The 112,361-nt window shown below is 73.8% G+C and carries 100 protein-coding genes, 1 tRNA gene and 1 pseudogene (2 of these 102 cut by a window edge); 46 read left to right on the top strand and 56 right to left on the bottom strand.

Annotation, left to right across the window (positions count from 1 at the left end):
* Together ACIQGZ_RS11940 and ACIQGZ_RS11945 are read right to left on the bottom strand one after the other, a co-directional pair.
* Positions 1-623, bottom strand: the 5' portion of a protein-coding gene (locus ACIQGZ_RS11940) for a helix-turn-helix domain-containing protein (protein ID WP_402601136.1). 151 nt of this gene lie to the left of the window's left edge; only the first 623 of its 774 coding nucleotides appear in the window; the start codon lies at positions 621-623; its stop codon lies off the left edge, out of view.
* A 68-nt stretch (positions 624-691) separates the two neighbouring features.
* Positions 692-765 (bottom strand) — tRNA-Leu (locus tag ACIQGZ_RS11945).
* Between the two features lie 99 nt (positions 766-864).
* Here ACIQGZ_RS11945 and ACIQGZ_RS11950 point away from each other — a divergent pair.
* The gene (locus ACIQGZ_RS11950; RefSeq protein ID WP_402601138.1) at positions 865-1,518 is read left to right on the top strand and encodes an ANTAR domain-containing response regulator; all 654 of its coding nucleotides are present in this window, start codon (positions 865-867) and stop codon (positions 1,516-1,518) included.
* An 80-nt stretch (positions 1,519-1,598) separates the two neighbouring features.
* Here ACIQGZ_RS11950 and ACIQGZ_RS11955 read toward each other — a convergent pair whose 3' ends face one another.
* The 5 genes from ACIQGZ_RS11955 to ACIQGZ_RS11975 form a co-directional block, all read right to left on the bottom strand.
* Positions 1,599-2,315 carry an ABC transporter ATP-binding protein gene (locus ACIQGZ_RS11955; RefSeq protein ID WP_402601139.1) on the bottom strand — a complete coding sequence of 239 codons (717 nt, stop codon included), beginning with the start codon at positions 2,313-2,315 and terminating at the stop codon, positions 1,599-1,601.
* A complete protein-coding gene (locus ACIQGZ_RS11960) occupies positions 2,312-3,223 on the bottom strand; it encodes an ABC transporter ATP-binding protein (RefSeq protein ID WP_402601462.1) in 912 nt (303 codons plus the stop codon). The genes ACIQGZ_RS11955 and ACIQGZ_RS11960 overlap by 4 nt, the downstream gene beginning before the upstream one ends.
* Positions 3,224-3,231: 8 nt before the next feature.
* Complete coding sequence (locus ACIQGZ_RS11965) at positions 3,232-4,968, bottom strand: branched-chain amino acid ABC transporter permease (protein ID WP_402601140.1); 1,737 nt, start codon at positions 4,966-4,968, stop codon at positions 3,232-3,234.
* A 5-nt stretch (positions 4,969-4,973) separates the two neighbouring features.
* On the bottom strand, positions 4,974-5,903 hold the full coding sequence (locus ACIQGZ_RS11970; RefSeq protein WP_402601142.1) for a branched-chain amino acid ABC transporter permease: 930 nt from the start codon (positions 5,901-5,903) through the stop codon (positions 4,974-4,976).
* 91 nt (positions 5,904-5,994) lie between these two features.
* On the bottom strand, positions 5,995-7,227 hold the full coding sequence (locus tag ACIQGZ_RS11975; protein WP_402601143.1) for a branched-chain amino acid ABC transporter substrate-binding protein: 1,233 nt from the start codon (positions 7,225-7,227) through the stop codon (positions 5,995-5,997).
* Positions 7,228-8,030: 803 nt separating this feature from the next.
* Between ACIQGZ_RS11975 and ACIQGZ_RS11980 the strand changes: the two genes are divergently transcribed.
* A complete protein-coding gene (locus ACIQGZ_RS11980; protein ID WP_402601145.1) occupies positions 8,031-8,633 on the top strand; it encodes a GNAT family N-acetyltransferase in 603 nt (200 codons plus the stop codon).
* A gap of 29 nt (positions 8,634-8,662) precedes the next feature.
* Here ACIQGZ_RS11980 and ACIQGZ_RS11985 read toward each other — a convergent pair whose 3' ends face one another.
* Positions 8,663-9,169 carry a PaaI family thioesterase gene (locus ACIQGZ_RS11985; protein ID WP_402601146.1) on the bottom strand — a complete coding sequence of 169 codons (507 nt, stop codon included), beginning with the start codon at positions 9,167-9,169 and terminating at the stop codon, positions 8,663-8,665.
* A 225-nt stretch (positions 9,170-9,394) separates the two neighbouring features.
* Here ACIQGZ_RS11985 and polA point away from each other — a divergent pair, with 225 nt between their 5' ends.
* Complete coding sequence (gene polA, locus ACIQGZ_RS11990; protein WP_402601464.1) at positions 9,395-12,094, top strand: DNA polymerase I; 2,700 nt, start codon at positions 9,395-9,397, stop codon at positions 12,092-12,094.
* A gap of 146 nt (positions 12,095-12,240) precedes the next feature.
* Here the strand turns inward: polA and ACIQGZ_RS11995 are convergent, their stop codons facing one another.
* The 3 genes from ACIQGZ_RS11995 to ACIQGZ_RS12005 all read right to left on the bottom strand — a co-directional run bounded on the left by ACIQGZ_RS11995 (position 12,241) and on the right by ACIQGZ_RS12005 (position 16,911).
* Complete coding sequence (locus tag ACIQGZ_RS11995) at positions 12,241-12,618, bottom strand: hypothetical protein (RefSeq protein WP_402601147.1); 378 nt, start codon at positions 12,616-12,618, stop codon at positions 12,241-12,243.
* 560 nt (positions 12,619-13,178) lie between these two features.
* Positions 13,179-15,830, bottom strand: a complete 2,652-nt coding sequence (hrpB, locus tag ACIQGZ_RS12000; protein WP_402601149.1) for an ATP-dependent helicase HrpB — start codon at positions 15,828-15,830, stop codon at positions 13,179-13,181.
* Positions 15,831-16,035: 205 nt separating this feature from the next.
* Positions 16,036-16,911, bottom strand: a complete 876-nt coding sequence (locus tag ACIQGZ_RS12005; protein ID WP_402601150.1) for a class I SAM-dependent methyltransferase — start codon at positions 16,909-16,911, stop codon at positions 16,036-16,038.
* A gap of 441 nt (positions 16,912-17,352) precedes the next feature.
* On the opposite strand from ACIQGZ_RS12005, the gene rpsA reads away from it, so the two are divergent.
* Both rpsA and coaE read left to right on the top strand, forming a co-directional pair.
* Positions 17,353-18,840: a 30S ribosomal protein S1 gene (gene rpsA, locus ACIQGZ_RS12010; RefSeq protein ID WP_402601151.1), complete on the top strand. Its 1,488-nt coding sequence runs from the start codon at positions 17,353-17,355 to the stop codon at positions 18,838-18,840.
* A 164-nt stretch (positions 18,841-19,004) separates the two neighbouring features.
* Positions 19,005-19,616, top strand: coding sequence for a dephospho-CoA kinase (gene coaE / locus ACIQGZ_RS12015; protein ID WP_402601153.1), 612 nt, complete (start codon positions 19,005-19,007; stop codon positions 19,614-19,616).
* Between the two features lie 23 nt (positions 19,617-19,639).
* On the opposite strand, the gene ACIQGZ_RS12020 is transcribed toward coaE, so the two are convergent.
* The 4 genes from ACIQGZ_RS12020 to glgX form a co-directional block, all read right to left on the bottom strand.
* Complete coding sequence (locus ACIQGZ_RS12020) at positions 19,640-20,479, bottom strand: SAM-dependent methyltransferase (RefSeq protein WP_402601154.1); 840 nt, start codon at positions 20,477-20,479, stop codon at positions 19,640-19,642.
* 139 nt (positions 20,480-20,618) lie between these two features.
* Complete coding sequence (gene treZ / locus ACIQGZ_RS12025) at positions 20,619-22,445, bottom strand: malto-oligosyltrehalose trehalohydrolase (protein ID WP_402601155.1); 1,827 nt, start codon at positions 22,443-22,445, stop codon at positions 20,619-20,621.
* Positions 22,446-22,687: 242 nt separating this feature from the next.
* Positions 22,688-25,255 carry a malto-oligosyltrehalose synthase gene (treY, locus tag ACIQGZ_RS12030; RefSeq protein WP_402601156.1) on the bottom strand — a complete coding sequence of 856 codons (2,568 nt, stop codon included), beginning with the start codon at positions 25,253-25,255 and terminating at the stop codon, positions 22,688-22,690.
* 302 nt (positions 25,256-25,557) lie between these two features.
* Positions 25,558-27,723 carry a glycogen debranching protein GlgX gene (gene glgX / locus ACIQGZ_RS12035; RefSeq protein ID WP_402601158.1) on the bottom strand — a complete coding sequence of 722 codons (2,166 nt, stop codon included), beginning with the start codon at positions 27,721-27,723 and terminating at the stop codon, positions 25,558-25,560.
* Between the two features lie 440 nt (positions 27,724-28,163).
* On the opposite strand from glgX, the gene ACIQGZ_RS12040 reads away from it, so the two are divergent.
* From ACIQGZ_RS12040 to ACIQGZ_RS12050, 3 genes are all read left to right on the top strand, one after another.
* Positions 28,164-29,393: an SAV2148 family HEPN domain-containing protein gene (locus ACIQGZ_RS12040; RefSeq protein WP_402601466.1), complete on the top strand. Its 1,230-nt coding sequence runs from the start codon at positions 28,164-28,166 to the stop codon at positions 29,391-29,393.
* A 97-nt stretch (positions 29,394-29,490) separates the two neighbouring features.
* Positions 29,491-30,195 (top strand): 3'-5' exonuclease, encoded by a 705-nt coding sequence (locus ACIQGZ_RS12045; RefSeq protein WP_402601160.1) that lies wholly within the window; start codon positions 29,491-29,493, stop codon positions 30,193-30,195.
* A gap of 256 nt (positions 30,196-30,451) precedes the next feature.
* A complete protein-coding gene (locus ACIQGZ_RS12050; protein ID WP_402601162.1) occupies positions 30,452-33,715 on the top strand; it encodes a discoidin domain-containing protein in 3,264 nt (1,087 codons plus the stop codon).
* A gap of 51 nt (positions 33,716-33,766) precedes the next feature.
* On the opposite strand, the gene ACIQGZ_RS12055 is transcribed toward ACIQGZ_RS12050, so the two are convergent.
* Both ACIQGZ_RS12055 and ACIQGZ_RS12060 read right to left on the bottom strand, forming a co-directional pair.
* Positions 33,767-34,660 (bottom strand): phosphotransferase enzyme family protein, encoded by an 894-nt coding sequence (locus ACIQGZ_RS12055; protein ID WP_402601467.1) that lies wholly within the window; start codon positions 34,658-34,660, stop codon positions 33,767-33,769.
* A gap of 109 nt (positions 34,661-34,769) precedes the next feature.
* Positions 34,770-37,082 (bottom strand): MMPL family transporter, encoded by a 2,313-nt coding sequence (locus ACIQGZ_RS12060; RefSeq protein ID WP_402601468.1) that lies wholly within the window; start codon positions 37,080-37,082, stop codon positions 34,770-34,772.
* Between the two features lie 524 nt (positions 37,083-37,606).
* Here ACIQGZ_RS12060 and ACIQGZ_RS12065 point away from each other — a divergent pair.
* The 3 genes from ACIQGZ_RS12065 to ACIQGZ_RS12075 all read left to right on the top strand — a co-directional run bounded on the left by ACIQGZ_RS12065 (position 37,607) and on the right by ACIQGZ_RS12075 (position 42,133).
* Complete coding sequence (locus tag ACIQGZ_RS12065; protein WP_402601164.1) at positions 37,607-39,805, top strand: MMPL family transporter; 2,199 nt, start codon at positions 37,607-37,609, stop codon at positions 39,803-39,805.
* Between the two features lie 392 nt (positions 39,806-40,197).
* Positions 40,198-40,401: a cold-shock protein gene (locus ACIQGZ_RS12070; protein ID WP_402601165.1), complete on the top strand. Its 204-nt coding sequence runs from the start codon at positions 40,198-40,200 to the stop codon at positions 40,399-40,401.
* 187 nt (positions 40,402-40,588) lie between these two features.
* Positions 40,589-42,133 carry a DEAD/DEAH box helicase gene (locus tag ACIQGZ_RS12075; protein WP_402601166.1) on the top strand — a complete coding sequence of 515 codons (1,545 nt, stop codon included), beginning with the start codon at positions 40,589-40,591 and terminating at the stop codon, positions 42,131-42,133.
* A gap of 74 nt (positions 42,134-42,207) precedes the next feature.
* Here ACIQGZ_RS12075 and ACIQGZ_RS12080 read toward each other — a convergent pair whose 3' ends face one another.
* From ACIQGZ_RS12080 to ACIQGZ_RS12130, 11 genes are all read right to left on the bottom strand, one after another.
* Entirely contained in the window at positions 42,208-42,966 is a 759-nt protein-coding gene (locus ACIQGZ_RS12080) for a sirohydrochlorin chelatase (RefSeq protein ID WP_402601168.1), read from the bottom strand.
* Entirely contained in the window at positions 42,966-43,949 is a 984-nt protein-coding gene (locus tag ACIQGZ_RS12085) for an ABC transporter permease (RefSeq protein ID WP_402601169.1), read from the bottom strand. The genes ACIQGZ_RS12080 and ACIQGZ_RS12085 overlap by 1 nt, the downstream gene beginning before the upstream one ends.
* A complete protein-coding gene (locus ACIQGZ_RS12090; RefSeq protein ID WP_402601170.1) occupies positions 43,936-44,742 on the bottom strand; it encodes an ABC transporter ATP-binding protein in 807 nt (268 codons plus the stop codon). Before ACIQGZ_RS12090 ends, ACIQGZ_RS12085 begins: the two co-directional genes overlap by 14 nt.
* A gap of 131 nt (positions 44,743-44,873) precedes the next feature.
* A complete protein-coding gene (locus ACIQGZ_RS12095) occupies positions 44,874-46,058 on the bottom strand; it encodes an ABC transporter substrate-binding protein (protein WP_402601172.1) in 1,185 nt (394 codons plus the stop codon).
* A 225-nt stretch (positions 46,059-46,283) separates the two neighbouring features.
* The gene (locus ACIQGZ_RS12100) at positions 46,284-47,648 is read right to left on the bottom strand and encodes a sulfate adenylyltransferase subunit 1 (protein ID WP_402601173.1); all 1,365 of its coding nucleotides are present in this window, start codon (positions 47,646-47,648) and stop codon (positions 46,284-46,286) included.
* Between the two features lie 2 nt (positions 47,649-47,650).
* Positions 47,651-48,592 (bottom strand): sulfate adenylyltransferase subunit CysD, encoded by a 942-nt coding sequence (gene cysD / locus ACIQGZ_RS12105; protein WP_402601175.1) that lies wholly within the window; start codon positions 48,590-48,592, stop codon positions 47,651-47,653.
* Positions 48,589-49,179, bottom strand: a complete 591-nt coding sequence (gene cysC / locus ACIQGZ_RS12110; protein WP_402601177.1) for an adenylyl-sulfate kinase — start codon at positions 49,177-49,179, stop codon at positions 48,589-48,591. Before cysC ends, cysD begins: the two co-directional genes overlap by 4 nt.
* A 94-nt stretch (positions 49,180-49,273) precedes the next feature.
* The gene (locus tag ACIQGZ_RS12115; RefSeq protein WP_402601178.1) at positions 49,274-49,993 is read right to left on the bottom strand and encodes a phosphoadenylyl-sulfate reductase; all 720 of its coding nucleotides are present in this window, start codon (positions 49,991-49,993) and stop codon (positions 49,274-49,276) included.
* Entirely contained in the window at positions 49,974-50,219 is a 246-nt protein-coding gene (locus tag ACIQGZ_RS12120; protein WP_402601180.1) for a hypothetical protein, read from the bottom strand. The genes ACIQGZ_RS12115 and ACIQGZ_RS12120 overlap by 20 nt, the downstream gene beginning before the upstream one ends.
* Positions 50,216-51,943, bottom strand: a complete 1,728-nt coding sequence (locus ACIQGZ_RS12125; protein ID WP_402601181.1) for a nitrite/sulfite reductase — start codon at positions 51,941-51,943, stop codon at positions 50,216-50,218. The genes ACIQGZ_RS12120 and ACIQGZ_RS12125 overlap by 4 nt, the downstream gene beginning before the upstream one ends.
* Before the next feature lie 181 nt (positions 51,944-52,124).
* A complete protein-coding gene (locus ACIQGZ_RS12130; protein ID WP_402601470.1) occupies positions 52,125-52,208 on the bottom strand; it encodes a putative leader peptide in 84 nt (27 codons plus the stop codon).
* 153 nt (positions 52,209-52,361) lie between these two features.
* Here ACIQGZ_RS12130 and ACIQGZ_RS12135 point away from each other — a divergent pair, with 153 nt between their 5' ends.
* Together ACIQGZ_RS12135 and rsgA are read left to right on the top strand one after the other, a co-directional pair.
* Positions 52,362-53,606, top strand: coding sequence for a YihY/virulence factor BrkB family protein (locus ACIQGZ_RS12135; RefSeq protein WP_402601182.1), 1,245 nt, complete (start codon positions 52,362-52,364; stop codon positions 53,604-53,606).
* Between the two features lie 322 nt (positions 53,607-53,928).
* Positions 53,929-55,038: a ribosome small subunit-dependent GTPase A gene (gene rsgA / locus ACIQGZ_RS12140; protein WP_402601184.1), complete on the top strand. Its 1,110-nt coding sequence runs from the start codon at positions 53,929-53,931 to the stop codon at positions 55,036-55,038.
* A 79-nt stretch (positions 55,039-55,117) separates the two neighbouring features.
* Here rsgA and ACIQGZ_RS12145 read toward each other — a convergent pair whose 3' ends face one another.
* Both ACIQGZ_RS12145 and ACIQGZ_RS12150 read right to left on the bottom strand, forming a co-directional pair.
* A complete protein-coding gene (locus ACIQGZ_RS12145) occupies positions 55,118-55,246 on the bottom strand; it encodes a hypothetical protein (protein WP_402601186.1) in 129 nt (42 codons plus the stop codon).
* A 551-nt stretch (positions 55,247-55,797) separates the two neighbouring features.
* Positions 55,798-56,841, bottom strand: a complete 1,044-nt coding sequence (locus ACIQGZ_RS12150; protein ID WP_402601471.1) for a LacI family DNA-binding transcriptional regulator — start codon at positions 56,839-56,841, stop codon at positions 55,798-55,800.
* A gap of 233 nt (positions 56,842-57,074) precedes the next feature.
* On the opposite strand from ACIQGZ_RS12150, the gene ACIQGZ_RS12155 reads away from it, so the two are divergent.
* The 3 genes from ACIQGZ_RS12155 to ACIQGZ_RS12165 are packed head-to-tail and all read left to right on the top strand — an operon-like array spanning position 57,075 to position 60,019.
* Positions 57,075-57,890 (top strand): DUF4230 domain-containing protein, encoded by an 816-nt coding sequence (locus ACIQGZ_RS12155; RefSeq protein ID WP_402601187.1) that lies wholly within the window; start codon positions 57,075-57,077, stop codon positions 57,888-57,890.
* 47 nt (positions 57,891-57,937) lie between these two features.
* Positions 57,938-59,509: an AlkA N-terminal domain-containing protein gene (locus tag ACIQGZ_RS12160; protein ID WP_402601189.1), complete on the top strand. Its 1,572-nt coding sequence runs from the start codon at positions 57,938-57,940 to the stop codon at positions 59,507-59,509.
* A 6-nt stretch (positions 59,510-59,515) separates the two neighbouring features.
* A complete protein-coding gene (locus ACIQGZ_RS12165) occupies positions 59,516-60,019 on the top strand; it encodes a methylated-DNA--[protein]-cysteine S-methyltransferase (protein WP_402601190.1) in 504 nt (167 codons plus the stop codon).
* 42 nt (positions 60,020-60,061) lie between these two features.
* Here the strand turns inward: ACIQGZ_RS12165 and ACIQGZ_RS12170 are convergent, their stop codons facing one another.
* The 6 genes from ACIQGZ_RS12170 to ACIQGZ_RS12195 form a co-directional block, all read right to left on the bottom strand.
* Positions 60,062-60,229: a hypothetical protein gene (locus ACIQGZ_RS12170; RefSeq protein ID WP_402601191.1), complete on the bottom strand. Its 168-nt coding sequence runs from the start codon at positions 60,227-60,229 to the stop codon at positions 60,062-60,064.
* A gap of 4 nt (positions 60,230-60,233) precedes the next feature.
* Positions 60,234-60,740: a MarR family winged helix-turn-helix transcriptional regulator gene (locus tag ACIQGZ_RS12175; RefSeq protein ID WP_402601193.1), complete on the bottom strand. Its 507-nt coding sequence runs from the start codon at positions 60,738-60,740 to the stop codon at positions 60,234-60,236.
* A gap of 140 nt (positions 60,741-60,880) precedes the next feature.
* On the bottom strand, positions 60,881-61,519 hold the full coding sequence (locus ACIQGZ_RS12180) for a DUF305 domain-containing protein (protein ID WP_402601473.1): 639 nt from the start codon (positions 61,517-61,519) through the stop codon (positions 60,881-60,883).
* A 47-nt stretch (positions 61,520-61,566) separates the two neighbouring features.
* Entirely contained in the window at positions 61,567-62,256 is a 690-nt protein-coding gene (locus ACIQGZ_RS12185) for a DUF3105 domain-containing protein (protein ID WP_402601195.1), read from the bottom strand.
* 125 nt (positions 62,257-62,381) lie between these two features.
* Positions 62,382-62,906, bottom strand: a complete 525-nt coding sequence (locus tag ACIQGZ_RS12190) for a hypothetical protein (RefSeq protein ID WP_402601196.1) — start codon at positions 62,904-62,906, stop codon at positions 62,382-62,384.
* A 101-nt stretch (positions 62,907-63,007) separates the two neighbouring features.
* The gene (locus tag ACIQGZ_RS12195) at positions 63,008-63,991 is read right to left on the bottom strand and encodes a TrmB family transcriptional regulator (protein WP_402601198.1); all 984 of its coding nucleotides are present in this window, start codon (positions 63,989-63,991) and stop codon (positions 63,008-63,010) included.
* A gap of 291 nt (positions 63,992-64,282) precedes the next feature.
* Here ACIQGZ_RS12195 and ACIQGZ_RS12200 point away from each other — a divergent pair, with 291 nt between their 5' ends.
* Positions 64,283-66,733, top strand: a complete 2,451-nt coding sequence (locus ACIQGZ_RS12200; RefSeq protein WP_402601200.1) for a hypothetical protein — start codon at positions 64,283-64,285, stop codon at positions 66,731-66,733.
* A gap of 15 nt (positions 66,734-66,748) precedes the next feature.
* Here ACIQGZ_RS12200 and ACIQGZ_RS12205 read toward each other — a convergent pair whose 3' ends face one another.
* Entirely contained in the window at positions 66,749-67,306 is a 558-nt protein-coding gene (locus ACIQGZ_RS12205) for a TetR/AcrR family transcriptional regulator (RefSeq protein WP_402601475.1), read from the bottom strand.
* A 274-nt stretch (positions 67,307-67,580) separates the two neighbouring features.
* Here ACIQGZ_RS12205 and ACIQGZ_RS12210 point away from each other — a divergent pair, with 274 nt between their 5' ends.
* From ACIQGZ_RS12210 to ACIQGZ_RS12225, 4 genes are all read left to right on the top strand, one after another.
* Positions 67,581-68,081 carry a DUF3761 domain-containing protein gene (locus ACIQGZ_RS12210; RefSeq protein WP_402601201.1) on the top strand — a complete coding sequence of 167 codons (501 nt, stop codon included), beginning with the start codon at positions 67,581-67,583 and terminating at the stop codon, positions 68,079-68,081.
* A 496-nt stretch (positions 68,082-68,577) separates the two neighbouring features.
* A complete protein-coding gene (locus ACIQGZ_RS12215; RefSeq protein WP_402601203.1) occupies positions 68,578-68,853 on the top strand; it encodes a Tn3 family transposase in 276 nt (91 codons plus the stop codon).
* Positions 68,854-68,948: 95 nt separating this feature from the next.
* On the top strand, positions 68,949-69,266 hold the full coding sequence (locus tag ACIQGZ_RS12220) for a hypothetical protein (RefSeq protein ID WP_402601204.1): 318 nt from the start codon (positions 68,949-68,951) through the stop codon (positions 69,264-69,266).
* A gap of 39 nt (positions 69,267-69,305) precedes the next feature.
* Positions 69,306-70,727 carry a condensation domain-containing protein gene (locus ACIQGZ_RS12225; protein WP_402601205.1) on the top strand — a complete coding sequence of 474 codons (1,422 nt, stop codon included), beginning with the start codon at positions 69,306-69,308 and terminating at the stop codon, positions 70,725-70,727.
* Between the two features lie 46 nt (positions 70,728-70,773).
* On the opposite strand, the gene ACIQGZ_RS12230 is transcribed toward ACIQGZ_RS12225, so the two are convergent.
* Together ACIQGZ_RS12230 and ACIQGZ_RS12235 are read right to left on the bottom strand one after the other, a co-directional pair.
* The gene (locus tag ACIQGZ_RS12230; RefSeq protein WP_402601207.1) at positions 70,774-71,046 is read right to left on the bottom strand and encodes a hypothetical protein; all 273 of its coding nucleotides are present in this window, start codon (positions 71,044-71,046) and stop codon (positions 70,774-70,776) included.
* Between the two features lie 310 nt (positions 71,047-71,356).
* Positions 71,357-71,585 (bottom strand): annotated as a pseudogene (locus ACIQGZ_RS12235) (NUDIX hydrolase); the annotation flags it as partial.
* A 168-nt stretch (positions 71,586-71,753) separates the two neighbouring features.
* Here ACIQGZ_RS12235 and ACIQGZ_RS12240 point away from each other — a divergent pair.
* The 3 genes from ACIQGZ_RS12240 (at position 71,754) to ACIQGZ_RS12250 (ending at position 73,649) form a co-directional block, all read left to right on the top strand.
* On the top strand, positions 71,754-72,506 hold the full coding sequence (locus ACIQGZ_RS12240) for a DUF6879 family protein (RefSeq protein ID WP_402601209.1): 753 nt from the start codon (positions 71,754-71,756) through the stop codon (positions 72,504-72,506).
* Positions 72,503-73,348, top strand: coding sequence for a helix-turn-helix domain-containing protein (locus ACIQGZ_RS12245; RefSeq protein ID WP_402601211.1), 846 nt, complete (start codon positions 72,503-72,505; stop codon positions 73,346-73,348). Before ACIQGZ_RS12240 ends, ACIQGZ_RS12245 begins: the two co-directional genes overlap by 4 nt.
* A gap of 88 nt (positions 73,349-73,436) precedes the next feature.
* A complete protein-coding gene (locus ACIQGZ_RS12250) occupies positions 73,437-73,649 on the top strand; it encodes a hypothetical protein (protein ID WP_402601212.1) in 213 nt (70 codons plus the stop codon).
* A 610-nt stretch (positions 73,650-74,259) separates the two neighbouring features.
* On the opposite strand, the gene ACIQGZ_RS12255 is transcribed toward ACIQGZ_RS12250, so the two are convergent.
* The 3 genes from ACIQGZ_RS12255 to ureA are packed head-to-tail and all read right to left on the bottom strand — an operon-like array spanning position 74,260 to position 77,878.
* On the bottom strand, positions 74,260-75,318 hold the full coding sequence (locus ACIQGZ_RS12255) for an agmatine/peptidylarginine deiminase (RefSeq protein WP_402601214.1): 1,059 nt from the start codon (positions 75,316-75,318) through the stop codon (positions 74,260-74,262).
* Between the two features lie 26 nt (positions 75,319-75,344).
* Positions 75,345-77,102 (bottom strand): urease subunit alpha, encoded by a 1,758-nt coding sequence (locus ACIQGZ_RS12260; RefSeq protein ID WP_402601215.1) that lies wholly within the window; start codon positions 77,100-77,102, stop codon positions 75,345-75,347.
* The gene (ureA, locus tag ACIQGZ_RS12265) at positions 77,099-77,878 is read right to left on the bottom strand and encodes an urease subunit gamma (RefSeq protein WP_402601217.1); all 780 of its coding nucleotides are present in this window, start codon (positions 77,876-77,878) and stop codon (positions 77,099-77,101) included. Before ureA ends, ACIQGZ_RS12260 begins: the two co-directional genes overlap by 4 nt.
* Positions 77,879-78,316: 438 nt before the next feature.
* Here ureA and ACIQGZ_RS12270 point away from each other — a divergent pair, with 438 nt between their 5' ends.
* Both ACIQGZ_RS12270 and ACIQGZ_RS12275 read left to right on the top strand, forming a co-directional pair.
* The gene (locus tag ACIQGZ_RS12270; protein WP_402601219.1) at positions 78,317-80,062 is read left to right on the top strand and encodes a SpoIIE family protein phosphatase; all 1,746 of its coding nucleotides are present in this window, start codon (positions 78,317-78,319) and stop codon (positions 80,060-80,062) included.
* A 280-nt stretch (positions 80,063-80,342) separates the two neighbouring features.
* Positions 80,343-82,475, top strand: coding sequence for a SpoIIE family protein phosphatase (locus tag ACIQGZ_RS12275; protein WP_402601220.1), 2,133 nt, complete (start codon positions 80,343-80,345; stop codon positions 82,473-82,475).
* A gap of 53 nt (positions 82,476-82,528) precedes the next feature.
* Here ACIQGZ_RS12275 and ACIQGZ_RS12280 read toward each other — a convergent pair whose 3' ends face one another.
* From ACIQGZ_RS12280 to ACIQGZ_RS12300, 5 genes are all read right to left on the bottom strand, one after another.
* Positions 82,529-83,545: a DUF2637 domain-containing protein gene (locus ACIQGZ_RS12280; protein ID WP_402601221.1), complete on the bottom strand. Its 1,017-nt coding sequence runs from the start codon at positions 83,543-83,545 to the stop codon at positions 82,529-82,531.
* Between the two features lie 92 nt (positions 83,546-83,637).
* Positions 83,638-84,477, bottom strand: a complete 840-nt coding sequence (locus ACIQGZ_RS12285; RefSeq protein ID WP_402601222.1) for a (2Fe-2S)-binding protein — start codon at positions 84,475-84,477, stop codon at positions 83,638-83,640.
* Positions 84,478-84,530: 53 nt separating this feature from the next.
* Positions 84,531-85,367 carry a hypothetical protein gene (locus ACIQGZ_RS12290; protein WP_402601224.1) on the bottom strand — a complete coding sequence of 279 codons (837 nt, stop codon included), beginning with the start codon at positions 85,365-85,367 and terminating at the stop codon, positions 84,531-84,533.
* Between the two features lie 134 nt (positions 85,368-85,501).
* Positions 85,502-86,338, bottom strand: a complete 837-nt coding sequence (locus tag ACIQGZ_RS12295; protein WP_402601225.1) for a hypothetical protein — start codon at positions 86,336-86,338, stop codon at positions 85,502-85,504.
* 127 nt (positions 86,339-86,465) lie between these two features.
* On the bottom strand, positions 86,466-87,251 hold the full coding sequence (locus ACIQGZ_RS12300; RefSeq protein ID WP_402601226.1) for an HNH endonuclease family protein: 786 nt from the start codon (positions 87,249-87,251) through the stop codon (positions 86,466-86,468).
* A 191-nt stretch (positions 87,252-87,442) separates the two neighbouring features.
* Here ACIQGZ_RS12300 and ACIQGZ_RS12305 point away from each other — a divergent pair, with 191 nt between their 5' ends.
* On the top strand, positions 87,443-88,105 hold the full coding sequence (locus ACIQGZ_RS12305; protein ID WP_402601227.1) for an NTP transferase domain-containing protein: 663 nt from the start codon (positions 87,443-87,445) through the stop codon (positions 88,103-88,105).
* 3 nt (positions 88,106-88,108) lie between these two features.
* Here the strand turns inward: ACIQGZ_RS12305 and ACIQGZ_RS12310 are convergent, their stop codons facing one another.
* Entirely contained in the window at positions 88,109-88,630 is a 522-nt protein-coding gene (locus ACIQGZ_RS12310; RefSeq protein WP_402601228.1) for a MarR family winged helix-turn-helix transcriptional regulator, read from the bottom strand.
* Between the two features lie 70 nt (positions 88,631-88,700).
* Positions 88,701-89,483, bottom strand: a complete 783-nt coding sequence (locus ACIQGZ_RS12315) for a dioxygenase (RefSeq protein ID WP_402601230.1) — start codon at positions 89,481-89,483, stop codon at positions 88,701-88,703.
* Positions 89,484-89,578: 95 nt separating this feature from the next.
* Here ACIQGZ_RS12315 and ACIQGZ_RS12320 point away from each other — a divergent pair, with 95 nt between their 5' ends.
* A complete protein-coding gene (locus ACIQGZ_RS12320; RefSeq protein ID WP_402601232.1) occupies positions 89,579-90,046 on the top strand; it encodes a MarR family winged helix-turn-helix transcriptional regulator in 468 nt (155 codons plus the stop codon).
* A gap of 280 nt (positions 90,047-90,326) precedes the next feature.
* Positions 90,327-91,289 carry a hypothetical protein gene (locus ACIQGZ_RS12325; RefSeq protein WP_402601234.1) on the top strand — a complete coding sequence of 321 codons (963 nt, stop codon included), beginning with the start codon at positions 90,327-90,329 and terminating at the stop codon, positions 91,287-91,289.
* 25 nt (positions 91,290-91,314) lie between these two features.
* Here the strand turns inward: ACIQGZ_RS12325 and ACIQGZ_RS12330 are convergent, their stop codons facing one another.
* Positions 91,315-91,707, bottom strand: a complete 393-nt coding sequence (locus ACIQGZ_RS12330; protein ID WP_402601235.1) for a VOC family protein — start codon at positions 91,705-91,707, stop codon at positions 91,315-91,317.
* A 115-nt stretch (positions 91,708-91,822) separates the two neighbouring features.
* On the bottom strand, positions 91,823-92,656 hold the full coding sequence (locus ACIQGZ_RS12335) for a response regulator transcription factor (RefSeq protein ID WP_402601237.1): 834 nt from the start codon (positions 92,654-92,656) through the stop codon (positions 91,823-91,825).
* A 101-nt stretch (positions 92,657-92,757) separates the two neighbouring features.
* On the opposite strand from ACIQGZ_RS12335, the gene ACIQGZ_RS12340 reads away from it, so the two are divergent.
* From ACIQGZ_RS12340 to ACIQGZ_RS12370, 7 genes are all read left to right on the top strand, one after another.
* Complete coding sequence (locus ACIQGZ_RS12340; protein WP_402601239.1) at positions 92,758-94,488, top strand: AMP-binding protein; 1,731 nt, start codon at positions 92,758-92,760, stop codon at positions 94,486-94,488.
* A gap of 201 nt (positions 94,489-94,689) precedes the next feature.
* Positions 94,690-95,406, top strand: coding sequence for a helix-turn-helix domain-containing protein (locus tag ACIQGZ_RS12345; RefSeq protein ID WP_402601241.1), 717 nt, complete (start codon positions 94,690-94,692; stop codon positions 95,404-95,406).
* 32 nt (positions 95,407-95,438) lie between these two features.
* On the top strand, positions 95,439-95,678 hold the full coding sequence (locus ACIQGZ_RS12350) for a DUF6126 family protein (protein ID WP_402601243.1): 240 nt from the start codon (positions 95,439-95,441) through the stop codon (positions 95,676-95,678).
* A 66-nt stretch (positions 95,679-95,744) separates the two neighbouring features.
* A complete protein-coding gene (locus tag ACIQGZ_RS12355) occupies positions 95,745-96,830 on the top strand; it encodes an S-(hydroxymethyl)mycothiol dehydrogenase (protein ID WP_402601244.1) in 1,086 nt (361 codons plus the stop codon).
* The gene (locus ACIQGZ_RS12360) at positions 96,830-97,459 is read left to right on the top strand and encodes an MBL fold metallo-hydrolase (protein ID WP_402601245.1); all 630 of its coding nucleotides are present in this window, start codon (positions 96,830-96,832) and stop codon (positions 97,457-97,459) included. The genes ACIQGZ_RS12355 and ACIQGZ_RS12360 overlap by 1 nt, the downstream gene beginning before the upstream one ends.
* Positions 97,460-97,655: 196 nt before the next feature.
* The gene (locus ACIQGZ_RS12365) at positions 97,656-98,597 is read left to right on the top strand and encodes an SPFH domain-containing protein (protein WP_402601247.1); all 942 of its coding nucleotides are present in this window, start codon (positions 97,656-97,658) and stop codon (positions 98,595-98,597) included.
* An 86-nt stretch (positions 98,598-98,683) separates the two neighbouring features.
* Positions 98,684-98,929, top strand: a complete 246-nt coding sequence (locus ACIQGZ_RS12370; RefSeq protein ID WP_402601248.1) for a toxin-antitoxin system HicB family antitoxin — start codon at positions 98,684-98,686, stop codon at positions 98,927-98,929.
* A gap of 17 nt (positions 98,930-98,946) precedes the next feature.
* Here ACIQGZ_RS12370 and ACIQGZ_RS12375 read toward each other — a convergent pair whose 3' ends face one another.
* Positions 98,947-99,555, bottom strand: a complete 609-nt coding sequence (locus ACIQGZ_RS12375; RefSeq protein WP_402601249.1) for a PadR family transcriptional regulator — start codon at positions 99,553-99,555, stop codon at positions 98,947-98,949.
* A gap of 88 nt (positions 99,556-99,643) precedes the next feature.
* On the opposite strand from ACIQGZ_RS12375, the gene ACIQGZ_RS12380 reads away from it, so the two are divergent.
* The 5 genes from ACIQGZ_RS12380 to ACIQGZ_RS12400 all read left to right on the top strand — a co-directional run bounded on the left by ACIQGZ_RS12380 (position 99,644) and on the right by ACIQGZ_RS12400 (position 104,493).
* Positions 99,644-100,246: a hypothetical protein gene (locus ACIQGZ_RS12380; RefSeq protein ID WP_402601250.1), complete on the top strand. Its 603-nt coding sequence runs from the start codon at positions 99,644-99,646 to the stop codon at positions 100,244-100,246.
* A gap of 93 nt (positions 100,247-100,339) precedes the next feature.
* Positions 100,340-101,686, top strand: coding sequence for a carotenoid oxygenase family protein (locus tag ACIQGZ_RS12385; RefSeq protein WP_402601251.1), 1,347 nt, complete (start codon positions 100,340-100,342; stop codon positions 101,684-101,686).
* 147 nt (positions 101,687-101,833) lie between these two features.
* Positions 101,834-102,484, top strand: a complete 651-nt coding sequence (locus ACIQGZ_RS12390; RefSeq protein WP_402601253.1) for a GNAT family N-acetyltransferase — start codon at positions 101,834-101,836, stop codon at positions 102,482-102,484.
* Positions 102,485-102,721: 237 nt separating this feature from the next.
* Entirely contained in the window at positions 102,722-103,759 is a 1,038-nt protein-coding gene (locus tag ACIQGZ_RS12395) for an LLM class flavin-dependent oxidoreductase (RefSeq protein WP_402601255.1), read from the top strand.
* Positions 103,760-103,890: 131 nt separating this feature from the next.
* Positions 103,891-104,493 (top strand): YceI family protein, encoded by a 603-nt coding sequence (locus ACIQGZ_RS12400; RefSeq protein WP_402601477.1) that lies wholly within the window; start codon positions 103,891-103,893, stop codon positions 104,491-104,493.
* A gap of 90 nt (positions 104,494-104,583) precedes the next feature.
* Here the strand turns inward: ACIQGZ_RS12400 and mgrA are convergent, their stop codons facing one another.
* Complete coding sequence (gene mgrA, locus ACIQGZ_RS12405; RefSeq protein WP_402601257.1) at positions 104,584-105,609, bottom strand: L-glyceraldehyde 3-phosphate reductase; 1,026 nt, start codon at positions 105,607-105,609, stop codon at positions 104,584-104,586.
* A gap of 109 nt (positions 105,610-105,718) precedes the next feature.
* On the opposite strand from mgrA, the gene ACIQGZ_RS12410 reads away from it, so the two are divergent.
* On the top strand, positions 105,719-106,096 hold the full coding sequence (locus tag ACIQGZ_RS12410; protein ID WP_402601259.1) for a (2Fe-2S) ferredoxin domain-containing protein: 378 nt from the start codon (positions 105,719-105,721) through the stop codon (positions 106,094-106,096).
* A gap of 415 nt (positions 106,097-106,511) precedes the next feature.
* Here ACIQGZ_RS12410 and ACIQGZ_RS12415 read toward each other — a convergent pair whose 3' ends face one another.
* Complete coding sequence (locus tag ACIQGZ_RS12415; protein ID WP_402601260.1) at positions 106,512-107,069, bottom strand: DoxX family protein; 558 nt, start codon at positions 107,067-107,069, stop codon at positions 106,512-106,514.
* An 821-nt stretch (positions 107,070-107,890) separates the two neighbouring features.
* On the opposite strand from ACIQGZ_RS12415, the gene ACIQGZ_RS12420 reads away from it, so the two are divergent.
* Entirely contained in the window at positions 107,891-108,544 is a 654-nt protein-coding gene (locus tag ACIQGZ_RS12420) for a transglycosylase SLT domain-containing protein (RefSeq protein ID WP_402601262.1), read from the top strand.
* Between the two features lie 90 nt (positions 108,545-108,634).
* On the opposite strand, the gene ACIQGZ_RS12425 is transcribed toward ACIQGZ_RS12420, so the two are convergent.
* Entirely contained in the window at positions 108,635-108,970 is a 336-nt protein-coding gene (locus tag ACIQGZ_RS12425) for a MoaF-related domain-containing protein (protein WP_402601263.1), read from the bottom strand.
* 312 nt (positions 108,971-109,282) lie between these two features.
* Here ACIQGZ_RS12425 and ACIQGZ_RS12430 point away from each other — a divergent pair, with 312 nt between their 5' ends.
* The 3 genes from ACIQGZ_RS12430 to ACIQGZ_RS12440 all read left to right on the top strand — a co-directional run bounded on the left by ACIQGZ_RS12430 (position 109,283) and on the right by ACIQGZ_RS12440 (position 112,287).
* Positions 109,283-110,428 (top strand): alpha/beta hydrolase, encoded by a 1,146-nt coding sequence (locus tag ACIQGZ_RS12430; RefSeq protein ID WP_402601264.1) that lies wholly within the window; start codon positions 109,283-109,285, stop codon positions 110,426-110,428.
* A 116-nt stretch (positions 110,429-110,544) separates the two neighbouring features.
* Positions 110,545-111,351 carry a class I SAM-dependent methyltransferase gene (locus ACIQGZ_RS12435; protein ID WP_402601266.1) on the top strand — a complete coding sequence of 269 codons (807 nt, stop codon included), beginning with the start codon at positions 110,545-110,547 and terminating at the stop codon, positions 111,349-111,351.
* A gap of 192 nt (positions 111,352-111,543) precedes the next feature.
* On the top strand, positions 111,544-112,287 hold the full coding sequence (locus tag ACIQGZ_RS12440) for an IclR family transcriptional regulator (protein ID WP_402601268.1): 744 nt from the start codon (positions 111,544-111,546) through the stop codon (positions 112,285-112,287).
* A 40-nt stretch (positions 112,288-112,327) separates the two neighbouring features.
* Here the strand turns inward: ACIQGZ_RS12440 and ACIQGZ_RS12445 are convergent, their stop codons facing one another.
* Positions 112,328-112,361, bottom strand: the 3' portion of a protein-coding gene (locus ACIQGZ_RS12445) for a glycosyl hydrolase 115 family protein (RefSeq protein WP_402601270.1). 3,146 nt of this gene lie beyond the right edge of the window; only the last 34 of its 3,180 coding nucleotides appear in the window; the start codon falls outside the window, past its right edge; the stop codon is at positions 112,328-112,330.

Genomic DNA, 112,361 nt, shown 5'->3' on the forward strand with positions numbered 1-112,361 from the left:
GACGTGTTGGTGAAGAAGTAGCGGGGGTACTCATAGCGCCTGGGCACGCCCGCGACGGACCTGGTGGTCCAGTTGGTGATCCGGCAGCCGTCCGAGTGGACCAGCCCGCGGATGAACGGCCAGGGCTCCGCCCCGACGATGTCCTGCTGCCACTGCGTCAGGGCGATGCGGCGCTCATGCTTCTTCCCCGGGCCGTGCTGGGGGAAGAGGCACGGCCAGTGCTTGCTGAAGCTCACCACCTGGGTGCAGCCCGCCGCCCGTACCCGGGACACCGAGTTGCCGGGCAGCACCGCCCGGACCGTCCCGGCGCAGAGATCGATCAGCCCCGGCCAGCAGTTGCCGCAGGAGATCCGCAGCGCATGGACGCCCCGGGCGGCTGGGCTGATGCAGCCGTCGCCCAGGTAGAGCCCCAGCAGGTACGCGTAATCGCCGCGACCGATCGACCGGTCGAGAACCCCGGCATTCACCGGGCACTCGGCGCGCATTCCGGAAAGCGGCGATATGCGGACCGTCCACTGCCGGATCGCCGAGCGGGAGATCCCGGTACGGCGGCCGATCTCGCTGAGGGAGTGGCCGCGCCGGTAAAGCTCCACAGCTCGGCGCCGGGTCGCCATGTCGTACACGGAGGCGCACCCCCACCGGGCCGATGAATATCACAGAGCGGCTGGCGACCTTGGAAAACAAGGCGAAGTGCCCCGGGTGGGATTCGAACCCACACTGAATACCTTTTGAGGGTATCGTCTCTGCCGATTGGACTACCGGAGCGCAGCGGATTCAAAGGTGAGACCCGCCCCCACTGCCCACCAAACATACCGTGTCTGGGTACCCTCGTGCATGCAGCACCCAGCCTGAACGAGGAGCACCGTGAGCGCCGCCGAAGAGCCGCACGAGCCCGTGTCGCCCCAGATCACCCGGATCGTCATCGCCGAGGACGAGGCGTTGATCCGGCTGGACCTCAAGGAGATGCTGGAGGAGGAGGGCTACACCGTCGTCGGGGAGGCCGGGGACGGGGCGGAGGCCGTGCGGCTGGCCGAGGAGCTGCGGCCCGACCTGGTGATCCTGGATGTGAAGATGCCGGTGCTGGACGGTCTGTCCGCCGCCGAGCAGATCCACGAGGCCCACATCGCGCCGACGCTGATGCTGACCGCGTTCTCGCAGCGCGAGCTGGTGGACCGGGCGCGGGACGCCGGGGCCATGGCGTACGTGGTGAAGCCGTTCAGCAAGAGCGATCTGGTGCCCGCCATCGAGATGGCCGTCTCCCGGTACACCGAGATCCGGGCGCTGGAGGAGGAGATCGGTGACCTCACCCAGCGGCTGGAGACCCGCAAGCTGGTGGACCGGGCCAAGAGCGTGCTCCAGTCGAAGTTCGGGCTGACCGAGCCGGCCGCGTTCCGCTGGATCCAGAAGACCTCGATGGACCGCCGGATGACCATGCGGGCGGTGGCCGAGGCCGTGATCGAGGAGGGCGTGGCCCAGGACCGGCGGAAGGCCGAGGAGCAGTCGTCCGCCGAGGGCTGAGCGCGGCGAACCCGAGGGGCCCGGCCATCCCGTGAACGGGTGACCGGGCCCCTCGCCTCGGGTCGCTCCTCGCCCCCGGGTCAGTCCTCGCCCAGGTACGCCTTGCGGACCGACTCGTCGTGCAGCAGGTCCTCGCCGGTGCCGGAGAGCACGATCCGGCCGGTCTCCATGACATGGCCGTGGTCGGCCAGCGACAGGGCGGCCTGGGCGTTCTGCTCGACCAGCAGGATGGTGGTGCCGCCGGACCGCAGCTCGGTGATGGTCGCCATGATCTTCTGCATCATGATCGGGGACAGGCCCATCGAGGGCTCGTCCAGCATCAGCAGCTTGGGCCGCGACATCAGGGCCCTGCCCATGGCGAGCATCTGCTGCTCGCCGCCGGAGAGGGTGCCGGCTGCCTGCTTGCGGCGCTCGCCCAGGATGGGGAAGAGGGCGTAAGCGTGGTCCACGTCCCGCTGGACACCGGCGGCGTCGCGGCGCAGGAACGCGCCGAGCAGCAGGTTCTCCTCGATGGTCATCCGGGGGAAGATGTGGCGGCCCTCGGGGGAGTGCGCCAGCCCGAGTGACACGATCCGGTGCGCGGGCATGTCGTGCAGCGACCGCCCGTCGAACCGCACCCGGCCGCCGACCGGTCTGAGCAGCCCGGAGAGGGTGCGCAGGGTGGTGGTCTTGCCGGCGCCGTTGGTGCCGATCAGGGTGACCACCTCCCCGGCCTCGACGGTGAAGCTGATCCCCTTGACGGCCTCGATCTTGCCGTAGGCGACGCGGAGGTCCTCGACCTCGAGCAGGGCGGTCACTGGTCGTCCTCCCCAGGGGTCACGGTGGGCTCGGGGGTCACAGCAGCGGCTTCGGCTGCCGCCACCTGCCGGGCCTCCTCGTCGCCCGGTGCGCCCTCGAAGGGCGTACCGAGGTACGCGGCGATCACCCGTTCGTCGCCCTGCACGGTCGCGGAGTCGCCCTCGATCAGCTTGCGGCCCTGGACCAGGACGGCGGTGCGGTCGCAGAGGTTGAAGATGAACCGCATGTCGTGCTCGATCACCAGCACGGCGATGCCCTGGGCCCGGATGGCGAGGATCAGCTCCTCGGTGGCCCGGGTCTCCTGCGGGTTCATCCCGGCGGTGGGTTCGTCGAGCAGCAGCAGCCCGGGGTCGCTGGCCAGCGCGCGGGCGACCTCCAGCTTGCGCTGCTCGCCGTACGGGAGGTTGCGGGCGAGATGGTCGGCCTTGGCGTCCAGGCCGACGAAGGCGAGCAGCTCCATGGCGCGCTCGCGGCCGGCCGCTTCGGCGCGGTGGAAGCCGGGGCCGCGCAGCAGGGCGGAGAGCAGGCCCTCCTTGGTGCGGGTGTGCCGGCCGACGAGGACGTTCTCCAGCACGGTCATATTGGCGAAGAGCCGGATGTTCTGGAAGGTCCGCGCGACTCCGGCCCTGGTGACCAGGTGGGGTTTGGGCGGCAGGACCCGGCCCCGGTAGCCGACGGTGCCCTCGGTGGGGACGTACAGGCCGGTGAGGCAGTTGAAGAAGGTGGTCTTGCCGGCGCCGTTGGGGCCGATCAGGCCGATGATCTCACCGGCGTTGACGGTGAGGTCGACGTTGTCGACGGCGGTGAGGCCGCCGAACCGCATGGTGACGCCGGTGGCCCGCAGCAGCGGCTCGCCGGGGGCGGGTGCCGGGTCGGCGGCGGGGCCGGGGATGGTCTCGGTGGTCATCTGGTGGTTCACGCCCCTGCCTTGGTGAGGCCGACGGTGGACCCGCGCGGGTCGGGGTTCAGGGCGCCGGAGCCGGTGGCCGGGTCAGCGTCGTGGAATTCGAGCTGCTGGCGGCGGCCGGCGATCAGGCCCTCGGGGCGCAGCCGCATCAGCAGGATCAGGGCGAGGCCGAACAGCAGCAGCTGGTAGTCGGCCAGGAACGCCAGCTTCTTGGGGATCAGGTAGAGCAGCGAGGCGCCGACCAGCGGTCCGCTGATGGTGCCCATGCCGCCGAGGATGACGGCGGCGATCAGGAAGGCGGAGTTCGGCGGTACGGAGCCGGCGAACTGGTACTGCTCGGGGGTGACGGTGTACGTGACATGGGCCTGTACGGTGCCGGCCAGGCCGGCCAGCGAGGCGCCGAGGGCGAAGGCGAGCAGCTTGAGCCGGAAGGCGTTGATGCCCATGGCGCCGGCCGCCGTCTCGTCCTCGCGGATGGCGACCCAGGCGCGGCCGATCCGGGAGTTGCCGCTGCGGGCGAAGACGGTGACGACGATCCCGGTGAAGAGCAGCATCAGCAGGTAGTAGTTGGAGAACCGGCCGAGGGTGATGCCGCCGACGTCGTGGCTCTGGCCGAAGTCGAAGCCGAAGATGACCAGGTCGGGGATGTTGGGGATGCCGTTGGACCCGTTGGTGATGTGGGGGCCGTTGGTGCCGTCCAGGTTGTTCATGGTGATGCGGAAGATCTCGCCGAAGCCCAGGGTGACGATGGCGAGGTAGTCGCCGCGCAGCCGCAGGGTGGGGGCGCCGATCAGTACGCCGAAGATCATGGAGGCGGCGGCGCCGGTGAGGGCGGCGGCCCAGAACGGGAAGTGGACGCCCCAGGGGGAGGAGACGGACCCGGAGACCAGCGCGGCGGTGTAGGCGCCGACGCCGAGGAAGGCGACATAGCCCAGGTCGAGCAGTCCGGCGAGGCCGACCACGACGTTGAGGCCGAGCGCGACGGTGGCGAAGATCAGGATGTTGGCGGCGACGGAGGTGTACTCGTCGCTGGTCTGGGTGAACGGGAAGGCGGCCGCGGCGGCGAAGGCGGCGGCGGTGGCGACCGGCCGGTATCGGGCGGTGAGGTCGGAGACCCGGCGGATCAGCCCGGACCGGAGCAGCGCGGCGGCGGCGAAGCCGACGGTGATCAGGAAGCCGACGAACAGCTCGCCGTACGCGGTGTCGATGCCGTAGGTGAAGACCAGCAGGCCGATGCCGAAGGCGGCGATGATCAGCAGGATCTCGGCCCAGGAGGCCAGTGGCGCGGCCGGTGCGGCCCGCCGCCGGTCGTCCGGCAGCGCGAAGGCTCCGGCGAGGGGGAGCAGCACGGCGACGGCCGCGACCCAGGCGCCGGGGTCGAGGTTGGCCAGGCCGCCGAGTTCCCAGGCGATGGCGATGACGGTGTACCAGGTGGTGGCGGCGGCGCCGAGGGCGAGCAGCCGCAGGGCGGCGGTGGTGCCGGTGGGGGCGAGCCAGCGCAGGCCGCGCGGCTGGTAGGAGGCCGCCGCGTACAGCAGGGTGAGCAGCCCGACGGCCAGGGTGAGGACCTGGAGGCCGCCGGGGTAGCCGCTGACGGTGAGGTCGCCGGGGAAGTCGTCGGTCCACGTCCAGGACAGGAAGGTGGCGGCGGCGGTGGCCAGGCCGCCGGCGGCGGTGAGGGCGCGGGCCGCGCCGGGGGGCAGTGCGCCGCCGAGCGGGGCGCGCCGGGTGGTGTCGGTGCTCATCGGCCTCACGCCCTGTCCGCGACGCGCTCGCCCAGCAGGCCCTGTGGTCTGAGGAGCAGCACGACGATGAGGAGTACGAATGCCCAGACGTCCTTCCAGGCGCCGCTGCCGAGCTGGTGGAGCCCGGGGATGTCCTGGACGTAGGCGGTGGCGAGTGCTTCGGCGAGGCCGAGGACGATGCCGCCGAGCATGGCTCCGTAGATGTTGCCGATGCCGCCGAGGACGGCGGCGGTGAACGCCTTGAGGCCGGCGATGAAGCCCATCCGGAAGTCGACCTGCCCGGTGCGCAGCCCGTAGGAGACGGCGGCGATGGCGGCGAAGGCGGCGCCGATGGCGAAGGCCAGCACGATGATGCGGTCGGTGTTGACGCCCATCAGCTTGGCGGTGTCCGGGTCCTGGGCGGTGGCCTGCATGCCGCGTCCGGTGCGGGTCCGGCCGACGAAGAGGCCGAGGGCGACCATGCACAGCGGGGCGGCGACGAAGAGGAACACGTCGGCGCGCTGGATGGTCATGGAGCCGAGGTGGAAGGGGCCGCCGGGGATCTGCGGGAAGCTGATGGCCTTCTTGGCGTTGGGGTAGAACTTCCAGACGACCTGCTGGAGTGCGATGGAGAGCCCGATCGCGGTGATCAGCGGTGCCAGCCGGGGGGCGCCGCGCAGCGGCCGGTAGGCGAACCGCTCGGCGGCGGTGGCGACCAGCACGGAGACGATGATGCCGCCGATGATCATCAGCGGCAGGGCGAACCAGAGGCTGGTACTGCCGGGCAGTGCGAAGTGGACGGTGAGCGCGCCGAAGCCGCCGACCATGAATATCTCGCCGTGGGCGAAGTTGATGAGCTGGACGATGCCGTAGACCATCGTGTAGCCGACGGCGATCAGGCCGTACATGGCGCCGAGGGCCAGGCCGTTGGCCAGCTGTTGCGGCAGTTCGTGCACCGCAGGGCCTCCGTTGAAGGGTGTCGGATGTGACGCCGCGCGGGGGCGCCGTGGCGCCCCCGCGCGGTGGTGGTTCGACTGCGGGGAGACCTCAGCCGGTGAAGGTGCCGCTCTTGACGGGGACCCAGTCGCCGCCCTTGACCTGGTAGACGGTCAGCTGCTTGTTGGTGGTGTCGCCGTACTCGTCGAAGGAGACCGTGCCGGTGACGCCCTCGAAGGAGACCTTGGACATGGCCTCGACGACCTTGGCGCGGGCGTCGTCGGGGAGCTTGCCGCCGTTGTCCGCGACGACGGCCTTGACGGCCTCGATGACGGCCCAGGCGGAGTCGTAGGAGTAGCCGCCGTACGCCTCGTAGGCGTCCTTGTAGCCGGCGGACTTGTAGTTGGCGATGAACTCCTTGGCCGAGGGCAGCTGCTCGACCGGGTAGCCGACCGAGGTGGCCAGGTCGCCGGCGGCGTTCTTGTTGAGCTTGATGAACTCGGCGCTGTACATGCCGTCGCCGCCCATCAGCGGGATGTCGGCGCCGGCCTGCTTGAGCTGCTGGGAGAGCGGACCGGCCGCCGGGTACTCACCGCCGTAGTAGACGGCCTGGGCGCCGGAGTTCTTGATCTTGGTGACCACGGCGGAGAAGTCGCGGTCGTCCGGGTTGACGTGGTCCACGCCGACCACGGTGCCGTGCAGCTTGGTGAACTCGCCCTTGAAGGTGGCGGCCAGACCCGCGCCGTAGGTCTTCTTGTCGTCGACCACGAAGACCTTGGTCTTCTTCGCCTCGTTGTAGAGGTACTGGGCGGCGAACGGGCCCTGGATGGCGTCGGTGGTGGCGGTGCGGAAGTACGAGGCGAACTGGCGGGACTTGTCGCCGGTCGCCCAGTTGGGGCCCTGGGTCAGGTCGGGGCTGGTGTTGGCCGGGGAGACCTCCACCAGCTTGGCCTGGTCGAAGATCTTCTGCATCGACTGCGCCACGCTGGAGTTGAGCGGGCCGACCACGCCGAGGACGGTCTTGTCGCCGACCAGGGCGGTGGCGTTCTGCTGGCCGGAGGCGGGCTGCGCCTGGTCGTCCGTGGGCTTGATCTTGAAGGTGATGCCCGGGACGTACTTCCTGGCGTTGGCCTGGTTGACCGCCAGGTCCGCGGAGTTCTTGATGCCGAGCCCGAGGGCGGACAGGTCGCCGGAGAGCGGGGCGTCGACACCGATGTAGACGGTCGTATCGCCCGAAGCCTTGCCGCCTGCCGACTTGCTCTCCCCACGGGAGCCGCAGGCGCTGAGGGCCAGGGCGCCGGCGGTGACGGCGGCACTCAGCACCAGCAGGGAACGTTGACGCACGTTCTGTCCTTTCCTCATCCGTCAGGCCCCTCGCGGCGAGGCGCCGAGTCACGACGCCGGTCCGGAGCGACCTGGGCGTGGTGACTGGCGGTGACTCTAGATGCCAGTGGTATGAACCGGCGGCGTTGGATGCATCTGTGATTCTCTTGTTATGAACACATCGATCATTTGTCTCGCATGCTGGTGTTCGGGCGGCTGATAGGGCACCATGTTCCGACAGGCGAGATGATCTGAGGGGCAAACTCGCAGGTGGCGGCCGGTGTGTCCAAATCGTGGACGCAGCTGTGCCGTCCGCTCAGCTGCCCTGGTGCTCCGATGAGCGGACGGTCCAGCTGGCGTCCAGCGGGCGATCGGCCGGGCGTATACGGACGGGTTCCGCAGGGTCGTCCACCTGCTCCGTAGGGCATTCCTGTAACAGTGCGTAACACTCGTGAAATGAAGTGCCGACGCGGGCGGTGGTGGCCACACCCGTCGCGATAACGGTCCCGGCGCCGCCGCGCCGCGCCCCCTCACACCTCGTACGCTCCCCATACGCTCCCCCTTCGCGGCTGGGCATGCCCCGGCGGACCGAGGGCGAAACGGTCCATCCGCGCACGGCCCACCTGCACAGCTGCGCCCCGGGGACCACCGGTCCCGGCGGCGGCCCGGCGGCCGTCCGGGCGCGGCGCGCCGAGCCGGGCTGTACCGGTGTCGGCCGGGTGCCGTACGCTCCGCTGCACATGGCCCCGCACGGCGTCGCCGGTGGGCGCGGTGGCCGGGCACGCGACGGCGTGCGCGGCAGGTTGGCGGGAGGTGCGTGCTCCATGACGCGGGCCCTGATCTCGGTACGCGAGGCGCGTCCGGCTGACCTGCCGGAACTGGCGGAGTGCTGGACCCAGGTGCACGGTGTGCTCGGCCGCTGGTCGCGCGGGCTGCCCGCGCCCACCGAGCAGGAGCTCGCGGAAGTGCTGCGGCAGGCGCAGGCCGCACCGGAGGTGCGCTTCCTGGTCGCCACGGTCGACGGAGTCCCCGCCGGAATGGCCTATCTGAGCTGCCGTCCGCTCTCCCCGCTGCACGGCGGACGGGCCGCGCACGTCGACTACCTGCACGTCCGCGACGGCTTCCGGCGCGGCGGGGTGGGACGGGCGCTGCTGGCCGCCGCCGCCTCGTACGCCGAGGAAGCCGGTGCCGACCGGGTCGCCGTCAACGTCCACCCGGGGCTGCGCGAGGCCAACCGGTTCTTCGCCCGCTGGGGCTTCGCACCGGTGACCGTGCGGCGCGCGGTGCCCACCTCGGTGCTGCGGCGGATGCTGCTCGGGGACGGCCCCGGCGGCCGGCTGCCGCCCCGCCGGGGCGCGGCGGCACGGCAGCTGCTGCGGCTGCGCCGGACCGCTCCGCTGGCGGACGGCGCGGAGCAGCCGGGCTAGCCGGGGCGGGCCGGGCGGCCCCGGGCCGCTCAGGTGTCGCGCAGCATGCAGGTCAGCCGGCAGCTGGTGATCCGGCGGCCCTGGTCGTCGGTGATGGCGATCTCGTAGGTGGCGGCCGTCCGGCCCCGGTGCACGGCGGTGGCGACCCCGGTGACCATGCCGGAGGTGGCCGAGCGGTGGTGGGTGGCGTTGAGGTCGACGCCGACCGCGTACCGGCCCGGACCGGCGTGCAGCATCGCGCCCACCGAGCCCAGCGTCTCGGCCAGCGCGGCCGAGGCGCCGCCGTGCAGCAGGCCGTAGGGCTGCCGGTTGCCGTCCACCGGCATGGTGCCGACGACGCGTTCGGGTGACGCCTCCACGACCCGGATGCCCATCCGGCGGCCCAGGTCGCCGCCGGAGAAGGTCGCCGGGTCGACGCCGAGCTTGGCGAAGTGGTCGATCACCTCCTGCGGGATGTCCAGGCGCGGGCCCTCGGCGGTCGGCTGCTCTGTCGGCTGGTCGGGCGTGTCGGCGGCGGTGGCGGCGGGCTCGGCCATGGTGCTCCCTGCGGCGTGTCGTCCCGGTGGTCGGGGCTGGCTGCTGGTGATCGTACTTGCGGGGTCGGACGGCCCCGCCGGGGGTGCCCGCTTTGTCGCCCCGTGTCCGGTGTCGGTGGCGCCCCCTAGGATTCGGGTGTCAGTGCAGTCGGCAGGACGGACGGACAAGTGGCGGGTCAGAGCGTGGCGCGGAGCGGTTCGGGCGGCGGGAGCCGACCCCGGCTGATGCTGCTGGACGGGCATTCGCTGGCGTACCGGGCGTTCTACGCGCTGCCGGTGGAGAACTTCAACACCACCACGGGGCAGCCGACCAACGCGGTCTACGGCTTCACCTCGATGCTGGCGAACACCCTGCGGGACGAGGCGCCGACGCATGCCGCGGTGGCCTTCGACGTCTCCCGGCAGACCTTCCGGTCCGAGCAGTTCCCCGAGTACAAGGCGAACCGCGCGACGACACCGGACGAGTTCCGCAGCCAGGTGGGGCTGATCGGAGAACTGCTGGACACCATGCGGCTGCCCCGGATGTCCCTGGCGGGCTTCGAGGCGGACGACATCATCGCGACCCTGGCGACCGCCGCCGCCGCCGAGGGCTTCGAGGTGCTGATCGTCACCGGCGACCGGGACGCCCTGCAACTGGTCAGCGAGCACGTCACCGTGCTCTACCCCACCAAGGGCGTCTCCGAGCTGACCCGCTACACCCCGGAGAAGGTCGCCGAGAAGTACGGCGTCACCCCCGCCCAGTACCCCGACCTCGCGGCGCTGCGCGGCGACCCGTCGGACAATCTGCCCGGCATCCCCGGCGTGGGCGAGAAGACGGCGGCGAAGTGGATCAACCAGTTCGGCTCCTTCGACGCCCTGGTCGAGCGGGTCGACGAGGTCAAGGGCAAGATCGGCGAGAAGCTGCGGGACAACCTGGAGTCGGTCAAGCGCAACCGGGTGCTCACCGAGCTGGTCCGCGACGTGGAACTGCCGCTCGGCGTCCATGAGCTGGCCCGCACCCCGTACGACCGCGACGCGATGGCGACCCTGCTGGACGCACTGGAGTTCCGCAACCCCAACTTCCGCGAGCGCCTGTTCGCCGTCGACCCCGGCGCGGCGGCGCAGGAGGCGGCCGCAGCACCGGTCGGCCCCGGCGTCGACGTGGACGGCGCGGTGCTGGCCGCCCCCGGCGCGGTGGCCGCCTGGCTGGCCGAGCACACCGCCGGCGGCGAGCGGATCGGCGTCGCCGCCGTGTACGACTGGGCACTCGGCGCGGGCCGGGTCCACGAGGTGGCACTCGCCACCCCGGCGGGGCCCGCCGCCTGGCTGGACCCGGCCGAGCTGGACGAACAGGACGAACAGGCGCTGGCCGGCTGGCTGGCGGACGAGGCCCGGCCCAAGGCCATGCACATCGCCAAGCAGGTGATGCGGGCCTTCGCCGAGCACGGCTGGCAGGTCGCCGGAGTCACCGCCGACTCCGCACTGGCCGCCTACCTGGAGAAACCCGGGCGGCGCAGCTTCGCCCTGGAGGGCCTCGCCGAGGAGTACCTCGGCCGCTCGCTCCAGCCCGCAGCGGAGACGGAGAGCGGCCAGCTCTCCTTCGACACCTCCGGCGACGACGAGGACGACGGCGAGGCCGCCGCCCAGGCCCTGATGGTCCAGGCCCGCACCGTGCTCGACCTGGCCGACGTCTTCGACGAGCGGCTGGCCAAGGACGGCGCGATGGACCTGCTGCGCGATGTGGAGCTGCCGATGTCGGCGCTGCTCGCGCGGATGGAGCGCACCGGCATCGCGGCCGACCGGCAGTGGCTCTCCACCCTGGAGTCCCAGTTCGCGGCGGCGGTGCAGCAGGCCGTGGAGGAGGCCCACGCGGCGGTGGGGCACCCCTTCAACCTGGGCTCCCCCAAGCAGTTGCAGGAGATCCTCTTCGGTGAGCTGGGCCTGCCCAAGACCAAGAAGATCAAGACCGGCTTCACCACCGACGCCGACGCCCTGCTCTGGCTGGCCGCCCGCACCGACCACCAGCTGCCCGTCATCCTGCTGCGCCACCGCGACCAGGCCAAGCTGCGCACCACGGTCGAGGGCCTGATCAAGACGGTGGCCGAGGACGGCCGCATCCACACCACCTTCAACCAGATGGTGGCCGCCACCGGCCGGCTCTCCTCGCAGGACCCCAACCTGCAGAACATCCCCGTGCGCACCGAGGAGGGCCGGTCCATCCGGCGGGCCTTCGTGGTCGGTGCGGGCTATGAGTCGCTGCTGACGGCGGACTACTCGCAGATCGAGCTGCGGATCATGGCCCACCTGTCCGAGGACGCCGCCCTGATCGAGGCGTTCACCTCCGGCGAGGACCTGCACACCACGGTGGCCTCGCAGGTCTTCACGGTGGAGAAGGGCGCGGTCGACGCCGAGATGCGCCGCAAGATCAAGGCCATGTCCTACGGCCTGGCGTACGGCCTGTCGGCGTTCGGGCTCTCGCAGCAGCTGGGGATCGAGGCGGCCGAGGCACGGCGGCTGATGGAGGACTACTTCGAGCGCTTCGGCGGCGTACGGGACTATCTGCGGCGGGCGGTCGAGGAGGCCCGGGGCACCGGCTTCACCGAGACCCTGCTCGGGCGCCGCCGCTACCTGCCCGACCTGACCAGCGACAACCGGCAGCGCCGCGAGATGGCCGAGCGGATGGCGCTCAACGCGCCGATCCAGGGCTCGGCGGCGGACATCGTCAAGATCGCCATGCTGCGGGTGGACGCGGGGCTGACCAGGGAGCGGCTCCGGTCCCGGATGCTGCTCCAGGTGCACGACGAGATCGTGCTGGAGCTGGCACCGGGAGAGCGGGAGCAGGTCGAGGACCTGGTCCGCCGCGAGATGGCGGCGGCCTACCCGCTGGCGGCGCCGCTGGACGTCTCGGTCGGGGTCGGGCCGAACTGGGAGGACGCTGCGCACTGACCTGGTGGCGAGGTGACTGTGCGGCCACCGGGGCAGCGGTTTGTGCGGTGCTCTCGGGGTGGGGGTCGGCCGCGCGGTTCCTCGCGCCGCTGGGGCGGGTGCGGGGTGGGCCGTGCCGCCCGGGATGGATGGTCCGGGATGGTTGGTCAGCGGGTGGGGCGGTCGGGGAGGAGGAGGCCGGCGACTGACAGGGTTCCCCAGCCGACCGAGACGGCGACGGCTGCCCGGCGGCGGCCGGGGGCCGGGAGGGTACGGCCGAGCAGCAGCGCATCACCGAGGTCCGCGCCGATCCGCACCAGGGCGGCCAGGCGCAGGGCCGCCCCGCCCGGGGCCAGCAGCAGGGCCGTGCCGCTGACGGCGTCGCGCCAGCCCAGTGGGCGCAGGGAGACCGCGGTCGCTTCGGCGGTGCGGCCGTCGGCATCGGCCAGACCCGAGGGGCGGGCCAGCAGCCCCGGCCAAGCCGTCACCGCCACCCCGTACACCGCCGTCGCCGCACCCACCGCCCGCAGCAGTCCGACCCGCATCCCGGCCTCCTCGCTCCGCCCGGCCCGGCCCCGGCGGCCGGGCCTCTGGGGGCAGTGTGCCCCGGGCGGGCGGCGGTTCGCTTGGTGGCGGTGGCTCCTGTGCGGGTGAGTGGGCCCGTCTGGGCGGCGGTGGCTTGGTTTCCCGGCGCCGGGCCTGTGCGGGTGGTGTGTCCCGGAGGGGCGGCGGTTCGCTTGGTGGCGGCGGGCATCCCGGCTGGGCGGCCCGCTGGCGTGACGAGGTGCGCCGGCTGCTGCGGGGTCTGGACGGTGCCGGTCTGGACGGTGCCGGTGCGGGCGGCTCCGGTGCGGGCGGTGGGCGGGCGGAGCTGTCCGACGCGGCGGCGGTGGCCTGGTTTCCCGGCGCCGGGCCTGTACGGGCGGTGTGTCCCGGAGGGGCGGCGGTTCGCTTGGTGGCGGTGGCTCCTGTGCGGGTGAGTGGGCCTGTCTGGGCGGCGGTGGCCTGGTTTCCCGGCGGCCGGGCCTGTGCGGGTGGTGTGCTTCGGGCGGGCGGCGGTTCGCTTGGTGGCGGTGGCTCCGTACGGGTGAGTGCCGGTGGCGGGTCAGCGGCGGGGCTTGAGGCGGCGGGTCGGGGTGGCGGTGGCCGGGTCCTCCGGCCAGGGGTGGCGGGGGTAGCGGCCGCGCAGTTCGGCGCGGACCGCCCGGTAGCCCTCCCGCCAGAAGGAGGCCAGGTCGCCGGTGACGGCGGCGGGCCGTCCGGCCGGGGAGAGCAGATGCACGGTGAGCGGTACCCGGCCGCCCGCCAGCGCGGGGGCGGCGTCCCAGCCGAACAGCTCCTGGAGCTTCACCGCCAGCACCGGCCGGTCGCCGGAGTAGTCGACCCTGACCCGGGACCCGCTCGGCACCTCGATCCGCTCCGGGGCGAGCACGTCCAACTGCCGGGCCTCGCCGCCGGACCAGGGCAGCAGCCGCCGCAGCGCGTCCGCCGTGCCGATCCGCTCCAGGTCGGCCCGGCGCCGGGCGGAGTCCAGTTCGGGCCCCAGCCACTCCTCGGCCCGCTCCAGCAGGGCGCCGTCCGAGACGTCCGGCCACGGCTCGCCCAGCACCCCGTACAGGAAGGCCAGCCGCCCCCGCAGCGCCACCGCCGCGTCACCCCAGGTCAGCAGCGCCGACACCCCCTCGCGGGCCAGCCCCTCCAGCAGTGCCGCCCGCACCAGCCGGGGTTCGGGCGCCCGCAGCGGCACCGAGGCCAACTCCACCGCGCCCAGCGCCTCCACCCGGCGGGCCGCGACATCCCCGCGCCTGCTGCCGTCCGGCACCGCCCAGCGCACCTCCTCCCGGACGGTCCGCAGCGGCGCGGCGGCCCGCCCGGCGCACTCCTCGGTGATGGCCGCCGCCCGCAGCACCCGCGCGGAGGGCGAACCGGCCGGCCGGTCCGCCACCGCCACCGCCAACCACGGCTCGCCCGCCAGCCCGGAGCCGCCGGACACCTCGGCGGCGGTACCGGAGGCCATCAGGTACGGGACGCGTACCACGCCCGGCTCCGGCCGGTCACCGCGCAGCCGGGCCACCCGCTCGGGAAACGCCAACGCCACCACCAGGCCCACCGCCGCCGCGTCGTACAGCTCCGCCCGCCCACCGCCCGCACCGGAGCCGCCCGCACCGGCACCGTCCAGACCAGCGCCGTCCAGACCCCGCAGCAGCCGGCGCACCTCGTCACGCCAGCGGGCCGCCCAGCCGGGATGCCCGCCGCCGCCCGCCTGCGCGGCCCGCCGGATCGCGGCCAGGTCGTCGCCCAGGCCGCGCGGCGGCTCCTCCGAGAGCAGCGCCACCACCTCGGCCGCCCGCCGCGCCCCGACCTGCTCGGCGCCGTCCAGCAGTGCCCTGGCCAGCCGGGGGTGCACGCCCACCGCCGCCATCGCCCGGCCGCGCCCGGTGACCCTGCCCGTCCGGTCGACGGCCCCCACCGCGCCCAGCGCCTCCCGGGCGGCGGCCAGCGCACCGCCCGGCGGCGGGTCGAGCAGCGCCAGACCGGACGCGTCCGGGTCGCCCCAGCAGGCGGCCTGCAGGGCGAACGAGGTCAGATCGGCCAGGGCGATCTCCGGCGCGGGCCAGGGGGCGGTCCGGGCGTCCTCCGCCTGCTGCCAGCAGCGGTAGACCGTGCCGGGTGCCTCACGTCCGGCCCGACCGGCCCGCTGCCGGGCGGCGGCCAGCGAGGCCCGTACGGTGACCAGGGTGCTCAGCCCGCGCGCATGGTCGGTGCGGGGCTCGCGGGCCAGTCCGCAGTCGACCACCACCCGCACGCCGGGCACGGTGAGGCTGGACTCCGCCACCGAGGTGGCCAGCACCACCCGCCGCCGCTCCCCGGGCGCGAGCACCGCGTCCTGTACGGCCTGCGGCGCCCGGCCGTGGACGGGCAGCACATCCGTACCGTCGAGGTCGGCCAGCAGCCCCGCCACCCGGGCGATCTCGCCCGCGCCGGGCAGGAAGCACAGCACATCGCCGTCGTGCGCGGCCAGCGCCCGGCGGACGGTGGCGGCCACGTGCGCCAGCAGCGCCGGGTCCACCCGGGTGCCCTGCGGCGGGTCCACCGGCCGGGGCGGCGGCGCCCAGACGACTGCCACGTCATGGGAGGTGCCGTGCGCCTCGACCACCGGGGCCGGGTCCTCGCCGCCGCCGAGCAGCCGCGCCCAGGCGGCGGTGTCGCTGGTGGCGGAGGCGGCGACCAGCCGCAGGTCCGGCCGGAGGGCGGCCCGGACGTCCAGCAGGAACGCCAGGGCGGTGTCCGCGTCGAGGTGGCGTTCATGGCACTCGTCGAGCAGTACGGCGTCGACGCCGGGCAGTTCCGGGTCGCGTTGCAGCCGCTGGAGCAGCACGCCGGTGGTGACGACTTCCACCACCGTCCTGGGGCCGGCCCGGCGCTCGCCGCGCACGCTGAAGCCCACGGTGTCGCCGGGCTTCTCACCGAGCAGCCACGCCATCCGGCGGGCGGCGGCCCGTACGGCGAGCCGCCGGGGCTCGGCGACGACGACCCGCCGGGGGCGGTCGGCCGGGGCGGGGCCGGTGGGCGGCAGTTCCGGCACCAGGCCGGCCAGGGCGAGCGGGACCAGGGTGGTCTTGCCGGTGCCGGGCGGCGCGGAGAGCACGGCCGTGCCGCGCTCCTGGAGGGCGGCGTGCAGGGCGGGCACGGCCTCCCGCACGGGCAGGGCGGCCCACAGGGGCGCCTTGGACGGCGGGCGGTGGTCGGTGGACATACGGGCCAGTCTCCCGGACGGGGTGGGCGCGGGCTCAGGGGTCCCGTCGGGTGGCCGGTCGGGCGGTTCCTCGCGCCCCTGGGCGGCCGGGGGCGGTCCAGGGGCGCGAGGAACCGCGCGAGGGGCCATGCACTTTCGTAGCGGCTCGAAACAGCGGCCGCCCGAGCCCTTGGTGGGAAGGCGCCGACTCCCGGCCCCGCAGGGGCTACTCGCGGGTCGAGACGAAGATCGCCGTCCCCGGCAGCAGTCGGCCGCGCAGAGGGCTCCAGCCGCCCCACTCCTGGTCCAGCCGGTCCGGCCACTCGGGTTCGACCAGGTCCAGCAGCCGGAAGCCGGCCGCGACCAGTTCCCGGACCCGGTCGCCCAGGGTGCGATGGTGCTCGACGTAGACGGCGCGGCCCCGGTCGTCCTGCTCGACGTACGGGCGCCGGTCGAAGTACGAGCTGATCGCGGTCAGCCCCTCGGGCCCCGGCTCGTCGGGGAAGGCCCAGCGGATCGGGTGGGTGACCGAGAAGACCCAGCGGCCGCCGGGCCGCAGCACCCGGTGCACCTCGCGCATCAGCCGGGCGGTGTCGGCGCTGAACGGCACCGCCCCGTACGCGGAGCAGGCCAGGTGGAAGGAGCCGTCGGCGAAGGGCAGCACGGCGGCGTCGGCCTGCACCACCGGGATCGGCGGGGCGCCGCGCCCGTCGTCGATCCGGCGGGAGTGCTGGAGCTGGCGGAAGGAGATGTCCAGCGCGACCGGCCGGGCGCCCCGGCCGGCCAGCCAGCGCGAGCACTGGGCGGCGCCGGCGCCGATCTCCAGCACCCGGCGCCCCGCCAGCCCGGCGGGGTCGCCGAGCAGCCGGGCGTCGGCCTCGTCGAGGCCCTCCGGGCCCCAGACGAAGCGGTCGTCGCCGAGGAAGGCGCCGTGCTCGTCCTGGTACTCGTCGGCGTTGCGGTCCCACCAGTGGCGGCTGGCGCGGCTGCTCTCGCCGCTGCCGGCCCGGCGGCGGACGGCGTCACCGCCGTCGCCGGTGTCGCCCTCACGGGCGAAATCTGCCTCGAACGGCTTCTCTGAGGGGGTGGTCGGCTGCGTCATCCTGCCCATCGCGTAGGGTTGGCGGTGCGGAAAGCGCCGCTCGTCCGGCCAGGCTCGTTCGCGAGCAGGTCGGCTGCGGCATCCGGGGAGCGGGCCCCTGTGGCTGCCGCCTCCGCGCACGAGTGGTGCGCGAGGTGCGGCAGACGGAGGATATGGCCTGATCCATCCCGGCCTCGGCCAGCCTGCGCCCTCCGGCGTTGACCGTGCCTGGCTGTCCCCGTATGCTACAAGTTGCGCTGCGGGCCTGCGCGCCTCGGACGGAGCAGGTCGCGCTCGCATCTGTCGAAGACCCCACGGTCACAAGCGGGGTGCCGTTCTCCCCGTCTGACTGGGAGGCCCGGTACGCCGGGTTCCTGGCTGTCCGGCCCTCGGTAGGAGCGATACGGGCCCTCCGCGTGGCAGTACCTACGACTTCATGTCCGTACCGGAGCCCTTTTCCTAATGACGAGCAGCACCGACTCTTCCCGCACCACCCCGCAGGTGGCGGTCAACGACATCGGTTCCGAGGAAGACTTCCTCGCCGCGATCGACGAGACGATCAAGTACTTCAACGACGGCGACATCGTCGACGGCGTCATCGTGAAGGTCGACCGGGACGAGGTCCTGCTCGACATCGGTTACAAGACCGAAGGTGTCATCCCCTCCCGCGAGCTGTCGATCAAGCACGACGTCGACCCGCACGAGGTCGTCGCCGTCGGCGACAACATCGAGGCCCTTGTTCTCCAGAAGGAGGACAAGGAGGGCCGCCTGATCCTCTCGAAGAAGCGGGCGCAGTACGAGCGCGCCTGGGGCACCATCGAGAAGATCAAGGAAGAGGACGGGATCGTCACCGGTACCGTCATCGAGGTCGTCAAGGGTGGTCTCATCCTCGACATCGGCCTCCGCGGCTTCCTCCCCGCGTCCCTGGTCGAGATGCGCCGCGTCCGCGACCTCCAGCCCTACGTGGGCAAGGAGCTCGAGGCCAAGATCATCGAGCTGGACAAGAACCGCAACAACGTGGTCCTGTCCCGCCGTGCCTGGCTGGAGCAGACCCAGAGCGAGGTCCGTCAGACCTTCCTCACCACCCTGCAGAAGGGCCAGGTGCGCTCCGGCGTCGTCTCCTCGATCGTCAACTTCGGTGCCTTCGTGGACCTGGGTGGCGTCGACGGCCTGGTGCACGTCTCCGAGCTGTCCTGGAAGCACATCGACCACCCGTCCGAGGTTGTCGAGGTCGGCCAGGAGGTCACCGTCGAGGTTCTCGACGTTGACATGGACCGCGAGCGCGTCTCCCTGTCGCTGAAGGCGACCCAGGAGGACCCGTGGCAGCAGTTCGCCCGGACGCACCAGATCGGCCAGGTCGTCCCCGGCAAGGTCACCAAGCTGGTTCCGTTCGGTGCGTTCGTCCGGGTGGACGAGGGCATCGAGGGTCTGGTCCACATCTCCGAGCTGGCCGAGCGCCACGTGGAGATCCCGGAGCAGGTCGTCCAGGTCGGCGACGAGATCTTCGTCAAGGTCATCGACATCGACCTTGAGCGCCGCCGCATCAGCCTCTCGCTGAAGCAGGCCAACGAGGCGTTCGGCACCGACCCGGCGTCGGTCGAGTTCGACCCGACCCTGTACGGCATGGCCGCGTCCTACGACGACCAGGGCAACTACATCTACCCCGAGGGCTTCGACCCGGAGGCCAACGACTGGCTGCCCGGCTACGAGAAGCAGCGGGAGGAGTGGGAGCGCCAGTACGCCGAGGCGCAGTCCCGCTTCGAGCAGCACCAGGCCCAGGTCATCAAGAGCCGCGAGGCCGACGCCGAGGCTGCGGCCGAGGGCGGCGACGCGGTGGCCGCGGCCGCCGGTGGCTCGTACTCCTCCAGCAGCGACGAGGGCTCCGGCGCTCTCGCTTCGGACGAGGCGCTCGCCGCGCTGCGCGAGAAGCTGGCCGGTGGCCAGAGCTGATCGCCCGATCGCCTAGGCCGACCGCCTGAGCTGATCGACCTGTAGGACCCGCAGTACGGCAAGGCCCCCGACCGGATCTCCGGTCGGGGGCCTTGCCGCGTATCCGAGGCGGTATCCGAGGCGGCGCCCGACGGGCCGCGCCGCCCGGCCGGTAGCCTGGCCGGATGCTGAGAGTGGGGCTGACCGGCGGCATCGGGGCCGGCAAGAGCGAGGTGTCCCGGCGGCTCGCCGCGTGCGGGGCGGTCATCGTGGACGCGGACCTGATCGCCCGCGAGGTCGTCGAACCGGGCATGCCCGGCCTGGCGGCGGTGGTCGCGGAGTTCGGTACGGGCGTGCTGCGGCCGGACGGCGCGCTGGACCGGCCCGCGCTCGGCCGGATCGTCTTCGCGGACCCGGAGCGACTGGCCGCGCTCAACGCCATCGTGCATCCGCTGGTCCGGGAGCGGTCGGCCGAGCTGGAGGGCGCGGCCGGGCCGGACGACGTGGTCGTCCAGGACGTACCGCTGCTGGCGGAGAACGGCCTGGCGCCGCTGTACGACCTGGTGATCGTGGTGGACGCGGCCGATGACGTCCGGCTGGACCGGCTGGTCCGGCTGCGCGGGATGGCGCCGGACGAGGCCCGAGACCGGATGGCGGCCCAGGCCGGGCGGGCGGAGCGGCTGGCGGTCGCGGACATCGTGATCGACAACGGCGGGCCGCTGGCCGCCCTCGACCCGCAGGTCCGCGAGGTGTGGCAGCAGCTCCGGGTCCGGGCGGCGGCCGTCGCCGACGGCTGAAACCCGGCCCCGGAGCGTGGGGCTCAGCGCTTGACGCCGACCCCGGCCCAGGCCGGGGCGCGGTCGTCGCCGGGCTGCGCCGGCGCGTCGGGGCGCCACAGCGGGGCGGTGACCAGGCCCGGCTCCTCCAGCTCCAGCCCCTCGAAGAAGGTCGTGACCTGCTCCCGGCTGCGCGGGGTGAGCGCGGCGGCGGAGCCCGAGTACAGCGTCCGGGCCCGCTCGACCTGCTCGCGGGTGGCGAAGTCGCCGGTGGCGTGCGAGAGCACCAGGCGGCTGCCGGCGGGCAGCGCGTCCACCAGCTGCCGCACGATGCCGATCGGGTCCTCGTCGTCCTTCAGGAAGTGCAGGATGGCCACCAGCATCAGGGCGATCGGCTGGTCGAAGTCCAGGACCTCGCGGACCTCCGGGTTCGCCAGGATCGCCGCCGGTTCGCGCAGATCGGCGTGGATCACCGTGGCGGTGCCCTGGCCGGCGCCCTCCAGCAGGGCGCGGCCGTGCACCAGCACGATGGGGTCGTTGTCCAGGTAGGCGACCCGGACGTCGGAGGTCACCTCGCCCGCGATCTGGTGGGTGCTGCCCGCCGTGGGGATGCCGGTGCCGATGTCCAGGAACTGCCGGACGCCCTGCCCGGCCACATGCCGAACCGCACGCTGGAGGAAGCCCCGGTTGGCCAGCGCGCCGGTGCGGAACTCCGGGCTGATGGCGAGCGCCTGCTCGGCCGCCTCCCGGTCGGCGGCGAAGTTGTCCTTGCCGCCGATGAAGTAGTCGTACATCCGCGCCGGGTGCGGGATGTCGGTCCGCAGATCGGTGGGGGGACGTACATCGTCCTCGCCGGCGCGCATCCACTGCCTGCTCTGGGTCATCGCTTCTCCCCGACCTGATCAACGCTGATTCGCGGTACGGGGAGCAGCATACGACCGCGTTCCGGCGCCCGCTGCCGACGGTTCGTCAATCAGTGCTGATGGCGGGAGGTTTCGGGCCGACGGGTATCATCCGGCGGCGTCATCCGGCGGTACGGACCAGCGCGACCGAGGCGGGGGGAAGCGGCAGCCGGTCGGCGGGCCCGGCCGGGTCCGGCACTCCCGGGCTGTCGAAGGCGGCCAGGGTGGCGGCGTACCCGGCGCCCAGCGGGACCGAGCGGGGGACGGCCGACAGGTTGGCGGCGACCCGGTAGGGGCCCCGGTGGACCACCAGCCAGCGTTCGTCCTCGTCGTACGCCACCCGCACGGCGGACAGGTCGGGGTCGGTCAGGGCCGGGTGGGTGCGGCGCAGTCGCAGCAGGTCGCGGTACCAGCCGAGCAGCCGGGCGTGCGGCTCGCGGCCGGGCTCGGTCCAGTCGAGGGTGGAGGCCCGCACGGTCGCCGGGGACTGCGGGTCGGGGATCTCGTCGCCCTGCCAGCCGTGCTCGGCGAACTCCCGGCGGCGGCCGCGCCGCACCGCCTCGGCCAACTCGGGGTCGGTGTGGTCGGTGAAGTACTGCCAGGGCGTGGTGGCGCCCCACTCCTCGCCCATGAACAGCATCGGGGTGAAGGGGGAGGTCAGCACCAGGGCGGCACCGGCGGCCAGCAGGCCGGGGGCGGTGGCGGCGGAGATCCGGTCGCCCAGCGCCCGGTTGCCGACCTGGTCGTGGGTCTGGAGGTAGCCGAGCAGCCGGTGGCCCGGGGTGCGGTGCCGGTCCAGCGGGCGGCCGTGGGTGCGCTGGCGGAAGGAGGACCAGGTGCCGTCGTGCAGCCAGCCCCGGGTGAGGGCCTTGGCGAGCGCCCCGAGCGGCCCGCTGGGGAGGGCGGCCACCGCGTCGGGCGGGCCGGTGGGACGGCCGGCGAAGTCGGCGTAGTAGCCCTGGGACTCACCGGTGAGCGCGGCGTGCAGCGCGTGGTGGAAGTCGTCGCTCCACTGGGCGGTCAGGCCGAGGCCGCCCGCGTCCCGGGAGGTGGTGGTGCGGGGGTCGTTGAGGTCGGACTCCGCGATCAGGAAGAGCGGCCGGCCGGTGGCGGCGGCCAGCCGGTCCACCTCGCGGGACAGCTCCTCCAGGAACGGGGTGGCGCGGTCGTCCGCCAGGGCGTGCACGGCGTCCAGCCGCAGGCCGTCCAGCCGGTAGTCGCGCAGCCAGGCGAGGGCGCTGCCGAGCAGGTAGCGGCGGACCTCGTCGGAGCCGGGCGCGTCCAGATTGACCGCCGAGCCCCAGGGGGTGTGGTGGCGGTCGGTGAAGTACGGGCCGAAGCGGGGCAGGTAGTTGCCGGCCGGGCCGAGGTGGTTGTGCACCACGTCCAGCACCACGCCCAGGCCCCTGCGGTGGGCGGCGTCCACGAACCGCTTGAGGCCGTCGGGCCCGCCGTACGGCTCGTGCACCGCCCACAGGCCGACGCCGTCGTAGCCCCAGCCGTGGCGGCCGGGGAAGGGGCAGACCGGCATCAGCTCGACCAGGTCCACGCCGAGGTCGACCAGATGGTCCAGCCGGTCGGCGGCGGCGTCGAAGGTGCCGGTCTCGGTAAAGGTGCCGATGTGCAGCTCGTACAGCACGCTGCCGGGCAGGGCGCGGCCCCGCCAGGGGGTGTCGGACCAGCGGAAGGCGGCGTGGTCGACCAGGCGGCTCGGGCCGTCGGGGCCGTGCGGCTGGCGGGCGGAGCGGGGGTCGGGCAGGGGTTCGCCGCCGTCCAGTCGGAAGGCGTAGTCGGAGCCGCCCGGGTCGGCGGGGGCGGTGGCCTGCCACCAGCCGGGGTGGTCGGGGCGCCGGTCCATGGGGTGGCGTACGCCGTCGACCTCTACCTCGACCTGCTGGGCGGCGGGGGCCCAGAGACGGAAGGTGCGGGGGGTGGCGGGGGCGGGCATGTGGGCTCCTCGGGCTCCTTGGGTGGGGGCGGTGGGTCTGGGTGGGGGCGGTGGGGGTCGGGGAGTGGGGGCGGTTCTTGGGGGGTTTGCGCACTGGGTGAGTGAGTGGGTGGGGGTGCTGGGGGTGGGTGGTGCTGATGGGTGGGTTTGCTGGAGGTGGGTGGGGGTTGTTCGCGCGGTTCCTCGCGCCCCTGGGTGGGTGGGGGGTGTTGTTGGGTTGGGTTTGTCGGGGTGGGTGGGGCTCAGGAGGTGAGGAGGGCGATGGGGAGGTGGGTGAGGAGGTCGGTGACGGGGAGGGGGCCGGGGGGGAAAGCACGGGCGGTGAGGAGGTCGGTCCAGGTGCCGGAGGGGGTGGGGGGCAGCGGTAGGACGGTGTCCGACCAGCCGCCGTGGTGGTGCAGGGCGTACGGGAGGCGGGTGGTGGCGGCGAGTACGTCGTCGCCCCTGCGGTAGGCGAGCAGGTGGTGCGCGGCGGCGCCGGTGGCGGCCAGCGGGGTGTGGGCGGCGGCGGGTCCGAAGGAGTGCGGGCGGTCGCGGCGCAGCCGCAGGGCGGTGGCGGTGAGGTGCAGCTTCTCGGCGGCCAGGCCGTGCGGCGCGGCGCCGCCGTCGAGGGCGGCGAGCCGGTCGGCCAGGGCGGCGAGGTCGACGGGGTGGCGGTTGTCGGGGTCGACCAGGGTGCGCAGCGGTTCCTCGCTGCCCTGGTAGACGTCGGGCACGCCGGGGACGGTGAGGTGCAGCAGGGCGGCGGAGAGGGTGTTGCTGCGCGCGTACGGATCGGTGGACTCGACGAACGCGGCGACCCGGGCGACGAGCCCGGGATCGGCCAGCACCGCGCGGGCGTACCGCTCCAACGCCTGTTCGAAGTCGGCGTCGGGCTCGGTCCACGAGGTCTGCCGGTCGGCCTCCCGTACCGACTTCAGCAGCGAAGCGACCAGCCGATCGGCGTCGATCGGCCAGGCGGCGACCAGGGTCTGCCACAGCAGGTACTCGGCGGCGGCGCCGGGGTGCGGGCCGCTGCGGTGGCGGGCGGCCGCTTCGGACCAGCCCCGGTGTGCCTCGGCCCAGGCGGCGGGCTGCTCGGCCAGTACGGTCAGCCGGGCGCGGGCATCGGCGCTGCGCTTGGTGTCATGGGTGGAGAGCACGGCCAGGCCGGTGGGCCAGTGCCGCTGGATGTGCGCGCACCAGGCGTGGAACTCCGCCGGGTCGGTGCCGGGGCGGCCGGGGTCGCCGCCGACCTCGTTCAGCGAGAGCAGCGGGTACCAGCGGTAGAAGGTCTTGTCCTCCAGCCCCTTGGCGGCGGCGGCGGAACAGGTCTGGGCGAACCGGGCGGCGAACTCGTCGCGGGCCGGCCCCCGGCCGAGCCGCCCCAGGGCCAGGTCCCGGACGGTGGTCAGTGCGGCGGCGAGCTGCTGCTCGTCGGAGGGCGCCGGGTCGGGGTCGGCCGGGGTGGTGAGCGGCGGCCCGGCGGCGGGGGCGGCGTCGGCGAGGTCGGCCAGTACCGCCGCCGCCTGCGCGGGGGCGGGTTCGCCGGGCACCACGTACGGCCGGTACACGGGGTGGGCGGCGACGAGCTGGGCGACGGCCTCGGTGAGGGCCCAGTCGGGGTGGTCGCGCAGCCGGGTGTCGGCCGGGTCCTCGGTGCAGGCGCGGGCGGCGGTGCGGCCCAACCGGGCGATCTCGGCGGCCAGCTCGCGGCGGACGACCTCGCGGCGGCCGTCGGCGGCGGCGTGCGGGTAGTCGGTGGGGCGGTCCGGGCCGGCTGCCGGGGCGAGGGTGGGGGCGGCGTCCCGGGTGATCCGCCGTACGCCGTCGCGGTCGGTCAGTACGCCGTCGATGCGGCGCAGCGCGTCGTACCCGGTGGTGCCGGCGCACGGCCAGTCGGCGGGCAGCCGCTCGTCGCCGGTGAGGATCTTCTCCACCACCGTCCAGGCGCCGCCGGTCGCCTCCGCGAGCCGCCGCAGATAGCCGCGCGGGTCGGTGAGCCCGTCGGGGTGGTCGATGCGGAAGCCGTCCAGCACGCCGTCCGCGTACAGCCGCAGCAGCACGCCGTGGGTGGCGCGGAAGACCTCGGGGTCCTCGGTGCGGACCGCGATCAGGTCGTTGACGGTGAAGAAGCGGCGGTAGTTGAGGTCGGTGCGGGCCAGCCGCCACCACGCCAGGCGGTACCACTGGTGGTCGAGCAGTTCGGGCAGCGGCAGGTGCTCGGTGCCGGGGCGCAGCGGGAAGGTGTGGTCGTGGTAGCGCAGTACCGGTTCAGCGGTGCCGCCGTCGGCGTCCGGGTGCGGGACGGCGAGCTTGCCGACGGAGAGCTGGTCCAGCACGGCGCCGAGCCGGTCACCGAGCAGCGGCAGCAGCACCCGCCCCCGCTGGGGGGCGTCGGGCGGGCCGGGCTGGGCGGTCCAGTCGACGTCGAACCAGCGGGCGTACGGGGAGTCGGGCCCGTCGCGCAGTACGTGCCAGAGCGGACGGTTGAGGTGTTCGGGGGCGGGCAGCGCCATGTGGTTGGGGACGGTGTCCGCGATCAGCCGCAGGCCGTGGGTGTGCGCCCGGTCGGCCAGGGCGCGCAGGGCCGACTCACCGCCCAGCTGCTCGCTGACCCGGGTGTGGTCCACGGTGTCGTAGCCGTGGGTGGAGCCGGGGGTGGCCTCCAGCAGGGGGGAGAGGTGGAGGTGGGAGACGCCGAGTGCGGCGAGGTAGGGGACGGCCGCGGCGGCGTCGTGGAGGGTGAAGCCGGGCTGAAGCTGGAGCCGGTAGGTGGCGGTCGGGGTGGGGCGGCGGCCGGGCTCGGGCGCGGGGGCGGCGGCTGTCATGTGCCCATGCCTACCCGGTGCGGCTCGGATGCACATCCCGGCGGCGTCGGTCGGGCGATGGTGGGTGCTCCTCCGTGGTGCGAGGGGGTGGGCGGGGGTTCTGTCGGGGCGGTGGGGGGCGTTGTGGGCTGGTTTCCGGTGGGTGGGTGGTTGTTCGCGCGGTTCCTCGTGCCCCTGGGGTGGTGCGTGGTTGGGCGGGGGATTTCGGTGGGGGCGGGTGGGTGGCTGGGGGCGCGGTTCCTCGCGCCCCTGGAAGGCACGGGGTGGGCGCGGGGAGTTCGGTGCGGGCGGGTGTGAGGCGGTCAGGCGGGGCGTTGCAGGACTGTCAGGGAGCGGTCGGCCAGGCGGAGTCGGTCGCCGGCCTTCACCCTGGTGCCGGCGCCCGGGGCGATGGTGCCGGGCAGGGCGGTGTCGACGATCACCTGCCACTCGCGGCCGTGGTTGACCGGGACGACGAAGTCCAGCGGCTCGTAGTGGGCGTTGAACATCAGCAGGAAGGAGTCATCGATGATCTTGCCGCCGCGCCGGTCCGGCTCGGAGATGGCGTAGCCGTTGAGGAAGACGGTGAGCGACTTGGCGTACGACGCCTTCCAGTCCCGGTCCGCCATCTCGGCGCCGCCCGGGGTGAACCAGGCGATGTCGGAGAGGTCGTCGTGGGTGCCGGAGACCGGACGGCCGTGGAAGAAGCGGCGCCGCCGGAAGACCGGGTGGTCCCGGCGGAGCCAGACCATGGCCCGGGTGAACTCCAGCAGCTGCGCCGCCGGGTCGTCCGCCGCCGGGGCCCGGCTGCCGGAGGTGGTCTGCGGCGCTTGGACCACGGACTTCGGCCAGTGCACCCAGGCCAGCTCGCTGTCCTGGCAGTAGGCGTTGTTGTTGCCGTGCTGGGTGCGGCCCAGCTCGTCGCCGTGCGAGATCATCGGCACGCCCTGGGAGAGCATCAGGGTGGCGATGAAGTTGCGCTGCTGGCGGGCGCGCAGCTCCCGAACACCGGGGTCGCGGCTGTCGCCCTCGGCGCCGCAGTTCCACGACCGGTTGAAGCTCTCGCCGTCCCGGTTGTCCTCGCCGTTGGCGTCGTTGTGCTTGTCGTTGTACGAGACCAGGTCGCGCAGGGTGAAGCCGTCGTGGCAGGTGACGAAGTTGATCGAGGCGATGGGCCGGCGCCCGTCGTCCTGGTACAGGTCGGAGGAGCCGGTCAGCCGGGAGCCGAACTCCGCGAGCGTGGCGTTCTCCCCGCGCCACAGGTCGCGGACGGTGTCGCGGTACTTGCCGTTCCACTCGGTCCACAGCGGCGGGAAGTTGCCCACCTGGTAGCCGCCCTCGCCCACGTCCCACGGCTCCGCGATCAGCTTCACCTGGGAGACCACCGGGTCCTGCTGGACCAGGTCGAAGAAGGACGACAGCCGGTCGACCTCGTGGAACTGCCGGGCCAGGGTGGCGGCCAGGTCGAAGCGGAAGCCGTCCACGTGCATCTCGGTGACCCAGTAGCGCAGCGAATCCATGATCAGCTGGAGCACGTGCGGGCTGCGCATCAGCAGGCTGTTGCCGGTGCCGGTGGTGTCCTCGTAGTAGCGCTTGTCCTCGGCCAGCCGGTAGTAGTTGTCGTTGTCCAGGCCCCGGAAGGACAGCGTGGGGCCCAGGTGGTTGCCCTCGGCGGTGTGGTTGTAGACCACGTCCAGGATCACTTCGATGCCGGCCGCGTGCAGCGCCTTGACCATCGACTTGAACTCCTGCACCTGCGGCCCCCGGTCGCCCAGCGAGGAGTACGCGCCGTGCGGGGCGAAGAAGCCGAGGGTGTTGTAGCCCCAGTAGTTGGACAGCCCCATGTCCACCAGCCGGTGGTCGTGGACGAACTGGTGGACCGGCATCAGCTCGATCGCGGTCACCCCCAGGTCCACCAGGTGCTCGATCACCGCCGGGTGGGCGATCCCGGCGTAGCTGCCCCGGATCTCCTCCGGGATGCCCGGGTGCAGCCTGGTCAGGCCCTTCACATGGGCCTCGTACAGCACCGTGCGGTGGTAGTCGGTGCGCGGCGGGCGGTCGTTGCCCCAGTCGAAGTAGGGGTTGATCACCACCGAGTGCATGGTGTGCGGGGCGGAGTCCAGGTCGTTGCGCCGCTCCGGGGAGCCGAAGTGGTAGCCGTAGACCGACTCGTCCCAGTCGATGGAGCCGCTCATCGCCTTGGCGTACGGGTCGAGCAGCAGCTTGGCGCTGTTGCAGCGGTGCCCGTTCTCCGGTTCGTACGGCCCGTGGACGCGGAAGCCGTAGCGCTGGCCCGGCTGCACGCCTGGCACATAGGCGTGCCGTACGAAGGCGTCGGTCTCCCGCAGTTCGACCGCCGTCTCCGACCCGTCGTCTCCGACCAGGCAGAGCTCGATCCGGTCGGCGGCCTCGGAGAAGACCGCGAAGTTGGTGCCGGCCCCGTCGTAGGTGGCACCGAGGGGGTACGGATGTCCCGGCCAGACCTGCATCGTCCCTCTTTCCAGTCGTCACCGCGGCGGACAGCTGCCCGGTCCGTGCTCTCGCGCGCCTGCCCGGTGGCGCCGGGCGGCATGTGTCGCCCCCCGCCGTCCCGTGCCGTCGGACGCAGCCGCCGAACACGACCGCGGACCGCCGCCACCGACCCGCGCACCGCCCGGGGCCGCGTCGGACGGCACCCGGTCCCATCGCATACTCGCTGACCGGCGGCCCGAACTGACGCCCTTTCGCCATGCATTCGCCCGAACGAGTGTCTTATCCGTGCGAAACACCCGGCGGCGGCCCGCACCGGCGGCCCGGCCGCCGCCGCGTGTCGTGCCCGCCCCGCAGCCCGCAGCCCGCCCGCGCAGTCCGGGCTGCCGATCCGGGTGCGGTCGGGACGGCGGCGAAGTACCCTTGATCGTCCGCACAGCAGGGGAGGGTGAGGTACTCCATGGTGGTGCCCGCCGACGGGGGTGTCGCGGGAGGTACTACGGCGCGGGGTGACGCGCCGACGGCAGCCACCAGGGCGGCCGGGGCCGGCCACGCCGCCCCCCGGCCCGGCCAGAGCCCGCCGGCCGGGCCGGTCTGGGAGCCCGCCGCCTGGGAGGAGGCCCGGCAGCGGGTGCGCCGGGCCGGTCGCGCCTACGTCTGGCTCAACCTGGTCGAGCAGCGGATGCGCTCCCTGGTCTCCGAGGTGCTGCGCCCGGTCTACGAGCCCGCCCACGGCGAGGACTGGGTCACCGCCGCCGCCGGGCCGGTCGGCGAGGAGTGGGCGCACCGGGCTGGGGCGGTCCGCGAGGTCAGCCGCCGCAAGGGCTATCTGCTCGACCCCGCCGACGACCAGCTGGTGGTCTTCCTGACGCTGCCTCAGCTGCGCGAGCTGATGGTGCAGCACTGGGCCTGCTTCGAAACCCACCTCGCGGACCGGCGCGAGGTGGAGATGGCGCTGGACGAGCTGGAGGTCGCCCGGCACGTGGTCTCCCGCAACCGCGCGCTGTCCGAGACGGTGCTGGCCCAGGCGGAGCGGGCGGCGGCCCGGCTGCTCGCCCTGCTGGACGGCGGCCCCGCGGCGGTCGGCACCCCCGGCGACATCGTCGAGGAGCTGGTCGGGGACCGCTACGCCGACGTGGTCGCGGTGCACTCCGACCGGGTCCGGCTACAGCGCGACCTCCCGGTGGAGGAGCTGCTCGCCGGGGCGCGCCGACTGGACGCCGTCGGCATCGGCCTGAGCATGCTCTGCCAGAACTTCACCGGCAGGCGGCTGGTCCGGCTGGCGGCCGAGGGCTGCCGGATGCGGCTGCTCTTCCTCAATCCGGCCAGCAGCGCGGTGCGCAGACGCGAACGCGAACTGGGCCTGGGGCGCGGGGAGCTGGCCAAGGCGGTCGAGACCAACATCATGCATGTGCGCCGGGTCCGCGCCCGGCTGCGGGACCCGGCCGGCCTGGAGATCCGGGTCTTCGACGAGACTCCCCGCTTCACCGCCTACCTGGTCGACGGCGGCCGCCCGCAGAGCCTCGCGGTGGTCCAGCCGTATCTGCGGCGGGCCCGGGGCATGGAGTCGCCCGCCCTGGTGCTGCGCGGCGCCGACCGCACCGCCGAGGCGGCGGCCGAGCCCGGCCTGCTGGACGTCTACCGCGAGGAGTTCGAGGGCGTCTGGGCCGACTCCCGGCCGGTCTCCTGACCCCCGCCGGCCGCCCGGAGGGCGGCCCCGTGGTCGGAATGTCAGAGGGCCACGCGATGATGGTTGCTCACGGGGGCCGCACGAGAGGACGCCGCAGATGAGTTGGTGGCACGAGCCGCTGGTCGGATTCGACCTGGAGACGACCGGGACGGAACCGGACGTATCACGCATCGTTACCGCCGCGCTGGTGGACACCAAGGGCGACGAGCCGGTGCGTACCACGTCCTGGCTGGTCAACCCGGGGGTGCCGATACCGGCCGAGGCCGCCGCCATCCATGGGATCAGCACCGAGCAGGCCGTCGCGCACGGCCGCCCGGCGCCCGAGGCGGTGGACGAGATAGCCGCCGGCCTCTGCCGCCGGCTGGCCGACGGGATACCGGTGGTGGCGTTCAACGCGCCGTTCGACCTCAGCCTGCTCGATGCCGAGCTGCGCCGCCACCGGCTGCCCACCCTGGAGCAGCGGCTCGGCGGCCGGCCGGTCGGCCCGGTGCTGGACCCGCTGGTCGTGGACCGCTCGGTGGACCGCTACCGGCGGGGCTCGCGCAGCCTGCAGAGCGTGTGCGGGGTGTACGGGGTGGAGCTGGCCGACGCCCATGAGGCCGGCAGCGACGCGCTGGCCGCCGTACGGGTGGCGGTCTGCCTGGCCGCGCGCTACCCCGGCGAGGTGGGGGAGCTGCCGCCGGCCGATCTGCACGCACGTCAGGTGACCTGGCACGCGGTGTGGGCCGAGGGCTTCCAGAGCTGGCTGCGCCGGGAGAAGGACCCGCAGGCGGTGATAGACGCCCGTTGGCCGATTCGCTGACGGTTCGTGGGCCGACCGGTGTCCGGTCGGCCGCCGCCGCGTGGTGCGGATTGCGGAAAGCCTTGACAGTACACCGTCCAAGAGTGAACATCGCCACGGTCAGAGAGCGCTCTCAGAGCTCCGGGCGGACCCCAGGAACGTCTACGCCGGAGCTGCCGCATGTCCTGCCGCGCGCTCGGCAGCCGGGCCGCCGAGGCCGTGGCGTGCCGGTGCCGGTCCCACCCGACTGTCCTCCACGAGACAGGTAGGAACGACCATGCGCCCCACACCGTTCGGTTCACTGGCAAGAGGCAAGCCCGCCCGGCCGTCAGGCAAGGCGGCGGTGCTGCTGGTCCTGGCACTCGTCGCCGCGGCCTGTCTGTCCTTCGTACCCGCCGGGGTCTCGCACGCCGCCGGCCTGACGCTGCTCTCCCAGGGCCGCCCCGTCACCGTCTCCTCCACCCAGAACGACAGCTTCCCGGCGTCGGCGGCGGTGGACGGCGACCCCGGCACCCGCTGGTCGTCGGCCGCCGCCGACCCGCAGTGGATCCAGGTCGACCTGGGCTCCGGCCAGGCGGTCACCCAGGTCGTGCTGAACTGGGAGGCCGCGTACGCGACGGCGTACCAGATCCAGCTGTCCGACAATGGCACCGACTGGCGGAGCGTGTACTCCACCAGCACCGGCAAGGGCGGCACCGAGACGCTGACGGTGAGCGGCAGCGGGCGCTATGTGCGGATGTACGGCACCCAGCGCGCCACCCAGTGGGGCTACTCGCTCTGGGAGTTCCAGGTCTACGGCGGCACCGCGACGACCGGCTGCGGCACCACCACCGCCGCGCTGGGCAAGCCCGCGACCGCCTCCTCCACCGAGAACGACGGCACCCCGGCCAGTGCCGCCTTCGACGGCAACCCCGGCACCCGCTGGTCGTCGGCCGCCGCCGACCCGCAGTGGGTCCGGGTCGACCTGGGCACCAGCCAGTCGGTCTGCGGAATCCAGCTCAACTGGGAGGCCGCGTACGCGACGGCGTACCAGATCCAGCTGTCCGACAACGGCACCGACTGGCGGAGCGTGTACTCCACCACCACCGGCAAGGGCGGCACCGAGACGCTGACGGTGAGCGGCAGCGGGCGCTATGTGCGGATGTACGGCACCCAGCGCGCCACCCAGTACGGCTACTCGCTCTGGGAGTTCACCGTGCTCACCCCCGGCGGCGGCACCACCGGCCCGCCGCCGTCCGGTGGCAACGGTGACTGCCCCTGGGTCGGCTCCACCGCGCCGGTCGCCACCCGGGTCGCCCAGGTCATGGCGCAGATGACGCTGGCGCAGAAGGTCTCCATCCTGCACGGCAACAACAACGCCTCGCCCTACATCGGCAACATCTCCGGCATTCCGTCGCTCTGCATCCCCGGCATCGGCCTCCAGGACGGCCCGGCCGGGGTCGGGGACGGCCTCGGCGGGGTGACCCAGATGCCCTCCGGGAACCTCTCCGGAGCCACCTTCGACCCCGCGCTGGAGCAGCAGTACGGCGCGGCGATCGGCGCCGAGTTCGCCGCCAAGGGCGCGGCCGTGGCCCTGGGCCCGACGGTCAACATCGTGCGCGACCCGCGCTGGGGGCGAGCCTTCGAGACCTTCGGCGAGGACCCGTACCTCAGCGGTGTGATGGGCGCCGCCGACATCCGGGGCATCCAGAGCCAGGGTGTGATGGCCGAGGTGAAGCACGCGGCCGTGTACAACATCGAGAACCCGGCCGGCACCGTGATCGTGGACAACCGCACCATGCAGGAGCTCTACTTCCCGGCCTTCAAGGCGGCGGTCAGCGACGGCGCCGCCGCGTCCGTGATGTGCGCCTACAGCGTGGTGAACAACGTCCCCGCCTGCCAGAACCCGTATCTGCTCAACACCGCCCTCTACCAGCAGGCCGGTTTCGGCGGGTTCGTCACCAGCGACTGGGGCGGCACCCACGCCACGGCCGACTCGGCCAACGCCGGCCTGACGGTGGAGATGCCCAACGGGTACTTCTACGCCGACTTCCTGGCCCAGGCCGTCAACAGCGGCCAGGTCAGCCAGGCGACGCTGGACACCATGGTCAAGCGGCTGCTCACGCAGTACTTCGCCTTCGGCCTCTTCGACAAGGCCCCCAGCGGCTCGACCGGTGCCACCGTCACCACCGCCGCGCACGCCGCGGTCGCCCTCCGGGGCGCGGAGGAGGGCACCGTCCTGCTGAAGAACAACGGCATCCTGCCGCTCTCCACCGCCACCACCCACTCCATCGCGGTGCTCGGCTGGAACGGCGGCGCCGGAGTGCAGACCATCGGCGGCGGCAGCGCGACGGTGACCAGCCCCGGCACCGTCTGGCCGATCACCGGCATCCAGAACCGGGTGGCGGGCACCGGCACCACCGTGCAGTACAACGACGGCACCGACATCAACGCGGCCACCAACCTGGCCCGCAGCTCGGACGTGGCGATCGTCTTCGCCAGCGACAACTACGGTAACGAGGAGCACGACAGCACCACCCTCGACCTGCCCGGCACCCAGAACCAGCTGATCACCTCGGTGGCCGCGGCCAACCCGCACACCATCGTGGTGCTCAACAACAACTCCGCCACCTCGATGCCGTGGCTGAACCAGGTGGCCGGGGTCTTCGAGGGCTTCTACTCCGGCCAGCAGATCGGCACCGCGATGGCGGAGCTGATCTTCGGCGACGTCAACCCGTCCGGCAAGCTGCCGATCACCTTCCCGAAGAGCCTGGCGGACGTGCCCGCGCACACGGCGGCGCAGTGGCCCGGCAGCAACGGGCAGGTGCAGTACTCCGAGGGGCTCAAGGTCGGCTACCGCTGGTACGACGCGCAGAACATCGAGCCGCTGTACCCGTTCGGCTTCGGTCTCTCCTACACCAGCTACGGATTCAGCAACCTCAAGGTGGGCGCGCTGTCGGGCGGCACGGCCACGGTCACCGCGACCGTGACCAACACCGGCTCCCGGGCCGGCACCGATGTCGTCCAGCTGTACGTGGGCGACCCGCCCGCCACCGGCGAGCCGGTCCACCAGCTGCGCGGCTTCCAGCGGGTCAGCCTGAACCCCGGTCAGTCGCAGACCGTCACCTTCACCGTCACGGCCCATGACCTCGCGTACTGGAACGAGTCGGCGGGCAACTGGACCACGGCGGCCGGCACCTACCAGATCCTGGTCGGTGACTCCTCCCGCAACCTGCCGCTCAACGGCAACCTGTCGGTGGCCACCGCGCTGAGCGGCAACGCCGTGGCGGCCAAGTCCGCCGAGGCCGCTGCCGGCACCCTCACCGTGGCCAACCCGCACGGCATGAGCAGCGGGCTGCACGCCCGGGTGGACTGGACGTTCGCCCCGGCCGAGGCGGGCGTCTCCTACACCGCCACCGGGCTGCCGCCGGGGCTGGCGATCAGCTCCGCCGGTGTCATCTCCGGGGCGGCGACCGCCAAGGGCGGCTACACCGTCACGGTGACGGCCAGGAACGCGGCCGGTGCCACCGGCAGCGCCACCTTCGTCTGGACCACCACCTGACGGCGGGCGGTCCCCGGTAGTCCCTCCGGGACCGGCGGTGCGCTGGTACTCCTAGAACGGATACCAGCGCACCGCCGCGTCGCCGTCGCGCAGCGAGGCCACCCGGCGGCGGAACTCCGCCAGCGCCTTGGGATTGCCCGGCGCGTGCTGGGCCACCCAGGCGGCGCTGGCGGTCTCCCGGGCGCCGCGCAGCACCGCGCAGCCGGGCCACTCCCGGACGTCCCAGCCGTAGGCGTCGGTGAACGACCGGTACGCCTGCGCCGAGACCCCGTACCGGTCGTGACTGAGCGCCAGCACCACCAGGTCGTGCTCCCGCAGGTCGCCGGAGAAGGTCTCCAGATCCAGCAGCACTGGGCCGTCCGGGCCGATGTGGACGTTGCGCGGCAGCGCGTCGCCGTGGATCGGCCCCGGCGGCAGCTGCGGCTCCAGCGCGGCCGCCGCCTCGGCGTAGCCGTCGCGCCGGGCCCGCAGATAGGCCGCGTCGGCCGGGTCGATGTGCCCCTCGGCCGCCCGCAGCCAGCGCTCGACGCCGGAGAGCAGGTCGCGGCGGGGCAGCGGCACCGGCGGCGCGGGCAGCCGGTGCACGGTACGCAGCAGCGCGCCCAGGTCGGCGGGCTCGGCCGGGCGCACGGCGGCCGGGAGCCGCTGCCAGAAGGTGACCGGGTGCCCCTGGACGGCCGGCGGCCGGTCCGGCAGCCCGGCGGCGGCCCGCACGGCGGGCACGCCCTGCTCGGCCAGCCAGCCCGCGATGCGCAGCTCGCGGGCGGCGCGCTCCAGCAGCTCCGGGCCGCGCCCGACCTTGACCACCAGGTGGTCCACCGCGAAGACCGCGTTCTCACCGAGGGCGAGCAGCCGCGCGTCGGTGGGGGCGGGCAGTCCGGCCTCGGCGCAGGCGGCGGCCAGCAGGGTGCGGGCCCGGGACTCGTCGAAGGGGCTGCTGTTCATGGCGGTCTGCTGCTCCGGATCTGCCGCGGTGCTGGTCACGGCCAGTCTGGCAGAGAGCTGTGACAGGGCCGGCCGCCGCGGTGCGCGGTGGCCGGCCCTGCCGGGGGGCTCAGACCTGGACCGGCGGCCGGTCGTGCCGGTCGGTGTCGCCGGTGCCGAGGGTGCCTGTGTTGCGGACGGTGCCTGTGTTGCTGACAGTTCCTGTGTTGCTGACGGCGTACGGGTAGCAGGCCGGGACCGGGCGGGGCGCGGGCACGGCGTCCACCGGCGGCAGGCCCTCGGTGTGCGAGAAGTCGGGCAGCCGGTTCAGCCAGCGCGGCAGGTACCAGTTGCGCTCGCCCAGCAGGCTCATCACCGAGGGCAGCAGCACGCCCCGGATGATGGTGGCGTCCACCAGGACCGCGACGGCCAGGCCGACGCCCATCTGCTTCATGGACTGCATGGACAGGGTGCCGAAGACCGCGAACACCGCCACCATGATCACGGCCGCGCTGGTGACCACTCCGGCGGTGCTCCGGATGCCGTACGAGACGGCGGCACGGGTGTCCAGCCCCCGGTCCCGGGCCTCCTTGATCCGGGAGACCACGAAGACGTGGTAGTCCATGCTCAGCCCGAAGAGGATCACGAAGAGGAACAGCGGCACCCAGGACTCGATCGCGCCGACCCCGGCGGTGCCCAGCAGCGACGCCCCCACGCCGTGCTGGAAGACCAGCGACAGCACTCCGTACGCGGCGCCGACCGAGAGCAGGTTGAGCAGCACGGCGGTCACCGCGATGTTGAGCGAGCGGAAGGAGAGCAGCATCAGCAGGAAGGCGAAGGCGATCACAAAGCCGAACACCGGGAGCACGCTGCCGGACATCTGCCGGTTGAAGTCGTAGCTGCCCGCCGTGGAGCCGGTGACCGGGGCCTCGGTGCCGGGCACCGCGCCCAGCGTCCGGGGCACCACGTCCTCGCGCAGCGTCTTCAGGGCGTCGTCGCTGGCCCGGTCGTTGCCGGTGCCGGCCAGCGGCACCGTGATCTCCGCCACGTTCTCGGCGCGGTGCAGGGTGATCTCGATCGGCTCGTGCATCCGGCCGGTGGCCAGCGCGGCGCGCCGGAAGTCGGTGACGGCCCGCTTCATCTCGGGCCCGTCGATGTCGGTGGCCCGGACCACGACCACGGCGGGCGCCGGGTTGCCCGGGAAGGCGGCGTCGATCCGCTGGTACGTCTTGACCAGCGGGTTCCCCTGGGGCAGCTGCTGCTCGAAGGTGAGGTTGGCGGTGTGCAGGGTGAGCAGCGGCGCGGCCAGCGCGAGCAGGGCGCCGGTGGAGAGCAGGGCGGCGGCCAGCGGGTGGCGCAGTACCGGGGTGAGCACGGCGTTCCACGCCCGGCTTCCGGTGGCGGGGTCGGCGCGGCGCAGCCGGGCGAGCAGCGGGACGCGGCCCTTGTCCACCCGGTCGCCCAGCAGCGAGAGCAGGGCGGGCAGCACGGTGACCGAGCCGAGCACGGCCACGATGACCACGATGATGGTGGCCGCCGACATCGCCTGGAAGTCCGCGATGCCGGTGAGGAACATGCCGGCCATCGCGACGACCACGGTCAGCCCGGAGACCAGCACCGCGCGGCCGGAGGTGGCGGCGGCGATCCGCAGCGCCGTCTGCGGGTCGCGCCCCGCAGCCCGCTCCTCGCGCTCGCGGCGCAGGTAGAACAGGCAGTAGTCGACGCCGACCGCCAGGCCGACCAGCAGCATCACCGAGCTGGCGTCGTCGCTGGTGTGCAGCAGATGGCTGCTGAGCGCCACCAGGCCGCCGGCGGCGATGAAGGCGGTGAGCGCGAGCACCACGGGCAGCACCGCGGCCACCAGCGCGCCGAAGGCGACCAGCAGGATGCCGAGCGCCAGCGGCACGGCGGTCCACTCGGCCCGCTTGAAGTCGCTGCTGAACTGGTCCTGGAACCACTTGTCGGCGCTGGCCTCGCCGAACTCCTCGACCACCAGGCCCGGGTGGGCCGTCCGCACCCGGGTGACCGCGTCCAGCACGGTCCCGACCCGGTCGGCGGTCTCGGCGCCGGTGGCGTCGGCCATGGTGAACTGCACCAGCGCGGAGTGCCGGTCGGCGGAGACCGCGCCGCTGTCGTACGGGGAGCGTACGGCCGTCACCAGGCCGGTGGCGCGGACCGCCGCGACCACATCGGTGACGGTGCTGCGGAAGGCCGGGTCGGTGCTGGTCAGGCTGGGGCTCTGGACGATGACGCTCTCGCCGTCCGGGCTCTTCAGGCCGGCCTGGTCGAGGATCTGCTGGGCGCGGGCGGTGTCGCCGGGCAGCTCCTCGGCGCCGCCGATCTTGACGCTGCCGGCCAGGCCGCCGAGGTAGGCGGCCAGCACGACGAAGAGCAGCCAGCCGACCACTGCCGTCTTGCGGTGTCGTGCGCTCCAGCCGCCCATGGCGGCGGCGATCCCGAGCTTGGGTGCCGCACGCCTGGGGGCCGCACGTCCGGGTGCTGCTGCGGATCTGGGTGCCACGGTGGAGAGTCCCCCTCGGGAGGCGGCGGTACGGCCGCCGATGTCGGTGTCCGCAGGTGGTGCGGGGCCGTGATCGACGTTAGAAGCGGCGTGATCCCGGCAACATCCGGCTGGCAGCCGACCGCACCCTGGTCCTGCCCCCAGCAGGGGGGTGGGGTTTTCCCTACGGTGCAACCCTGAGAGATCTCCACCCGCAGGCTGACCGTTCTCCACCCGGAGCAGGAGGTGGAGTACTCCCGGGATGGGTGACTATGGGGGAGTGGGGTTCCGGGAGCTGACTTGCCGGGCGGCAAGCAAGTTTTTAGGATGAGTCCCGCACACACTTACCTGCCAACCGGTCAGACAGCCGGTACTGCCGTGAGCCCTGTCCTGCCCCCGTCCGCCGTTGCCGGCCGGTGGGGCCCCATCCGGGCTGCGGTGAACCATGCCCAGGAGGCACTTCGAGCATGTTCCATCGCATAGGACGCTTCGTGGTCCGGTACCGATGGTGGACGATCGTGGCGTGGCTCGTTGCCGCGGTCGCGATCGTTGCCAGCGCGCCCAAGCTGACCACCAACACCGACGAGAGCAGCTTCCTGCCTCGCCACTACGAGTCCATCCAGGCCTCGGACGTGCAGACCAAGGCCTTCCCGCAGGCGTTCACACCGTCCGCGATCGGGCTCTTCGAGCGCACCGACGGCGGCAAGCTGGACGCGGCCGACCAGAAGGCCGCCCAGAAGGTGGCCGCGGACCTCACCGCCGCGAAGATCGACACGGTTGAGACGATCATCCCGCCGCAGGGCACGTCCAAGGACGGCAAGTACGCCCTGACGATGGTCAAGATGAAGGACACGGGCGCCGACCCGACCAAGCAGGCCGACGCGGCCAAGGAGCTGCGCGACAAGGGCAAGGCGCTGGTCAAGGGCACCCACCTCGACTTCAAGCTCGGCGGCTCGGCCGCTCAGCAGCTGGACCAGCAGGACGCCAGCTCCAAGGGCGACGCACTGATCGCCTTCGGCACCTTCGGCGTGATCCTGATCACCCTGCTGATCCTGTTCCGCTCCCCGATCATCGCGGTGCTGCCGCTGGTGCTGATCGGCGTGGTGGCGATGGCCGCCAACGGCCTGATCGCGGACGCCAACAAGCTGTTCGACCTCAAGGCGGACAGCTCGGTCACCGGCATCCTGGTGGTGGTGCTCTTCGGAGTGGGCACCGACTACTTCCTCTTCCTGATGTTCCGCTACCGGGAGCGGCTGCGCGCCGGGGAGGACCGCACCGAGGCCATCGTCAACGCGGTCGGCCGGGTCGGTGAGGCCATCGCCTCCGCCGCCGGTGCGGTGATCATCGCCTTCATGGCCCTGATCCTCTCCTCGCTGGGCATGTTCCGCTCGCTCGGCCCATCCCTGGCCATCGCGGTCGCGGTGACCCTGCTGGCGGCACTGACCCTCTTCCCGGCCGTGATCTCGGTGTTCAGCCCGAAGGTGCTCTTCTGGCCGTCGCGCAAGTGGCAGCAGGAGCCCAAGGGCGCCCGGTTCGCCGCGTTCGGCGCCTTCACCGGGCGGCGCCCGGCCGTGGTGGCCGCGATCTCCGGCCTGGTGCTGGCGGGTCTGGCGGCGGCCGCGCTCGGCTTCACCGGCACCTTCGACCTGGCCTCGGGCTCCATGCCCAAGGACAAGGAGTCGATGGTCGTCCAGGACAAGATGATGAGCGCGTACTCGGCGGGCGCCGCCGAGCCGACCCACGTCTACCTGGTGAAGGCCAATGGCCGGCTGGACCGCGCGGCGCTGCCCACCTTCCAGAAGCAGCTGGAGTCGGTGCCCGGCGTCGCCAGCGTCAATGTCAACGCGCAGACCGGCGTCAGCAAGGACGGCTCCACCGCCGACTTCACGGTGCTGCTCAAGGACGCCCCCGCGTCCGGCGCCGCGATCGACACCGTGGGCAAGCTGCGCGACACCGCGCACGCCGACGCCCCGGCCGGCACCACAGCCCTGGTGGGCGGTATCACCGCCGTCTACAAGGACATCAACATCGCCATGAACCACGACTACTCGCTGGTTTTCCCGGTCGCGGCGCTGCTGATCATGGTGATCCTGGGACTGCTGCTGCGCAGTGTGGTGGCGCCCTGGTACCTGATGGCCTCGGTGGGGCTCGGCTTCGGTGCCACGCTCGGTGCCACCACGCTGGTCTTCCAGAACATCAAGGGCGAGCCCGGTCTGATGTTCATGCTGCCGATCATCGTCTACCTGTTCGTGGTCGCCATCGGCACCGACTACAACATCCTGATGATCGCCCGACTCCGGGAGGAGGCCCGCGAGGGCCGCAGCCCGCGCGAGGCGGCCAGCCAGGCCATCCGGCACAGCGGCCCGACGGTGGGTGCCGCCGGCTTCATCCTGGCGGCATCCTTCGCCACCCTGATGCTGGCGGGCAACTCCTTCATGACCCAGATGGGCTTCGCGGTGGCGGTCGGCATCATGGCTGCGGCCTTTGTGATGGCGCTCTTCTTCACCCCGGCACTGACCGCCCTGATCGGGCACGCCGCCTGGTGGCCCGGCCACGGGGACAGCAAGCGCGGTGGCGGGCACAGCACCGTCGTCGCCAGCGGTGGCACGCCCGACCCGGCCCGGGTCGGCCACGGTGAGTACGACTCCACCGGGAGCCGCAGCTGAGCCGGGGTCACCCCGAAGATCGGCCCGGGGAGGGCGGCCCCGTCTGCGGACGGGGCCGCCCTCCCCGGCGTTGCCGCCGCTGGCGGCCCGCCGCTCGGCGTCACGGTGCATAGCAGGGGATCGCCAGCGACCGGCTGGATCAACCGGCTGGATCAACCGGCCGGCCGGGCTGCGCTACCCGCTGTGGCACGCGCCACCTCCGGACCCGCACTCCGCGTCGTGAGTGGTAGAGTCGATGCAGTTGCAGTTTTGGTTCCCATGAACGTTTGTGTGCGCCTGCTGGTCCAACCATCAGGCGCACTTTTGTTTGTCCGGGTTTCTCCGGATGGGGATCGCGGCGACGCGGGGCCCGCGAGGTGCGGGTCCTGGCACTGCCCCAGAGGGAGACGGTTATGGCTACCGGCACCGTGAAGTGGTTCAACGGCGAAAAGGGCTTCGGCTTCATCGAGCAGGACGGCGGCGGCGCCGACGTCTTCGCCCACTACTCGAACATCAACGCTCAGGGCTTCCGTGAGCTGTTCGAGGGCCAGAAGGTGGAGTTCGAGGTCACCCAGGGCCAGAAGGGCCCGCAGGCCGAGAACATCCGCGTCATCTGACGCCGACGGCGGCCCACCGCCGCCGTCCAGCAGGGCCCGCGCCGCACGGCGCGGGCCCTCGCCATGCCGCCCCGGCGGCAGTCCCCGCAAGCAACCCAGGCCACTCCGCACGCAGCCGGGCCACCCCGCAGCGCAACCGGGCCCCTTGTAGCGCAACCAGGCCATGAAGACGAGGACGGTTCCCGCAATGACCCGCCAGGCCCGGCCGTCCCGCGACGGCGCCCGCACCCAGGACCAGCCGGCGGCCGGCCGCAGCCGGCCCGGCCGGGGCCGCAGCGCCCCGGCGCGCACGGCGGCCGCGCCCGCGCGGGCCCCTCGGCGCGCGCCGGAGCCCGTGTCGTCCGTGCTGCCCGAGTCCACCGTGCCGGGTCGCCCCGCCGTCGAGTCCTTCGCCGAGCTGCCGCTGCCCACCGCACTGCTGGACACCCTGGCGCGGCAGGGGGTGACCGAGCCGTTCCCGATCCAGGCCGCCACCCTGCCGGACTCCCTGGAGGGCCGCGACGTCCTCGGCCGAGGCCGCACCGGCTCCGGCAAGACCCTCGCCTTCGGCCTGTCGCTGCTGGCCCGCACCGCCGGCCGGCGCGCCGAGGCCCGCCGCCCGCTGGCCCTGGTACTGGTTCCCACCCGCGAGCTGGCCCAGCAGGTCACCGACGCCCTCACCCCGTACGCGGCGGCGGTCGGCCTGCGGCTGGCCACCGTCGTCGGCGGCATGTCCATCAACCGGCAGGCGCAGGCGATCAACCGGGGCGCCGAGGTGCTGGTCGCCACCCCCGGCCGGCTGGCCGACCTGATCCAGCGCGGCGACTGCCGACTGGACCGGGTGCGCACCACCGTGCTGGACGAGGCCGACCAGATGGCCGACATGGGCTTCCTGCCGCAGGTCACCAAGCTGCTGGACCTGGTGGAGCCGGACGGCCAGCGGATGCTGTTCTCCGCCACCCTGGACCGCAACGTCGACCGGCTGGTCCGCCGCTTCCTCACCGACCCGGTCACCCACTCGGTGGACCCGTCGGCCGCCACCGTCTCCACCATGGAGCACCATGTGCTGCACGTGGAGACCGGCGACAAGCAGGCCGCCACCGCGCAGATCGCCGCCCGCGACGGCCGGGTGATCATGTTCGTGCACACCAAGCGCGGTGCGGACCGCCTCACCAAGCAGCTGCTCGGCAGCGGCGTACGGGCGGCGGCGCTGCACGGCGGCAAGAGCCAGCCGCAGCGCAACCGCACCCTGGAGCAGTTCCGGGACGGGCAGGTCACCGCGCTGATCGCCACCAATGTCGCCGCCCGGGGCATCCACATCGACGGGCTGGACCTGGTCGTCAACGTCGACCCGCCGATCGACCACAAGGACTACCTGCACCGGGGCGGCCGCACCGCTCGGGCCGGCGAGTCCGGCACCGTGGTCACCCTGGTGCTCCCCGAGCAGCGCCGCGAGATGAGCCGTCTGATGACCACGGCGGGCATCCGGCCGCACACCACCCGGGTCCGTCCGGGCGACTCCGAACTGGCCCGGATCACCGGCGCCCGTACGCCCTCCGGCGTACCCGTCTCCATCGCCGCGCCGGTGCAGCCCGCCGCCGAGCGGCCGGCCACACGCCGGGGTGCGGGGTCCGACACCGACCCGTCCGCCGCCCCCCGCCGCCGTCGCCCGCCCCGCCGCACCGGCGGCCACAGCGCCGCCGCCGCCTCGGCGGGATCGGCGCCCCGGCGCCCGCGCCGCCCCGCGAAGTAGCCGCCTCGGCGCCCCGTCGCGCAGGTGTCCCGACGCCCCTGCGCGACGGCGGGCGGCGGGTTGCTGACGCACCGTCAGGCGCGCCCGGCCCCGACCAGCCGTCCGCTGCGGGCGCTCGCATACCGGTCGAGGATCAGCCGACCCAGTTCGGCGGCGTCGCCCAGGCAGGTGGCGATGGTGTCCGCCCCCGCGTCCAGGGCGCCCCGCTCGATCCGGTCCGGCAGAAAGCCGGGGGCGAGCACATAAGGGGCCACCGCGATCCGGCGGACGCCCTCGGCGCGCAGCGCGCGCACCGCGTCCTCGGTGCGGGGCAGCGCGGCGGAGGCGAACGCCGGGCGGACGGCGAGCCAGCCGGCCCGCCGCTGCCAGCGGCGGGCGAGGTCGGCGATGACCGCGCCCGCCTCCGGGTCCGTGGAGCCGGCCGACGCCAGTACGACGCCGGTGGAGCACCGGTCGCCCGGCCGCAACCCGGCCTCGTACAGCCGCCGCTCCAGCGCGTCCAGCAGCAGCGGCGAGGGGCCGAGCACATCGGTGACCCGCAGCCGCAGCCCCGGGTGGTCGGCGGTCGCCCGGTCCAGCACCAGCGGCACGTCCGCCTTGGCGTGGAAGGCGCGGGACAGGAACAGCGGCAGCGCCACCACCTCGCGGACGCCCTCCGCGACCAGCCGGTCGACGACCTCCGGCACCGACGGGCCGCAGTGGTCCAGGAAGCCGGTCACCACCCGCAGCCCCGGCCGCGCCGCCGCGACCCGCCGGGCGAGCGCATGGACCGTCGCGGCGTGCCGCGGATCGCGGCTGCCGTGGGCGACGACGAGCAGGACCGGCTGTGGCATTACTGACTCCGGGCCAGCAGGCCCCGGCTGCGCAGCACCCGCCGCTCCAGCGGGCTGAAGACGATCAGGTCGATGGCGATGCCGACGAAGAGGATCATGATGATGCCGAGCAGCACGCCGGGCATGTCGGAGTCGGTGCGCCTGGCGTCCAGGAAGGTGCCCAGGCCCACCCCCAGGTCGGGGGAGGTGGCGATCAGCTCCGCCGCCATCAGCGACCGCCAGGAGAACGCCCACCCCTGCTTGAGCCCGGCGAGGTAGCCGGGCAGCGCGGCGGGCAGCTGGATGTGCCAGGCGCTGCGCAGCCCGCTGGCGCCGATGTTGCGGCCGGCCCGCAGGTAGACCGGCGGGATCTGGTCGATGCCGGAGACCAGGCCGTTGGCGATGGAGGGGACCGCGCCTAGCAGGATGATGGCGTACAGCGCCGAGTTGGTCAGGCCCAGCCAGATGACGGCGGCCGGCACCCAGGCGACCGACGGCAGCGACTGGAGGCCGGACAGCAGCGGGCCCAGGGCGGCCCGGACGATCCTGATCCGGGCGACCAGCAGGCCCAGCGGCGTCCCGATGGCCAGCGAGGCGAGGAAGCCCAGCAGGCCCCGGGAGACGCTGGTCCAGATGATCGAGAAGAGGGTGCCCTTGTTCCACAGCGTGGTGAGGCTGTCCCAGACCGCGGCGGGCGCGGGCAGCTTGGACTCGTCGGTCACCTTGGCCAGGTACAGCAGCTGCCAGACCACCAGCACCAGCACGATGGCGGCCAGCGGCGGCAGCACCTTCTGCATGAACACCTGGCCCGCCGAGGCGCGGCGGATGCGCACCGCGTCCAGCGCGTCCAGACCGGCCTCCAGGCCCGCCAGGTCCTGGGGCACGGGCGCCTGGGCGGCCGGGTCCTGAGCAGCCGGGTCCTGGGCGGCGGGGGCCTGGGCTGCGGGGGCCGACTTCTCCTCGGGCGTCCCGCCCGGCGGAACGGCGGTCTCAGTGCTGGCCATGACGGCGGATCTCCCCACGCAGTTCTTCGGTGATCTCGATGGACAGGTCCGCCACGGCCGCGTCCTCGATCCGGCGCGGCTGCGGGATGTCGATCGCCCACTCGCGGGCGATCCGCCCCGGGCGGGAGGACAGCAGCACCACGCGCTGGCCGAGGCGGACGGCCTCGCGGACGTTGTGGGTGACGAACAGCACCGAGATGCCGGTCTCCTCCCAGACCCGGGTCAGCTCGCCGTGCAGGACGTCGCGGGTGATGGCGTCCAGCGCGGCGAACGGCTCGTCCATCAGCAGCACGCTGGAGTCCTGGGCCAGCGCGCGGGCCAGCGCGACCCGCTGGCGCATACCGCCGGACAGCTCGTGCACCCGCTTGCCGTGCGAGCCCCGCAGCCGGACCAGCTCCAGCAGCCGCTCCGCCTCGGCGCGCCGCTCGACACGCGCCAGACCGCGCAGCCGCAGCGCCAGCTCGATGTTCTTGCCCGCCGTCAGCCATGGGAACAGCGCGTGCTCCTGGAACATCAGCGCCGGGCGGCCGCCGGGGACCTCGATGGCGCCGCTGGTCGGCCGGTCCAGGCCGGACGCCAGGTTGAGCAGGGTGGACTTGCCGCAGCCGGAGGCGCCGAGGAGGCAGACGAACTCCCCCGGCCGGACGTCGAGGCTGATGTCGTCGAGCACCGGCGTCTCGGCGCCGGGGCGCCCGAAGGACTTGGAGACGTGCTGGATCCGGACCGCGGATGCGCCGTCGGCCGGTGCGCTGACGGCCGTACCGGCCTGCTCCGTGGTGAGCGTGGGGGCCATCGGGTCACCTCCTGGTACGTGGGCGGGCGTGCGACGTGGGGGAGCGGAGCAGGGTCCGGGGTCCGCCCCCGGCCCACCCTTGACGGGCATCGACAGGTGGGCTGGGGGCGGCCCCGGGGTCTCGCGAGCGCCTACTTGGCGCCGAGCCCGGCGTCGGAGACCTCGGGCGATCCGTCGGCCGTCAGCACCTTGTTGAGCAGGCGCAGGTCGTAGATGCCGTTCAGGTCGGGCTTCTGCAGCAGCCCCGCCTTGACGGCGTGGTCGGCCTCGGTGGTGAGGGTGGCGGCCAGCGGGTCGTCCAGCACCTCGATGCTCTGCCAGGCCGGGTCGATGATCGCGGGCGGCAGGGCGCTGCCGGACAGCGCCTCCAGCTGCTTGTTGGCGGCGTCCTTGGCCGCGTCCGGGTTGGCCTTGATCCAGGCGTTGGTCTTCACCGAGCCGCGCAGCACGGCCTCCACCACGTCCGGGTGCTCCTTGAGGAAGGACTCCCGGACGATCACATTGGTGATCACGAACTTGTGGTCCGGCCACAGCGTGCTCTCGTCGAGCAGCACCTTGGCGCCCTCGGCGACCAGCTTGGAGGCGGTGGGCTCGGGCACCCAGGCGCCGTCGATGGAGCCGTTCTTGTAGGCGTCCGGGGTGATCTTGTTGTCGGTGCGGAAGACGGAGACGTCGCCCTTGCCGCTGTCGGGGTCGACCTTCCAGCCCTGCTCGGATATCCAGTTGAGCAGGGCCACGTCCTGGGTGTTGCCGAGCTGCGGGGTGGCGATCCGCTTGCCCTTGACGTCCGCCAGGGACTTGATCTTCTTCGGGTTGACGACCAGCTTGACGCCGCCGGACGCCGAGCCGGAGATGATCCGCAGCGAGGTGCCCTTGGACTTCACAAAGCCGTTGATCGCGGGGGAGGGGCCGATCCAGCCGATGTCGATGGAGCCCGCGTTGAGCGCCTCGATCTCGGTCGGGCCGGCGTTGAAGACGGACGGCGTGACCTTGGCGCCGCCGGCGGCCAGCTCCTTGCTGATCAGACCGTCCTTGGCCAGGCCCACCAGCGCGGTGGCGTGGGTGACGTTGGCGAAGAAGCCGATCTTGACGTTGTCGGCCGAGAGCTGCTTGCCCGAGGGGACGGCGGCGGCCGGGGTGGTGCTGCCGGAGCCGGCGTCGTCCGACTTGGAGCCGTAGCCGCAGGCGGCCAGCAGGCTGGTGGCGGCCAGCGCGGCGACGGCGGTGACGGCCGTCCGTCTGATCCGGCCGGCGCCGAGGCGGGGGCGGGCATCGGCGTACGACGGCAGCTCGGGGCGGTGGGCGGCAGGTGCCATGGGAGGAGTCCTCACTGGTACGGATACGGAAAGGTGTCGGGTCCGGCGCGAGGCCGGGCGAGCCGGGCCGGTGGCCCGCCGGGGTACGGCGGGTCGGCCCGGTGACAGGGGATCAGCGCCCCTGTCCGCCCGCACATCGCGCCACGCCGCCCTGGCCGCTGCCGAGGGCGCCGCTGCCGATGCGGCCGCCTTCCTTGTCCATACCGGAGAACGCCTCGCCGGGCATCAGACCCAGTCCTCCCCGTCGTCCTGACCGTCCGCGTCGCGCAGCGCGCCGCCGAACGCCTCGCCCGCCATGCCGGCGGTGAGGGTGGTGCCGTCCGCCGGGTCGATCAGCAGAAACGATCCGGTGTATCGGCTGTCCGCGTACGCGTCCAACGCCAGCGGCTCGGCGGTGCGCAGCACCACCCGGCCGATGTCGTTGACCGCCAGCCCGTCGGCGGCGTCGCGCCGCTGGAGGCTGTCGATGTCGACCCGGTACGGGATCTCCTTGACCAGCGCCCGCACGGTGCGGGTGGTGTGCTTGAGCAGCACCCGGTCACCGACCCGCAGCGGCCGCTCGTGCAGGTGGCAGACGGTCGCCTCGACGTCCTTGACCGGCTGCGGCGGGGTGCCGCCGGCGATCAGGTCGCCGCGTGAGACGTCGATGTCGTCGGCCAGCCGCACGGTGATCGACTGCGGCGCCCAGGCGATGTCGGTCTCCGCACCGAGGGCGTCGATGCCGGCCACGGTGGTGGTGAGCCCGGAGGGCAGCACGGTGACCCGGTCGCCCTTGCGCAGCACCCCGGAGGCCAGCTGCCCGGCGTAGCCCCGGTAGTCGCGGTACTCGCCGGACTGCGGCCGGATCACGTACTGCACCGGCAGCCGGGCCGGCTCGGCGGAGGGGTCGGAGCCGACCGGGACGCTCTCCAGGTGCTCCAGCAGCGTCGGCCCGCCGTACCAGTCCATCCGGGCGGAGGGCTCCACCACGTTGTCGCCGTCCAGCGCGGAGATCGGGATCGCGGTGACGTCCGGCACGCCGAGCGAGGCGGCGTACGCGGTGAACTCCTCGGCTATCGCGGCGAAGACCGGCTCGGCGTACTCCACCAGGTCCATCTTGTTGACCGCCAGCACCACGTGCGGCACCCGCAGCAGCGCGGCGACGGCGGCGTGCCGGCGGGTCTGCTCGACCACGCCGTTGCGCGCGTCGACCAGCACCACGGCCAGCTCGGCGGTGGAGGCGCCGGTGACCATGTTGCGGGTGTACTGCACATGGCCGGGGGTGTCGGCCAGGATGAAGCGGCGCCGGGGGGTGGCGAAGTAGCGGTAGGCGACGTCGATGGTGATGCCCTGCTCGCGCTCGGCGCGCAGGCCGTCGGTCAGCAGCGCCAGGTCCGGCGCGTCCTGGCCACGGCGCAGCGAGGCGGCCTCGACGGCCTCCAGCTGGTCGCTGAGCACCGACTTGGAGTCGTGCAGCAGCCGCCCGACCAGGGTGGACTTGCCGTCGTCGACCGAGCCGGCGGTGGCGAACCGCAGCAGCGCGGTGGCCGACGCCTCACCGAACGGGTTCTCCGCCGGGGAGGCGGCGTCGTTGTGCAGATCGGTCGACATCTCTAGAAGTACCCTTCGCGCTTGCGGTCTTCCATGGCGGCCTCGGAGAGCTTGTCGTCGGCCCGGGTGGCGCCGCGCTCGGTGAGCCGGCTGGCCGCCACCTCGGCGATGACGTCCGCCACCGTGGCGGCGTCGGAGTCCACGGCGCCGGTGCAGGACATGTCGCCCACCGTGCGGTAGCGGACCAGCCGCCGCTCCACGGTCTCGCCGTCCTTGGGGCCGCCCCAGTCGCCGGCGGTCAGCCACATGCCGCCGCGCTGGAACACCTCGCGCTCATGGGCGAAGTAGATCTCCGGCAGCGCGATCCGCTCCCGCTCGATGTACTGCCAGACGTCCAGCTCGGTCCAGTTGGAGATCGGGAAGACCCGGACGTGCTCGCCGGCCGCGTGCCGGCCGTTGTAGAGCTGCCACAGCTCGGGCCGCTGGCGGCGCGGGTCCCACTGGCTGAACTCGTCGCGGAGGCTGAAGACCCGCTCCTTGGCGCGGGCCTTCTCCTCGTCGCGGCGGCCGCCGCCGAAGACCGCGTCATAGCCGCCGTTCTGGATGGCCTCGGTCAGCGGCACGGTCTGCAGCGGGTTGCGGGTGCCGTCGGGGCGCTCGCGCAGCCGGCCGCTGTCGATGTACTCCTGCACCGAGGCGACCTCCAGCTGGAGCCCGTACTCGGCCACCACCCGGTCGCGGTAGGCGATCACCTCGGGGAAGTTGTGCCCGGTGTCCACGTGCAGCAGCCCGAAGGGGACCGGCGCCGGCCAGAAGGCCTTCAGCGCCAGCTGGAGCATCAGGATGGAGTCCTTGCCGCCGGAGAACAGCAGCACCGGCCGGTCGAACTCGCCGGCCACCTCGCGCAGGATGTGGACCGCCTCGGCCTCCAGCGCGTCCAGGTGGGAGAGGGTGTAGGGGTTGTCGGTCCCCTCCAGGAGGGGCCCCCGGGTCGCCGTCGTCATGCCAGTCCCCTGTTCGTGAGAAGGGCGTGCAGGGCGGCGGCCGACTCGGCCACCGACTGGGTGTGGGCCTCGATCCGCAGGTCGGGTGCCTCCGGTGCCTCGTACGGGTCGTCCACGCCGGTCAGCCCGGAGAGCTGCCCGGCCGCCTGCTTGGCGTACAGGCCCTTGACGTCCCGGACCGAGCACACCTCCACCGGGGTGGCCACGTGGATCTCCAGGAAGGCGGTGCCCGCCTCGTCGTGCCGGGCGCGCACGGCCGCGCGGGAGGCCGCGTACGGTGCGATCACCGGGGCCAGCACGGTGACGCCGTGCGAGGCCAGCAGTTCGGCCACGAAGCCGATCCGGGTGACGTTGGTGTGCCGGTCCTCGGGGGTGAAGCCCAGGCCGGCCGAGAGGAAGGTGCGGATCTCGTCACCGTCCAGCACCTCCACCCGGCGGCCCTCGGCGCGCAGCCGCTCGGCCAGGGCGAAGGCGATGGTGGTCTTGCCCGCGCTGGGCAGCCCGGTCAGCCACACGGTGGCCCCGCGCTGCCGCGCGTCGGCTGCGGTGTCCGGCCGGTGCGCCGTCCCGTCGGCTGTGGTGGTCACGTGGTCCGCTCCCGTATCGGTGGTGCAGGTGGGTGGGGTGGTGGGGTGGTGCGCGGCCGGGGGGTGGGGTGGTGCGCGGCCGGGTGGTGTGCGGTCAGGTGTGCAGGCCGCACTCGGTCTTGCCGGTGCCCGCCCAGCGGCCGGACCGGGCGTCCTCCCCCGCCGCGACCCGGCGGGTGCAGGGGGCGCAGCCGACGGAGGTGTAGCCGTCCCAGAGCAGCGGGTTGAGCAGGACGCCCTGCTCGGCGACGTAGGCGTCCACGTCGTCCTGGGTCCAGCGGGCGATCGGGGCGATCTTGACCTTGCCGCGCTTGGGGTCCCAGCCGACGACCGGGGTGTTCGCCCGGCTGGGGGACTCGTCGCGGCGCAGGCCGGTCGCCCAGGCGTCGTAGCCGGCCAGGCCGCGCCGCAGCGGCTCGACCTTCCGCAGGGAGCAGCACAGGTCGGGGTCGCGGTCGTACAGCCTGGGCCCGTACTCGGCGTCCTGCTCGGCCACGGTGTGCCGGGGCGTCAGGGTGATGACGTTGACGTTCATCACCGCCGCCACCGCGTCGCGGGTGCCGATGGTCTCCGGGAAGTGGTAGCCGGTGTCCAGGAAGACCACGTCCACGCCGGGGAAGACCGAGGAGGCCAGATGGGCCACCACCGCGTCCTCCATGGAGGAGGTGACGCAGAAGCGGCTGCCGAAGGTCTCGGCGGCCCAGCGCAGCACCTCCTGCGGGGGCGCCTCCTCCAGCTCGCGGCCGGCCCGCAGCGCGAGCGCCTCCAGCTCCTGCGCGGAGCGGCTGCCGGGGTCAGTGGCGGTGCGGCTCATCCGGTGCTCCCCTGGGCGGTGTCGGCGGGCTGGTGCGGTGGTGGGCCGGTGCGGTGGCGGTGGCCGGTGCGGTGGCGGCGGGCCGGGCCAGCAGCCCGAGGAACTGCAGCTTGAAGGCGCGGGCGCAGCCGCCGCACTCCCAGGCGCCGTGGCCGCCGGTCTCCGACGGCCGCAGGTCCTCCTCGCCGCAGTACGGGCAGTGGAAGGGCGCGGCCCGCTCGCTCATGACAGCTCCTCCTCGGTGGCCCGAGCGGCCCACTGGGCGAAGCGCTCACCCTCGCTGCGGCCCGCCGTGTAGCGGCGCAGCAGCCGCTCGACGTAGTCCGCCAGGCCGGCCGAGGTGACCTTGAGGCCGCGCACCTTGCGGCCGAAGGACGGCTCCAGGCCCAGGGCGCCGCCCAGGTGGACCTGGAAGCCCTCCACCTGCTCGCCGTGCTCGTCGGTGACCAGCTGGCCCTTGAGGCCGATGTCGGCGGTCTGGATGCGGGCGCAGGCGTTGGGGCAGCCGTTGATGTTGATGGTGAGCGGCTGGTCGAAGTCCGGGAGGCGGCGCTCCAGCTCGTCGATCAGGCTGCTGCCGCGCTGCTTGGTCTCCACGATGGCGAGCTTGCAGTACTCGATGCCGGTGCAGGCCATGGTGCCGCGCCGGAACGGGGACGGGGTGACCCGCAGGTCCAGCGCCTCCAGGGCGGCCACCAGCGAGTCGACCCGCTCCTCGGGCACGTCGAGCACGATCAGCTTCTGCTCGACGGTGGTGCTCAGCCGGCCGGAGCCGTGCGCCTCGGCCAGCTCCGCGACCTTGCTGAGCAGCGAGCCGTCCAGCCGCCCGACGCGCGGGGCGAAGCCGACGTAGAACCGGCCGTCCTTCTGGCGGTGCACGCCGACGTGGTCGCGCCACTGCCGGGCGGGCAGCTCGGGGGCGGGGCCGTCGAGCAGCGGCCGCTTCAGGTACTCGTCCTCCAGCACCTGGCGGAACTTCTCCGGCCCCCAGTCGGCGACCAGGAACTTCAGCCGGGCGCGGGTGCGCAGCCGGCGGTAGCCGTAGTCGCGGAAGATGGAGGCGACACCGGCCCAGACGTCCGGCACCTCCTCCAGCGGCACCCAGGCGCCCAGCCGGACGCCGAACTTGGGGTTGGTGGAGAGGCCGCCGCCGACCCACAGGTCGAAGCCGGGGCCGTGCTCGGGGTGGACGACGCCGACGAAGGAGATGTCGTTGATCTCGTGGGCGACGTCCAGCAGCGGCGAGCCGGAGACGGCGGTCTTGAACTTGCGCGGCAGGTTGGAGAATTCGGGGTTGCCGACGTAGCGGCGGCGGATCTCCAGCAGCGCCGGGGTGCCGTCGATGATCTCGTCGGCGGCGACGCCGGCCACCGGGGAGCCCAGCATGCCGCGCGGGGTGTCGCCGCACGCCTCGGTGGTGGACAGGCCCACCGCCTCCAGCGCCTGCCAGATGGCGGGGACGTCCTCGATCCTGATCCAGTGGAACTGGATGTTCTGCCGGTCGGTGATGTCGGCGGTGCCGCGTGCGTAGGTCTGGGAGACCTCGCCCACGGCGCGCAGCTGAGCGGTGGTCAGCCGGCCGCCGTCGATGCGCACCCGCATCATGAAGTACTCGTCGTCCAGCTCGTGCGGCTCCAGCACACCGGTCCGGCCGCCGTCGATCCCGGGGCGGCGCTGGGTGTAGAGGCCCCACCAGCGCATCCGGCCGCGCAGGTCGTTGGGGTCGATGGAGTCGAAGCCGCGGCGGGAGTAGATCGTCTCAATGCGCGTCCGCACATTGAGACCGTCATCGTCCTTTTTGAACTGCTCGGCGGCGTTCAGCGGGGTGAAGTGCCCCATGCCCCACTGCCCTTCGCCACGGTGGCGGGTCACCTTGCGGGCGGCGGGCCGGCGCGCGGGGGCGGCGTCCGTCGTCGGCGCGGCCCGGTCGGGGGCGGGAGTGGTGGCCATGATGCGTCCTTCGGCAGGTGGTGACGCGCTGGGGAGGTTCGGACGGTCTCCAGGGCGCAGCACTGCGGTGACCTGCGGGGTACGCGAGGGCTTGACGCAGTGACCTGGCCGGAGGCGCCCGCACATCCGCGTCGGCGGGGATGGCGAGGGGGTGGCGCCGGATCGAGGGCGGCAGGGGGGATCAGGTCACCGGACAGATGGCGCTGGACACGCGAAGCAGGTCGACGTGGAGTCGACCGACCAAGGTTGTTCCGGCACCAGACATGGCTAGAGATTCCCATGCCGGTCTCCCGCCGGTCCACTAGCGTCCGTATGTCGGACAAAATGTCTTCACTATGTGAGACGGCGCCTCCGGGGGCCCGGTTGGCGGCTCGGGCGCGGCATGAGCGGGGGTGTCCGCTGCCGATACGGTACGGGTGTGCAACCAGCAGGCGAAACTCCCCGGAAGGCCCCCAAGCACCGTGCCCGGGGCTCCCAGCGGGCAGGGCGGCGGTTCAGCGGCGCCTCCTGGCGCACCACGGTCTGGGGCCTGGTGAAGGACACCACCCACACCTGCGTCGAGTACCGGGTCACCGGGCTCGCCGCCGAGGCGGCGTTCTTCACCCTGCTCTCCATCCCGCCGCTGCTGCTCTGCCTGGCCGGCACCCTCGGCTACCTCGACGACATCGTCGGCGCCGGCACCATCGACAACCTCCAGCGGGACATCATCGACGCCTGCGGCACGGTGCTCTCCCAGGAGTCCATCGACCAGGTCGTCAGACCGCTGCTGAAGAGCGTCTTCGACAGCGGCCGGCCCGACCTGATCTCCATCGGCTTCCTGCTCTCGCTCTGGTCGGGCTCACGGGCGCTGTACATCTTCATCGACACCATCACCGTGATGTACGGCCTGGACGGCAAGCGCGGCATCGTGCACACCCGCGCGCTCTCCCTCGGCCTCTATCTGGCCGCGCTGGTGATCGGCTCGCTGGTGCTGCCGCTGCTGGTGGCGGGGCCGGGGATGGTGGTGGCCGCGCTGCCCGGGGTGGCGGTGCTGGTCAACGCGTTGTACTGGCCGGTTGCGATCGTGCTGCTGGTGGTCTTCTTCACCACGCTCTACCACGTCTCGGTACCCGCCAGGACGCCGTGGCGCGAGGACATCCCCGGCGCCCTGGTCGCGCTGCTGGTGCTGGTGGTGTGCAGCGCGGTGCTCCGCATCTACCTGGTCAGCTCGGTGGAGGGCTCGGCCTCGGGCCCCACCGTGTACGGGTCGCTGGCCGCGCCCGTCGCCGTACTGCTCTGGATCTTCGTGGTGGCCCTGGCGGTGCTGATCGGCGCCGCCATGAACGCGGCCATAGACCGCCGCTGGCCCAGCCAGGAGACCGCCGAGGCGCGGGCCGAGCACGAGCGCGCCGACGAGGCGGCGGCCGCCGCCGTCATCCGGCAGGCCGCCGCCCGGCGGGCCGCCGAGCGCGCGGCCGCCCGTCCGTACCCGGTCGGGCCCGACGCCGACCTCGACGCCGAGGACGACGACTTCTTCGACGGCGACGCCCCCGCCGAGTACCCCGAGCGCTGGGCCGACCTGCTGCCGCCCGGCGATGTGCGCGGGCGGCTCAGCGGCGGCCGGGGGCGGCGGCGCCGCCAGGGCCCCCCGCCGCCGGACAGCGACCGGCCGCCGACCGGCTGAGCGGGGCGGCGGCCGACCGGTGACTCCGGGCGGCGCCGACCGGGGGGCCGGTTGCCGAGCCGGTTGCCGAGTTAAATGCGGTGCGGCCCGGCGGAGGGTTCCCTAGACTCCTGCCCGTCGCGCCGTCCGATCCGGGCCGCGCCGCCACGCCCTTCACCGGGCCCGACGCAGGAGCAGGAGGTGAGCCCGATGGCTGTCCAGGTCGCCGTGGCTGCCCCGAGCAGCGCTCGCCCCCACCCCTCCCCGGTCGCCGCCTGACGCCGTACGGACCGCCGTACCGCGCGCCCGGCCGGGACACCCAGCTCCCGAAGGGCCTCTCGCGTTGTCTGACGCAACCCCCGCACACCCGCTGGCCGGTCACGGCTGGACCCCGCAGCTCGACGAGCTGTTCGCCCCGCTCCACGACGCCGGGCTGCTGCCCGGCCGCATCTCCCGGGTCGACCGCGGCCGCTGCGACGTGGTCGTCGCCGACCCCGGCTCCGGCCCCGACTCCGATACGGGCAGCGGCCTGCGTACGCTGCGCGCCGACACCGCCGCCGTACACGACCCGGACCCGGTCCGCCGCCCCTGCACCGGCGACTGGGCCGCCGTCGACCCGGCCGCCTCGCCGCTGCCGGTGCTCGCCGCGCTGCTGCCCCGCCGCACCGCCGTCGTCCGGGTCACCACGGGCGGGCGGTCCGAGGGCCAGGTGCTCGCCGCCAATGTGGACACCGTGCTGATCGCCGTCTCGCTGGCCGCCGAACCCGACCTCGGCCGGATCGAGCGCTTCCTCGCCCTGGCCTGGGAGAGCGGCGCCCAGCCGCTGGTGGCGCTCACCAAGGCCGATCTGGCGGGCGACGCCGAGCACATCCGCGCCGATGTGGCGGCGGTGGCGCCCGGCGTCACCGTGCTGCCGGTCAGCGCCGTGACCGGCGGCAACATGGAGGTGCTGGCCGCCTGCCTGTCCGGCAGCACCGCGCTGGTCGGCCAGTCCGGCGCGGGCAAGTCGACGCTGGTCAACACGCTGGCGGGCGCCGAGCTGATGACCGTCCGGCACGTCCGCGACCGGGATGGCAAGGGCCGGCACACCACCACCACCCGGGAGCTGATCCCGCTGCCGGGCGGCGGCGTCCTGATCGACACCCCCGGTCTGCGCGGCGTCGGCCTCTACGGCGGCGAGGGGCTGGGCCAGGCGTTCTCCGACGTCGAGCAGTTGGCCGCCGAGTGCCGCTTCGACGACTGCGCCCACGGCACCGAGCCGGGCTGCGCGGTGAACGCGGCGCTGGCGGACGGCACGCTGCCGGAGCGGCGCTGGGACAGCTACCGCAGGCTCCGGCGCGAGAACGCCTGGATCGAGGCGCGCAGCGATGCCCGCCTCGCCGCCGAGCGCCGCCGCCAGTGGAAGGTGCTTCAGAAGTCGGTACGCGACTCCGGGGTGATCCGGCGCCGCTGACGGCCGCAGCGCGGGACCGGCCGCCGCAGCCCGGGTGGCTTGCGGCGGCCGGTCCGGCGGGTCGGCGGAGTGCGGCCGACTACCCGGCCCGGGGCGGCCTGCGGCGGAGCCGGGCGGGCAGCTTCTCGCCCTCGTGCCAGATGGTGAAGACCACGCTGGCGATACAGAGGGCCACGAGGACGATGCCCAGGATGACGATGCCGACCATGGCGGGGGCCTCCGGTCGTCGGACGGATGCGGAGTGCGTCCGGCGCGGTGCCGGTCCGTGTGTACCTCGGATCTGCCCCGGAGAACGGACGCTCACACTCCGGACCGGTTCCGTTCACCGCGAACCCCCTTTCCCTCAACTCGGCTGCGGGGCAACGCTTTCCGGCGCGCCGGGCTCCCGGCCGGCCCCGCCCGCCTCACGGCCGGGTGCCCGCCGAGGTTCGCGACCCGCGGCGGGGTGGCGCGCGGAAGTCTTGACATCGCCAAGCGCGGTGTGCCTAGATAGCTCTTGCTGAGAGCGCTCTCATCTCGGGTGTGTGCAGGTGATGCGGGCGCTCGCGGCGGCTGTTCCGGAGTGGGAGCTCCCGGTACGGCATGACGTGGCAAGGCCGTACGGGCCGGGTGGACGGTGGGCCCGGCCCGGCTCGTACGGCCTTCTCACCATCGACCGGTCGCGGTCCGCAGCGGTGCCCCCGCTGCGGACCGTCGCCTGTCTCCCCCCCCACCGCCTCCCCCACTGCCCGGCTCGAAGCCGCAGGCGCCCCCGAGAGGTCACGCGGAAGCGCGGAACACCAGACGCGTGGGCGTGATCACCGAGGAGAGGGGGCTCGCGCCGGGCTCCGGGCTGCTGGTCTGGGCGAGCCGGCGCAGCAGCAGCCGGGCCATCAGCCGCCCCATGTCCTCGATGTCCTGCCGCACGGTGGTCAGCGGCGGATCGGTCCACGCCGCCACCGACTCCTGGTCGTCGAAGCCGACCACGGCCACGTCCTCCGGCACCCGGCGGCCCTGGTCGCGCAGCACCCGCAGCGCGGCCGACGCCATCAGGTCGGACGCGGCGAACACCCCGTCCAGGTCCGGGTGGCGGGCCAGCAGCTCGGCCATCGCCCGGCCGCCGCCCTCCTGGGTGAAGTCGCCCTGGGCGATCAGCGTCGGGTCGCCGTCCGGCACCATGTCGCGGTAGCCGTCGAGGCGGTCCAGCGCCGACGTCTGGTCCAGCGGGCCGGTGATGGTCGCGATCCGCCGCCGCCCCAGCGACGCCAGGTGCTGCACCGCCAGCCGGGCCCCGCCCCGGTTGTCGGAGTCCACATAGAGCACCGCGCGGTCCGACTCGGCGCCCGCCCAGTCCGGCCGGCCGCCGAAGACGGTGGGCAGGCCGACCTTGCGGGCCATGATGGGCAGCGGGTCGTCCTGGTGCAGCGAGAAGATCAGCGCGCCGTCCACGTGCCCGCCGGCCAGGTAGCGGCCGACCCGCTGGTAGTCGCCGGTGTCCTCCACCAGCAGCAGCACCAGCTGGGAGTCGGCGGCGGACAGCTCCTTGCTGATGCCGCGCAGCTGCTGGGCGAAGAACGGGTCGGAGAACACCCGGCTCTCCGGCTCCGCGACCACCACGGCCACCGCGTCATTGCGCCGGGTGACCAGGGTGCGGGCGGCCTGGTTGGGTACGTAGCCCAGCTCCTCGACCGCGCGCTCCACCTTCTCCCGCAGCTCCGCCCGGACGCCCGCACCGCCGTTGACCACCCGGGAGACGGTGGCCCGGGACACTCCGGCGAGGTCCGCGACCGCCTCCAGGGTCGGTCGGGGTGCGCCGGTACGCACCTGCTGCGCGGACTCGTCGGTCACCTGCTGCTCCTTGCCGGTATGGGGGTGCGATAGAGGGGTGAAAGTCGTCACGAATGAGCTTAACGTCTGACTCCAAAAGCTGAGAGCGCTCTCATGGTCCGGGTTCGGTCACAGTCGATCTGTCACTGCCATGCACCTGCCGCCTCGGGGGCATAAGCGCGGCGGGGGGACGGGCCCTCCGATTGCGGGCGACGGGAGGTGTCCTCGACATGCCGCCGTACCGAGAGGCACGTGAAGCGAAGCGGTCCGGGCGGTCCGGGCGGTCCGGCCGGGAGCGCGACGACCGGGGCCGGGATGACCGGGGCCGGGATGACCGGGACTGGGATGACCGGGACTGGGGCGACGAGCGGGAGCCCGCCCGGCGCCCGCGCGGCGGCTACCGCCGTGAGCGGGGCCGGGTCCCCTGGTACGTGGCGCTGCCGGTCACCCTGGCGGTGATCGTGGCGGCCTTCCTGGCCGCCGTACGGCTGGACTGGCTGCCCGGCCTGCCCGACCTCTTCGGCACCGAGACCAAGGACCGCAGCGGCCCGGCCGTGCTCAAATCCATCCAGGACATGAGCCGCTACCAGGCCGCCACCGGCAACTACCAGGTCATCGTGGACCTGGACAAGGACGCCAAGTTCCTGCCGGACGCCGTCCGGGGCAGCCGCACCCTCTACGTCGGAGCCGGCGCCGTCGGCGCGTACGTCGACCTCGGCAAGGTCGGCGCGGACGCCGTCACCGTCTCCGCCGACCGGCGCAGCGCCGTGCTGAAGCTGCCGCACGCCAAGCTGGACGCGGCCGCGCTGGACGCCAAGCACTCGTACGTCTTCACCAAGGAGCGCGGCCTGCTGGACCGGTTCGGTGACTTCTTCGGCAGCAACCCGGGCAACGACCAGGAACTCAATGTGCTGGCCACCCAGAAGATCCAGGACGCGGCCGAGCAGAGCGACCTGGACAAGCGCGCCGAGGAGAACACCCGCGCCATGCTGACCGGCCTGCTGCGCTCGCTCGGCTTCACCAGCGTGGAGGTGCGCTTCCAGTAGCCGCCCGGGGTGCGGTGGCCGGGGCCCGCAGAGTCGCCCCGGCCACCATGTCCGATATCCGCCAGTCGGTGGCCGTGCGATGCCGCAGACTGGACAGCGTGATCGATGCCGACGACACCCGCTACCGGGCCGTGAACAGCCGGGACGCCCGCTTCGACGGGGTGTTCTTCACCGCTGTGGCGACCACCCGCATCTACTGCCGACCGAGCTGCCCCGCGGTGACCCCCAAGCGCGCCAATGTCTCCTTCTACCCCTCCGCCGCAGCCGCCCAGGCCGCCGGCTACCGCGCCTGCCGGCGTTGCCGGCCCGACGCGGTGCCGGGCTCCCCGCAGTGGAACGTCCGGGCGGACCTGGTCGGCCGCGCCATGCGGCTGATCGGGGACGGCGTGGTGGACCGCGAGGGCGTCACCGGCCTCGCGGAGCGCCTGGGCTACAGCTCCCGGCAGCTGGGCCGGCAGCTGGTCGCGGAGCTGGGCGCCGGACCGATCGCGCTCGCCCGCGCCCAGCGGGCGCACACCGCCCGGGTGCTGCTCCAGACCACCGAACTGCCGATCACCGACATCGCCTTCGCGGCGGGCTTCTCCAGCGTCCGGCAGTTCAACGAGACGGTACGCGAGGTGTACGACCGCACCCCCGGCGGGCTGCGCGCCGAGGTCAGCGCCGCCCGCCGCATCCAGCCGCCGGGCGGCGGCATCGCGCTGCGGCTGGCGCACCGTGGCCCGCTGGACACCGGCCACCTGCTGGACTTCCTGGCGCTGCGTGCCGTGCCCGGCGTGGAGGAGGTCGTACCCGGCGCGCGGCGCGGCGCCCGCACCTACCGCCGCACCCTGGCGCTGCCGCACGGCCATGGCATCGCGGAGGTCGACGGCCCGCCGCCGGGCACCGCCGACCGGGGCTGGCTGGACTGCCGGCTCCAGCTCTCCGACCTGCGCGACCTCACCACCGCCGTGCAGCGGATGCGAGCCCTGTTCGACCTGGACGCCGACCCCGGCGCGGTCACCGAGCAGCTGGGCGCCGACCCGGTGCTCGGCGCCCGGGTGCGCGCCCGGCCCGGCCTGCGCTCGCCCGGCCATGTCGACCCGCATGAGCTCGCCGTCCGGGCGGTGCTCGGCCAGCAGGTCACGGTGGCGTCGGCCCGTACGCTCGCCGGGCGGCTGGCCGCCCGCTACGGACGGCCGCTGCCGGCCCCCAGCGGCGGCCTGACCGTGCTCTTCCCCACGGCGGACGCGCTGGCCGGCGCCGCCCCCGAGGACCTGGCCATGCCCGCCGCCCGGCGGCGCGCCGTCCTCGGCCTGGCCGCCGCCCTGGCCGGTGGCGCGGTCCGGCTGGACGCGGGCGCCGACCGGGAGCAGGCCGCCCGTGAACTGCTCGACCTGCCGGGGATCGGCCCCTGGACGGTCGGCTACATCCGGATGCGGGCCCTGGCCGACCCCGATGTCTTCCTGCCCTCCGACGCCGGAGTGCGCCACGGGCTGGCCCGGCTCGGCCACCCCGGCGACCCGGCGGCGGCAGCGTCGGCCGGCGCCGCCTGGGCGCCCTGGCGCTCGTACGCCGTGCACCACCTGTGGGCCGCCGCGTCGGCCCCCGTCACCACCGAACCCGTCCAGACCGGAGTCTGATCACCCATGACCACCCTCTACACGACCATGGAGAGCCCGCTGGGCACCCTGCTGCTGTCCGGTACGGACGACGGGACCGGCACCGCCGTGCTCACCGCCGTGACCGCGCCCCAGCAGAAGTACGCCGTCGACGCCCCGCTGCCCGACTGGCGGCCCGCCCCGGGCGCGTTCACCGTCGCCACCGAGCAGCTGACCGCCTACTTCGCCGGTGAGCTGACCGCCTTCTCGCTGCCGCTGGCACCGGTCGGCACCGACTTCCGGCAGCGCGTCTGGCAGGCGCTGGAGGAGATCCCGTACGGCAGCACCGCCACCTACGGCCAACTGGCCGCCGCCGCCGGGGAGTCGCCGCGCGCGGTGCGGGCGGTCGGCGGCGCCGTGGGGGCCAACCCGCTGCTGGTGGTGCGGCCGTGCCACCGGGTGATCGGCGCCAACGGCTCGCTGACCGGCTTCGCCGCCGGGGTCGACCGCAAGCGCTGGCTGCTGGGCCTGGAGAGCGGCGGCCTGTTCTAGCGGCGGCCGCTGCCGGGTGCCCGATCACCGGGCGCCGCCGGGTCAGGGCCGTACGAGCGGCTGCGCGACCGGGACGGCGCCCGCCCTGGCGCGTTGCAGTCCGGTGGTCCGCTGGATGACGACGATGGCGAGCGCGAGCAGGGCTATGCCGCCCTGTGCCGAGCGTGCCAGGAGCAGGGGATCGGTGACGCCACGGTTCGACAAGGGCACGGGCCTACTCTTCCGTCGGGCCGGCCAGTGCCTCCGCGAGGCGGTCCAGGCCGGGGAGGGCCCGCATCACCGCGTCGTGGTCGGCGGGGGAGAGGGATGCCAGGGCGGCGGCCATCCGGCGCTCATGGGCGTGCTGCCAGTCCGCCAGCTGCCGGTGGCCCGCCTCGGTGAGGGCGATCCGCGCGGTGCGGCGGTCACCCGGGTCGGGCTGCCGGTCCACGAACCCGGCGTCGAGCAGCTTGCCCACCAGCCCGCTGACCGTGTTGGGCGCCAACCGCTGCCGTGCCGCCAGCTCACCGACCCGCAGCGGCGCGGCGGACAGCGTGTGCAGCAGCTCCACCTGGGCCATCGGCAGCGACTCCCACGGGTAGTCGGTGCGGATGCTGCTGCGCAGCGCCCGCCGCAGCCGGGTGACCACGTCGGCCACCCGCTGAGCCCGCTGCGCCGCAGCACTCGCCTCAAGTGCGGAGGCGGCTGCGGGCGCTTCGGCGCGGTCCTGGTGCTGCGGCATGGCGGACAGCGTACCGCCGCCGAACTGCACTTTCGCCCGAGCCCTTCGGTCTCCGACAGCATCGGTGACCGACACTGTCGGACACCGAACGGAAGGGGGGCGCGGCTGCCGCCACGCCCCCCGACCGCGACCGACCCGGGTCAGCCCACCGGCTTGGCCCCACGGGCGGCCAGCATGTCCGTCATCAGCTTGATCTCGGACGTCTGCCCGGACACGATCGTCTCCGCCAGCCGCTTCTCCACCGCGTTCTGACCCAGGCTCACATAGCCCTCGGCCATCGACACACCGGCCTTGTGGTGCTCCACCATCAGCTGGAGGAAGAGCACCTCGGCCGCCTTGCCCCTGGCGCTGCGCAGCTTCGCCAGCTCCGTGTTGGTGGCCATGCCGGGCATCAGCGAACCGTCGTGCGCCCGGTAGGCGTGGTCCATGTGCATCCAGGCCATCGGCGGGGCGGCGGAGGTCTGGTTCAGACCCCACTGGTCGAGCCAGCCGGTCATCATGCCGCGCTGGTTGGCCTGGGTGTTGATGATGTCGAAGGCCAGCAGCCGCACCTCGGCGTCGTCGGTGCGGTCGCGGACGATGAACGCCATGTCCACCGCCTGCTGGTGGTGGACGGACATGTCACGGGCGAAGCCCGCGTCGGCGGAGTCGTCCGCCGGGACGCTGATCGACGCCGGGCCGCCGGCGGAGGCGGGCGACCCGCCCGACGCGCCGACCACCAGCGCCAGCGCGGCGACGCACAGCGCCGCCACCCCGGCCACCACGGCAGGCCACCACAGCCCGCGCCGAGCCGCCACCCGGGCTCCCTCGGTCAGGTCGGGCCTGCTCACGGCATCACCCCGACGTCGCTGCACGAGGCGCCGGGCTCACGCGTCTGCGGCCCCTGCACGTACTTGGCGAAGAACTGGTCGACCCGGGGGTCCTTGGCGTTGTCCAGGACCAGCTGGGTGCCCCAGGCGGAGAGGGTGATGGCGCCCTGCTCGCCCGGGTACGGGCTCATCAGGGAGTACGGGGTCTTGGAGACCTTGTCGGCCAGCAGCTTGACGTCCGCGTCGGACGCCTTTTCGTTGTAGGTGACCCAGACGGCGCCGTGCTCCAGCGAGTGCACCGCGTTCTCGTTGGGCACCGGCTTGTCGTACACCTTGCCCATGCAGTCCAGCCACGCCTGGTTGTGGTCGCCGCCGACCGGCGGGGTCATCGCGTAGTCGACCTTGCCCTGGACGTGGTTGAACGTGAGGTCCTTCCAGGTCTTGACCCCGGCGATGTCGACCTTGGCGGCCTTCTCCTTGGCCGACGCCTCCGCCGAGGCCGACGCCTGGGCGGCGGCCTTCTTGGCGTCGTTCTTGCTGTTGGCGTCCGTGACGATCCAGATGCCGCCGCCGACCATGCCCGCGAGGACGACGCCGACCACCGAGATGGTGATGGTCTTGTTGCGGCGCTCGCGGCGCTTCTCCTCCTGACGCAGCTGCTCGATACGCGCTCTGCGCTCGGTGGCCTGCTTGGAAGCGGAACCCATGGGTGTGTCCTTGTCTGTGTTCTCGGAAGCCGAGGTGCTCGGAAGACGAGTGAGGCAGGAGGCACGGCGCCGATGGCACCGGGCCGGGTCCGGTCGCGGCAGGGCACGCGGCCGGTGGGTTCCGCTCAGGTCCGGTGGACCTGGAGCTGGTGGAGATCGGGGGGCCGGTGGCTGTCGGGCAGCGGTCCCTGCGGCTCGGCGGCGGGCGCGGGCCGCAGCACGACCAGGGCGGGCAGCGGCGCGACCAGCGGCTGCGGCGGCGCGTTCGGCAGCAGCGCGTCCTGGACGCACGGATGGTTCGGGGCGCAGCCGCTGCCCGGCCGCCCGCCGTTGTCGTACACCGAGCAGAGGGCCGGGAGGCCGCCGTCCGACTGCCGTGCGGCGGGGCCGCTCCGCTCCTCCGCCGTCGACGCGCGGGCCGCCGCGTACGTCGCCGCGTACGTCGCCGGGTGGGCCCGCGCGGCCGGGTGGGCCACCGCCGGGAGCCGGGCGCCGCCATGGTGGCCGGCGCCGACGGCGTGGGCCGCGCCGACCCCGCCCGGTACCAGGAAGAGCAGCATGACCAGCAGGACCGACCACCGCGTCCGCTCGGACCGGGCCGGCCGCAGGGCCTGCCGGGCCGGGCGGCGGCCTTGAGCGGATGCGGTCATGCGCACATATTAATCAGCCGAATGGGTGAGCTGTCCTGGTCGGCGCAGCATCTTGTCCGACCGCCGGTCGCGCGCCGCCGCCACCCCGGACCGGCTGCGGGCTACCGCCGCACCCAGCCCCTCTCGTACGCGTACCAGCCCAGCTGCATCCGGGTGGTCACCGCCGCCAGGTCCATCAGCCGCTTCACCCGCCGCTGCACGGTGCGCAGCCCCAGCTCCAACTGCTTGGCGACGCTGTTGTCGGTGAGCCCGGCCAGCAGCAGCGAGAGGATCAGCAGGTCGGTGCCGTCCGGCCCGTCCCGCTCCGGCTCCTCCACCGCGCCGCCGGACAGCCGCACCGGACGCGCCTGCTCCCACACCGACTCGAACAGCCCCACCAGCGCCTCCAGCAGACCGCTGGCGTGCACCACCAGCGCGGCCGGCTCCGCCGACGCCGAACCCGCCGTGAGCGGGACCAGCGCCACCGACCGGTCCGCCACGATCAGCTTGGACGGCACCGTGTCGACCATCCGCACCTGCTCGTCGCGGCCCAGCGCCGCCGACAGCGAAGCCAGGCCGCCGGGGGTGTCCAGCAGGCTGCGCTCCAGCACCACCCGGTACGCCACCCCGCGCTCCACCGCGCGCGCCTCGGCGGCGTTGTCCTCACCGCTGACCGCGAGCGGGCGGGCCGTGACCATCGCCAGCACCTCGTCCCTGGCCCCCAGCTGCAACTGCTCGAAGCGGTGCCGTACGCCCTCCAGGCCGGTCACCACCTCCATCAGGTCGTGCGCCGCCATGTCCGCCGCGCCGATCCGGTACTCCCGGGCCAGTGCTGACACGGCCAGCTCCGCCTGGTGCAGCTCGTGCCGCCGCTGGGAGAGCAGCGCGCCCAGCGCCACCGCGGGCGGCGCCGCCACATACCGCTCCGGACGGCCCGGCGACGGGGCGGCCAGGCCGCGCTGCTCCAGGCGGCGCAGCGCCACGGCGATCTCGTCCTCGGCGGCGCCCAGTCTGCGCGCCAGTTCGGGCGCGGCGGCGGCGCCCACTCCGACCAGGGCGCGGTAAGCGCTCTCCTCACGGTCGTCCAGTCCGACGAAACCGAGCAACTCGACCCACCCCTTACTTGCCCTGCGTGCGGCCTCCGGCGCGGCGCGGCGCCGGGGCGACCCGGGCCGTCGTGCGGAGCCGCCGCCGGACATCATGTTCGATCACGTGCGATTCCTGCCAGTGCGGGGCGGCGCGGTGTCCGCCGCGCTGTCCCAATCCCGTGCTTCGCCCGACAGTTGGTCCACCGTGGAGAGACAATGGCCCAGGAGCCGCTGAAGTCCGGTGACCGCTCGTCAGTCCCGGTGGGCGCGGCACCGGGCAGCCCATCGACCCGGCGGAGGAGAGCGACGATGAGCAGCCAGGGCACCACGCCCGCCGACGATGCCGAGGACGCCGGAGAGACCGGGGGCACCGGGGACGCCTGGTGGCACGCCGTCTACCAGGGGCCCGGGGACACCGCCCCGGACACCGCCCCGGACACGGCCCCGGACGCGGCGCCCGACACGGCGCCGGCCCGGCCGGGGGGTGGGTCGGTGGACGACTGGTTCGACTCGGTGGCGGGGATCGTCGGGGGCGGGGTCGTGGCCGAGGGTGGGGCCGGGGCCGGGGTCGTGGCGGCGGGTGGTGGGTCGGTGGATGACTGGTTCGACTCGGCGGTGGGGGTCGTCGGGGGCGGGCCGTTGCCGCCGGGGATTCGGTCGGCGGACGGTTCGGCGGCCGGTGGGGAGCAGTCGGACGGGTGGGTGGACGGCTGGTTCGACTCGGTGACGGGCATCGTCGGGGACGGGGCGGCGGGGCAGTCCGCCGAGCCGGGTGAGGTGGCGGATTCCTGGTCCGGGGTGGTGGCCGGTGACGCGGACCGGGTGGTCTCCCTCGGACCGGCGGGTGGGGTACTCGGGCCGGGCGGGGCGGCGGAAGCCTGGTTCAACGCGGTGCCGGGGGCGGGGGACACTGGTTTGGTGGTGTCCGTCGAGCCGCTGGGCGACGGGCTCGGGGTGGGCGATGCGCCGCCGGAGGCCGGTTCGGGCGCGGGCGACGGCGGCTTGGTGGTGTCCGCCGAGGTTGCGGGTGGCGCGGGCGTGCCGGGGTCGGGGGGCGCTTCCGGTGCTGGTGGGGAGGGTGTGGCGGGCTCGGTCGACTCGGGTGGGGTGGATGGCGGCTGGGTCGGCACGGCGGGGGGTGACTGGGCGTCAGGGCCGGGCTGGGTGGTGTCCGCCGAGCTTGCGGGCGGTGCGGAGGCCGACCGTACGCCCGGTGGGGCGGTGGACGACTGGTTCGACTCGGCGGCGGGCATCGTCGGGGACGGGCCGCTGCCGCCCGGGATTCGGCAGCTGGGCGACCCGGTGACGGCGGAGGAGCCGTCCGACGAGTGGGTGGACGGCTGGTTCGACTCCGTGCTCGGGATCGTCGGTGACGCTCCGCCGAAGGACACCGGTGATCGGGCCCGGGAGTCGGCTGGTCCGTCCGGGCTCACCGATCCCCGGTCCGGGCCGGGGGAGGCCGACCGCCCGTCGTCCGTGGAGACGGGTCCGTTGCCGTATCAGGGCGGCGCGCCGACGTCCCCGGGCGACCGGCCGCGCGGGTACGCGGCCGAGCCGTCGCCGCCACCCGGGGAGACGGAGCCGGAGGGCGGGACGTCCGGGGGCAAGGCCGAGCCGTTCACGCCGTCGGAGGACGGTCGGTGGGCCCGGGGGGTGTTCGGCGGGTTGCCGGTGGATGGTCGGTTGACGGCCGGGGCCGTCCCGTTGCCGTACCCGGGAGACCGGCCGCCCGTGGCGGAGGCCGCGCCCTCCGCGTCGCCGGGCGCGGGCCGTGACGCGGGGGAACGGGACCGGGAGGGGTGGACCGATCCCCGGTCGGGGGTCGCTTGGCCGTCGGGCGGAGCGGGCCGGTCGTCGGCTGGCGCTTCGCCCGCGTACGAGTCGGAGCAGCGCCCGCCGACGGGCGCCGGGCCGCTGCCGTACGTCGGGCCGCTGCCGTACGTCGGGGATCGCCCGCCGACGTACGAGGCCGAACCGTCCGCCCTGCCGCCGGCGGACCCGGACCGGCTCGCGGAGCTGGACGCCGACACCGTGGTCGAGGGCGCGCGCTACGGCGGGCTGACCCTGCGGGCCGCCAGCGTGCGCGGCGACTCGGCCCGCTACCGGGGCGAGCCGCGCCGCGACGCGCTGCTGGTGGCCCGGTTCGGGGAGCAGGCCGACGGCATCCTGGTGGCCGTGGTCGCCGGGACCGACCGGAGCGCGCAACTGCCGCCGCAGGCCGCCGCGGGCGCGTGCCGGCAACTGGCCGCCGCCGTCGGCCGCAGCCGGACCGGACTGCTCGCGGACCTCCGCGACGGCACCCGCGACGGACTGCGCTTCGGACTCCAGCGGCTCACCGCCCGCGCCGCGCTGCACCTGCGCCGGACCCCCGCCGCCGCGCCGGACTCCCCGGCGGCGGCCGGTTCGCTGCACTGCCTGGTCGCGCCACTCGACCCGGCCGCCGGCGGCCGGGTCTGCTTCGGGCTGGGGTCCGGCGGCCCGTTCCTGCTGCGCTCCGGGCAGTGGACGGACGCGTACGACGCCCCGCCGGGCCCGGCCTTCCGCTGCCGGCTGCTCCCGGACACCCCCGGCGACGTGCTGCTGATGGCCACGGACGGGCTCGCGGAACCGCTGCGCGGCGAACCGGACGTGGCCCGCTTCCTCGCCGGCCACTGGTCGCCGCCCGGCCCGCCGGGCACGGTCGACTTCCTGCGGCAGCTCCAGGTGCGGGCCAAGGGGTACGCCGACGACCGCACCGCCGTCGTCCTCTGGAGCGACTGAACCCGGGCGGCGGCCTCAGCCCGGGGCGGCCAGCAGCGCGTCCAGTACGGCGGCCACGTGCGCCAGCGACTCGGTACGCCGCACCCCGGGCAGCCCGATCACGATCGGCGTGGCGAAGCCGTCGAGCACCGCCCGGATGCGTACCGCCGCCGTCTCCGCATCCACCGGGCCGAACCCGCCCGCCGCCGTACCCGCCGCCGTGCCCTCCATGAGCAGGCCCACCAGGTCGCGGTGCCACGGCTCCTCCACGGCCAGCTGCCCGCTGCGGATCTCCTCGCTCGCCAGCGACCGGCCCCACACCTCGACCCAGAGCGTCCAGCGCGGGTCGCCCGGACCCTCCGGCAGGTAGAGGTCGGCGTACTCCGCGAGCCGTACCCGGGCCGGCACCGCCGTCCGGGCGAGCATCGCCCGGCGCCGCTCCCCGAGCTGCTCCTCGCTCCAGCGCAGTGTCTCCAGCAGCAGCCGGTCCTTGCTGCCGAAGTAGTACAGCAGGTGGCCGCCGCTCATCCCGACCTGCTTGCCGAGCCCGGCCATGGTCAGCCTGGCCAGGCCGTGTTCGGCGATGGCCGCCATGGCGGCGGCCAGCACCTGCTCCCGGGGCTGCGCGGGCCGCCGGGTCCGGGCCGGACCGGGCTGCGGGTCCGGCGCTGCGGTCTCTCGCGGACGGATGGGGATCACACCTTCGCTCGAACGGCGGTCATGGGCGAGTCAACCAGGCGGCGGCGGTGCGCCGGGTACCGGGACGGCGGTACGTCACGAGTGGGCCACGAACCGTCTGCGGCAATGCCGCCGGCCACACGGTTCTGACACTCTGTGCGCACCAAATCACCATACCCTCAGGAGCACCATGCACGACCCCTACCAGCGTCCGCCCGTCCGGCCCGTGCCGCCCGCCGGGCGGCCCCGCCGCAACGGCCCCAAGCTCGCCGCCCTGGGCTGCGGTGGTCTGCTCGCCCTGCTGTTCGCGGGCGCCGTCGGGGCTGCCGCTGCCGGTGGTGGCGGCAGCGCGAAGCCCGCGCCGACGGTCACCGTCACGGCCACGGCCACGGCCACCGTGACCGCCACGGCTACGGTCACGGCCGCCGCCGAACCGGCCCCCACCGTCACCGTCACCCGTACCGTCAAAGCCACCGTCACCGCCACCGCGACGGTCACGGTCACCGCCAAGGCGAAGTCCGCCACGACCGGCAGCGGCTCCGGCGGTTCCGGTGGTTCCGGTGGTTCCGGCGGCGGGAGCGACGACCACGACGGCGCGACCGCCCTGTGCAACGACGGCACCCTCTCCTACGCGGCCCACCACCAGGGCGCCTGCTCCCACCACCACGGCGTCGCCGTCTGGTACAAGTAGCCACCACCAGCGGCCGGCCCCCTCACCCCGGGCCGGCCGCCCCCCGCCAGGGCCGCTGCCTTCTCCCAACGCCCAGGGCCACGGCGGCCTGACGCACACCCGGCCACAGGTTCGGCAAGGCCGGGTGAGACCCTTCGTCGCGCACATCCGTGCATACTTCCGGAGCCGGCGGGCCGTCCGGCGCAAGGCTTGGCCGACATTGCTCGTTCGCGACTGCCCAGGAGGCCACGGTGGCGCTGCACCGGCTGGGCAGATCCGGAGAGCGAGAACGGCGGCTCCCCGCCGCTGGGTGAGAGCGACGCGCCGGAGGCCGCGCAGGGCGGGCGGCGGCTGCCGGTGCCGCAGGAGATCGACGCCGAGCCGGTGCCGCCCGCGTGGAAGAAGGCGGTGTACTCCGACACCGCGCTGCCCGAGGGGGCCGCGAGCAGTGACCGGACATGCTGCGGGTCCGCCGGGTCGCTGATCACCCATCAGGTCCGGTTGCCACCTGCTGCGGATGTTCGGCCGCGAGGGCCACTTCGAGCTGGTCGACCCGGTGGCCGACGCCTACCGGCGCCGGATGAACCGCCGGCTCACCGTCCAGGAGTCCCGCCACACGCTGGCGCGGGCGATCTGCCACGGCAAGCGCGGGCACATCCAGCAGACCTACCAGGACGGCCAGGAGGACCAGTCTCGGGCTGATGCGGAACGCCGGTTGTGGAACGCCCGCTGTCTGGACGCCGCAGTGACCGAACCGGCGGGGGCCGGCCACGGTCTTCCGTCCGCGCTGTAGGGCGGGGACGGAAGGTTCCCGGGCGTCAGCAGTACCTCACCGGCGATCTGGTGTACCGCGACGAGGATGGGTAATACTTCCGTGTCGACCGGGCGGTGGACGCCGTCGACCTGGGCGGCGGTGAGCGGCTGTACACGGCCATGTCCGAGGAGCGCATCCTCGCCGCCTGCCCCGACGTGCACGGACTGCACTGTGGTGTCGGCGGAGGTCGGAGGTCAGAGGGCAGAGGGCGGATCGTGACGGATGTGCAGCTCGTGCTGCACGCCGCCGCGGACCCGGAGCCGCACCCGGACCGTACGGCCGAGGTGCGGGGCGCCCTGACGGGCACTGCGGCGGCGACGCCGCGCAGCGTGCTCGCGATCTCGGAAGCGGACCTGACCACGGGCCGACGGGCAAGGTGCGGAAGTTCCTGATGCGGCAGCGCCACCGGGCGCAGACGGCGAGGGTGTGGGATGCGGACCGAGGAGGAGGCGGCGGACGCCGCCGAAGTGGGCGCCGCCGGGCCGGCGGCCCCCGTCGCGCCCGTCGCCACCGAGCGCGTGGAGGTGGACTTCGCCGGCGAGGGCGAAGGTCTGGAGGAGATGTCCTGGGGGATGTGGGAGATCTGGCAGGCGATGGGCCGGCAGCGCAGCCAGCTGCCGATCGGCGGCCGGGCCGCAGTGGAGCCCGGCACGACGCTGGACGACCTCGCCGCCGAACTGCGCTACCTGATGGAGCGCTTCCCCTCGACACGCACCCGGCTGCGCTTCGCCCCGGGAGGCCGGGCGCTCCAGCAGCTCTTCTCCACCGGGCGCGTCACGCTGGAGGTGTACGACGCCGCTCCGGACGCCGACCCGGAGGAGGTCGCCACCGCGGTCGAGGAGCGCTACCGCAGCGAGCCGTTCGACTTCGCCGGGCAGTGGCCGGTGCGGATGGCGGCCATACGCCAGCACGGCCGTCCGGTCCAGCAGGTCACCGTCATGCACCACCTGGTCACCGACGGCCTCGGCAGTGAGATCATGCTGGGCCAGGTGCGGACCCGGGACACCGCGCCGGTCAGCGGTATGCAGCAGCTGGAGCAGGCGCGCTGGCAGCGGTCCGCCGCAGGGCAGCGGCAGAGCGAGCGGGCACTGCGGCACTTCGAGGGCGTCCTGCGGACGATGCCCGCGCGGCAGCTGCCCGGCCCCACCGACCCGCGCGAGCCACGGCACTGGGGCGCGCAGTTCCACTCGTCGGCGCTGACGGCGGCGCTGCCGGTGATCACCGCGCGGACGGGCACTGCGGTATCGGGGGTCCTGCTGGGCCTGTTCGCGGTCGGGCTGTACCGGGCCACGGGCATCAGCCCCGTGGTGGTGCGGCCGGTGGTCAACAACCGCTTCCGGGCGGTCTTCGCCGATGTGGTCTGCATGGTCGCGCAGGCGGGCGTGTGCACCGTCGACGTCGCGGGGGTGAGCGCCGCGGAGGCCGTCGAGCGGGCCGGGCGGGGCAGCATGACCGCGTACAGGCAGGCCTACTTCGACCCCGAGGCGCTGGACGAGCTGGTCGCGCGGGTCTCGATCGAGCGCGGCGAGGACGTGAGCATCCGGACCTACTTCAACAACCGCAGCACCTACGCACTGCCGGCGGACACCGACCGGGAGGTGGACCCGGAGGAGCTGGCGCGGGAGCTGCGGGCGGCCCGCCGGGACACCGTCTTCCGCTGGTTCGCGCGGGAGGAGGACCAGGCGGAGCGGTTCTTCGTCCACGTCGACGACACCCCGGAGGGCGGGCTGCGCTTCGAGATCCGCGTCGACACGCACTACGTCTCGCCCGCGCAGGCCGAGGCGTTCGCCTACGCCATGGAGGCGGCCGCGATCGAGGCGGCGCTCCCGGAGGGGGCCGCCGGGGGCGAGTAGTTGCCGTACAGGGGCCGCCGGCCTTGATGCGGGGCCGTTCGCGGGTTCAGGCCGGCGGTGTCCCGTCGCCTGCTCGTCGCCCCGCCCGGAGATCGGCGGGCCAGCCGGCGAGGCGGGGCCGGGAGCTGCGGGGCCGGCGGACGACGGGCTGGGGGCGGGCGCCGACGCGGCGCTGCCGCAGCGGCGTGGTGCCGATGGGCGTGGGCGGCTTGCAGGTGGAGCACTGGGTGAGGGACGCCTCGACCCCCGCCTCCGGGTAGTCCAGGCTCTCGGGCGGCAGAAACGTCGCGCCGCAGCCGCAGTAGCCGATGCTCCTCATCCCGTCACCGTCCCCATGCCGCCGCAACGCCCGCACGGCGCGGTGACGCCCCGCTGCACGGCCTTCTGCGTGCCGTCGGGCTGTGTCCGGACTTCGTGGCGCGTCTGGCTGGTGACTCCGGCGCCCTCGCAGGCGGTGCATCGCTCCATACCCCTGACGGTAGTACCGCACGGCATCGCTCCGCGATGCTGTCACCCGATCGGGGACATCGCGGGGTGCAGCCCCGCCCTTCTGCTCAGACCGTTCGGTGCTCCCTCGCAGGGGCGGGGCCGCCTGACCCGAGTACATTCCCCGGACCGGGCGGAGCGAGTCACGCACTTCGGTGCAGGTGGTGCAGCATCAGCAGTGCGGCCACCGCGTTGGCTGACCTGACCTCTCCCTTGCCCACCAGTTCGGGCACCCGCGAGCGCGGCACCCACTCGCGCCGCTCCGACTCGAAGTCGTCCGTCGGCGAGGCCGTTCGACGGCTCGACGGTGAGCAGATGGCTCAGCGGCCCGGGGCGCCAGCCGGTCTCCTCCAGCATTTCCCGCGCGGCGGCGTCCTCCAGGCCGGCGCGCTGCCGGACAGCGGGGCGCCGACGCGCATGGCGACAGCGGCCTGACACGCCTCGCCACCGGTGCGACGAAGCCCGTCGTCGCGCCCTGGCTGTTTCCCGGACGACCCGCTACGGTCCCCGAGCCTGATCCACCATCAGAAGGAGGAGCGGATGGCCCGCAGGATTCGCATGATCGGCACCAGCTCGGGTAACAACGGCTGCCCGACGCTCTACGAAGACCTGGACACCGGTGACGTCCTGGTACAGGGTGACGCCGTCACCGATCCCGACGACATCGAGCAACTCCGCAACGTCAAGGAGGGCGAGGGGTTCGTCACCGTTCCCCGTATTCTGCTGGCGGACTGGGCGCCGAGGGAGGCCGAGCGTGTGCCCCAGATGGTCAGCCTAGAAGAGTTCGATGGCATGTTCGAGACGTTCGAGCACGCCGCCTGGCGTCTGGAGACCCGCCGTGCCTACCGCTCCGACCAGCAGACCGGCACATACCAGCGGTTCACCCGGGGCGAGCCCGCAGACTACGACATGGACGACCCCTGGTGCGTCTCCCGTCGCGAGCAGGCCGCTCTCGGCAAGCGCATCGAGCGGGTGCGCGTAGTGGACACCCCGCCGACCGCCGGCCAGCTCTACCTGCTGGACGGGGCTCGACGCAACGCCGCCGTGGGCGAGGACATCCGCAACCTGTGGCGGGCGGACGCCGACCGGCTTCGCCTTCCTGTGGAGGATTTCTGGATCTTCGACTCACGGGTGGTGGCACTCTTGCACTTCGATGACGCCGACGACCTCACCGGTGTCGAGCTGATCACCGACCCGGTGCGAGTCGTCCGGTACTGCCAGGCCCGCGACGCTGCCTGGCACCACGCGATCCCGCACGCCAAGTTCGCGGCTCGGGTAGCTTCCGCTGGGTGACCACCGATTTCCAGCAGGGCCGTGTCGTCCTCGGTGCGCGGCTGCGCGAGCTGCGCACCGAGGCCGGCCTGACCGTCCGCGACCTGGCAGCCCGCTGCGGCTGGGTGCCATCCAAGGTCTCCAAACTGGAGAACGGCAGGCAGACCGCCACGTCGGCCGATCTGGACACCTGGGCTCGCGGCACGGGCCGTCCGGACGCGGCGGACGAACTGAAGGGGCGTCTGCGGGGACTGGAGTCCGGCTCCCGGTCCTGGCGCCGCCAGCTAGCCGCCGGACATCGGCCGGTGCAGGAGAACCTGACCGTCGAGTATGAGCGATCGACCGTACTGCGGGCATGGGAGGCGGCCATGGTTGTGGGCGTGCTCCAGACTGCCGAGTACGCCCGGCACATCTTCTCCGGCTACAGCGAGCTGCACCGTTCCGTACGGGACGTCGACGAGGCGGTGCGGGCTCGTATGAGGCGGCAGGACACCCTGTACGAGCGCGGTCGCCGGTACCACGTCGTCATGGGCGAGGCGGCGCTGCGCACTCTGGTGTGCCCGCCGGAGGTGCTGGCCGCCCAGTTGGACCGGCTCAGCGGGATCGCCACCGGCCTGGACACCCTGGCGCTGGGGATCGTCCCGTTCGGGGCCCGGCTGAAGATCCCGCCGGCGAACGGGTTCTGGATCTACGACGAGCGGCTGGTGATCGCCGAGGACTGGCATGCGGAGCTGTGGCTGGACGACGCGGAGAGCATCGGCCTGTACCTGCGGGTATGGGAGACGCTGAACGACTCGGCGGTGTACGGGCGCCAGGCCGAGCGCCTGATCACCCAGGCACGGGCGGCCCTCAGTCGCCCGTAGGGGGAACACCGGGAATCACCTGGGCGCCGAAGAGAAACAACGAGAAACGCAGCAGAAATCCTGAAACAGGCCCTCCTACCGTCCCAACATGGCCGTCCTCTCACCCCCCTCGCCGCCGCAGCCCGTCCTCGGGTTGCCGGTCGACGCGTCCACCCTGGCGCGCCTGCACGGCGCCGCCTGCATCATCTGCGGCGACCGGTCCGGGTCACTGACCCCGGCCGGGTACGTCTACACGAGCTCAGGCTCCGGCTGGCTCGGCTGGGCCGTCGCCGCCTGCCCCCGGCACCGGGAAGCGCAGTGAGCGCCGCCAGCCCCGCACCGGAGCCGCACCCATTCCAGCCGTACGAGCCCTGCGGGGAATGCGCCGGCTGCCGGGACGGCGGCCGTCCCGGCTCCGCGTCGGCCTGCTACACCGACTGGCTGAGCCTCGGCGTCCCTGCCGCTCTTGCCCGCGCCCGGGGCGATGCCGGGTGAGCGACGAGAGTCAGGTCCTCCTGACCGTACGGGCCTACCGGCTCACTCCGGACGGCGGCCGCCAGGAGCTGAAAGCGGCCGAGGTCCGCCAGGGTGAACCCGAGTTGATGGACCGCAACGCGATCCCCGCCCGCTTCTCGCCCTGCCGGTGTCCCAGGTGCCGTGCCCCCCGCTGAGCAGCATGTCCAATGGTCGGCCTGCCGGCGAGGGCCTTTCGGCTGTCGTAGGCGTGTACCACCATCGCTGAGCGCGCAGTGGCGTGCGGTACCGCGCGGGCCGCCGTTGTTGCGCCAGGCCGGAGTCGGGTCGTCCCGGGCATCCCCAAGGTGCAGGTGACCCGACTCCGGCCTTCTTCCTGATCGAGGGGGAGAGAAGTGGGAGACGACCATGGGGAGCTATAAGAGTGTCCAGGTCAGGCGCCTGCACCTGGCAGAACGTCACACGCGGGGCTGCTGTTGGGTGATGCAGTGGATACCGCCGCCATTGGCGAAGATGGGGCGGGCGTCGACCAGTTCGATGGTGCGGTCGGGGAAGACCTTGGCGAAGGCGTCGGCGGCTGCCGCGTCGCGCGGGTCGTCGAAGGCGCAGAGGATGACGGCGCCGTTGACCAGGTAGTGGTTGATGTAGGAGTAGTCGACGGGTTCGCCGGCGGGGTCGCGGAGGACGGTGGGGGCGGCCAGTTCGAGGACTTCCAGTGGGCGGCCGTGGGCGTCGGTGGCGGCGCGGAGCAGGGCGGCGATCTCCTGGCCGACCTGGTGGTCGGGGTGGGCCGGGTCGGGCTGGGTGTGGACGGCGACCAGGCCGGGGCGGAGGAAGGCGGCGACGATGTCGACGTGGCCCCGGGTGCCGAACTCGTCGTAGTCGCGGGTCAGGCCGCGCGGCAGCCAGATGGCCTTGCGGGTGCCGAGGTGGGCGTGGAGTTCCCGTTCCACCTGCTCGCGGGTCCAGCCGGGATTGCGGCCGGGGTCGAGCTGGACGGTCTCGGTGACCAGTACGGTGCCCTCGCCGTCGACGTGGATGCCGCCGCCCTCGTTGACCAGCCGGGAGGCGAAGCGGCGGGCGCCGGCCAGCCCGCCGACGTGCTCCGCGATGTGCCGGTCGTGGTCCCAGGAGGCCCAGGACTGGGCGCCCCAGCCGTTGAAGGTCCAGTCGGCGGCGGCCAGCGAGCCCCGGCCGTCGGTGAGGAAGGTCGGGCCGATGTCGCGCATCCAGGCGTCGTCCAGCGGCCGTTCGACCACCGTGACCGCCGGGTCGAGGTAGCGGCGGGCGGCCTCGGACTCCCCGGTGCCCGCGATGACGGTGACCGGTTCGTAGCGGGCGATGGTGCCCGCGACGGCCGCCCAGGCCAGGCGGGCGGTGTCCAGGTCGCTGCCGGGGCCGTCGTCCGTACCGAAGGTGTCGTTGGGGGTCGGGAAGGCCATCCAGGTCCGCTCGTGCGGCTGCCACTCGGCGGGCATGGAGAAGCCCAGGTCGGCGGGGGTGGGTGCGGTCGTCATGGGGTTCCTCGGGGTACGGGGGAGGGTCAGAGGAAGTAGAGGCGGCTGAGCGAGACGCTGTCGGCCGGTTCGGAGCGCAGCGGCTCGCCGTCCAGCGAGACCAGGCCGGTGGCGGCGTCCACCCGCACCTCGCCGGTACGACCGTTGCGGACCATGCTGCGCGGCCCGATGCCCCGGGTGTGCCGCACGGCGACCCGGCGCCGCCGGGTGGGCATGCCGTCGGCGGCACCGGCCGCGGCGGCCCCGGCGACGAAGGCCACCGACAGGTCGGCGGCGGTGGCCCCGTGGGCGCCGAACTGCGGGCCGAGCACCAGCGGTTCGCAGGTGTCGGTGGAGGCGTTGGGGTCACCGACCACGCCGTAAGCGGGGAAGCCGGCCTTGAGGACCAGTTGCGGCTTGGCGCCGAAGTGGTCGGGGCGCCAGAGCACGATGTCCGCGAGCTTGCCGACCTCCAGCGAGCCCACCTCGTGGGACAGGCCGTGCGCGATGGCGGGGTTGATGGTGAGTTTGGCGATGTACCGCAGTACGCGCTCGTTGTCGTCGCCGCCGTCGCGCTCCCCGTACGAGGAGGTGCCGTCCAGCGGGCCCAGTTCGCGCTTCATCTTCCCGGCCATGGCGAAGGTGCGCCGTACCGTCTCGCCGGCCCGGCCCATGCCCTGGGCGTCGGAGGAGGTGATGCCGATCAGCCCCAGGTCGTGCAGTACGTCCTCGGCGCCCATGGTGCCGGCCCGGATGCGGTCGCGGGCCATCGCCGCGTCGCCGGGGAGGTCCACCTTGAGGGCGTGCGCGGAGACGATCATGCCGAAGTGCTCGCCCAGCGCGTCCCGGCCGTAGGGCAGCGTCGGGTTGGTCGAGGAGCCGATGACATTGGGGACGCCGGCCATCCGCAGCACATTGGGGACATGCCCGCCGCCGCAGCCCTCGATGTGGAAGGCGTGGATGGTGCGGCCGTCCAGGACGGCCAGGGTGTCCTCCACCGAGAGGCACTCGTTGAGGCCGTCGGTGTGCAGCGCCACCTGGACGTCGTACTCCTCCGCCACCCGCAGGGCGGTGTCCAGCGCCCGGGTGTGGGCGCCCATGTCCTCGTGCACCTTGAAGCCGCAGGCACCGCCCTCGGCCAGCGCCTCCACCAGCGGCGCGTCCCCGGAGGAGGAGCCCCGGGCCAGGAAGCCGATGTTGACCGGCCAGGCGTCGAAGGCGTTGAAGGCGTGCCGCAGCGCCCACGGGGAGTTGACCCCGACGCCCCAGACCGGGCCGAACTCCTGGCCGATGATCGTGGTGACGCCGGAGGCGAGGGACGCCTCCATGATGCGCGGGGACAGCAGATGGACATGGGTGTCGATCGCCCCGGCGGTGGCGATCAGGCCCTCGCCGGAGACGATCGTGGTGCCGGTGCCGACCACCACGTCGACGCCGTCCAGGGTGTCCGGGTTGCCGGCCCGGCCGATGGCGGCGATCCGGCCGCCGACCAGGCCGATCGAGGTCTTGCGGATGCCGAGCACGGCGTCGATCACGGTGACGTTGCTGAGCACCACGTCACAGGTGTCGCGGACGGCGGCGGCCCGCAGATGCAGCCCGTCGCGGGCCGTCTTGCCGAACCCGGCCAGGAACTCCTCACCGGGCTGCTGGGAGTCGGACTCCACCCGGATGATCAGCCCGGAGTCGCCCAGCCGGAGCCGGTCCCCGGCCCGGGGGCCGTGCACGGCGATGTAGTCGTGCGGGTCGACGCCGCCCCGGAGGCTGCTGCCGTCACCGCCGGTCAGCTCGGCGTTGGAGGACCTCATGCGCCGCTGCTCCCTTCCACCGCGCCGCCGCCTTGCGGCCCGTCGTCGGCGTCGTCGGCGTCGTTGCCGTCGTACGCGTCGTTGCCGTCGTACGCCGTCAGATAGCCCGTCGCCCGCGCCTTGGCCAGCGCCGCCTCCCGGGCGCCGGGCGCGTCCAGCGGTCCGTCGACCAGCCCGGCGAAGCCGATGGCCACCCGGGCGCCGCCGATCGGGACCAGGTCGACCCGGACGGTCGCGCCCGGGTCGAAGCGCACCGAGGAGCCCGCCGCCACGGCCAGCCGGGTGCCGTACGCCGCCGCCCGGTCGAAGGCCAGTCGCGGGTTGCACTCGAAGAAGTGGAAGTGGGAGGTGACCGAGATCGGCACGTCGGAGGTGTTGCGCACCGGGAGGTGCACGGTGGCGCGGGCCGGTTCGCGGCCCGGCCCGTCGCCCGGCAGGGCGGCGCCGGGGGCGTCGTCGCCGAGCGAGCCCGCGCCCCGGAACGGGTCGGTGACCACGGCGAGCCGGGTGCCGTCGTCGAAGACCGCCTCCACCTGCACCATCGTGACCACGTCGGGGACGCCGGGCAGTACGTCCTCGGCGCCGAGGACCGTACGGCCGGCCTCGATGGCGTCCGCGAGCCGGGCCCCGTCGCGGGCGGCCTCGCAGACGGTGTCCGCGATCAGGGCGGTTGCCTCGGGGACGTTGAGCAGCACCCCTCGGGCGCGGCGGGCGCGGGCCAGTTCGGCGGCCGTGAAGATCAGCAGCCGGTCGCGCTCGGTGGGTGTCAGTCGCACGGTCCCTCGCTCGGCGGTTCAGAGGCGGTTTAGAACGGCGTTCAAATCCCTGGCGGCATTCAACCGCCGCACCCGCCGCTCTGTCCAGCCTCGCCCCCGCCGGGCCGCTCGGCACGGCGGGCGCGCCCGGCGGGCGGCGGCTTCGCCCGCCGTACCGCGACCGGGTGTCCCGGGCGCGCGGTCGGCGGTGGCCGGAAACCGATGGGGCGTCAGTTTCGCGGGCCCTCTGAGCGGGTGCGGGCGCGTCCACCTGCCCGTACGTGCGGGAGGGGCGCGGGGGTGCCGCCGAGGAGTGGTGCAGGGGGTGACGTACCAGGATTTGGGACGGCTTACGTGGGCATGACCGTTGCTGGCGCGGTATCTGCGCGCCACCGGGAATTCCCGACACAGCGGCTGCGGGAGGCAGGGGCGGTATCGGCCCCGAAGGGCGGAGCAGAAGTGAAGGACGGTCAATCGCGGCTCCCGCGACAGCGGAACGCCCCACCGGTCGGCGGCGGCCCGGACCCGCAGGCCCGCACCCCGGCGCCCCCCGACCACGAGACCATCGCCCCACACCTGCCGGCTGCCCCCGACCCCGGCCCGGCCGAGGCGCAGACCTCGCACGCGGCCCGGCTGGAACTCGCCCTGACCGCCACCGGCACCGGCTCCTTCGACTGGGACCTGGCCGCCGACCGGCTGGCCTGGGACGACCGCACCCGGCAGCTCTTCGCACTGCCCGCCGGCCAGTACGGCGCCCGGCCCGCCGTGCTGCGCGACCGCGTCCTGGCCGACGACCTGCCCCGCCTGGACGCCGCCGTCCGGGCCGCCGTCGCCGCCTGCGGCCCGTACCGGGTGCACTTCCGCGTCACCGGGACCGGCGGCGCCGAGCGCCGGGTCTCCGCCCACGGCCGCGCGCTGGCCGGGCCGGACGGCCGCGCCGCCCGGGTCGTCGGCATCGTCCGCGACGTCACCGCGGAGCAGGACCTCGCCTCCTGGCTCCAGCGCATCATGCTGCCCCGCCGGATGCCCCGGATACCCGGCGTCGCCGTCGCCGCCCGCTACACCACCGGCACCCACGGCCTGGAACTCGGCGGCGACTGGTACGACGTCATCCCGCTGCCCGGCGCCCACGTCGGCCTGGTCATCGGAGACGTCCAGGGCCACAATGTGCACGCCGCCGCCGTGATGGGCCAACTCCGCGCCGCGCTGCGCGCCTACGCCGCCGAGGGCCACGACCCGGCGGCCGTCGCCTCCCGGGCCTCCCGCTTCCTGGCCGACCTGGACACCGGCCTCTTCGCCACCTGCACCTACCTCGACCTGGACACCCTGGCCGGCAGCGCCGAGATCGTCCGCGCCGGGCAGCTGGGCCCGCTGATCCGCGGCCCGCACGGCGACTGCGCCTGGCCCGCCGTCGAGGGCGGCCTGCCGCTCGGCATCGAACCCGAGCACGGCTACCCGGTGACCCGCCTGGACCTGGAGCCCGGCAGCGCGCTGCTGCTCTGCACCGACGGCGCGGTGGGCTCCCGCACGCTGGACATGGACAGCGGCGCGCGCGGCCTGCGCGAGTACCTGGCGGCCAGCCCGGTGGACGACCTGGAGGCGCTGGCCGGTGCCATGGCCGACCTCGCCCGCGAGCAGCACGGCGGCCCCGACGACCTCGCGCTGCTGCTCGCCCGCTGGGACGCCCCCGCCGACCACGTCCTGCGGCGGCGGCTGCGGCGCGCCGTCGACCCCGCCGACCTGGTCGCGGTGAGCAGGGTACGGCGCCAGCTGCGCGCCGCGCTGCTGCGCTGGGGCGTGCCCGAGCTGGCCGACACCGCCGAACTGCTCGCCTCCGAGCTGGTCACCAACGCCCTGGTCCACACCGACCACGGCGCGGTGCTCGCCGCCACCCTGGTCACCCCCGCGCCGGACGCGGCCGGGCCGGGCGTCCCCGATGCCGTGCTGCCCGACGCCGTGTTGCCTGATGCCGTGCTGCCCGACTTCCCGGCCCCGCTCCGGACGGCCCCGCGCACCCCGGCCCGGGGCACCCGGCTGCGGGTGGAGGTGCACGACCGCGCCTCGCAGCGGCCGCAGCCGCGCACCCCGGGCGAGCAGGCGTCCTCCGGGCGCGGCCTGCTGCTGGTCCAGGCGCTGGCCGACGACTGGGGGGTGCAGCCGCGCGGCGAGGGCAAGGTCACCTGGTTCGAGCTGGTCTGCCCGTGACACCGCGCCGCCGCGCTTCGCGGGCCGCTGGGTTAGCCTCGACGGTGGTGCGCCGGAGCGCGCCCGCCCCGGCAGCCGCCGGTCCGCCGGCCGGTTCGCAGGCGACCGGTCCACCTGGGACCGGCATTGCCGCACGGGCGAACATCCGAGAGGATGCAGAGAACTTGTGCGGTCCGCCCAGGGCCGCGGTGATGTGGGGAGCGGCAGGACAACCATGGCGATTGAGCCCGAGCCGCAAGGGCCCGCCCGCCGGCCTCCGTTCCGCCCCCCGGAACAGAGCGTGCGCGAGCGCGAACGAGGAGCCCGGGAGCGCGCCCCGCGCGGTCGGCAGGCGGCCGCCGCCCGTGGCGGACCGGTGCCCGGCGCGGACTCGGCCCCGGAGTGGCTCGAACCGGCGATGGCCGCCAACGGCATCGGCTCCTTCGACTGGGACATCCGGGGCGACGTCCTGGAGGGCGACCTGCGGGCCCGCCGCATCCTCGGCCTGCCGGGCGACTGCTTCGACCGCAGCATCGAGGCGTTCCTCACCCTGCTCCACCCCCAGGACGCCCCTGTGGTGCGGCGGCGCGTCGACCGGGCGGTCACCGAGCTGGGCCAGTGCGGCGCCTACTTCCGGATCGTCCACCCCGGCGGCGAGCTGCACGCGGTGCGCTTCCGGGGCCGGGTGCTGGCCGACGCCCAGGGGCGGCCCTCCCGGATGGTCGGCTTCGTCTGGGACGCCACCGTCGAACTCCACAAGCGCACCCGGGCCGACCTGATGGCCGTGCTCCGCGAGGAGCGCACCCGCTTCATCAAGGAGGCCGCCCGCGCCCTGTCCGAGGCGGTCACCGTCCGCGACGTGGCCCGGGTCTTCACCGAACTGCCGCTGCCCGGCCGACCGCCGGACGGCCTGGTCCTCGCCTCACTGGAGAACGGCCGACTCCAGATCCTGGGCGCCACCGGCTACCACGCCGAGTCGATCCGCCCGTACGACCGCAGCCCGCTGGACTCCGGCCACCCCGCCGCCGACGCCGTCCGCACCCGTACGCCGATCTTCCTCGCCAACCGCGACGAGTACCGCGAGCGCTACCCCGAGACCTGGCCCCGGGTCGACCCGCTCGGCCACAACTCCTGGGCCTTCCTGCCGCTGATCGCGGGCAGCCGGCCCATCGGCGTCTGCCTGATCAGCTTTGACGACGGCCGCGAGCTCGACGGCGACGACCGCACCCTGCTCGCCACCCTCGGCGGCCTGGTCGCCCAGTCGCTGGCCCGCGCCCGGCTGCACGACGCCGAGCACGAGCTGGCGTCCGGCTTGCAGCGGGTGATGCTGCCGCGCCGGGTGCCGCCGGTGGCCGGGACCACCACCGCCGTCCGCTACCTGCCGTCCGGCACCGGGCTCCAGATCGGCGGCGACTGGTACGACGTCGTCCCGCTGCCCGGCGGCCACGTCGGCCTGGTGATAGGGGACGTCCAGGGCCACGATGTGCACGCCGCCGGAGTGATGGGCCAGCTGCGGATCGCGCTGCGCGCCTACGCCGCCGAGGGGCACCCGCCCGCCGCGGTGATGGCCCGCGCCTCCCGCTTCCTGGCCGACCTGGACACCGGGCACTTCGCCACCTGCACCTACGCCGAGGTCAATGTCGAGTACGGCGTGGTGTACGCCGTCCGGGCCGGCCACCTCGATCCGGTCGTACGGCGGGCCGACGGCACCGCCAGCGTGCAGCCGGTGACGGGCGGCCTGCCGCTGGGCATCGCGCCGGAGGAGGAGTACCAGGTCACCCGGTTCACCCTGGACCCGGACGAGATCGTGGTGCTCACCACCGACGGCCTGGTCGAGGCCCGCGCCGTCGACCTGGACGAGGGCATGGACCGGCTGCGCCGGTCGGTCGGCGGCCCGCTGCCGGAGCCGGTCGGCGCCGCCGACCCGCTGGAGGCGCTGGCCGACCGGATCGCGGCGGAGGCCGCCGAGTCGGCCGAGCGCGAGGACGACATCGCGCTGCTGCTGATGCGGTGGGACGGGCCGCCCGGCGGCCAGCCGCCGAGGCAGCTGCGCCGCCGCGTCGGCCAGGCGGACCTGGCCCGGATCGCCGAGCTGCGGGCCGAGCTGCGGGACGCGGTGAGCCGCTGGGGTGTGGGCGACCTGGCCGACACCACCGAGCTGCTGGCCTCCGAGCTGGTCACCAATGCGCTGGTCCACACCGACCGGGACGCCATGGTCACCGCGCGGCTCTACCGCGACGGGCAGGGGCCGGTACGGCTCCGGTTCGAGGTGGAGGACGAGTCGGACCAGTGGCCGCGCCGCCGCACCCCGGGCGAGCAGGCGTCCTCCGGCCGGGGCCTGATGCTGGTGGAGGCGCTGGCCGACTCCTGGGGCGTGGAGCCGCGCGGCAGCGGCAAGCGGATGTGGTTCGAACTCACCGCTCCCACCGCCTGAGCCGCCGCCGGTCGGCGGCTCAGGCGGTAGGGGCGGTGAGCCTGGAGGCGGCGTCAGCCGAGCTGCTGTTCCAGATCCCTGAGCTTCTGCTCCAGCGAGTCCAGCTTGGGCAGCGTCAGGGTGTCGTCATGGGCGCTCAGGTCGATGGTGCGCGGCTCGGCCGGGGCGTCGTCGGCGCGCTTGGCGCCGCGCCGGTCGTCGCTGCCGCGCTTGGCGCCGCGCCGGTCGTACCCGGCGGGCTCACCCGCCGTGGCCAGGGCCGGGGCGGCGGACCGGCGGGCGCGAGGTCCGGGCCGGCCGCTCAGCGCCCGGAGTTCGGCCCGCTCGCGCCGCCCGGCCAGCCGCTGCCGCTCCCGGGTCGACTGCTTCTCCCTGCGCTCCTCGCGGACCTCCTCGACCGCCTCGTCCAGGTTGCGTACGCCCTCCAGCAGCATCAGCGACCAGGCGGCGAAGGTCTCCCGGGGCGCGCGCAGCCAGCGGACCATCCGGATCTGCGGCAGCGGGCGCGGCACCAGGCCCTGCTCCCGCAGCGCCGCCCGGCGGGTCTGCTTCAGCGCCCGGTCGAACAGCACGGCCGCCGAGAGCGACATCCCCGCGAAGAACTGCGGGGCGCCGTCATGGCCGCCGCCGCGCGGGGCGTGCACCCAGTTGAACCAGGCGGACGCCGCCGCGAAGAGCCAGACCAGCAGCCGGGAGCCGAGCGCCGCGTCGCCGTGGCTGGCCTCGCGCACCGCCAGCACCGAGCAGAACATCGCGGCGCCGTCCAGCCCGAACGGCACCAGGTACTCCCAGCCGCCGGACAGCCCCAGGTTGGTGACGCCGAAGCCGACCAGGCCGTGGAAGGAGAGCGCGGCCGCCACTGCGGCGCAGCAGAAGAGCAGCGTGTACGAGGAGATCCCGTACACCATCTCCCTGCGCCGCCGCCGTTCCTCGCCGCGCTCCCAGGAATCGCCGGTGCGGGTCCGGCCGGTGGTGCCCCGGATGCGCAGCAAGGCCACCAGTGCGGCGACGACCACCAGCACGGCCGCGGCTGCCGCGGCCCAGCCCGGCGAGATGTCGGAGAGTCTCATGGCGGACCATCCTGGCGGAAGATCCGCCCCCGGAGCACCCCTTCGGCGGTATTCCACCGCTGCGGGGGACATTACTCTCCCGCCCGGCCCGGCTAGTTCAGGGTGCTGCGGTCCCGGCGTACGTCGCAGGTGCGGGGGCAGCTGAAGCAGGCTTCGGCCGGGCGCACGGTGTAGAAGAGGCAGCAGCTGACCCGGGTCCGGGTGCGGATGGGCTCCTGCCCGGGGCCCTGGTCCAGCGGCCGGAAACCGGCCCGCCCGGCGAACGGCGGGGTGGTGCCCGGCAGCAGCTCGGTCAGCTCGGCGGCGGCCCGCTCCTCCTCGCCCAGCAGGCTGCCCAGGTACCAGAGCCCTTCCACCAGCTCGTCGGTGGCCATCCCCCACAGGGTGCGCGGCCCCCGCCGCAGCTGCGGGCGGAAGACGGCGAGCAGCGGCTCCAGGTGCTCGGCGACCGCGGCCAGCAGTTCGCGGCGCAGCGCCGCCTCGTCGGGGACCACCCGGGCGTGCGGCAGTCCGGCGGCCGGATCGTCCGGCAGGCAGGCGAACGTCACCGGTTCGGCGGTCAGCATTCCGGCGGGGCGGTTCATCGAGACCGCGTCCACCGGCAGCCTGGGCACCCGCCGCTCCAGGAACCACGGCAGGCTGAACAGCAGGCAGACCGGCCAGGCGTAGCGGTGCAGGGCGAAGCTGGCGGCGACGTCCGGCCGCAGCGGCTGCCCGTACTCGGCGGGGCCGCGCGCCTCCTCCACGGCGATCAGCCGCCGCAGCGCGGCGGGGTCGCGCACCAGGTCGGCCACCGTGACCCAGTCGCCGCCGGAGCGCGGCGCGCCCTGCTCCACCCGCAGCGCGGGGAAGACCTCCGCCAGGCGCGCGTACGCGGCCGTGCAGGGGCGGGCGGTGCGCGGGTGCGCGACGATGGTGCTGGCGGCGTGCATGATGCGGGGACCCCGTCGTTCGAAGGTCAACAGCGGTGCAGGTAAGGCTAACCTTAGCTGACCTTGCCGTCGGCCGCACCGGCGCCCCGCCCGTCGACCCCGCGCGCCGCCGGGTCCCCCAACCGCCCCACCAGCCACACCGGCACCCCGCCGAGCGCCCCCGCCAGCCGCGCCGCCTCCGCCCGCAGCCGGATCGCCTCCGCCGGATCGGACGCCTCGGCCAGCGACGCCAGCGCGGGCGCCACCCCCACCGTGAACCCCAGCTGCTCCCGCAGCCGCAGCGAGACGGTGAACCCCTCCCGGGCCGCAGCGACATCGCCGCCGCGCAGCGCGAGCCCCGCCAGATGGCGGCTGGTGTGCGAGCGCAGTAAGTCGTCGCCGCGCTCCAACGCGCCGCGCTGCGCCCGCAGATAGGCGGTGCGCGCCGCCACCGGGTCGCGTTGCAGGTTCTCCGCGACCAGCCCCCGGCGGAAGTCCAGCAGCGGCCGGCCGGGCGCGTCGGGCGCCAGGATGGCCGAAGTGCGACCCAGCGCCGCCTTGGCCTCGTCCGCCCGGTCCCGGACGTGCAGCAGGGTCGCCACATACGCCAGGAAGCCGCGCTCGCACGCCGCCGCCGCCCGCTGCTCGGTGTTGCGGGCGGCGGCCTCGGCCTGCCGCAGCGCGTTCTCCGCGTCCTCCCAGCCTTCGGCGGTGTAGAGGCACTGCTCGATCAGCAGCTCGGCGCGGCTCAGCGCAGCCCAAGGGTCCCGCCCGGCCAGCGGGGCGAGCAGTTCCGCCGCCTCCGCCCAGCAGGCACGCGAGCGCAGCCGCCACACCGCGTCACCCCCGGTGGCGGTTGCCCGGGGCTGGCCCCGCCAAGGGCCGACCGGGGCTGCTCCGTGCTCCGACAACGCCACCTCCTCGTGCGCGTGTCCGGCACCAAGGATCGCCGTTGCGGAATTCCAACATGCTGACGCGCTTGTGCGCCAGATCACTAACGGGCCGCATTTGGTGGCGTTTTCTCAGCGGAGCGAAGAACCGCCGGTCAGGACGGGGAGCCGGTCCGCACCAGCAGTCGGGCCGCGCCGTTGACCGGTTGCGGCATGCCGGTGCGGTCCAGTACGAACAGTGCGACCAGCAGTTGTTCGCCCCGCACCACGGCGTCCGGCGCGTAGCCGGCCAGGGTGAACATCACGGCCACCGACTCCTCGGCGTGCAGCGTGCTGAGCCAGAGGCACTCCACCGACCGCAGGTCGGCCGGTTCCGGCCAGATGTCGACCTGGGCCACCAACCGGTCGCCCAGCAGCCGGATGCCGTCCCGCTCCTGGCCCTGGGACAGCTCCCGGCTGCCGAGCCCCAGCCACTCCAGATACCTGGCCGCCGTCGCCACCGCGTCGTGCGAGGTGCGCACCGGTACGGCCCGGAACCGCGGCCGGGCCGCCGCCGGTCCGGCCGCCGCCGACCCGGACGCGGCGGGCGCCGGGCCGGTCGGCGGCAGCGCCGTGCCGGGTGGGGCCGTGCCGGGTGGGGCCGACCCGGGTGGGGCCGCCGGCGGGTGCAGCACCGGCGAACCGTCCACCGGCAGCCGTACCGTGGCCCCGCAGTTGCAGGTGAACTCGGGCTGCGGCCACTGGTCCGAGCGCCCGCACCGGGGGCAGCGCATGCTCAGCCAGGAGTCCTCCCAGGAGCGGAAGCGCACCTGCACCGGCACCCCGCCGCGCAGCAGCGGCACGCTGAGCGACGCGCCGCACGGGCAGGGCAGCCGGGGCGGCTCATAGCGGTGCTCCCGCCGGCAGGCGGGGCAGCGCACCGGCCCGGCTCCGCTCGCGGGGAGCCCGGACCCGCGAGCGGCGGACTCGTCGGGCATCGGCGTTCCGGACATCGTGCGTACCGTCCGATCGGATGGGAGAGGCGGTCTTCCGCTTCCCATGCTCCCCGATCCCGTCACCGCGCGGCGTGACTTGCGGCAGTTCTCAGGGAGCACTCAGGGACCGGCTCCTCCGCCGGGACTACCCGGCGCACTGCGCCTGCATCACCTTCTTGTCCGCGGTGGTCACCGGCAGTCCGTACTTGAGCGCCACCTGCGCGAACCTGACCACATAGGAGCAGCGCACCGCCTTGTTGGCGGGCAGCCAGGAGGCCGGTCCGTAGTCCCGCTTCTGCGCGTTCTGCGAGCCGTCGGCGGGCAGCAGATTGAGCGGGTCGTTGGCGATCCGGGTGCGCTTGGCCTTGTCCCAGTGCGAGGCGCCCATCTGCCAGTCGTACGACAGCGGCATCACATGGTCGATCTGGATCTTGGTGGCGTGCGTCTTGGTCCAGTCGACCGTCTTGCCGGTGTACGGGTCGTACATCGTCATGGAGGTGATGATGCAGCGGGAGCCGGCCTTGTGGACCAGCTTGCGGCCGTCGCGGGCGAGCATGTCGTTGCGGGTGTCGCAGCCGTTGTGGCCGAGCGGCACGCCGTCGACCGCGTCGCTCCAGGCGTAGCCGAACTGCTCCCTGGTGTACCCGGTCTTGGGGCCCTTGCCCGCCGTGCGCACCTTGGCGATCAGATCCTCCGCCCTGGCGCGGTCCTGACTGCTGGTGATCGGGCCGAGACCCGGCTTGGTGCCGTCGGGGTTGTCCAGCGGGTTGGTGCCCAGCGCGGCCGTGGCGGTGCTCGGCGGGGTGGCGGCGGTGGTGTGCGGGGTGGAGCCCGTGGTCACCGAGTCGTTGTCCACCACGGAGGAGGAGCAGCCGGTGAGCGCGAGCAGCAGGATAGCGGTGGCGGATATGGCGGGGCGGCTCTTGCGCACAGGTCTCTCCGACGGGCAGTGGGGCTGGTTGCGCACACAGCACACCAGGGTGCATAACGGCACGTCAAGGCGGTGCTGTGGGGCGCCAGGCGGGCACCGGCGGCGCTCGGGCCGACCCGCTCGCGCCGGAGCCGACCATTCCGCTTGGCCGTCGCCGGGCGGCTCGGCTCCGGGTGGGGCAGGCTGGGCCCATGGGAGACGTACGGGCGCCGGTGGCCGGGCTGCCACCGGTGGCCGCGCTGGTGCTGGCGGCCGGCGGTGGGCGGCGGCTGGGCGGGCGGCCGAAGGCGCTGCTGGCGTACCGGGGCCGGCCGCTGCTGGAGCACGCCGTGGCGGTGGTCCGGGGCGGCGGCTGCGCTCCGGTGCATGTGGTGCTGGGGGCGGAGCGGGAGCGGGTGGCGGCCACCGCCGAGCTGGCGGGGTGCGCGGTGGTGGCCAACCCCGACTGGGCGTCCGGCCTCGGCTCCTCGCTGCGGGCCGGGCTGGCGTCGCTGCCGCCGGGCTGCTCCGCCGCCCTGGTGGCGCTGGTGGACACGCCCGGGGTCACCCCGGCGGCGGTCGCCCGGCTGCTGGCCGCGCACCGCGCCGGGGCGGCGCTGGCGGCGGCCTGCTACGGCGGTGGGCGCGGCCATCCGGTGCTGATCGGCGCCCGGTACTTCGGCGAGGCGGCGGCCGGCGCGCGGGGTGACACGGGGGCGCGGGCGCTGCTGGCCGCGCGGGCGGGTGAGCTGGTGCTGGTGGAGTGCGGCGACGTGGCGGCGCCGGACGACGTGGACACCCCGCAGGACTGGGCGCGCTGGTCGGGGCAGCCGGGGCAGCCGGGGTGGCCGGGGTCGCTGGGGCAGTCGGGCTGAGCGTCAGCCCGCCGCGTCCTTCAGCTCCTGGGCCAGCACGCACATGCTGCGGACGGCCTCCGGGTCGTCCCGGTCCGCCAGCTGCCGGGCGACCACCCGGCGCAGCAGCGTGCGCAGCGTCCGCTGCTCCTCGGGGTCGAGGGCACCGAGCAGATGCGCTTCGGCGGCCGCCAGGGCGGCGGTGGCTCCGGCGAGCCGCCGCCGGCCGAGTTCGGTGGCGACCACCGTACGGTTGCGCCGGTCCGCCGGGTCGGCGCGGCGCTCGACCAGCCCGGCCCGTACCAGGTCGTCGACCAGGTAGACCATCACCGTGCGGTCCAGCCCGAGCTGCCGGGCCAGCTCGATCTGGTTGCGGGCGCTGCCGTGGACGGCGGCGGCGAGCACCAGATGGCCGCGCGGCCCGGCGGGCAGGTCCGCCAGTACCGCCTGCGACGCCGTCAGATACCCGTGCCACGCCTGCCCGAGCAGCCAGCCGAGCTCGGCCTCCAGCCCGGCGGGCAGCTCGGGCGCCTGGTCATCGGTCACCGCCTCACTCTACCCAGCGAGGGAGATATCCGTATTGCCGGATGATATGGGACACCCGGTGCGGGGCCGTTCAGCCGAGCTGGATCGACCGCTTGGCCAGCCCCAGCCAGAAGCCGTCGATCACACTGCGCTGGCCGGCCAGGTCGTCGGCACCGGCGCCGAGCGTGACGAACAGCGGCGCGAAGTGCTCGGTACGGGGGTGGGCGAGCCGCCCGGCGGGCGCCTTGCGCTCGAAGTCCAGCAGTGCGTCCACATCGCCCGCCGCCAGCGCCCGGCGCCCCCAGTCGTCGAACTCGGCCATCACGGAGGAGACGTTGCCGTCCGGGCTGATCGCCCGCAGGTTGTGGGTGAAGAAGCCGCTGCCGACGATCAGTACGCCCTCGTCGCGCAGCGGGGCCAGCCGCCGCCCCAGCTCCATCAGCCGCTGCGGGTCCAGGGTCGGCATGGACACCTGGAGTACCGGGATGTCGGCTGCCGGGTACATCTCCACCAGCGGTACATAGGCGCCGTGGTCCAGCCCCCGGTCCGGGATGTCCTGCACCGGCGTACCGGGGGCCCGCAGCAGCCGCCTGACCTGCTCGGCCAGCGCGGGGGCGCCCGGGGCGGGATAGGCCACCCGGTAGTAGTGCTCCGGGAAGCCCCAGAAGTCGTACACCAGCGGGACGGTGCTGGTCGCGCCCAGTGCGAGCGGCGCCTCCTCCCAGTGGGCGGAGACCATCAGGATCGCCTTCGGCCGGGGCAGCTCGGCCGACCAGGCGGCCAGCTCGGCGGGCCAGACCGGGTCGTCCGCCAGCGGCGGTGCGCCGTGCGAGAGGTAGAGCGCGGGCATCCGCTCCGGGGTGGCGGTGGTCATGGGGGGGGCTCCTTCCGCACGGGTGGTTCAAATTTGAACCTGCTGTCGACCGTACACGTTGATTCGAATGTGAACAATCGGCGTAGGGTGGCGCCATGGGTGAGACCAGGTGGCTGGACGAGGGCGAGATGCGGGCATGGGAGGGGTTCATCGCCGCGAGTGCGCTGCTGAACCGCCGGATCGAACAGCAGCTCAAGGAGGAGGCGGGCCTCTCGCACCCGCAGTACGAGATCCTGGTCCGGCTGGAGCGCGCCCCCGACGGCGAGCTGCGGATGACCGAGCTGGCCGACGCCCTGCTCAGCTCCAAGAGCGGCATCACCTACCAGGTCACCCAGCTGGAGAAGGCCGGTCTGGTACGTCGCCGCTCCTGCCCGACCGATGTGCGCGGCGTCATCGCCACCCTCACCGAGCAGGGCCGCGACCGGCTGCGCGAGGCGGCCCCCGGGCATGTCGCGCTGGTCCGCGAACTGCTGATCGACGTGCTCGGTCCGGAGCAGCTCGCCGTGCTGGCCGACGGCCTCGGCGCCGTCGGCCGGCGGCTGCGCGGCGCGGCGGGGGAGTGACGCCCGGCGACGTGGTCTGTCACCGGCTCCGCCGGCTCTGTGAGGCGTTGGCGAGACCCGACGGTGAAGCGGCTCTGTTTCGGCGCGCAGCCTGGGCGCCGCCTCCACTGACGGTCCGTCAGTAAGGCGGGAGGCGCGGCGCACTGAGCACACCGCGCGCCCCGGGGCTGCTGCGAGTGCCCCGTTGACCTCCGTCCCGGCTGCCGCGATCCTGGGGGCCGGAAGAGACCGGGGGGCTCGTACGACGTCCTCGGTTCGCACGGCATGAGGGGGACATGCGGTGGCCTTGGCAACGGGTGTGCGCGCCGCAGCGGCGGCGCTGGTGCTGCTGGCGACGGCCTGCGACGCGGGTGGCGGCAGCACGTCCGGCGGTCCGTTACGCGACCCGCTGTCCGGTACGACCGCCTCCGGCCCCGCCACGGCGTCCAGCCCGAGCCCGACGGCCACCCCGTACGGGCAGTCGCTCGCCGGCCTGGTCGACCCGGTCAGCGAGGCGCTGGGGCGTGCCGCCGCCGCGCGCAGCCTGTCCGACCTGGACAAGCGGCTGGACGACGTCCGCGACACCGCCCGTGCCGCCGCGCGCGGTCTCAATGACGCCGGGCCGCCGGACGACGCGGTGCAGCCGCACCGCGATCTGGTGGAGGCATTCGAACAGCTGGGCATCGACCTCGGCACGGTCCGGTCGGACATCGACGACGGACACTACTGCGCGACCTCCTCCGCGCTGGCCGGTCTCGGGGCCACCAAGGGACTGCGCGCGCTGCCCAAGGCGCTCGGCGCCCTGACGGCGGCCGGCTACCGGACGTCCTTCCACGCCCCGCGCACCGGCAAGCAGCAGAACCGCAGAAAGGCCACCGGCAGCTACATCCGCAGTGGCAGCCGCACCGGTCGCGGTCAGCTGACCGTGCAGAACGGCGGCGGCAGCGACGCGGTGATATCGCTGGTCAAGGGGGAGCAGACGGCGCACTCCGTCTATGTGCGCAAGGGGGCCGGCTTCAAGGTGGACGGCGTCCGCGACGGCACCTACACCGTCTACTTCACCAGCGGCTCCGACTGGGACGGCGCCACCCGGCAGTTCACTCGGGACTGCGGCTTCACCAAGTTCGACGACAAGCTGAAGTTCACCACGACCACCACCGCCACCCAGATCCGCTGGACCACCTGGAAGGTCTCCCTCCAGCCCGTGATCGGTGGCAACGCCAGCACCAGCAAGCTCAACCGCAACGCCTACCCCAAGCCGTGAGCGGGCCGCGAACCGGGCGCTCGGCTCACGGCCGGTAGCGGATCGGGTGGTCGGCCGGCACCTCCACCACGCAGATCCGCACCCCGTCCGGGTCGCTGATCCACATCTCCAGCAGCCCCCATGGCTCCCGGACCGGCTCCCGCAGCACCTCGACCCCCCGGTCGGCCAGCTCCCGGTGCACCGCCCGCACATCGGCCACCTGCATCCACAACTGCACCCCGGACCCGGCCCCGGTCGGCGCGGCGGAGTGCCCCGACACCTCCAGGAACCCGCCACCGAGGAAGAACACCGTGCCCCGCTCCGCGCCGGTGCCGAACTCCCGGTAGATCTCCAGCCCCAGCGCGTCGCGGTAGAAGGCACGGGTGCGCTCCGGATCGGCGGGGCGCAGCAGAATCCGGCTACTCAGTACATGGGCCACGGCCCGAGCCTAGTGGGGGCCGGCCGGGTTCGTAGGGGCCTGCGCCGGTTCGGCGGCCCCATCCCTCATCTGTGCTCAGTCGGGGGCAGCGCCCAGGCCGAGCCGGGGCCGTCCGCTACGGCAGCAGCCCCGTCCGGCGGGCCGTGACCACGGCCTCCAGCCGGGTGTGGGCACCCAGCTTGCGCATACCGGAGCGCAGATAGCCCTTGACCGTCTCGGGCCGCAGCCCCAGCAGCTGCGCGGCCTCGGCGTTGGTCGCCCCGGTGGCGACCTGCGCCAGCACGTCCAGCTCACGCGGCGAGAGCGGCGGCAGCGCCGCCGCCCCGGCGGCCGGGGAGCCGGCGGCGGCCAGCCGGGCGCACACCCCGTGCAGCCGCTCCCGGAGCAGCGGGTCGGTGACCTCCTGGGCCAGCCGCCGCAGCTCGCCGTGCGCGGCCCGCACGTCCTCCCAGGCCGCGCCGGACCCCGGCGCGGCGGCGGCCCACGCGGCGGCCTCCCGCTCGGCCCGCCGCTGCGCGTCCCGTACCGCCAGCGCCTGCTCCAGCTCGCGGGCCGCCCCCATCGCCGCGTCCAGCGTGCGGTCACCCAGCGGCAGCGGCTCCCGCAGCGCCCCGTACAGCACCGCCCGTACGCTGCGGCGCACCACCACCGGCACGGCGAGCACGGAGCAGAGCCCCTCGGCCCCCACCGCGCCGTCGTACTCATGGCTGATGCCACGGGCGGCCCGGTAGTCGGAGACCGCCAGCGGCCGGGTCAGCGCGACGGCCTTGCCGCCGAGCCCGCTGCCCGTGGTGATGGCCAGCCCGCGCAGCGCGCCGGTGGCCGTGCCGGAGAGTTCGGTGATCCGCAGCCGGTCACCCCCGGCCGCCAGTCCGGCGAACGCCACCGGCAGCCCGCTGGCCCGCCGCAGCCGCAGCAGGGTGGTGCGCAGTTCGGCCGCGTCGTCCATCGGTGCCCTCTTCCGCCCGCCACCCCCGTCCGGGGGTGGTGAGACCCGTGTCACAGGCTTCAGGATGCACCGTAACCGGGGGCACTGACTGGAGGAAACCCATGACCGAGACAGCGGGGACGGAGACGGCGGGGACGGCGGGGACGGCAGGGACGGGGACGGCGGGCGCCGAGGCGTTCCGGGCGGCACGCGACTTCCTGCTGGCGCACCGGGAGGACTGGGCCACCGCGCACCGGGACTTCCGCTGGCCGCGCCCGGCCGCCTTCAACTGGGCACTGGACTGGTTCGACACCATCGCCCGGGGCAATGACCGCACCGCGCTGTGGATCGTCGAGGAGGACGGTTCCGAGCGGCGCTGGTCCTTCGCCGAACTCTCCGACCGCTCCGACCGGGTCGCCAACTGGCTCACCGCGCGGGGGGTGCGCCCCGGCGACCGGATCATTCTGATGCTCGGCAACCAGGTCGAGCTGTGGGAGACCCTGCTCGCCGCGATGAAGCTGCGCGCCGTCGTCATCCCCACCACCACCCTGCTCGGCCCGGTCGACCTGCGGGACCGGGTGGAGCGCGGCGGCGGCCGCCATGTGGTGGCCCGCGCCGCCGACACCGCCACCTTCACCGAGGTGCCCGGCGACTACACCCGGATCGCGGTGGGCGACCCCGTCGACGGCTGGCTGCGGTACGCCGACGCGTACGACGCCCCCGCCGGGTTCACCCCCACCGGGCCGACCGGCGCCGACGACACCCTGCTGCTGTACTTCACCTCCGGCACCACCGCCCGCCCCAAGCTGGTCGAGCACACCCACACGTCCTACCCGGTGGGCCATCTGTCCACCATGTACTGGATCGGGCTGCGCCCCGGCGATGTGCACCTCAACATCTCCTCGCCGGGCTGGGCCAAGCACGCCTGGAGCAATGTCTTCGCCCCGTGGAACGCCGAGGCCACCGTCTTCATCCACAACTACCGGCGCTTCGACGCCGACCGGCTGCTGGCCGAGATGGCGCGCTGCGGCGTCACCAGCTTCTGCGCCCCGCCGACCGTCTGGCGGATGCTGATCCAGGCGGACCTGGGGCGGCTCGCCACCCCGCCGAGGATCGCGGTGGCGGCGGGGGAGCCGCTGAACCCGGAGGTGATCGAGCATGTCCGGCGCACCTGGGGGGTCACCGTCCGGGACGGCTTCGGGCAGAGCGAGACCTCCGTGCAGATCGCCAACAGCCCTGGGCAGCCGCTCAAGCCGGGTTCGATGGGCCGTCCCTCGCCGGGCTTTGACATCGCCCTGCTGGACCCGGTCACCGGCGCCCCGGGCGACGAGGGCGAGATCTGCCTGGAGCTGTCCGGGGAGCGCCCGGTCGGCCTGATGTCCGGCTATCTGGGCGACCCGGAGCGCACCGCCGAGGCGATGGCGGGCGGCTACTACCGGACGGGTGACATCGGGTCCCGCGACGCCGACGGATATATCACCTATATCGGTCGAAGTGATGATGTCTTCAAGGCGTCCGACTACAAGATCTCGCCCTTCGAGCTGGAGAGCGCCCTGCTGGAGCACGAGGCAGTGGCGGAGGCGGCGGTGGTCCCGGCCCCCGATCCGCTGCGGCTCGCCGTCCCCAAGGCGTATGTGGTGCTCGCCGCCGGCTGGCAGCCGGGTCCGGAGGCCGCCGCCGCGATCTTCGCCCACTCCCGCGCGGTGCTGGCCCCGTACAAGCGGGTGCGGCGGCTGGAGTTCGCCGGGCTGCCCAAGACCGTCTCCGGCAAGATCCGCCGGATCGAACTGCGCGACCGGGAGGACCAGGGCCTGGGCGCCGCCGCCGAGTACCGCGAGGAGGACTTCCGCTGACCGCCGGGCCGCCCGCCCTCTCGTACAGCGGCGGCGGCTCGGGCGTCCCACTGCCGCGCGGCACCGTCGGCCGCACCCCGGCCGGGAGGCCCCCGGGGTCGAGATGGCGAGCGGCCGCCGCCGGACGTACGGGTACTCGGCGGGATTTGCCTCTGAGGCACAAGGTTTGCCTCTGAGGCAGGCCGGGTGTGCACTGGACCCATGACCCGGAGCCCCGCGCCCGAGCCGCCCCCGAGGCGAGCCGCCGTACCGCAGCCGGCCGACCCCCTGGCCGGGCCGACCGCCGAGCCGACCGCCGACGCCCAGGTCGGGCCGGCCGGTGAAGCCGCCGCCGATCTGTCGGTCGCCGGGCTCGGTGCGCGGCTGCGTGAGCAGCGCCACCGCAGCGGGCTGACCCTGGAGGCCGCCGCCGGGCGGATCGGGCTCTCCCCGGCACATCTGTCCCGGCTGGAGACCGAGCGCCGCCAGCCGTCGCTGCCGGTACTGCTGGGCCTGTCCCGAGCATACGGGACCACGGTGGCCGAGCTGCTGGGCGAGGAGCCGCCGCAGCAGGAGCCGGTGATCCGGGGCGGCCGGATGGAGCCCGGCCGGGCCGGCGGCTGGAGCTACCGCCGGGCGGGCGCCCCCGACCGGGCCATGCAGGCACTGCGGGTGCGCATCCCGCCGAGCGTCCAGGACGCCGTGGTCCGGGTCCACCCGGGCGAGGAGTGGCTGTATGTGACCGGCGGGCTGCTGCGGCTCACCCTGGGCGAGACCGTGCACCTGCTGGAGCCCGGGGACGCCGCGCACTTCGACTCGCTCACCCCGCACCGGCTGGCCGCCGGGACCGCCGACGGGGTGGAGCTGCTCTTCGTCCACACGCTGCTGCACAGCCCGCTCGGCGGACTGTGCATCGGCCCCGCCGTCACGGCCCACTGAGGGCCGGTACGCCTCCGCGAGAGAGGACCGCCATGACCGCCGACGCCGGCACCGAGCCCAACGCCAACGCCAACGCAGACACCACCACCAGCACCAGCACCGACGCCTACCCCCGCCGCAACCCCGCCACCCCCGGGCGGCGGGCCGACAGCAACGCCGTGGAGAAGACCAACGGGCGCCGGGTCTACTGGCGGGCCTTCATCTACGTGGGCGCGGTGCACCTGTTCGCCGCGCTGCTCTTCGTGATGTTCGCGCTGGGCGACCGCCGCTGACCACCCGCCCGGCCGCCGCCGGATACGTTGGGCACCGAAGCATCCCCCACTTCGAGAGAAGGTGCCATGGCACAGCAGGTACGAGGCGTGGTCGCCCGGGGCAAGGGCGAGCCGGTGTCCGTCGAGACGATCCTGGTGCCCGACCCCGGTCCCGGCGAGGCGGTGGTCAAGGTGCAGGCGTGCGGCGTCTGCCACACCGACCTGCACTACCGCGAGGGCGGCATCAACGACGAGTTCCCCTTCCTGCTGGGCCATGAGGCGGCCGGTGTGGTGGAGTCGGTGGGGGCGGGGGTGACCGAGGTGGCCCCGGGCGACTTCGTGATCCTCAACTGGCGCGCGGTGTGCGGCCAGTGTCGCGCCTGTCGGCGCGGGCGCCCCTGGTACTGCTTCGACACCCACAACGCCAAGCAGCGGATGACGCTGGCGGACGGCACCGAGCTGACCCCGGCGCTGGGCATCGGCGCCTTCGCGGAGAAGACCCTGGTCGCCGCCGGGCAGTGCACCAAGGTCGACCCGGCGGCCTCGCCCGCCGCCGCCGGACTGCTGGGCTGCGGGGTGATGGCCGGGCTGGGCGCGGCGATCAACACCGGCGGCGTGGGGCGCGGCGACTCGGTCGCCGTCATCGGCTGCGGCGGCGTCGGCGGCGCGGCGCTGATGGGCGCGCACCTGGCGGGCGCGGCCAGGATCATCGCGGTGGACGTGGACGACCGCAAGTTGGAGACCGCGCGCCGGCTGGGCGCCACCCACACCGTCAACTCCCGCGCCGCCGACCCGGTGGCGGCCATCCGGGAGCTGACCGGCGGGCACGGCGCCGATGTGGTGATCGAGGCGGTGGGCCGCCCGGAGACGTACCAGCAGGCGTTCTACGCCCGCGACCTGGCCGGCACCGTGGTGCTGGTGGGGGTGCCCACCCCGGAGATGCAGCTTGAGCTGCCGCTGCTGGACGTCTTCGGGCGCGGCGGCGCGCTGAAGTCCTCCTGGTACGGCGACTGCCTGCCGTCCCGGGACTTCCCGATGCTGATCGACCTCTACCTCCAGGGCCGGCTGGACCTGGACGCCTTCGTCACCGGCACCACCGGTCTGGACGGCGTGGAGGAGGCGTTCGCCCGGATGCACGGCGGCGACGTGCTGCGCACCGTGGTGGTCCTCTGATGGCCGCCCGCATCGAGCAACTGGTCACCTCCGGCACCTTCGAACTGGACGGCGGCAGCTGGGAGGTCGACAACAACGTCTGGATCGTCGGCGACGACACCGAGGCGCTGGTGATCGACGCCGCCCATGACGCCGACGCCATCGCGGCGGCGGTCGGTGACCGGCGGCTGGTGGCGATCGTCAGCACCCACGCCCACAACGACCACATCGACGCGGCGCCCGCGCTGGCCGCGCGCACCGGGGCGCCGATCCTGCTGCACCCGGACGACCTGCCGCTGTGGCGGCAGACCCACCCGGACCGGGAGCCGGACGGCGAGCTGGCCGACGGGCAGGCGCTCACCGTGGCGGGTACCACCCTGACCGTGCTGCACACGCCGGGGCACGCGCCGGGCGCGGTCTGCCTGTACGCGCCGGAGCTGGGTACCGTCTTCACCGGTGACACCCTCTTCCAGGGCGGCCCGGGGGCCACCGGCCGGTCGTTCTCGGACTTCCCGACGATCGTCGACTCGATCCGGGAGCGGCTGCTGACCCTGCCGGCGCGGACGGTGGTCCGTACCGGCCACGGCGAGTCGACCACCGTCGGCGCCGAGGCGCCGCACCTCCAGGAGTGGATCGACCGGGGGCACTGAGTCACGGCGGTCACTGAGTCGCTGCGCTCACTGGGCCACGGCGGTCACTGAGTCACCGCAGTCAGTGGGCCACGGTGGCGGTCACGGAGAAGCCCGGCACGCGCCGGGCTTTTTCGCTGGCAATGTGATATCACTTTGACATCAGCTCATGGCATGGCGATCCGCCCGGGAGCCGGGCGGAGAAGGGGGATGTGCGATGTCCACCCACCAGGAAGAAACCGGTTCGATCGTCCCCACCGAGTACGTTCCCGACGTGCTGGGCGGCGGCGACGAGGTGCCCGAGCGCCCTGCCCACTCGGTCGGCGGCTATCTGCTGCTGCTCGGCGTCCTGCTGCTGATCGCCGTCGCCGCGACCGGCACCGCCCTGCTGGCCGGCGCCGACCGGCAGGGCCCGGCGGCCGCCGTCGCCGTGGTCGGCGGGCTGGCCGCCGTGCTGCTGCTCAGCGGCCTGGTCGTGGTCAACCCCAACGAGGCCCGGGTGCTCCAGATGTTCGGCCGCTACTCCGGCACCCTGCGCAGCGACGGCTTCCACGCCGTCAACCCGTTCACCTCCAAGACCCGGGTCTCGCTGCGGGTGCGCAACTTCGAGAGCTCGGTGCTCAAGGTCAACGACCTCGACGGCACCCCGGTGGAGATCGCCGCCGTGGTGGTGTGGAAGGTGGAGTCCCCGGCCGCCGCGGTCTTCCAGGTCGACGACTACGAGCGGTACGTCACCACCCAGGCCGAGACCGCCGTCCGCCACCTGGCCACCTCCTACCCGTACGACGCCGAGGACGGCAGGCCGTCGCTGCGCTCCGGTCTCGACCTGGGCGACGAGATGGGCGCCGAGGTGCAGGAGCGGGTGGCCCGCGCCGGGGTGCGGGTGCTGGAGTGCCGGATCACCCACCTCGCGTACGCGCCGGAGATCGCACAGGCGATGCTCCAGCGCCAGCAGGCGGGCGCCGTGGTCGCCGCCCGCACCCGTATCGTGCAGGGTGCCGTCGGCATGGTGGAGATGGCGCTCGATCAGCTCAACGAGCGCGGTGTGGTGGAGCTGGACGAGGAGCGCAAGGCGTCCATGGTCAGCAATCTGCTGGTGGTGCTCTGCGGCGACCGCAGCACCCAGCCCGTGGTCAACGCCGGCTCCCTCTACCAGTGACCCACCAGTGACGGCGCGATGCCGGTGATGGCGCGGCGGTCGGCGGCGGGGTGCCGCCGACCGCCGTGTGAGCGAGGAGGACAGCGGTGGCCGAGCGGAAGAAGTTCCTGCTGCGGATCGATCCCAAGGTGCACGACGCCCTCCAGCGCTGGGCCGATGACGAGCTGCGCAGCCTGAACGCGCACATCGAGTTCCTGCTGCGGCGCTCCCTCGACCAGGCGGGGCGCGCCGTACGCGACGCCCCGCCGCCGCGCCGGGGCCGGCCGCCCAGGGACCGCGCCGCCGAGGCGGACCCTGCGGCGGCCGTACCGGACCTGCCAACCGAGGAGTGACCGGGCCGGTCCGGGCGTCAGCCCGGACCGGCCTGCTCCGTGTTCTCCTCCGTACGTTCGTTGTTCTCCTCCGTACGTTCGTTCTCCCCCGTACGTTCCGCCGTGGGGCCCTGCTCCGCGAGCTGCCCCGCCGCCCACTCGGCCCACTCCCGCTGCATCCGCATGAAGCGCAGCCCCCACTCCAGGGTCAGCCGGCCGTAGACCGCCAGTGAGTCCGCCTCCCAGTCGATCGACTTCTCCAGCTCGCGCAGCCCCTGGAGCCGCTCACCGGCCAGCTCGGCCTCACGCTCCAGATAGGCGCGGCCCTGCTCCGGCCCGACCTGGTCGAGGAAGAAGACCCGCAGCAGGGTGTCGCTGCGCCGGTTCCGCTCGGGTTCAACCTCCAGCAGCCAGTGGCGCAGTTCGTCGCGCCCCTGCTGGGTGATGGCGTACTCCTTGCGCCCACGCGGCCCCTCGGCGCTCACCGTGACCAGTCCGGCGGCGGCCAGCCGGTTCAGCTCGGTGTAGAGCTGGCTCTGGGTGGCGGGCCAGACGTTGGCCAGTGAGGTCTGGAAGGTGCGGAGCAGGTCGTATCCGCTGCCGGAGTGGCCGGACAGCAGTCCGAGGACGGCGTGGCGAAGACTCATGGGGCGATCCTAACATTCCACTGTTGACAGGTCGAGAGAGGAGGTTTTATCTTCGACATGTCAGCACTGGAATATGAGGAGTCCGGAGATGCGCTTCCTGCGAACCTTCCTGCCGTGGATCGCCTTCGCCGTCATCGCCACCAAGGGCGACTGGCGGTATGGCGCCACCGCCGCGCTGCTGATCGCCGCCTGGCTGCTGGCGGGGGACTTCCGGGCCGGGCGCGGCGCGAACCAGTTGGTGATGGAGCTGAGCGGGGCCCTGTTCTTCGCGGCGGTCACCGCGTTCTCCTGGATCGCGCCGCACTCCGCGCTCAACCCCTACGGCCCCGCGCTCTCGCTGGGCTGGCTCGCCGTCACCGCCTGGGGCTCGCTGGCCCTGCGCCGTCCCTTCACCCTCGGCATCGCCCGCACCATGACGCCGCCCGAGGTCTGGCAGCGCCCCGAGTTCCACCGCGCCAATGTGGTGATCGCCACGGTGTGGGCGCTCTCCTTCACCGTCACCGCCGGAGCGCTCGCCGTCCTGCTGGCCGGCTACCCGCATGCCACCGCCGCCGTCATCGCCGTCAAGGTGCTGGGCTTCGCGGTGCCGATCAGCCACACGCTGCGCGCTTCCAGGGCCGGGGCCGCTCGCGCCGCCGCCCGGTCCGCCGCTGCCCAGCCCACCGCCGCGCCCGCCGACTCCGCTCGCTGACCCGCCCCGCCGAGACCGGCCGCCGAGACCCACCGCCGAAACCCACCGCCGAGACCGGCCGTCAAGACCCGCCCCAGGAACGGAGCCCTCGCCATGACCGAGCAGCAGACCGCCACCCCGTACTACCTCGACGGCCACCTGGCCCCCGTCCCCGACGAGACCGACGCCGCCGGGCTGGAGGTGGTCGGCACCCTGCCGCCCGAGCTGGACGGCCGCTATCTGCGCAACGGCCCCAACCCGCTGGCCGGGCAGGACCGGGGCCACTGGTTCGCCGGCCACGGCATGATCCACGGCGTCCGGCTGCGCGACGGCCGGGCCGAGTGGTACCGCAACCGCTGGGTCCGCACCCGCAAGCTGGCCGGAGACCCCTTCCGCCGCGAGGACGGCACCCTCGACCTGGCCGCCAACCCCGCCAACACCCATGTGGTGCAGCACGGCGAGAAGCTGCTCGCCCTCTGCGAGACCGGCCTGCCCTACCGGCTGACCCCCGAGCTGGACACCCTGGGCCCGGACGACTTCGGCGGCCGGCTGCGCACCGGGATGACCGCCCACCCCAAGGAGGACCCGCACACCGGTGAGCTGCACTTCTTCGGCTACGGCTTCCTCCCGCCGTACCTGGTCCACCACCGGCTGTCCGCCGACGGGGAGTTGGTGGAGAGCCGCGAGGTCAGGGTGCCGGGGGCCACGATGATGCACGACTTCGCGATCACCGAGCACCATGTGGTCTGGCTGGACCTGCCGGTGGTCTTCGACCGCACCCTGGTCGGCGGCGGGATGCCCTACCGCTGGGACGAGGGCTACGGCGCCCGGCTCGGGGTGATGCCGCGTACCGGCAGCGCCGAGGTGACCTGGTACGACATCGACCCCTGCTATGTCTTCCACGTCGGCAACGCCCATGAGGACACCGACGGCAATGTGGTGGTGGACGGGGTGCGCTACGCCCCCGACGTCTTCACGGCCATGTGGTCGCGGATGGGCGGTGCCGTCGACCCGGCGGCCGCGGCCGCCACCACCGGCGCCGGACATCTGCACCGCTGGACGCTCCCGGCGGGCGGTGGCCCGGTGCGTGAGGAGCGGTTGGACGACCGGGGGGTGGAGTTCCCCACCCATGACGACACCAGGACCGGCCGCGCCCACCGCTATCTGTGGACGGTCTCGGACGACTCGCTGGTCAAGTACGACCTGCGGAGCGGCGCGGCCCGCGAGCACCGGCTCGGTGAGCCGAGCGTCCCGGGCGAGGCCGTGTTCGTCCCCGCCGCCGGGGGGCGCGCGGAGGACGAGGGCTGGCTGCTGTCGCTGGTCTCCGACCGGGCGGCCGGACCGGCGCGGCTGCTGGTGCTGGACGCCGCCGACCTGACCGTCCAGGCCGAGGTGCGGCTGCCGCGCGCGGTGCCGGCCGGCTTCCACGGCGGCTGGTTCCCGGAGACCGGGCGGATGTGACCGCGCTCGTACGCCGACCCCCGGTACCCGGCCGGGGGTCGCGGCGTGCCTTGCCCGGCGGCGGCGGCGCTGGTTGGATCTCTTGGGAGCGCTCCCATTGGACTATGCCGCAGGCACCTGCCAGCGGCCTCAGGAAGGACCCGGCCCATGCCACTGCACCCCCGGACCGGCGCCATCCGGCGGTCGCCGATCATCCGTGGCTATCTGCCCACCGACCGCCGGGACGTGTACGAGGTCTGCCTGCGCACCGCCGCTGCGGGCGGCGACGCCACCGGGATCTACCGCGACCCCGATCTGATGGGCGACAACTTCGCCGGGCCCTATCTGCACCTGGAACCGGAGCTGGCCTTCGTGCTGGACGACGGCGGCCGGGTGGTCGGATACGTCCTCGGCACCTCCGACACCGCCGCCTTCGCCGTCGCCTTCCGCCGGGCCTGGCTGCCCCGGGTAGCCGATCGCCACCCGGCCCCGGCCGGGACGCCCAGTGGCCCGGACGAGGAGATGGCCGCCCTGCTGCACCGGCCCGAGCGCATGATCGTCCCCGAGCTGCGGGACTATCCGGCCCATCTGCACATCGACCTGCTGCCGGACTACCAGCGGGCCGGCTACGGCCGGGCCCTGCTGCTCACCTTCCTCGGCGCGGCCCGCCGGGCGGGCGCCGAGCGGGTCCACCTCGGGATGCTCACCGAGAACACCGGTGCCCGCGCCTTCTACGACCGGCTCGGCTTCCATCAGATCGACGTGCCGGACCCCGGTCCGCTCAGCTACCTCGGCCGCTCCACCGAGGCCGACGGCTGACCCTGCCGCTTGCTCCGCGCGGGCAGCCGTGGAACGCTCGACGGCAGGCACCGCGCAGACGAAGGGGGACGCGATGGCCGCCCGCCCGCCCCGCCTCCCCGCCTGCCGCCCGGTCAGCCCCGCGCTCACCGTGCGCCGTCATATCGACCTGCTCCGCATCTGCGGCTCCTGCTGTCGCTGACGCCCGCCCCGACGCCGCGTCAGCCACAACGGAATCCGCAGAAGGAGCGCACCCCCATGCAGTTCACCGTCTCGTCCCTGGTCGGCAACGGCCCCGACCCGGTCACCGGCCGGGTCCGCACCCCGCACGACAAGCTGCACAACGTCCTCGACCAGGCGGTGCTCGCCGAGCGGCTCGGCTACGACGGCTACGGCGTCGGTGAGCGCCACGGCGAGCCCTTCCTGTCGCCCGCGCCGCCGGTGCTGCTGAGCGCGATAGCCGTCCGTACCAGCCGCATCCGGCTGTTCACCACGGTCACCGTGCTCAGCATCCTGGACCCGGTACGGGTCGCGGAGGACTACGCCATGGTCGACCAGCTCTCCGGCGGCCGGCTGGAACTGATCATCGGCAAGGGCAACGACCCGCGCCACTTCGGCCTCTTCGGGCTGGACGAGCGGCACCAGTGGGACTACCTGGCGGAGAACTACGGCCTGCTGCGCCGGCTGTGGCGGGAGGAGAAGGTCAGCTGGCAGGGCACCCACCGCCCCGCCCTGCACGAGGTGACCACCCACCCCCGGCCGTTCCAGGACCCGATCCCGGTCTGGCACGGCAGCGCCACCAGCGAGCAGTCCACCGAGCTGGCCGCCCGCCACGGCGACCCGATCTTCTCCGCCAACAGCTTCCACCCGCTGGAGAAGTACCGGGCGCTGGTCGACCACTACCGGGAGCGCTGGGAGCACCACGGGCACCGCCCCGAGGACGCCAGGGTGGGCGCCGGGTTCGGCGGCCTCTTCGTGGCCCGCCGGTCGCAGGACGCGGTGGAGGGCTTCCGCCCGTACTGGAACGCGCTGTTCAACTCGGCCGCCGGCCGGCACAACAACTCGCCGTTCGCCACCCTGGAGGACGCCCTGGAGCGCGGCTCGGCGCTGGTCGGCAGTCCGCAGCAGGTGATCGAGAAGATCCACCGCTACCACGAGGCGTTCGGCAACGAGGTGGTCGGCATCGGCGTCGACTCCCTCACCGAGGACGTCCAGCGCGAGCAGTTGGAGCTGTTCGCCGCCGAGGTCGCCCCGGTGATCCGGCGGGAGATCCCGGACCCGGTCCGCGCCGCCTGACCGCCCTCGCCGGGCCCCCGCGCGGGCGGGGCGCCCGGCCGCCCGGGGCAGCGGTTCCGCCCGATGGTTGAAAGTCGAATAAAACTGCACTACCGTGGATTTTGTTGAAGGCTAAACCTTTGGAGGACACCATGGGCCTGTTCAACCGCACCAGCACCCCCGAGACCGCCCCCGCCCCGGCGCCCGGCGTCGACCTGTCCGCGCTGACCGGCGAATACACCATCGACCCCACCCACAGCAGCATCGGCTTCTCGGTACGGCACGCCATGGTCACCACGGTGCGCGGGAAGTTCACCGAGTACGAGGGCAAGCTGACGCTGGACGGGACCGACCCGGCCCGCTCCTCCGCCGAGCTGACCATCAAGGTGGCCAGCATCGACACCAACCAGCAGCAGCGCGACGAGCACCTGCGCACCGGCGACTTCTTCGAGGCCGAGACCCACCCGGAGATCACCTTCCGCAGCACCGCCGCCGAGCGGGTGGACGACGAGACGTACCGGCTCACCGGCGACCTCACCATCAAGGGCACCAGCCGCCCGGTCACCCTCGACCTGACCTTCAACGGCTCCGCCACCGACCCGTACGGCAACCTCCGGGTCGGCTTCGAGGGCGGCGCCCAGATCAACCGCAGCGACTGGGGCCTGACCTACAACGCGGCCCTGGAGGGCGGCGGTGTGCTGATCAGCGACAAGGCCAAGCTGACGCTGGACGTCTCCGCGATCAAGGCCGCCTGAGGCCGCCTGCCGCGAGCACGCCGACGGCCGCCGCCCACCGGGACTCCGGTGCGCGGCGGCCGTCCTCCGTACCCGCCTGCGGACCGCCGGTCAGCGGCCGGGGACCGGCACGCCACCCTCGACGGTGAGCCGGTCGATCTCCGCCAGCTCCGCGTCGGAGAAGTCGGCGCCGCCCAGGGCGGCGAGGTTCTGCTCCAGCTGCGCGACGCTGCTGGCGCCGATCAGCACCGACGTCACCCGCTGGTCGCGCAGCAGCCAGGTCAGCGCCAGCTGCGCCAGGGTCTGGCCGCGCTCCCCGGCGATCCGGTTGAGGCCGCGCAGCAGGGTCAGCTTCTGCTCGGTCAGCGCGTCACGGGTCAGGAAGTGCCCCACCGCCATCCGGGAGTCCGCCGGGACGCCGTCCAGGTACCGGTCGGTGAGCAGGCCCTGCGCCAGCGGCGAGAACGCGATCACCCCGGCCCCGACCTCGTCCGACCGCTCGATCAGGCCGCCCTCGATGCCCCGGTTGAGGATCGAGTACGGGTGCTGGTTGATCAGCAGCGGCGTACCCAGGTCGCGCAGGATCGCCGCGCCCTCGGCCATCTGCTCCGGGCTGTAGTTGGACAGGCCCGCGTACAGCGCCTTGCCCTGGCGCACCGCCGACGCGAGGGCGCCCATGGTCTCCTCGAGCGGGGTGTCCGGGTCGGGGCGGTGCGAGTAGAAGACGTCGACGTAGTCCAGGCCCATCCGGTCCAGCGACTGGTCCAGGCTGGCCAGCAGGTACTTGCGCGAACCCCACTCGCCGTACGGGCCGGGCCACATGTCGTAGCCGGCCTTGGTGGCGATGAACAGCTCGTCGCGGTACGGGCGGAAGTCGGCGGCGAAGTGCCGGCCGAAGTTGGCCTCGGCGGAGCCGTACGGCGGGCCGTAGTTGTTGGCCAGGTCGAAGTGGGTGATGCCCGCGTCGAAGGCGCGGCGGAGCACGGCCCGCTGCGTCTCCAGCGGGGCGGTGTCACCGAAGTTGTGCCACAGGCCCAGCGAGACGGTGGGCAGCAGCACGCCGCTGCGGCCGCTGCGGCGGTAGCGCATGCTGTCGTAGCGGTCGTCGGCTGCGCGGTACGGGGGTGGGACGGGCATGGTCTTCCTGTTCACAGAGAGGCGACGGGCGGCAGGGTCAAGCTACTACGCACGCTCGAACAACAGTGAACAACGGGCACGTCAAGACGGTCGGCGGGCGCCTGGCAGGATGGCCGGTGTGACGATCACCCGAGCAGGCCGGCCGTGCACCGTCGTCGTCTGCCGGGGGTGCTGCTGCGGCTCCGCCCGCAAGCACCCCGGTACCGACCACGACGGCCAGCTCGACCGGCTGCGGCGGGCAGCGGCCGAGTCCGGGGGAGCGCTGGCGGTACGCACCACGGACTGCCTCGGACCGTGCGAGCGGGCCAACGTCCTGGTGGTCCAGCCCTCCACCCGGGGCCGCATCCGGGGCGGCCGTGCGGAGTGGCTCGGCTGGGCCCTCGACGAGGACGTCATCGCGGACGTCATCTCCTACACCCTCGCCGGCGGCCCGGGTCTCACCCCCGCCCCCACCACCCTCGACCTCCACCGCATCCCCCGCCCCTGACCCCCCGGGGGGAGGGGAACCCTGCACGACCGCACTTTGCAAGCGGACGGTGACCATGCAGCTCCGCAGGGGCGCGAGGAACTGCGCGAGAAACCCTGCACGACCGCACTTTGCAAGCGTGCAGCGACCATGCAGCTCCTCAGGGGCGCGAGGAACTGCGCGAGAAACCCTGCACGACCGCACTTTGCAAGTGAACAGTGACCATGCAGCTCCTCAGGCACTGCCGGGGTCCGCTGCGAGGAATCGTGCGCCTCGGTATCGGGTTGGTCGCGCAGTTCCTCGCGCCCCTGGGGTGGTGCCGGGTTGGTCGAGTGCGCGGGTTGGGGTTGTGGTGGGTTGGTCGCGCAGTTCCTCGCGCCCCTGGGGTGGTGCGGGGCTGGTCGAGTGCGCGGGTTTGGGTTGGTCGCGGCCCCGTTCAGGGGAGGACGTCGAGGTTGGCGGCGCGGGCCTCGACCGCCGCCGCCTCGGCGTGCAGCGCCCGCCGCCGCCGGACCAGCACGACGGCCGACGCCGCCGCCGCAGTGCCGACGGCGGCGAGGCCCAGGCCGGGCCGGGCCAGGCCGCCGCCGAGCAGGTGGTCCAGCGAGTAGCGGCCCGGCCCGGTCAGGGCGAGCGCACCGGACGCGGCGCCCAGCAGGATCGGGTACTCCATGCCGCCGCCGGCCGCGAAGAAGCCGTTCGGGGCGTGCACCGCAGCGGCCGCCACCATGGTGCCCAGCCCCGCCGCACCGGCCGCCGGGGTCGCCAGCCCGAGGGCCAGCAGGGTGCCGCCGCCCGCTTCGCCCAGCCCGGCGGCGAGTGCGTTGCGGTGGCCGGGCCGGAAGCCCATCGAGTCCATGGCGGCAGCCGACCCGTCGAGGCCGCCGCCGCCCAGCCAGCCGAAAAGCTTCTGCACGCCGTGCGCGGCCAGCGTGCCGCCGAGCGCGCCGCGCAGTGCCAGCAGGCCGAGGTCTCGCGCGTTCCCACAGGTCATCGCCAAGCCTCCCAACGTGGTTGCGGTGGCCCGATCAGGCGGCCACCCTTCGCACCGTAACCCGATCGGCCCACCGCTGCCCCTCGGCCCGGACCCGCTCCTCGGCCCGGACCCGCCCGCCGACGCCGGTCCGCCGCTTGGCCGAAGCGGCCCGCTGCGGCTCGTCCCCTCTATAGGGGCCCACAGGGAGGCGCGGTCGCGGCCTCGCCCGGCAAAACGGTTGCTCCGGATGGGGGACAGCCACCCGGAACCCGGCCGGGAGCACCCCGATCGTGTGCCGCACGCCACCCCCGGCGGGGTCGGAGAGGGCCCGGTGAGGTGATGCCGCTCACAGGCCCCGGGGCGTCAACGAAGCGCGGTAGTTGATGCGGCGACTGCGAAACGCCTCTCATCGGATCTTCATCCGGACGAAGCCGGGCCAGGTGGGGCAGCAGACCCCAGCCGAAGGGCATCCGAGCAGGTCAGCGGCGTACGCCAGCAGATTTCGCAAATTTCGAGGCCCTAGGTTTGAGGGTGCCGAGGCCGGGTACCTCCCGCCGCCCGCCGGGGTCGGCCGGGACGGTTCGCCTACGATCGGCGGCCGTAGCAACGCCTCTTGGCTCCGCCCGGAGAGCGGGCTAAGACTTGCCCCAGTTGCTAGGCGCCCCGCTCACCGCACCGCCCGATCCCCCGGGCAGCGGACCCCTGCGGGGCGTGCCCGTCCGGCACCAACCGAAACCGGCGTGCCCACGGTTCCGACGCCACCGAGGCTGCTGCGGCCCACCGCCGCGCTGCCGCCGTGCGAGTCGGAGCCGAGCCAACCGATTGAGGTCTCTCCCCCCATGCGTCTTACCTCCATGACCGGCCTGCGCCGGAGTACCGCCCTCGTCCTGACCGCCGCCGGCCTGGCTTCGGCCGCCGCGATGGCCGTCCCGGCGAGCGCCTCGGCGGCCACCGCCCCGGTGTCCGCCCACCAGGCCCACGTCGCGCACCTGGCGCACCTGAGCCACCTGCACAAGCTGCACGTCGCGCACCTGAACACCCAGGCCCGCGTGGCTGCCAACCAGGCGTCCGCCGCCGAGCAGACCCGGCTGCACAAGCTGCACATCGCGCACCTGAACACCAAGGCCCGGGTCGCCGCCAACGAGGCGTCCCGTGCGGCGTCCCGCGCCCCGCTGGCCAGCACCAGCTGGAACGGCGACACCAGCGCCGCCGCCGTCAAGGCCCTGGCCCGCAGCATGGTCCCGGCCGGCCAGTGGGAGGCGTTCAACGCCATCATCACCCACGAGAGCGACTGGAACATCCACGCCACCAACGGCTCCTCCGGCGCCTACGGCCTGCCGCAGGCCCTGCCGGGCTCCAAGATGGCGTCGGCCGGTTCCGACTGGGCGAACAACCCGGTCACCCAGATCAAGTGGGCCCTGTCCTACATGAACGACCGCTACGGCAGCCCGAACGCCGCCTGGTCCTTCTGGCAGACCCACCACTGGTACTGATCGGCACCCCGGTCGCCGGCGCTTCACCACGGCTGCGCCCCGCCTCCCCCCGACCGGGGGAGCGGGGCGCAGCCGTGCGTGCGCGCGTGGTCAGCCGATCGGCTCCAGGCGGCCGCTGTGCAGCTCGCCGACCCGGCCGCCCTCGCCCTCGTACGTCCAGAAGACCCGTACGGTGAGCGCGCCGAGGTCCATCACATGGCTGACGGTGAGGCCGCTGCGCTCGGTCCAGTTGACGAAGTAGACGTCCGGTGCGATCTGCGCCACATGCAGCGCCACGTCGTCGTGCTGCCCCGCCGATTCGCCCAGCCCCTCCCAGCTCAGCCGGCCGCCGTCGGCGGAGTAGGTGTTGCGGAACTCCGCGCCGTTGTCGACGCGGAAGAGGTAGGTGCGGCCGGCGAAGGCCGGCGGCGGTGCGCTGTCGCTCATTGCTCGTGAGGCTCCTGTCCGGCGGCGGGCGGCGAGGACGGCCGCCCGCCGTGACGATATCGCGGGCGGCGGGTGGTACCGGGTGTCCGGCCCGCTGCGCGTACAACCGTCGACCCCCGCTGATCGGCGGGGGTCGTTTCCCCCTGCGCGGCGATCGGTGCCGCCCTGCGGCGGGCGAAGCTGGGTAGGGGACAGGCCGACGGCACTGCCGTCGTCGGCCGGGACGCGGAGGACGCTCTGCGGCTCCTGCTCGCGTCGGCGGCGGGAGTGGCACGGTGACCCCGCCAGAGGGGGGACGGAGCGTCCGGAATCATGGGTCTGACCAGTCAAACGCTGCTCGTGGTGGTGAGCCTCGTGGCGGTGGCCTGCGTGGTGGCGACGGTATGGACGTGGCCGAGGCTGGCCAAACGCCACTGGGCCGCGGTGCTGGGCCGGCTGGGCACCATCCTGGTGACCCAGCTGCTGACGCTGGCCGCGCTCGGCCTGGTGGTCAACAACTACTTCTCCTTCTACGCCTCCTGGGGCGACCTGCTGGGTACGAGCGGCAACCAGCCGGTCACCGTGACCAACCACCTCTCGACGGGCGGCGGCTCCGGGCCGGGCACCGTCTACCAGACCGGCGTCCAGTCGCTGGGCCGGGTGCGGGTGGCCGGGCTGGGCGACGGCGGGCCGCAGCAGTCCGGGGTGGTGGAGCGGGTCCGGATCTCCGGGGGGCGGTCCGGGCTGGCCGAGGACGGGTACGTCTACCTGCCGCCGCAGTACTTCCGCGCCGACTACGCCCACCGCAGGCTGCCGGTGGTGGTGGCGCTCACCGGCTACCCGGGGGACGCCCACAACCTGGTGACCCGGCTGAACCTCCCCAAGCTGGAGCTGGACCTGCTCGGCCAGGGCCGGATGCAGCCCACCGTGCTGGTGCTGCTGCGGCCGACGGTCACCCCGCCGCGCGACACCGAGTGCCAGGACGTGCCGCACGGCCCGCAGGCCGAGACGTTCTTCGTCCGCGATGTGCCCAAGGCGCTGGGGCAGACGTACCGGGTCGCCGCCGGGGGGCACGGCTGGGGCATCATCGGCGACTCCACCGGCGGGTACTGCGCGCTCAAGCTCACCATGCGCCACCCCGAGGCGTACAGCGCCGCCGTCTCGCTCTCCGGCTACTACCAGTCGGCGGTCGACGCCACCACCGGCGACCTCTTCGGCGGCAGCGCCCGGCTGCGCCGGGAGAACGACCTGCTGTGGCGGCTGCGGCACCTGGCCTCGCCGCCGGTCTCGGTGCTGCTCGCCAGCAGCAGGGAGGGCGAGCACGACTACGAGGCCACTCAGAGCTTCATCGCGGCGGTCCGGCCGCCCATGAAGGTCGCCTCCATCACATTGGACAGCGGCGGCCACAACTTCCGCACCTGGAACCGGGAGCTGCCGGTGGCGCTGCCGTGGCTGGCCGAGCAGCTCAAAGTCGGCTGAGCCTTCTACCAGCAACAATGGAGCGCCGTCTCACATCTCAATACGTGATTCTCAGGAAGTGGGATGAGGATCTATCGTTGGAGCGTCCTCGCACCGCTACGACGAAGGTGGCCGACATGCCGTCACGCACCGTCTACACGCATGGATTCCACGCCAGCGTGCTGCGCTCCCACACCTGGCGTACCGCCGAGAACTCGGCGGCCTACCTGCTGCCGCACCTCAGGGCGGGAGCGGACGTCCTGGACATCGGCTGCGGTCCGGGCACCATCACCGCCGACCTGGCCGAGCGGGTCGGCCCCGGCCGGGTGACCGCGGCGGATGTCTCCGAAGAGGTGCTGGAGCAGGCCCGGCGCACCGCCGCCGACCGCGGGCTGGCCAATGTCGACTTCACCGTGGCCGATGTGCACGCCCTGGACTTCCCGGACGACTCCTTCGACGTCGTCCACGCCCACCAGGTGCTGCAGCACGTCACCGACCCGGTGCAGGCGCTGCGCGAGATGCGCCGGGTGTGCCGGCCGGGCGGCGTGGTCGCCGCCCGCGACTCCGACTACCAGGCCATGACCTGGTACCCGCACAACCGGCCGCTGGAGGAGTGGCGCGACCTCTACCGCGCCGTCGCCGCCGCCAACGGCGGCGAGCCGGACGCGGGCCGGACGCTGCTGTCCTGGGCGCGCCGGGCCGGCTTCACCGAGATCGAGCCGTCCGCGTCCACCTGGTGCTACGCCACCCCCGGGGAGCGTGCATGGTGGAGCGAGATGTGGGCGGAGCGGATGACCGCCTCCGCCATCGCCCGGCAGGCCGTCGAGCAGGGCCGCGCCGACGACGAGGCGCTACGCCGGATCGCCGCAGGTTGGCGCGGGTGGGGCGCGGCCGAGGACGGCTGGTTCGCCGTACTGCACGGTGAGATCCTCTGCCGCGCCTGAGGCGGGCCCGACCGGGGTGGCGGATCGCCGCCCCGGTTGCTCCTGGCATATGCCAGGGGCTGACCAGCGGCTCTCCGGCCGTACGATCTGCCATGACCGGGCCATGACGCCCCCGCCGCCGGTAGGCTGGTGACCGTTCGAAGTCGGCCCGTCACCGCTGGGCGACACCGCACGCCGGAGCAGGGGGCACGGGTGACCCGAGAAGACCTGAAGCCGGCCCGACCGGGCCCGGTGCAGCTGGCGCTGCGCCTGCTGGAGACGGTGGACCGCCACCGTGGCGGCGCCACCCCGGACGCCCTCGCCCACGAGCTGAACCTGCCGCCCGCCACCGTCCGCCGCACCGCCGCCCTGCTGGCGCAGGAGGGCTATCTGCGCCCCCGGTCCGACGGCGGCTACCGGATCGGCCGGGCCCTGGCACCGCTCGGCCGCCGCTCCCGGGAGGAGGCGGTCCGCGCCCGGCTGCTGCGGCTGCGCGACGAACTGGGCGCCGCCGTCTACCTGAGCCGCTACCGCGACGGCGAGGTCCGCGTCGAGGCCGTCGCCGCCGGACCGGCCGCCCCCGCCGTCCAGGAGTGGGTGGACTTCCGGGCCGCGGCCCACGCCAGCGCCATCGGCAAGTGCCTGCTCGCCCAGCTGGACGACGCCGGCCGCCGGGACCACCTCGCCCGGCACCCCACCGCCCGGCTCACCTCGCGCACCGTCACCGACCCCGAGCAGCTGCTGCACCGGCTCGACCGGCAGCCCGCCAGCGTCCCGGTGCTCGACCTGCGGGAGTACGCCGTCGGCAGCGTCTGCGCCGCCGTGCCGCTGACGGCGGGCGGCACGGTCGGCTGCCTGGCCGTCTCACTCCCGGTGGAGAACGCCCACCGGCTGCGGCGGGCCGCCGAGCTGCTGGCCTCCCGGGCGGCCCGGGTGGTGCTGGCGATGGCGCTCTGACCGGACCGGGGCGCCCGCGCGATGCGGGCGCCCCGGTGCCTCAGCGCAGCCGGTGGCTCTCCGGCGGACCCAGG

The organism is Streptomyces sp. NPDC092296 (assembly GCF_044755465.1).
Lineage (GTDB): Bacteria > Actinomycetota > Actinomycetes > Streptomycetales > Streptomycetaceae > Peterkaempfera.

Coding starts and splice junctions, on each gene's coding strand:
- treY (WP_402601156.1), bottom strand. CDS start 25,255: ATGACAGCCGCCGCCCCCGCGCCCGAGCCCGGCCGCCGCCCCACCCCG.
- ACIQGZ_RS12350 (WP_402601243.1), top strand. CDS start 95,439: ATGACCGCCGACGCCGGCACCGAGCCCAACGCCAACGCCAACGCAGAC.
- glgX (WP_402601158.1), bottom strand. CDS start 27,723: ATGCAGGTCTGGCCGGGACATCCGTACCCCCTCGGTGCCACCTACGAC.
- ACIQGZ_RS12085 (WP_402601169.1), bottom strand. CDS start 43,949: ATGGCCAGCACTGAGACCGCCGTTCCGCCGGGCGGGACGCCCGAGGAG.
- ACIQGZ_RS12260 (WP_402601215.1), bottom strand. CDS start 77,102: ATGAGGTCCTCCAACGCCGAGCTGACCGGCGGTGACGGCAGCAGCCTC.
- ACIQGZ_RS12040 (WP_402601466.1), top strand. CDS start 28,164: ATGGTGGTGCCCGCCGACGGGGGTGTCGCGGGAGGTACTACGGCGCGG.
- ACIQGZ_RS12345 (WP_402601241.1), top strand. CDS start 94,690: ATGACCCGGAGCCCCGCGCCCGAGCCGCCCCCGAGGCGAGCCGCCGTA.
- ACIQGZ_RS12050 (WP_402601162.1), top strand. CDS start 30,452: ATGCGCCCCACACCGTTCGGTTCACTGGCAAGAGGCAAGCCCGCCCGG.
- ACIQGZ_RS12070 (WP_402601165.1), top strand. CDS start 40,198: ATGGCTACCGGCACCGTGAAGTGGTTCAACGGCGAAAAGGGCTTCGGC.
- ACIQGZ_RS12095 (WP_402601172.1), bottom strand. CDS start 46,058: ATGGCACCTGCCGCCCACCGCCCCGAGCTGCCGTCGTACGCCGATGCC.
- ACIQGZ_RS12305 (WP_402601227.1), top strand. CDS start 87,443: ATGGGAGACGTACGGGCGCCGGTGGCCGGGCTGCCACCGGTGGCCGCG.
- ACIQGZ_RS12065 (WP_402601164.1), top strand. CDS start 37,607: ATGTTCCATCGCATAGGACGCTTCGTGGTCCGGTACCGATGGTGGACG.
- ACIQGZ_RS12020 (WP_402601154.1), bottom strand. CDS start 20,479: ATGACCCAGAGCAGGCAGTGGATGCGCGCCGGCGAGGACGATGTACGT.
- ACIQGZ_RS12360 (WP_402601245.1), top strand. CDS start 96,830: ATGGCCGCCCGCATCGAGCAACTGGTCACCTCCGGCACCTTCGAACTG.
- ACIQGZ_RS12375 (WP_402601249.1), bottom strand. CDS start 99,555: ATGAGTCTTCGCCACGCCGTCCTCGGACTGCTGTCCGGCCACTCCGGC.
- ACIQGZ_RS11995 (WP_402601147.1), bottom strand. CDS start 12,618: ATGCGGGTCGGACTGCTGCGGGCGGTGGGTGCGGCGACGGCGGTGTAC.
- ACIQGZ_RS12090 (WP_402601170.1), bottom strand. CDS start 44,742: ATGGCCCCCACGCTCACCACGGAGCAGGCCGGTACGGCCGTCAGCGCA.
- mgrA (WP_402601257.1), bottom strand. CDS start 105,609: ATGCCCGTCCCACCCCCGTACCGCGCAGCCGACGACCGCTACGACAGC.
- ACIQGZ_RS12430 (WP_402601264.1), top strand. CDS start 109,283: ATGGGTCTGACCAGTCAAACGCTGCTCGTGGTGGTGAGCCTCGTGGCG.
- ACIQGZ_RS12280 (WP_402601221.1), bottom strand. CDS start 83,545: ATGAGACTCTCCGACATCTCGCCGGGCTGGGCCGCGGCAGCCGCGGCC.
- ACIQGZ_RS12285 (WP_402601222.1), bottom strand. CDS start 84,477: ATGCACGCCGCCAGCACCATCGTCGCGCACCCGCGCACCGCCCGCCCC.
- ACIQGZ_RS12435 (WP_402601266.1), top strand. CDS start 110,545: ATGCCGTCACGCACCGTCTACACGCATGGATTCCACGCCAGCGTGCTG.
- ACIQGZ_RS12230 (WP_402601207.1), bottom strand. CDS start 71,046: ATGAGGAGCATCGGCTACTGCGGCTGCGGCGCGACGTTTCTGCCGCCC.
- ACIQGZ_RS12395 (WP_402601255.1), top strand. CDS start 102,722: ATGCAGTTCACCGTCTCGTCCCTGGTCGGCAACGGCCCCGACCCGGTC.
- ACIQGZ_RS12315 (WP_402601230.1), bottom strand. CDS start 89,483: ATGACCACCGCCACCCCGGAGCGGATGCCCGCGCTCTACCTCTCGCAC.
- ACIQGZ_RS12400 (WP_402601477.1), top strand. CDS start 103,891: ATGGGCCTGTTCAACCGCACCAGCACCCCCGAGACCGCCCCCGCCCCG.
- ACIQGZ_RS12115 (WP_402601178.1), bottom strand. CDS start 49,993: ATGAGCCGCACCGCCACTGACCCCGGCAGCCGCTCCGCGCAGGAGCTG.
- ACIQGZ_RS12390 (WP_402601253.1), top strand. CDS start 101,834: ATGCCACTGCACCCCCGGACCGGCGCCATCCGGCGGTCGCCGATCATC.
- ACIQGZ_RS12225 (WP_402601205.1), top strand. CDS start 69,306: ATGCGGACCGAGGAGGAGGCGGCGGACGCCGCCGAAGTGGGCGCCGCC.
- cysD (WP_402601175.1), bottom strand. CDS start 48,592: ATGACGACGGCGACCCGGGGGCCCCTCCTGGAGGGGACCGACAACCCC.
- ACIQGZ_RS12410 (WP_402601259.1), top strand. CDS start 105,719: ATGGCCGGTGTGACGATCACCCGAGCAGGCCGGCCGTGCACCGTCGTC.
- ACIQGZ_RS11980 (WP_402601145.1), top strand. CDS start 8,031: ATGACGCGGGCCCTGATCTCGGTACGCGAGGCGCGTCCGGCTGACCTG.
- ACIQGZ_RS12295 (WP_402601225.1), bottom strand. CDS start 86,338: ATGTCCGGAACGCCGATGCCCGACGAGTCCGCCGCTCGCGGGTCCGGG.
- ACIQGZ_RS12200 (WP_402601200.1), top strand. CDS start 64,283: ATGAGCAGCCAGGGCACCACGCCCGCCGACGATGCCGAGGACGCCGGA.
- ACIQGZ_RS12130 (WP_402601470.1), bottom strand. CDS start 52,208: ATGTCTGGTGCCGGAACAACCTTGGTCGGTCGACTCCACGTCGACCTG.
- ACIQGZ_RS12210 (WP_402601201.1), top strand. CDS start 67,581: ATGCACGACCCCTACCAGCGTCCGCCCGTCCGGCCCGTGCCGCCCGCC.
- ACIQGZ_RS12185 (WP_402601195.1), bottom strand. CDS start 62,256: ATGGGTTCCGCTTCCAAGCAGGCCACCGAGCGCAGAGCGCGTATCGAG.
- ACIQGZ_RS12340 (WP_402601239.1), top strand. CDS start 92,758: ATGACCGAGACAGCGGGGACGGAGACGGCGGGGACGGCGGGGACGGCA.
- ACIQGZ_RS12425 (WP_402601263.1), bottom strand. CDS start 108,970: ATGAGCGACAGCGCACCGCCGCCGGCCTTCGCCGGCCGCACCTACCTC.
- ACIQGZ_RS12100 (WP_402601173.1), bottom strand. CDS start 47,648: ATGTCGACCGATCTGCACAACGACGCCGCCTCCCCGGCGGAGAACCCG.
- ACIQGZ_RS12335 (WP_402601237.1), bottom strand. CDS start 92,656: ATGGACGACGCGGCCGAACTGCGCACCACCCTGCTGCGGCTGCGGCGG.
- ACIQGZ_RS12045 (WP_402601160.1), top strand. CDS start 29,491: ATGAGTTGGTGGCACGAGCCGCTGGTCGGATTCGACCTGGAGACGACC.
- ACIQGZ_RS12145 (WP_402601186.1), bottom strand. CDS start 55,246: ATGGTCGGCATCGTCATCCTGGGCATCGTCCTCGTGGCCCTCTGTATC.
- hrpB (WP_402601149.1), bottom strand. CDS start 15,830: ATGTCCACCGACCACCGCCCGCCGTCCAAGGCGCCCCTGTGGGCCGCC.
- ACIQGZ_RS12385 (WP_402601251.1), top strand. CDS start 100,340: ATGACCGAGCAGCAGACCGCCACCCCGTACTACCTCGACGGCCACCTG.
- ACIQGZ_RS12215 (WP_402601203.1), top strand. CDS start 68,578: ATGTTCGGCCGCGAGGGCCACTTCGAGCTGGTCGACCCGGTGGCCGAC.
- ACIQGZ_RS12060 (WP_402601468.1), bottom strand. CDS start 37,082: ATGGGCGGCTGGAGCGCACGACACCGCAAGACGGCAGTGGTCGGCTGG.
- ACIQGZ_RS12165 (WP_402601190.1), top strand. CDS start 59,516: ATGACCACCCTCTACACGACCATGGAGAGCCCGCTGGGCACCCTGCTG.
- ACIQGZ_RS12415 (WP_402601260.1), bottom strand. CDS start 107,069: ATGACCTGTGGGAACGCGCGAGACCTCGGCCTGCTGGCACTGCGCGGC.
- ACIQGZ_RS12250 (WP_402601212.1), top strand. CDS start 73,437: ATGGCCGTCCTCTCACCCCCCTCGCCGCCGCAGCCCGTCCTCGGGTTG.
- ACIQGZ_RS12080 (WP_402601168.1), bottom strand. CDS start 42,966: ATGCCACAGCCGGTCCTGCTCGTCGTCGCCCACGGCAGCCGCGATCCG.
- ACIQGZ_RS12120 (WP_402601180.1), bottom strand. CDS start 50,219: ATGAGCGAGCGGGCCGCGCCCTTCCACTGCCCGTACTGCGGCGAGGAG.
- ACIQGZ_RS11985 (WP_402601146.1), bottom strand. CDS start 9,169: ATGGCCGAGCCCGCCGCCACCGCCGCCGACACGCCCGACCAGCCGACA.
- ACIQGZ_RS11965 (WP_402601140.1), bottom strand. CDS start 4,968: ATGAGCACCGACACCACCCGGCGCGCCCCGCTCGGCGGCGCACTGCCC.
- ACIQGZ_RS12155 (WP_402601187.1), top strand. CDS start 57,075: ATGCCGCCGTACCGAGAGGCACGTGAAGCGAAGCGGTCCGGGCGGTCC.
- ACIQGZ_RS12255 (WP_402601214.1), bottom strand. CDS start 75,318: ATGACGACCGCACCCACCCCCGCCGACCTGGGCTTCTCCATGCCCGCC.
- ACIQGZ_RS12175 (WP_402601193.1), bottom strand. CDS start 60,740: ATGCCGCAGCACCAGGACCGCGCCGAAGCGCCCGCAGCCGCCTCCGCA.
- ACIQGZ_RS12240 (WP_402601209.1), top strand. CDS start 71,754: ATGGCCCGCAGGATTCGCATGATCGGCACCAGCTCGGGTAACAACGGC.
- ACIQGZ_RS12365 (WP_402601247.1), top strand. CDS start 97,656: ATGTCCACCCACCAGGAAGAAACCGGTTCGATCGTCCCCACCGAGTAC.
- treZ (WP_402601155.1), bottom strand. CDS start 22,445: ATGCCCGCCCCCGCCACCCCCCGCACCTTCCGTCTCTGGGCCCCCGCC.
- ACIQGZ_RS12160 (WP_402601189.1), top strand. CDS start 57,938: ATGTCCGATATCCGCCAGTCGGTGGCCGTGCGATGCCGCAGACTGGAC.
- rpsA (WP_402601151.1), top strand. CDS start 17,353: ATGACGAGCAGCACCGACTCTTCCCGCACCACCCCGCAGGTGGCGGTC.
- ACIQGZ_RS12320 (WP_402601232.1), top strand. CDS start 89,579: ATGGGTGAGACCAGGTGGCTGGACGAGGGCGAGATGCGGGCATGGGAG.
- ACIQGZ_RS12075 (WP_402601166.1), top strand. CDS start 40,589: ATGACCCGCCAGGCCCGGCCGTCCCGCGACGGCGCCCGCACCCAGGAC.
- ACIQGZ_RS12355 (WP_402601244.1), top strand. CDS start 95,745: ATGGCACAGCAGGTACGAGGCGTGGTCGCCCGGGGCAAGGGCGAGCCG.
- ACIQGZ_RS12190 (WP_402601196.1), bottom strand. CDS start 62,906: ATGACCGCATCCGCTCAAGGCCGCCGCCCGGCCCGGCAGGCCCTGCGG.
- ACIQGZ_RS12380 (WP_402601250.1), top strand. CDS start 99,644: ATGCGCTTCCTGCGAACCTTCCTGCCGTGGATCGCCTTCGCCGTCATC.
- ACIQGZ_RS12205 (WP_402601475.1), bottom strand. CDS start 67,306: ATGGCGGCCATCGCCGAACACGGCCTGGCCAGGCTGACCATGGCCGGG.
- ACIQGZ_RS12055 (WP_402601467.1), bottom strand. CDS start 34,660: ATGAACAGCAGCCCCTTCGACGAGTCCCGGGCCCGCACCCTGCTGGCC.
- ACIQGZ_RS12005 (WP_402601150.1), bottom strand. CDS start 16,911: ATGACGCAGCCGACCACCCCCTCAGAGAAGCCGTTCGAGGCAGATTTC.
- ACIQGZ_RS12420 (WP_402601262.1), top strand. CDS start 107,891: ATGCGTCTTACCTCCATGACCGGCCTGCGCCGGAGTACCGCCCTCGTC.
- ACIQGZ_RS11960 (WP_402601462.1), bottom strand. CDS start 3,223: ATGACCACCGAGACCATCCCCGGCCCCGCCGCCGACCCGGCACCCGCC.
- ACIQGZ_RS12125 (WP_402601181.1), bottom strand. CDS start 51,943: ATGGCCACCACTCCCGCCCCCGACCGGGCCGCGCCGACGACGGACGCC.
- coaE (WP_402601153.1), top strand. CDS start 19,005: ATGCTGAGAGTGGGGCTGACCGGCGGCATCGGGGCCGGCAAGAGCGAG.
- polA (WP_402601464.1), top strand. CDS start 9,395: ATGCTGCTGGACGGGCATTCGCTGGCGTACCGGGCGTTCTACGCGCTG.